Source organism: Kitasatospora sp. NPDC040550, from assembly GCF_055594965.1.
The window spans coordinates 57,672-171,034 of record NZ_JBVIWC010000018.1; the positions used below are offsets into that span (position 1 = coordinate 57,672).

At 73.6% G+C, this 113,363-nt stretch carries 93 protein-coding genes, 7 tRNA genes and 3 pseudogenes (2 of these 103 cut by a window edge); 54 read left to right on the forward strand and 49 right to left on the reverse strand.

Annotated features, from left to right (window positions below; genetic code table 11):
* Nucleotides 1–1,322 carry the 3' portion of an MFS transporter gene (locus ACZ58X_RS25235; RefSeq protein WP_470335873.1) on the forward strand. It extends 28 nt beyond the left edge of the window, so only the last 1,322 of its 1,350 coding nucleotides appear in the window; the start codon falls outside the window, past its left edge; the stop codon is at nt 1,320–1,322.
* Nucleotides 1,323–1,378: 56 nt separating this feature from the next.
* Here the strand turns inward: ACZ58X_RS25235 and ACZ58X_RS25240 are convergent, their stop codons facing one another.
* The 3 genes and pseudogenes from ACZ58X_RS25240 to ACZ58X_RS25250 all read right to left on the reverse strand — a co-directional run bounded on the left by ACZ58X_RS25240 (nt 1,379) and on the right by ACZ58X_RS25250 (nt 3,072).
* Nucleotides 1,379–1,684 (reverse strand): hypothetical protein, encoded by a 306-nt coding sequence (locus tag ACZ58X_RS25240; RefSeq protein ID WP_470335964.1) that lies wholly within the window; start codon nt 1,682–1,684, stop codon nt 1,379–1,381.
* Between the two features lie 82 nt (nt 1,685–1,766).
* A pseudogene (locus ACZ58X_RS25245) lies at nt 1,767–2,162 on the reverse strand (BRO-N domain-containing protein); the annotation flags it as partial.
* A gap of 88 nt (nt 2,163–2,250) precedes the next feature.
* The gene (locus tag ACZ58X_RS25250; protein ID WP_470335874.1) at nt 2,251–3,072 is read right to left on the reverse strand and encodes a maleylpyruvate isomerase family mycothiol-dependent enzyme; all 822 of its coding nucleotides are present in this window, start codon (nt 3,070–3,072) and stop codon (nt 2,251–2,253) included.
* A 173-nt stretch (nt 3,073–3,245) separates the two neighbouring features.
* Here ACZ58X_RS25250 and ACZ58X_RS25255 point away from each other — a divergent pair, with 173 nt between their 5' ends.
* From ACZ58X_RS25255 to ACZ58X_RS25265, 3 genes are all read left to right on the forward strand, one after another.
* Entirely contained in the window at nt 3,246–4,043 is a 798-nt protein-coding gene (locus ACZ58X_RS25255; RefSeq protein ID WP_470335875.1) for a carbon-nitrogen family hydrolase, read from the forward strand.
* A 148-nt stretch (nt 4,044–4,191) separates the two neighbouring features.
* On the forward strand, nt 4,192–5,250 hold the full coding sequence (locus ACZ58X_RS25260; RefSeq protein WP_470335876.1) for a GntR family transcriptional regulator: 1,059 nt from the start codon (nt 4,192–4,194) through the stop codon (nt 5,248–5,250).
* A gap of 112 nt (nt 5,251–5,362) precedes the next feature.
* Nucleotides 5,363–6,010, forward strand: a complete 648-nt coding sequence (locus tag ACZ58X_RS25265; RefSeq protein ID WP_360227495.1) for a hypothetical protein — start codon at nt 5,363–5,365, stop codon at nt 6,008–6,010.
* 114 nt (nt 6,011–6,124) lie between these two features.
* Here the strand turns inward: ACZ58X_RS25265 and ACZ58X_RS25270 are convergent, their stop codons facing one another.
* Complete coding sequence (locus tag ACZ58X_RS25270; protein ID WP_470335877.1) at nt 6,125–6,910, reverse strand: SLATT domain-containing protein; 786 nt, start codon at nt 6,908–6,910, stop codon at nt 6,125–6,127.
* A 366-nt stretch (nt 6,911–7,276) separates the two neighbouring features.
* Here ACZ58X_RS25270 and purD point away from each other — a divergent pair, with 366 nt between their 5' ends.
* The 4 genes from purD to ACZ58X_RS25290 all read left to right on the forward strand — a co-directional run bounded on the left by purD (nt 7,277) and on the right by ACZ58X_RS25290 (nt 13,532).
* The gene (gene purD, locus ACZ58X_RS25275) at nt 7,277–8,524 is read left to right on the forward strand and encodes a phosphoribosylamine--glycine ligase (protein ID WP_470335878.1); all 1,248 of its coding nucleotides are present in this window, start codon (nt 7,277–7,279) and stop codon (nt 8,522–8,524) included.
* Nucleotides 8,525–9,167: 643 nt separating this feature from the next.
* Entirely contained in the window at nt 9,168–10,748 is a 1,581-nt protein-coding gene (locus ACZ58X_RS25280) for a hypothetical protein (RefSeq protein ID WP_470335879.1), read from the forward strand.
* 235 nt (nt 10,749–10,983) lie between these two features.
* Entirely contained in the window at nt 10,984–12,522 is a 1,539-nt protein-coding gene (locus ACZ58X_RS25285) for a N,N-dimethylformamidase beta subunit family domain-containing protein (RefSeq protein ID WP_470335880.1), read from the forward strand.
* Between the two features lie 110 nt (nt 12,523–12,632).
* The gene (locus tag ACZ58X_RS25290) at nt 12,633–13,532 is read left to right on the forward strand and encodes a phosphoribosylaminoimidazolesuccinocarboxamide synthase (RefSeq protein WP_470335881.1); all 900 of its coding nucleotides are present in this window, start codon (nt 12,633–12,635) and stop codon (nt 13,530–13,532) included.
* A 30-nt stretch (nt 13,533–13,562) separates the two neighbouring features.
* Here ACZ58X_RS25290 and ACZ58X_RS25295 read toward each other — a convergent pair whose 3' ends face one another.
* The 7 genes from ACZ58X_RS25295 to ACZ58X_RS25325 form a co-directional block, all read right to left on the reverse strand.
* On the reverse strand, nt 13,563–14,183 hold the full coding sequence (locus ACZ58X_RS25295; RefSeq protein WP_470335882.1) for a response regulator: 621 nt from the start codon (nt 14,181–14,183) through the stop codon (nt 13,563–13,565).
* A gap of 62 nt (nt 14,184–14,245) precedes the next feature.
* Complete coding sequence (locus ACZ58X_RS25300; RefSeq protein ID WP_470335883.1) at nt 14,246–15,472, reverse strand: sensor histidine kinase; 1,227 nt, start codon at nt 15,470–15,472, stop codon at nt 14,246–14,248.
* A gap of 91 nt (nt 15,473–15,563) precedes the next feature.
* Nucleotides 15,564–16,391: an ABC transporter permease gene (locus tag ACZ58X_RS25305; RefSeq protein WP_470335884.1), complete on the reverse strand. Its 828-nt coding sequence runs from the start codon at nt 16,389–16,391 to the stop codon at nt 15,564–15,566.
* Nucleotides 16,388–17,398: an ABC transporter ATP-binding protein gene (locus ACZ58X_RS25310; protein WP_470335885.1), complete on the reverse strand. Its 1,011-nt coding sequence runs from the start codon at nt 17,396–17,398 to the stop codon at nt 16,388–16,390. The genes ACZ58X_RS25305 and ACZ58X_RS25310 overlap by 4 nt, the downstream gene beginning before the upstream one ends.
* A 159-nt stretch (nt 17,399–17,557) precedes the next feature.
* Nucleotides 17,558–17,633 (reverse strand) — tRNA-Gly (locus ACZ58X_RS25315).
* Nucleotides 17,634–17,673: 40 nt separating this feature from the next.
* Nucleotides 17,674–17,746 (reverse strand) — tRNA-Gly (locus ACZ58X_RS25320).
* A gap of 142 nt (nt 17,747–17,888) precedes the next feature.
* On the reverse strand, nt 17,889–18,206 hold the full coding sequence (locus ACZ58X_RS25325) for a histone-like nucleoid-structuring protein Lsr2 (protein WP_030056585.1): 318 nt from the start codon (nt 18,204–18,206) through the stop codon (nt 17,889–17,891).
* A 468-nt stretch (nt 18,207–18,674) separates the two neighbouring features.
* Between ACZ58X_RS25325 and purS the strand changes: the two genes are divergently transcribed.
* From purS to ACZ58X_RS25345, 4 genes are all read left to right on the forward strand, one after another.
* The gene (purS, locus tag ACZ58X_RS25330; RefSeq protein WP_030278336.1) at nt 18,675–18,929 is read left to right on the forward strand and encodes a phosphoribosylformylglycinamidine synthase subunit PurS; all 255 of its coding nucleotides are present in this window, start codon (nt 18,675–18,677) and stop codon (nt 18,927–18,929) included.
* Nucleotides 18,926–19,603 carry a phosphoribosylformylglycinamidine synthase subunit PurQ gene (purQ, locus tag ACZ58X_RS25335; protein WP_470335886.1) on the forward strand — a complete coding sequence of 226 codons (678 nt, stop codon included), beginning with the start codon at nt 18,926–18,928 and terminating at the stop codon, nt 19,601–19,603. The genes purS and purQ overlap by 4 nt, the downstream gene beginning before the upstream one ends.
* Nucleotides 19,603–21,858, forward strand: a complete 2,256-nt coding sequence (purL, locus tag ACZ58X_RS25340; RefSeq protein WP_470335887.1) for a phosphoribosylformylglycinamidine synthase subunit PurL — start codon at nt 19,603–19,605, stop codon at nt 21,856–21,858. The genes purQ and purL overlap by 1 nt, the downstream gene beginning before the upstream one ends.
* A gap of 65 nt (nt 21,859–21,923) precedes the next feature.
* The gene (locus ACZ58X_RS25345; protein ID WP_470335888.1) at nt 21,924–22,736 is read left to right on the forward strand and encodes a maleylpyruvate isomerase family mycothiol-dependent enzyme; all 813 of its coding nucleotides are present in this window, start codon (nt 21,924–21,926) and stop codon (nt 22,734–22,736) included.
* A gap of 240 nt (nt 22,737–22,976) precedes the next feature.
* On the opposite strand, the gene ACZ58X_RS25350 is transcribed toward ACZ58X_RS25345, so the two are convergent.
* A complete protein-coding gene (locus tag ACZ58X_RS25350) occupies nt 22,977–23,681 on the reverse strand; it encodes a hypothetical protein (protein WP_470335889.1) in 705 nt (234 codons plus the stop codon).
* Nucleotides 23,682–23,817: 136 nt separating this feature from the next.
* Complete coding sequence (locus ACZ58X_RS25355; protein ID WP_470335890.1) at nt 23,818–24,612, reverse strand: DUF3152 domain-containing protein; 795 nt, start codon at nt 24,610–24,612, stop codon at nt 23,818–23,820.
* A gap of 251 nt (nt 24,613–24,863) precedes the next feature.
* On the opposite strand from ACZ58X_RS25355, the gene ACZ58X_RS25360 reads away from it, so the two are divergent.
* Nucleotides 24,864–25,295, forward strand: a complete 432-nt coding sequence (locus ACZ58X_RS25360) for a DUF3151 domain-containing protein (RefSeq protein WP_360227450.1) — start codon at nt 24,864–24,866, stop codon at nt 25,293–25,295.
* Nucleotides 25,296–25,493: 198 nt separating this feature from the next.
* On the opposite strand, the gene fbaA is transcribed toward ACZ58X_RS25360, so the two are convergent.
* Complete coding sequence (gene fbaA / locus ACZ58X_RS25365) at nt 25,494–26,516, reverse strand: class II fructose-bisphosphate aldolase (protein WP_470335891.1); 1,023 nt, start codon at nt 26,514–26,516, stop codon at nt 25,494–25,496.
* 413 nt (nt 26,517–26,929) lie between these two features.
* Here fbaA and ACZ58X_RS25370 point away from each other — a divergent pair, with 413 nt between their 5' ends.
* Nucleotides 26,930–27,649: a DedA family protein gene (locus ACZ58X_RS25370; RefSeq protein WP_470335892.1), complete on the forward strand. Its 720-nt coding sequence runs from the start codon at nt 26,930–26,932 to the stop codon at nt 27,647–27,649.
* Nucleotides 27,650–27,771: 122 nt separating this feature from the next.
* Here the strand turns inward: ACZ58X_RS25370 and pyrE are convergent, their stop codons facing one another.
* The 6 genes from pyrE to ACZ58X_RS25400 all read right to left on the reverse strand — a co-directional run bounded on the left by pyrE (nt 27,772) and on the right by ACZ58X_RS25400 (nt 34,906).
* The gene (gene pyrE, locus ACZ58X_RS25375; RefSeq protein ID WP_375882755.1) at nt 27,772–28,308 is read right to left on the reverse strand and encodes an orotate phosphoribosyltransferase; all 537 of its coding nucleotides are present in this window, start codon (nt 28,306–28,308) and stop codon (nt 27,772–27,774) included.
* Between the two features lie 43 nt (nt 28,309–28,351).
* Complete coding sequence (locus ACZ58X_RS25380; RefSeq protein ID WP_470335893.1) at nt 28,352–29,437, reverse strand: SRPBCC family protein; 1,086 nt, start codon at nt 29,435–29,437, stop codon at nt 28,352–28,354.
* A gap of 237 nt (nt 29,438–29,674) precedes the next feature.
* A complete protein-coding gene (locus tag ACZ58X_RS25385) occupies nt 29,675–31,363 on the reverse strand; it encodes a polyamine aminopropyltransferase (RefSeq protein ID WP_470335894.1) in 1,689 nt (562 codons plus the stop codon).
* A gap of 169 nt (nt 31,364–31,532) precedes the next feature.
* Entirely contained in the window at nt 31,533–32,060 is a 528-nt protein-coding gene (locus ACZ58X_RS25390) for a DUF2617 family protein (protein ID WP_470335895.1), read from the reverse strand.
* Between the two features lie 937 nt (nt 32,061–32,997).
* Nucleotides 32,998–34,158 carry a pyridoxal phosphate-dependent aminotransferase gene (locus tag ACZ58X_RS25395; RefSeq protein WP_470335896.1) on the reverse strand — a complete coding sequence of 387 codons (1,161 nt, stop codon included), beginning with the start codon at nt 34,156–34,158 and terminating at the stop codon, nt 32,998–33,000.
* Between the two features lie 193 nt (nt 34,159–34,351).
* Nucleotides 34,352–34,906, reverse strand: a complete 555-nt coding sequence (locus tag ACZ58X_RS25400; RefSeq protein WP_360227417.1) for a type III secretion system chaperone family protein — start codon at nt 34,904–34,906, stop codon at nt 34,352–34,354.
* A 337-nt stretch (nt 34,907–35,243) separates the two neighbouring features.
* Here ACZ58X_RS25400 and ACZ58X_RS25405 point away from each other — a divergent pair, with 337 nt between their 5' ends.
* Nucleotides 35,244–35,525, forward strand: coding sequence for a helix-turn-helix domain-containing protein (locus tag ACZ58X_RS25405; protein ID WP_470335897.1), 282 nt, complete (start codon nt 35,244–35,246; stop codon nt 35,523–35,525).
* Nucleotides 35,526–35,663: 138 nt separating this feature from the next.
* Here the strand turns inward: ACZ58X_RS25405 and clpB are convergent, their stop codons facing one another.
* Nucleotides 35,664–38,270, reverse strand: coding sequence for an ATP-dependent chaperone ClpB (clpB, locus tag ACZ58X_RS25410; RefSeq protein WP_470335898.1), 2,607 nt, complete (start codon nt 38,268–38,270; stop codon nt 35,664–35,666).
* 207 nt (nt 38,271–38,477) lie between these two features.
* A complete protein-coding gene (locus ACZ58X_RS25415) occupies nt 38,478–39,410 on the reverse strand; it encodes a LysR family transcriptional regulator (RefSeq protein WP_470335899.1) in 933 nt (310 codons plus the stop codon).
* Nucleotides 39,411–39,480: 70 nt separating this feature from the next.
* On the opposite strand from ACZ58X_RS25415, the gene ACZ58X_RS25420 reads away from it, so the two are divergent.
* The 6 genes from ACZ58X_RS25420 (at nt 39,481) to ACZ58X_RS25445 (ending at nt 46,366) form a co-directional block, all read left to right on the forward strand.
* On the forward strand, nt 39,481–40,680 hold the full coding sequence (locus tag ACZ58X_RS25420) for a TDT family transporter (RefSeq protein WP_470335900.1): 1,200 nt from the start codon (nt 39,481–39,483) through the stop codon (nt 40,678–40,680).
* A gap of 756 nt (nt 40,681–41,436) precedes the next feature.
* On the forward strand, nt 41,437–42,432 hold the full coding sequence (locus tag ACZ58X_RS25425; RefSeq protein ID WP_470335901.1) for a LuxR C-terminal-related transcriptional regulator: 996 nt from the start codon (nt 41,437–41,439) through the stop codon (nt 42,430–42,432).
* A complete protein-coding gene (locus ACZ58X_RS25430; RefSeq protein WP_470335902.1) occupies nt 42,422–43,474 on the forward strand; it encodes a LuxR C-terminal-related transcriptional regulator in 1,053 nt (350 codons plus the stop codon). The genes ACZ58X_RS25425 and ACZ58X_RS25430 overlap by 11 nt, the downstream gene beginning before the upstream one ends.
* A complete protein-coding gene (locus ACZ58X_RS25435) occupies nt 43,467–44,444 on the forward strand; it encodes a LuxR C-terminal-related transcriptional regulator (protein WP_470335903.1) in 978 nt (325 codons plus the stop codon). Before ACZ58X_RS25430 ends, ACZ58X_RS25435 begins: the two co-directional genes overlap by 8 nt.
* Complete coding sequence (locus ACZ58X_RS25440) at nt 44,437–45,399, forward strand: LuxR C-terminal-related transcriptional regulator (RefSeq protein WP_470335904.1); 963 nt, start codon at nt 44,437–44,439, stop codon at nt 45,397–45,399. The genes ACZ58X_RS25435 and ACZ58X_RS25440 overlap by 8 nt, the downstream gene beginning before the upstream one ends.
* Nucleotides 45,392–46,366, forward strand: a complete 975-nt coding sequence (locus ACZ58X_RS25445; protein ID WP_470335905.1) for a LuxR C-terminal-related transcriptional regulator — start codon at nt 45,392–45,394, stop codon at nt 46,364–46,366. The genes ACZ58X_RS25440 and ACZ58X_RS25445 overlap by 8 nt, the downstream gene beginning before the upstream one ends.
* A 7-nt stretch (nt 46,367–46,373) precedes the next feature.
* On the opposite strand, the gene ACZ58X_RS25450 is transcribed toward ACZ58X_RS25445, so the two are convergent.
* From ACZ58X_RS25450 to dnaK, 6 genes are all read right to left on the reverse strand, one after another.
* Nucleotides 46,374–46,991: a hypothetical protein gene (locus ACZ58X_RS25450; protein ID WP_402485000.1), complete on the reverse strand. Its 618-nt coding sequence runs from the start codon at nt 46,989–46,991 to the stop codon at nt 46,374–46,376.
* A 566-nt stretch (nt 46,992–47,557) separates the two neighbouring features.
* Nucleotides 47,558–48,553 carry a hypothetical protein gene (locus tag ACZ58X_RS25455; protein WP_470335906.1) on the reverse strand — a complete coding sequence of 332 codons (996 nt, stop codon included), beginning with the start codon at nt 48,551–48,553 and terminating at the stop codon, nt 47,558–47,560.
* Nucleotides 48,554–48,753: 200 nt separating this feature from the next.
* A complete protein-coding gene (locus ACZ58X_RS25460; RefSeq protein WP_470335963.1) occupies nt 48,754–49,266 on the reverse strand; it encodes a heat shock protein transcriptional repressor HspR in 513 nt (170 codons plus the stop codon).
* Between the two features lie 49 nt (nt 49,267–49,315).
* The gene (gene dnaJ / locus ACZ58X_RS25465) at nt 49,316–50,470 is read right to left on the reverse strand and encodes a molecular chaperone DnaJ (protein ID WP_470335907.1); all 1,155 of its coding nucleotides are present in this window, start codon (nt 50,468–50,470) and stop codon (nt 49,316–49,318) included.
* A 223-nt stretch (nt 50,471–50,693) separates the two neighbouring features.
* A complete protein-coding gene (gene grpE, locus ACZ58X_RS25470) occupies nt 50,694–51,314 on the reverse strand; it encodes a nucleotide exchange factor GrpE (protein WP_470335908.1) in 621 nt (206 codons plus the stop codon).
* Nucleotides 51,311–53,158 (reverse strand): molecular chaperone DnaK, encoded by a 1,848-nt coding sequence (dnaK, locus tag ACZ58X_RS25475; protein WP_402484993.1) that lies wholly within the window; start codon nt 53,156–53,158, stop codon nt 51,311–51,313. The genes grpE and dnaK overlap by 4 nt, the downstream gene beginning before the upstream one ends.
* Before the next feature lie 382 nt (nt 53,159–53,540).
* Here dnaK and ACZ58X_RS25480 point away from each other — a divergent pair, with 382 nt between their 5' ends.
* From ACZ58X_RS25480 to ACZ58X_RS25495, 4 genes and pseudogenes are all read left to right on the forward strand, one after another.
* Entirely contained in the window at nt 53,541–55,763 is a 2,223-nt protein-coding gene (locus ACZ58X_RS25480; RefSeq protein ID WP_470335909.1) for a (Fe-S)-binding protein, read from the forward strand.
* A gap of 308 nt (nt 55,764–56,071) precedes the next feature.
* Nucleotides 56,072–57,136 (forward strand): annotated as a pseudogene (manB, locus tag ACZ58X_RS25485) (mannose-1-phosphate guanylyltransferase); the annotation flags it as partial.
* 201 nt (nt 57,137–57,337) lie between these two features.
* The gene (locus tag ACZ58X_RS25490) at nt 57,338–58,408 is read left to right on the forward strand and encodes a Yip1 family protein (protein ID WP_470335910.1); all 1,071 of its coding nucleotides are present in this window, start codon (nt 57,338–57,340) and stop codon (nt 58,406–58,408) included.
* 132 nt (nt 58,409–58,540) lie between these two features.
* On the forward strand, nt 58,541–59,431 hold the full coding sequence (locus ACZ58X_RS25495) for an alanyl-tRNA editing protein (RefSeq protein ID WP_470335911.1): 891 nt from the start codon (nt 58,541–58,543) through the stop codon (nt 59,429–59,431).
* 174 nt (nt 59,432–59,605) lie between these two features.
* Here the strand turns inward: ACZ58X_RS25495 and dcd are convergent, their stop codons facing one another.
* A complete protein-coding gene (dcd, locus tag ACZ58X_RS25500; protein WP_470335912.1) occupies nt 59,606–60,181 on the reverse strand; it encodes a dCTP deaminase in 576 nt (191 codons plus the stop codon).
* A gap of 70 nt (nt 60,182–60,251) precedes the next feature.
* Nucleotides 60,252–60,473 carry a hypothetical protein gene (locus tag ACZ58X_RS25505; RefSeq protein WP_360227361.1) on the reverse strand — a complete coding sequence of 74 codons (222 nt, stop codon included), beginning with the start codon at nt 60,471–60,473 and terminating at the stop codon, nt 60,252–60,254.
* 278 nt (nt 60,474–60,751) lie between these two features.
* Between ACZ58X_RS25505 and ACZ58X_RS25510 the strand changes: the two genes are divergently transcribed.
* Together ACZ58X_RS25510 and ACZ58X_RS25515 are read left to right on the forward strand one after the other, a co-directional pair.
* Nucleotides 60,752–60,825 (forward strand) — tRNA-Gly (locus tag ACZ58X_RS25510).
* Nucleotides 60,826–61,038: 213 nt separating this feature from the next.
* On the forward strand, nt 61,039–61,620 hold the full coding sequence (locus ACZ58X_RS25515) for a hypothetical protein (RefSeq protein ID WP_470335913.1): 582 nt from the start codon (nt 61,039–61,041) through the stop codon (nt 61,618–61,620).
* A gap of 488 nt (nt 61,621–62,108) precedes the next feature.
* Here the strand turns inward: ACZ58X_RS25515 and ACZ58X_RS25520 are convergent, their stop codons facing one another.
* Together ACZ58X_RS25520 and ACZ58X_RS25525 are read right to left on the reverse strand one after the other, a co-directional pair.
* A complete protein-coding gene (locus tag ACZ58X_RS25520) occupies nt 62,109–62,777 on the reverse strand; it encodes a response regulator (RefSeq protein ID WP_470335914.1) in 669 nt (222 codons plus the stop codon).
* Nucleotides 62,774–64,006 (reverse strand): sensor histidine kinase, encoded by a 1,233-nt coding sequence (locus tag ACZ58X_RS25525; protein WP_470335915.1) that lies wholly within the window; start codon nt 64,004–64,006, stop codon nt 62,774–62,776. Before ACZ58X_RS25525 ends, ACZ58X_RS25520 begins: the two co-directional genes overlap by 4 nt.
* 418 nt (nt 64,007–64,424) lie before the next feature.
* On the opposite strand from ACZ58X_RS25525, the gene ACZ58X_RS25530 reads away from it, so the two are divergent.
* The 7 genes from ACZ58X_RS25530 to ACZ58X_RS25560 all read left to right on the forward strand — a co-directional run bounded on the left by ACZ58X_RS25530 (nt 64,425) and on the right by ACZ58X_RS25560 (nt 71,114).
* The gene (locus ACZ58X_RS25530; protein WP_470335916.1) at nt 64,425–64,979 is read left to right on the forward strand and encodes a GlcG/HbpS family heme-binding protein; all 555 of its coding nucleotides are present in this window, start codon (nt 64,425–64,427) and stop codon (nt 64,977–64,979) included.
* Nucleotides 64,980–65,173: 194 nt separating this feature from the next.
* Entirely contained in the window at nt 65,174–65,596 is a 423-nt protein-coding gene (locus tag ACZ58X_RS25535; protein WP_360227338.1) for a YunG family protein, read from the forward strand.
* Nucleotides 65,597–65,660: 64 nt separating this feature from the next.
* Nucleotides 65,661–66,632: an NAD(P)-dependent oxidoreductase gene (locus tag ACZ58X_RS25540; RefSeq protein WP_470335917.1), complete on the forward strand. Its 972-nt coding sequence runs from the start codon at nt 65,661–65,663 to the stop codon at nt 66,630–66,632.
* A gap of 161 nt (nt 66,633–66,793) precedes the next feature.
* Nucleotides 66,794–67,372, forward strand: coding sequence for a flavodoxin family protein (locus tag ACZ58X_RS25545; RefSeq protein WP_470335918.1), 579 nt, complete (start codon nt 66,794–66,796; stop codon nt 67,370–67,372).
* 348 nt (nt 67,373–67,720) lie between these two features.
* Complete coding sequence (locus ACZ58X_RS25550; protein ID WP_470335919.1) at nt 67,721–68,827, forward strand: LPXTG cell wall anchor domain-containing protein; 1,107 nt, start codon at nt 67,721–67,723, stop codon at nt 68,825–68,827.
* A gap of 205 nt (nt 68,828–69,032) precedes the next feature.
* Complete coding sequence (locus tag ACZ58X_RS25555) at nt 69,033–70,259, forward strand: hypothetical protein (RefSeq protein WP_470335920.1); 1,227 nt, start codon at nt 69,033–69,035, stop codon at nt 70,257–70,259.
* Nucleotides 70,260–70,337: 78 nt separating this feature from the next.
* Nucleotides 70,338–71,114: a MerR family transcriptional regulator gene (locus tag ACZ58X_RS25560; RefSeq protein WP_470335921.1), complete on the forward strand. Its 777-nt coding sequence runs from the start codon at nt 70,338–70,340 to the stop codon at nt 71,112–71,114.
* Between the two features lie 87 nt (nt 71,115–71,201).
* Here the strand turns inward: ACZ58X_RS25560 and ACZ58X_RS25565 are convergent, their stop codons facing one another.
* Entirely contained in the window at nt 71,202–72,317 is a 1,116-nt protein-coding gene (locus ACZ58X_RS25565) for a helix-turn-helix domain-containing protein (RefSeq protein WP_470335922.1), read from the reverse strand.
* 239 nt (nt 72,318–72,556) lie between these two features.
* Between ACZ58X_RS25565 and ACZ58X_RS25570 the strand changes: the two genes are divergently transcribed.
* Together ACZ58X_RS25570 and ACZ58X_RS25575 are read left to right on the forward strand one after the other, a co-directional pair.
* Nucleotides 72,557–73,261: an RNA polymerase sigma factor gene (locus tag ACZ58X_RS25570; protein WP_470335923.1), complete on the forward strand. Its 705-nt coding sequence runs from the start codon at nt 72,557–72,559 to the stop codon at nt 73,259–73,261.
* On the forward strand, nt 73,258–74,697 hold the full coding sequence (locus tag ACZ58X_RS25575) for a hypothetical protein (RefSeq protein WP_470335924.1): 1,440 nt from the start codon (nt 73,258–73,260) through the stop codon (nt 74,695–74,697). Before ACZ58X_RS25570 ends, ACZ58X_RS25575 begins: the two co-directional genes overlap by 4 nt.
* A gap of 64 nt (nt 74,698–74,761) precedes the next feature.
* Here ACZ58X_RS25575 and ACZ58X_RS25580 read toward each other — a convergent pair whose 3' ends face one another.
* The gene (locus ACZ58X_RS25580; RefSeq protein WP_470335925.1) at nt 74,762–76,261 is read right to left on the reverse strand and encodes an aminopeptidase P family protein; all 1,500 of its coding nucleotides are present in this window, start codon (nt 76,259–76,261) and stop codon (nt 74,762–74,764) included.
* Nucleotides 76,262–76,384: 123 nt separating this feature from the next.
* Nucleotides 76,385–77,836 (reverse strand): PP2C family protein-serine/threonine phosphatase, encoded by a 1,452-nt coding sequence (locus ACZ58X_RS25585; protein ID WP_470335926.1) that lies wholly within the window; start codon nt 77,834–77,836, stop codon nt 76,385–76,387.
* A gap of 618 nt (nt 77,837–78,454) precedes the next feature.
* Between ACZ58X_RS25585 and ACZ58X_RS25590 the strand changes: the two genes are divergently transcribed.
* Nucleotides 78,455–79,117, forward strand: a complete 663-nt coding sequence (locus tag ACZ58X_RS25590; RefSeq protein ID WP_470335927.1) for a bifunctional DNA primase/polymerase — start codon at nt 78,455–78,457, stop codon at nt 79,115–79,117.
* Between the two features lie 217 nt (nt 79,118–79,334).
* On the opposite strand, the gene ACZ58X_RS25595 is transcribed toward ACZ58X_RS25590, so the two are convergent.
* The 4 genes from ACZ58X_RS25595 to ACZ58X_RS25610 form a co-directional block, all read right to left on the reverse strand.
* A complete protein-coding gene (locus tag ACZ58X_RS25595; RefSeq protein ID WP_470335928.1) occupies nt 79,335–80,318 on the reverse strand; it encodes a DUF5926 family protein in 984 nt (327 codons plus the stop codon).
* 141 nt (nt 80,319–80,459) lie between these two features.
* The gene (locus ACZ58X_RS25600; protein ID WP_470335929.1) at nt 80,460–81,047 is read right to left on the reverse strand and encodes an ATP-binding protein; all 588 of its coding nucleotides are present in this window, start codon (nt 81,045–81,047) and stop codon (nt 80,460–80,462) included.
* A 241-nt stretch (nt 81,048–81,288) separates the two neighbouring features.
* Nucleotides 81,289–82,113, reverse strand: coding sequence for a glycerophosphodiester phosphodiesterase (locus tag ACZ58X_RS25605; RefSeq protein ID WP_470335930.1), 825 nt, complete (start codon nt 82,111–82,113; stop codon nt 81,289–81,291).
* A gap of 79 nt (nt 82,114–82,192) precedes the next feature.
* Nucleotides 82,193–83,605, reverse strand: coding sequence for a purine-cytosine permease family protein (locus ACZ58X_RS25610; protein WP_470335931.1), 1,413 nt, complete (start codon nt 83,603–83,605; stop codon nt 82,193–82,195).
* A gap of 349 nt (nt 83,606–83,954) precedes the next feature.
* Between ACZ58X_RS25610 and ACZ58X_RS25615 the strand changes: the two genes are divergently transcribed.
* The 6 genes from ACZ58X_RS25615 (at nt 83,955) to ACZ58X_RS25640 (ending at nt 90,504) form a co-directional block, all read left to right on the forward strand.
* Nucleotides 83,955–85,883: a S1C family serine protease gene (locus ACZ58X_RS25615; protein WP_470335932.1), complete on the forward strand. Its 1,929-nt coding sequence runs from the start codon at nt 83,955–83,957 to the stop codon at nt 85,881–85,883.
* A gap of 63 nt (nt 85,884–85,946) precedes the next feature.
* Nucleotides 85,947–86,034: transfer RNA gene (locus tag ACZ58X_RS25620), tRNA-Ser, on the forward strand.
* 163 nt (nt 86,035–86,197) lie between these two features.
* Nucleotides 86,198–87,025, forward strand: a complete 828-nt coding sequence (locus tag ACZ58X_RS25625) for a MerR family transcriptional regulator (protein WP_470335933.1) — start codon at nt 86,198–86,200, stop codon at nt 87,023–87,025.
* 114 nt (nt 87,026–87,139) lie between these two features.
* Nucleotides 87,140–88,504, forward strand: coding sequence for an FAD-binding oxidoreductase (locus tag ACZ58X_RS25630; RefSeq protein ID WP_470335934.1), 1,365 nt, complete (start codon nt 87,140–87,142; stop codon nt 88,502–88,504).
* 454 nt (nt 88,505–88,958) lie between these two features.
* On the forward strand, nt 88,959–89,288 hold the full coding sequence (locus ACZ58X_RS25635) for a hypothetical protein (RefSeq protein ID WP_470335935.1): 330 nt from the start codon (nt 88,959–88,961) through the stop codon (nt 89,286–89,288).
* Between the two features lie 439 nt (nt 89,289–89,727).
* Nucleotides 89,728–90,504: a pyridoxine/pyridoxamine 5'-phosphate oxidase gene (locus ACZ58X_RS25640; RefSeq protein WP_470335936.1), complete on the forward strand. Its 777-nt coding sequence runs from the start codon at nt 89,728–89,730 to the stop codon at nt 90,502–90,504.
* Nucleotides 90,505–90,575: 71 nt separating this feature from the next.
* On the opposite strand, the gene ACZ58X_RS25645 is transcribed toward ACZ58X_RS25640, so the two are convergent.
* A complete protein-coding gene (locus ACZ58X_RS25645; RefSeq protein WP_470335937.1) occupies nt 90,576–91,640 on the reverse strand; it encodes an EamA family transporter in 1,065 nt (354 codons plus the stop codon).
* 163 nt (nt 91,641–91,803) lie between these two features.
* Here ACZ58X_RS25645 and ACZ58X_RS25650 point away from each other — a divergent pair, with 163 nt between their 5' ends.
* The 3 genes from ACZ58X_RS25650 (at nt 91,804) to ACZ58X_RS25660 (ending at nt 95,766) form a co-directional block, all read left to right on the forward strand.
* Complete coding sequence (locus ACZ58X_RS25650; protein WP_470335938.1) at nt 91,804–92,673, forward strand: DUF1906 domain-containing protein; 870 nt, start codon at nt 91,804–91,806, stop codon at nt 92,671–92,673.
* A gap of 49 nt (nt 92,674–92,722) precedes the next feature.
* On the forward strand, nt 92,723–93,943 hold the full coding sequence (locus tag ACZ58X_RS25655; protein WP_470335939.1) for a hypothetical protein: 1,221 nt from the start codon (nt 92,723–92,725) through the stop codon (nt 93,941–93,943).
* Between the two features lie 161 nt (nt 93,944–94,104).
* Nucleotides 94,105–95,766, forward strand: coding sequence for a long-chain fatty acid--CoA ligase (locus ACZ58X_RS25660; RefSeq protein ID WP_470335940.1), 1,662 nt, complete (start codon nt 94,105–94,107; stop codon nt 95,764–95,766).
* 60 nt (nt 95,767–95,826) lie between these two features.
* Here the strand turns inward: ACZ58X_RS25660 and ACZ58X_RS25665 are convergent, their stop codons facing one another.
* Complete coding sequence (locus ACZ58X_RS25665; RefSeq protein ID WP_470335941.1) at nt 95,827–99,285, reverse strand: hybrid sensor histidine kinase/response regulator; 3,459 nt, start codon at nt 99,283–99,285, stop codon at nt 95,827–95,829.
* A gap of 177 nt (nt 99,286–99,462) precedes the next feature.
* Between ACZ58X_RS25665 and ACZ58X_RS25670 the strand changes: the two genes are divergently transcribed.
* The 3 genes from ACZ58X_RS25670 to ACZ58X_RS25680 all read left to right on the forward strand — a co-directional run bounded on the left by ACZ58X_RS25670 (nt 99,463) and on the right by ACZ58X_RS25680 (nt 99,924).
* Nucleotides 99,463–99,556: transfer RNA gene (locus ACZ58X_RS25670), tRNA-Ser, on the forward strand.
* A 185-nt stretch (nt 99,557–99,741) separates the two neighbouring features.
* Nucleotides 99,742–99,817: transfer RNA gene (locus tag ACZ58X_RS25675), tRNA-Arg, on the forward strand.
* 31 nt (nt 99,818–99,848) lie between these two features.
* Nucleotides 99,849–99,924, forward strand: a tRNA-Arg gene (locus tag ACZ58X_RS25680).
* A gap of 74 nt (nt 99,925–99,998) precedes the next feature.
* Here the strand turns inward: ACZ58X_RS25680 and ACZ58X_RS25685 are convergent.
* Nucleotides 99,999–100,358, reverse strand: coding sequence for a globin family protein (locus ACZ58X_RS25685; protein ID WP_470335942.1), 360 nt, complete (start codon nt 100,356–100,358; stop codon nt 99,999–100,001).
* On the opposite strand from ACZ58X_RS25685, the gene ACZ58X_RS25690 reads away from it, so the two are divergent.
* The 4 genes from ACZ58X_RS25690 (at nt 100,336) to ACZ58X_RS25705 (ending at nt 106,449) form a co-directional block, all read left to right on the forward strand.
* On the forward strand, nt 100,336–100,629 hold the full coding sequence (locus tag ACZ58X_RS25690; protein ID WP_470335943.1) for a hypothetical protein: 294 nt from the start codon (nt 100,336–100,338) through the stop codon (nt 100,627–100,629). The two genes, ACZ58X_RS25685 and ACZ58X_RS25690, sit on opposite strands and share 23 nt — an antisense overlap.
* Before the next feature lie 322 nt (nt 100,630–100,951).
* A complete protein-coding gene (locus ACZ58X_RS25695) occupies nt 100,952–103,957 on the forward strand; it encodes an Ig-like domain-containing protein (RefSeq protein WP_470335944.1) in 3,006 nt (1,001 codons plus the stop codon).
* Between the two features lie 195 nt (nt 103,958–104,152).
* Nucleotides 104,153–105,436: an SPFH domain-containing protein gene (locus ACZ58X_RS25700; RefSeq protein ID WP_470335945.1), complete on the forward strand. Its 1,284-nt coding sequence runs from the start codon at nt 104,153–104,155 to the stop codon at nt 105,434–105,436.
* On the forward strand, nt 105,433–106,449 hold the full coding sequence (locus ACZ58X_RS25705; protein WP_470335946.1) for a C40 family peptidase: 1,017 nt from the start codon (nt 105,433–105,435) through the stop codon (nt 106,447–106,449). The genes ACZ58X_RS25700 and ACZ58X_RS25705 overlap by 4 nt, the downstream gene beginning before the upstream one ends.
* Before the next feature lie 56 nt (nt 106,450–106,505).
* Here ACZ58X_RS25705 and ACZ58X_RS25710 read toward each other — a convergent pair whose 3' ends face one another.
* On the reverse strand, nt 106,506–107,459 hold the full coding sequence (locus ACZ58X_RS25710) for an aldo/keto reductase (RefSeq protein ID WP_470335947.1): 954 nt from the start codon (nt 107,457–107,459) through the stop codon (nt 106,506–106,508).
* A gap of 155 nt (nt 107,460–107,614) precedes the next feature.
* Between ACZ58X_RS25710 and ACZ58X_RS25715 the strand changes: the two genes are divergently transcribed.
* Nucleotides 107,615–107,818, forward strand: a complete 204-nt coding sequence (locus ACZ58X_RS25715) for a hypothetical protein (protein WP_470335948.1) — start codon at nt 107,615–107,617, stop codon at nt 107,816–107,818.
* 53 nt (nt 107,819–107,871) lie between these two features.
* Here ACZ58X_RS25715 and ACZ58X_RS25720 read toward each other — a convergent pair whose 3' ends face one another.
* The 6 genes and pseudogenes from ACZ58X_RS25720 to ACZ58X_RS25745 all read right to left on the reverse strand — a co-directional run.
* The gene (locus ACZ58X_RS25720) at nt 107,872–108,867 is read right to left on the reverse strand and encodes an endo alpha-1,4 polygalactosaminidase (protein WP_470335949.1); all 996 of its coding nucleotides are present in this window, start codon (nt 108,865–108,867) and stop codon (nt 107,872–107,874) included.
* 22 nt (nt 108,868–108,889) lie between these two features.
* Nucleotides 108,890–109,585: a spherulation-specific family 4 protein gene (locus tag ACZ58X_RS25725; RefSeq protein ID WP_470335950.1), complete on the reverse strand. Its 696-nt coding sequence runs from the start codon at nt 109,583–109,585 to the stop codon at nt 108,890–108,892.
* On the reverse strand, nt 109,582–110,499 hold the full coding sequence (locus tag ACZ58X_RS25730; protein WP_380396445.1) for an NAD-dependent epimerase/dehydratase family protein: 918 nt from the start codon (nt 110,497–110,499) through the stop codon (nt 109,582–109,584). Before ACZ58X_RS25730 ends, ACZ58X_RS25725 begins: the two co-directional genes overlap by 4 nt.
* A gap of 125 nt (nt 110,500–110,624) precedes the next feature.
* A pseudogene (locus ACZ58X_RS25735) lies at nt 110,625–111,326 on the reverse strand (nucleotidyltransferase family protein); the annotation flags it as partial.
* A 73-nt stretch (nt 111,327–111,399) separates the two neighbouring features.
* Complete coding sequence (locus ACZ58X_RS25740; protein WP_470335951.1) at nt 111,400–112,392, reverse strand: SDR family NAD(P)-dependent oxidoreductase; 993 nt, start codon at nt 112,390–112,392, stop codon at nt 111,400–111,402.
* 80 nt (nt 112,393–112,472) lie between these two features.
* Nucleotides 112,473–113,363: the 3' portion of a hypothetical protein gene (locus tag ACZ58X_RS25745; protein WP_470335952.1), read on the reverse strand. The gene runs 663 nt beyond the window's last position; 891 of the gene's 1,554 nt are visible here — the last part of the coding sequence; its start codon lies beyond the right edge, outside the window — the gene reads right to left on this strand; the stop codon is at nt 112,473–112,475.

The following is a 113,363-nucleotide window of genomic DNA, read 5'->3' on the forward strand; positions in this document are numbered from 1 at the left end:
CGTCCCTGTCCGTCCCCGCTCCTCGATCCGCCGTCGAGCCGCCGACGGCCGGAGCCCCCGTACCGCCCGGCGGCCGCGCGGCCTGGCTGGCCTGGTCCGTCGGCGTCAGCGTCTACGTCCTGGCCGTCATCCACCGCACCAGCCTCGGCGTGGCCGGCCTGGACGCCGCCGAGCGCTTCGGCATCGGCGCTTCGGCGCTCTCCACCTTCTCGATCCTCCAGGTGCTGGTCTACGCGGCCATGCAGGTCCCGGTCGGCCTGCTGGTCGACCGGTTCGGGCCGCGCCGGGTGCTGCTGCTCGGCGTGCTGCTGCTGAGCACCGGCCAGCTGGCCTTCGCGTTCAGCTCCTCCTTCGCCCCGGCGCTGGCCTCCCGGGCGGTGCTCGGCTGCGGCGACGCCATGACCTTCATCAGCGTGCTGCGGATCGCCGCCCGGTGGTTCCCGGCCGCGAAGAACCCGTTCGTCGCCCAGCTGACCGGCCTCGCCGGGATGGGCGGCAACCTGGTCACCACCGTGGTGCTCGCCCAGGCGCTGCACAGCGAGGGCTGGACGCCCACCTTCACCGCGATCGCGCTGCTCGGCGTGGCGGTGTTCGCCCTGGTCGCGCTGTTCCTCAAGGAGGCGCCGACGGCCGTACGACCGGTCGAGCCGCCGGTCGGCACGCCGGTCGCCCGCCCGAAGGTCCGACGGCAGATCCAGGACTGCTGGCGGGAGCCGGGCACCCGGCTGGGCCTGTGGATCCACTTCACCACCCAGTTCCCCGGCAACGCCTTCGGCCTGCTCTGGGGCATGCCCTACCTGATCGAGGCCCAGGGCATGTCCCGGGGCGAGGCCGGCGGGCTGCTGACCCTGCTGGTGCTCGCCAACATGGCCTGCGGGTTCCTCTTCGGCCGGCTGCTCTCCCGCACCGCCCGGACCCGGATGCCCATCGTGCTCACCGTCATCGCCACCACCGCGCTCGGCTGGGCACTCGTGCTCGCCTGGCCCGGCGGGCACCCGCCGATGTGGTTGCTGATCGGGATCATCCTGGTGATGGGCAGCAACGGCCCCGCCTCACTGGTCGGCCTGGACTACGCCCGCACCCGCAACCCGGCCGAACGGCTCGGCACCGCCTCCGGGATCGTCAACATGGGCGGCTTCATCGGCACGATGATCACCCTGTTCGGCATCGGCGTCCTGCTCGACGCCCTCTCCCCGTCCGGCACCAGCGCCTACTCCGCCGACGCCTTCCGCTGGGCCTTCTGCTGGCAGTACGTGCCGCTGGCGCTGGGGACGGCGATGATCCTGCGGCTCCGGCGGAGGGTTGCGGCGGCGGATGCGTAGGGTTTCCGACCTGCGGGAATGTCGAATGGCCCCATCTGATGGGTGGTTTGCCGTTGCTACAGCCCGAGGCCGCGGAGCACCTCAGTGATCTCCGGTGGGCGACCGTAGAGCTGGACCCGGTCAATGAGGCAGAGAACCGTGCCCTCCGGCGGCACGGTCGGTGACGGAGCCGAGCGGATCACCGGTTGCGGGTGCTTGGCTACTGCCGTTCGGAGGCGGATCAGGTCCACCAGCTTCAACTTCGGGCACCCCGGGACGATCCGGCTGCCCCGGATGCCGACCCGCTCCCCGCCGGGGCAGGCGAAGTACGCGCCGAACGGCGGCCCGCTGTCCTCCTCCCGGCCCGGCAGGTGGAGCACCATCTCCCCGTGCCGGCAGTGGACCGTCCCGTCCGAGTGGAAGGTCAGACCGGGCCAGTCCTCGTGGTCGAAGATAGAGCCCCGCCTCGCTGATGAGGCTCAGAGAGGGATTTCCACGGACGGATCCATTCCCACCTGCGGAAACGTCGTATGAGTGAGTTGAACTCACCCTTACCGAGCGCATGTCGACGGTCTGCTTGTCGTCAGGGCCGACCATCTTGCCGGCCCAGCCCGGGCTGCCCCGATCGAGCACGGCGCACACGTCCTTGGTGGCGAACCACGGCTCCCCGTCGATCATCACGACCCGGATCGGCTGCCCCGTGACCGGGAAGCTCGACCGCACCAGCACCATCTGTTCCTGCTGTTCCTGCTGTTCCTGTTCGTCGTCCATGCGGACGCCCCTCCTTCTTCCGGGTGATGGCAGTGCTGCCCGGTGAAACGAGGCCAAACAGGTGAGGTTGCTGGTGCTGGATTGACGCATGGGTGCACGAGTGGTGCCGACCCGGCGCACGGTCGTGCGTGTACGCCGGGTGGCGCGCGCCGGGTCGGGCCGGGTACGGCGAGAGGCGTCAGATGGTGACGGAGAAGTTGGCCAGCACCCGCTCGGCCAGCTCCTTGTCGCCCTCGACGCTCACCGGCCCGGGACGGCCGCGGCCGCAGGCGAGGCGGACGTAGGTCTCCCAGTCCATGGTGAGCTGGACGTCGGGGGCCAGGCTGATCGACTCGTCGACGCTGCCGCGGCCGCCGGCGTCCACCCGGACGGTGCGCAGGAACTCCACCGGGCCGGTCACGTCCAGGACGAGGGCCGTCCCGGCCGGGGCGCCGGCGGTGTGGGCGACGGCCTTGGGCAGCAGCTCCAGCAGGACGTCCCGGGCGATCAGGGCGCCGGGGGAGTCCAGGTTGCCCGGGGTGTCGAGGGCCCGGCGCAGGTCCTGCTCGTGCACCCAGACGTCGAAGGCCCGCATCCGCAGCAGCTGGTGGTAGGGCACGTCCGTGGCCAGCGGCCCGGCCGGCCAGCGGGCCGGCTCCCCGGGCGTCTGCTTGGCGTTCCGCAGTGCACGGGAGCGGCGGATGATCGTGTACTCCAGCTCGCTGGTCATCTCCAGCGCGGTGTGGCAGCGGCGCTTGTCGACGGGCAGTTCGACGTAGCGGGCGAATTCGGTGGTCACGTGGCGAAGGTCACGCGGCAGCGAGTGGATCGGGCGGGGGTCGCCGAGCAGCTCGGACTCGACCGCGATCACGTGCGAGACGACGTCCCGGACGGACCAGCCGGGGCACTCGGTGGCCCGGTTCCAGGAGCCTTCGGGGAGGGGGGCGACCAGCTCCGATATGGACTCGATGCTCTGGGTCCACGCCTCCGTGTAAGCCTGCACGGTCTGGTTGTCCGTCACGGGAATCTCCGGCCCTCCGTCAGCTTTCCTACGCTCGGCGCCCGGCCGTCGCGGTCGGCCGGGATGGTCCGGCTTCCGGGCGCACACGCTAACCGCACGTTACGCTGCCGGGAGACAGCTGGGCAGCGCTTTCGGGTGACGATCGTAGGTCTCTTGCCGTGGACGGTGGTACTGTGCGCGCTTCATTGATCCAACTCGCGGTCTCCGACGCCGAGCCGGCCGCCGAACGGCGGGCCCGGGCCGCGTCGTTGGTACGGGCCCAGCAGGGTGCCGACCTGGTGGTCCTGCCGGAGCTGTGGCCGCTCGGCGGCTTCGCCCACGACCTCTGGTCGGAGGGTGCCGAGACGCTCGACGGGCCCACCTCGGACGCGATGGCGGCCGCCGCCCGGGCCGCCGGGGTCTGGCTGCACGCCGGTTCGATCGTCGAACGCGACCCGGACGGTCCGATCTACAACACCTCGATGGTGTTCGCCCCGGACGGCGAGCTGGTGCACACCTACCGGAAGATCCACCGCTTCGGCTTCGACAGCGGCGAGGCGGTGGTGATGGGCGCCGGGCAGGAGATCGTCACCGCGCCCACCGAGTTCGGCACCCTGGGCCTGGCCACCTGCTACGACCTGCGCTTCCCGGAGCTGTTCCGGGCGCTGCTGGACGCCGGGGCCCAGCTGCTGGTGGTTCCGGCGGCCTGGCCGGCCAGGCGGCGCGAGCACTGGACGCTGCTGGCCCGGGCCCGGGCGGTGGAGGAGCAGGCCTTCGTGCTGGCCTGCAACACGGCCGGGACGCACGCCGGGGTCGAGCAGGCCGGGCACAGCATCGTGGTGGACCCGTGGGGCCGGGTGCTGGCCGAGGCCGGGGCGGGCGAGGAGGTGCTGACCGTCGAGTTCGACCCGGCCGAGGTGGGTCGGGCGCGCGAGGAGTTCCCGGTGCTGCGGGACCGCCTGCTCGGCATCCCGGCGCCGGTCCAGCGGTAGGCACGGGCGGGGGCGCGGGGGGCCGGGAGGGTTGGTTCGTACCTGTTCCGGGTCCGTTTGAGAAGATGAGCACTCGTCGTGTTCCCCGCCGCCGGTCGGCCGGTCCGTCGCGGGTCGGTACGGTGGCCCGCCCCAGGAGGTCGCGCGCATGTCCGGCACCGGCGCCGGCGACACCCCCCGCCCCGTCATCCAGCGCAACAGCCTGCGCGAGCAGATCGCCGGCGCGCTCCGCGAGGAGATGATGGCCGGCCGGCTGGAGGCCGGCCGCAACTTCACCGTCAAGGAGATCGCCGAGCTGTACGGCGTCTCCGCGACCCCGGCCCGCGAGGCGCTGGTCGACCTCGGCGCCCAGGGGCTGCTGCGGGCCGAGCACCACCGCGGCTTCACGGTGCCGGAGCTGGGCTGGGAGGACTTCCTGGAGATCTTCGAGGCCAGGGTGCTGCTCACCGACAGCTTCCACCGCCAGTTCGCCACCCGTCGGTCCCTGCCCGACCTGACCCGGCTGCCCTCGCTGAGCCGCCGGGCCGACGCGGCGGTGCGGGCCGCCCGGGCCGGGAACCTGGACGTGATGGTGGGCTGCGACCGCCGGTTCTGGCAGGAGGTCTCCGCCCTGCTCGGCAACCGCCGGATCGCGGAGTACCTGGACTGGCTGCGGGTGCAGTCCTGGATGTTCGCCGCGCGCTACCTGCGGGCGATGCCCACCCTGGGCGGGGTCTGCTGGGACCGGCACCCGGACCTGGTCGACGCGATCGGGGCCCGCGACCTGCACGGCGCGCACCGGATCATCTGCGAGTACAACCTGTTCACCGTCCGGCTGCTGGCCGGGCTGGCCGGGCGGCCGCTGGAGTCGGTGTCGGTGCTCGGGCTGCTCACCGAGGTCGCGGACGGCGAGCCGCTGCCCGTCCCGGTGGAGCCGCCCGGGCCGCAGTCGGCGTGGCACCGGTCCCGCCTGCTCCCGGTGGACCGGCCGGCGCCGGAGGGCGCGGAGGAGCACGGGGCCGCGCCGGAGCCAGGGGCGGACCGGGGCGGGCGGCCCCGGCGGGGTGACGAGGTCGGCCGCGAACTGGGCCGTGAGCTGGGACTCGGCCTCGGTCTGGTGCCGCAGCCGCGCTGGGTGCCGCACACCAGGTTCGGCCGACGGCTGCCCGAGCCGCCCCCCGAGGCTCCGCAGGGACGGCCCGATCCGCGTCCGGCCCCGGGCCGGTAGGGTGGGCGGTCGTCGGACCGGCCGCCCGCACGGGCCGTCCGGGTACCGACCCCGCCCCCGTCGTCGCCCCGCCCCGCGGGCGATCCCGCCGTCCGGAGAGGAACTGCCGGCCATGGCCTGCGACCTCTGGCTCGTCCCGCTGGTGGACGTGCTGAGCCACAGCCCCGACAACCCCTTCCGGGACGACCTCGCGCTCTACAACGCGGTGCTCACCTCGCGCGGCCTGCCCGAAGTGCCGGTCTACCAGTTCGTCCCGGGGCTGAGCGGGGCGGTCGAGCCGATAGCCGCCTTCGACTACGACTCGCTGCACTTCCTGCGCCGCGCCTACCTCTTGGGCCTCACCGGCCTGGACATCACCCCGGTCGACGCGCTCGGCAGCGACTACGAGCAGCTGCTGGAGATGTTCGAGAGCAGCGCCGAACAGTCGCACCTGGTCTGGCACTTCGACCACGCCGGCGCCTACGTGCCGATCGAGTTTCAGGCCCCGCTGGTGGACGAGACGCTGCTCGCCGCCGGCGGCCCGCTCGGCTCCAGCCACGGACTGCTGCGCGAACTGCAGGCCGTGGCACCGGCCCTGGGGATCGACCCGCTCAACCCGCCGAGCCCGACCCGACCGCTCGGGCCGACCGGCCTGGAGCAGCCGTTCGGGCCGCCGATCGACGACCTGCACCCCTTCGCCCGGGAGCGGCACGCGTGGTCGGGCCTGTACGCGGCGGCGACCCGAAGCCTCGGCCAGGGCTCGATGATCGTCTTCGCGTAACGCCCCGGCGCCGCCTTCGCCTTCGCCCGGGCCCAGGCCCGGGCCGCAGGCCTCAGCTCCCAGACCTCAGGCCTCAGGCCTCAGCTCCCAGACCCCGGGCCCCGGCCCGTCCGGCTAGCGCAGCGGGCCCTCCGGCGGCCGCTGACGCGGCATGGTGGGCCTCGTCCCCGGTGGCGGCAGCACCCGCACCTGGGCGCCCACCCCGGCTTCGGTGCGGCCGCCCCAGGTCCCCGCGGACTGGGTGGGCAGCTGGGTCATCGAGGCGCGGAACTCCAGCATCCACTCCGAGGTCTCGGTGCGGACCATGTCCGAGACGTCCTCGCAGAACCGGCGCAGCACGCCCAGGCAGCGCTCGGCGGCCTCGCCCGCGGTGCCCTCGGTCGGGCCGAGCACCTCGCGCACGCACTCCGACGCCCAGTCGAACTGGAAGGCCTCCAGGCGGCGTTGCAGCGCCTGCGCGGTGGAGACGTCCCGCATCCAGCCGGAGGTGAGGCCGAAGACCCGGTCGGCGCCGTAGCAGGCGGCGGAGAGCCCGAAGCCCACGTAGCCCCAGGCGGTGCCGTGGGCGAGCGTGCCGGTGAGGCCCACCAGCGGGGCGGTCACCCCGCCCGCCGCGAAGCCGGCCGACCCGAAGCGCAGCAGGCGCGCCCAGCGGCGCTTCCAGATCCGGTCCCGGCGGTACCACTCGATCGCCTCGACCGCCCGCTCCTCGGACCAGCGGTAGAGCTCCTCCAGCCGCTCCGCGGGCTCGCCCCAGTCCCCGAGCGGGAACTGGCGGGCGCTCAGATCGGTCCGGTACCGGGTGGAGGCCCGCCGGGCCACGGCTGCGGCGGGCTGGTCCTCCTCACCGATCTCCTTGCCCCAGGCACTCTCCTCGGGCTGCATTTCCGGCTGGCTCACCTGTGGGGCTCCCTGTGGCGGGCGGGCGGCATGGTCTGTCGGCGCATCGGCTGACGCGACGTCCGCCGGTGGTTGTCCAACAGCACTTCTTACCGCCAAATGGCTGACCGCGGGGAGCTTCCCCGGTGATCGTTACCGGTTTCGGCCACCGGAACACGAGGTGGGGCGGTTGCGGGACCCGGGGAGATTTCACCCGTCCGAGCGAGGCGCCGGTGACCCGCCGTCCTGACCCGGACACCCGGCGCCCATCCGACCCGGTCCGACTTGGAGGATCCTCCTAGCTCATCGGTGTACGGACGGCTCCTCCTGGAGGATCCGACGGGACCGGAGAGCGGCCGGAACAGGCCACCGACTACGCTGCCAGGCGTGAAGGTCCTCGTCATCGGCGGCGGCGCCCGCGAACACGCCCTGTGCCGCTCCCTGTCCCAAGATCCCTCCGTGACCGAGCTGCACTGTGCCCCGGGCAACGCCGGGATCGCCCAGGTGGCGACGGTCCACCCCATCGACCAGTTGGACGGCGCCCAGGTCGCCGCACTCGCCGCGGAACTCGGCGCCGACCTCGTGGTGGTCGGCCCCGAGGCCCCGCTGGTGGCCGGCGTCGCCGACGCCGTCCGCGCGGCCGGCATCCCGGTCTTCGGTCCCTCCGGCGCGGCCGCGCAGCTGGAGGGCTCCAAGGCCTTCGCCAAGGACGTGATGGCCGGCGCCGGCGTGCCCACCGCCCGCTCGTACGTCTGCACCACCGCGGAGGAGGCCGCCGAGGCGCTGGACGCCTTCGGCGCCCCCTACGTGGTCAAGGACGACGGCCTGGCGGCCGGCAAGGGCGTCGTGGTCACCTCCGACCGCGCGGCCGCGCTGGCGCACGCCGCCTCCTGCGAGCGGGTGGTCATCGAGGAGTACCTCGACGGCCCCGAGGTCTCGCTGTTCGCCGTCACCGACGGCACCACCGTGCTGCCGCTGCAGCCCGCGCAGGACTTCAAGCGCGCGCTGGACGGCGACGAGGGCCCCAACACCGGCGGCATGGGCGCCTACTCGCCGCTGCCCTGGGCGCCCGCCGGGCTGGTCCAGGAGGTCCTGGACACCGTCCTGCAGCCGACCGTGGACGAGCTGCGCCGCCGCGGCACCGAGTTCTCCGGCCTGCTGTACGCGGGCCTGGCGCTCACCTCGCGCGGCACCCGGGTGATCGAGTTCAACGCCCGCTTCGGCGACCCGGAGACCCAGGTCGTGCTGGCCCGGCTGCGCACCCCGCTGGCCGGCGTCCTGTTCGCCTCCGCCACCGGCACCCTGGACCAGCTGGAGCCGCTGCGCTGGGACGAGGGGGCCGCCGTCACCGTGGTCGTCGCCTCCGAGGGCTACCCGGCCGCGCCGCGCACCGGCGACCCGATCGAGGGCCTCGCCGAGGCCGAGGCGGACGGCACCGCGTTCGTGCTGCACGCCGGGACGAAGGCGGACGGGGACGGCCGGGTGCTGAGCGCCGGCGGCCGCGTCCTGTCGGTCACCGCGACCGGCACCGACCTGGCCGAGGCGCGCGACCGCGCGTACGCGGCGGTGGACCGGATCTCCCTCAAGGGCGGCCAGCACCGCACCGACATCGCGCTCAAGGCGGCCAACGGCTGACGCCACCGCGACCCCGGCGGCCCCCGTGCGAACCCTTCGCACGGGGGCCGCGCTCATGGCGGGCCGTGACGGGGCTCGCGGGCGAGCCGGGCTCCGGCGGCGGGCGGGCCCCGAGGACGGGCGGAACAACCCGCAGGGCGCAGCGTCCGCGGCGTTTCCCCGGTCGGAGCGGTTGCGGGGCCCGACGCACCGATCGGCGGGCGGATTCCAGCCCATCGGGTGACAGCACCCGCATCCGGCTGACGTAACCGGGCGCCCGGCCTTATGGTGCGCTGGATCGCCGTGCGACGGTGCCGTGCGCCGGGGTCGCCGCCGGGTAGCGGCGCGCCCGCGGGGGGATGCTGGACGGCGATCGGCCGGGTGGCCGCCCGGTGCTTCGCACCGGACCGGTAGCGGCCTCCGGGCGGCGTCGCCGGACCGACGGCGGCGTCACCGGGACGACCGGGCGGTGTCACCGGGACGAGTGGAAACCGGGGCGATCCGGAACGCCCGCCCGGACCGGGGCGTCGAAAATGTCAGTAGCGCCACACAGCATGCACTGCCGGGATCGGACGCCTCCGCTTCCCGGTCGGAACTGATCGTTTCGAGTCGCCTCAGGGCCCGTGGCGGGTGCCCGAGGGCTCCGAAGGGGGTGCCGCACCGTATGGCCGTCGACACCGCGCGCGCTCACGCCCAAGCGGTCCTGCGGATCCGGGGCCTCGCCCTGGCCGTGGCCGTCCTGCCCGCCGCCGTGGCGGTGGTCCTGCTCGCGGGCCGGTTCACCGGCCGGATCGGGGCCGCCGGCTCCTCCGACGCCGCCGGCTGGGACGCCGTCCGGTGGGTGGTCTGCGCGGTCGCCGCGCTGACCCTGCTGGTGGCCGGGCTGACCGCCCGGGCGCTGCGCCGGGCCGTCCCGCCACAGATCCCGGCGGTGCCGGTCGAGCGGGCCGGCGCCCCCGAGCTGTACCGGCTGATCGACGAACTGGCCGAGCGGCTGGACGTCCCGGCCCCGTCCGCGGTGGCGCTCACCCCGGACTGCGACAGCTGGCTGGAGGACGTGGCACCGCCGCGCCGCCCCCACCCGCTGCGGCCGCACCCCGAGCCCGCCGCGCCGGTCCTGGTGATCGGCTCGCCGTTCCTGTGGTGGATGCGGTCCGGCGAGCTGCGCGCCCTGCTCGCCCCCGTGGTGGCCGGCACCGCGGCCTCCGCCGACCCCGAGATCGCCGCCGCCCGCCGCTTCCTGCGCGCCCTGGACGCCTGTCTGGACTCCGGTCCGGCCGCGGCCCCCGGTCTCGGCGGCGGCACCCTGACCGTGCCGCCGGCTGCGCCCCGCCGGGGCCCGGCCCGGCTCGCCGACCGGATCGCCCGGCGGGTCACCCGCCGGCTGCTGGGCGCCTGCCGCGGCCACTCCGCCGAGCTGGAGCGGTCCGTCGCGAGCTGGGCCTCCGAGCAGGCCAGGACGGTCGACTACGGCCTGCGGATCGCCGCCCAGGAGCAGGTCGGCCTGGCCTACGCCGGCTGGGACCGGCTGCTCACCCGGGTCGCGCTGCCCGCCTGGCGGCTCGGCCGCCACCCCGCGCACCTGAACGCCGGTGTGGTTGCCGCGCTCACCGAGCTGTCCCGCCGGGACCGGCTGGCCGACGGCTATGGCACCCGGCTCGGCGACCGCCCCGCCTGCGACCTGCTGGAGGAGCCCGGCACGGTGGACCGCGCGGTCTCCCGACTGGCCGCCGAGCTGTTCTTCGGCCGCCCGGCGGCCGGCGCCTGGCACGAGCTGGAGTGGGCCGACTACCCGGCCGAGGTGGTGGACGCCGGCTGGCGGGCCCAGGCCGCCGCCCTGCAGTCCGCCCTGGACCGGCTCGCCCCGCAGTCCCGTCCGGGCGCCCCGACCCTCACCCGGCTGCTGGTCCGGCTGGCCGAGGGCGACGGCGAGCAGCTGGCCGCCGCCCTGGCCGCCCAGCTGGCCCGCACCACCACCCCGGCCCCGGTGCTGGAGCCCGACCGCACCGGCCGCGACCTGCTGGTCGACCACGTCACCGCGATGGTCTGCTGCGCCGCCGTGGACACCGCGGGCGGCGCGCCCGGCCTGGACTGGCTGGACGGCCCGGTGCTGCTGCTCGGCGGGGTCCGCCGCACCGACCTGGCCGGCCCGGTCGCCCAGGCCGTGGAGCAGGGCCAGGACGGTCCGCTGCGCGCCTGGCTGGACGCCGCCGAGGTGCGCCTGGAGAAGCCCGTCCGCCTCTGAGGCCCCGGCCGCCCCGGCCGCCCCGGGCGGCGCTCGGCACCCCGGCACGCGCCCCCGGGAGCCCCGGCCGCCGGCCGTCTCCGCAGGCCGGAGGCCCCGTCCCGGCGGAGCGGAAGATTCCCGACACCAATTGCGACCGCGGGGTGACGGAGCGCCAGCACTGTGTGGTGTATTAGACCGCACGCACATCCGGGGGGCACGTGCCACCGGACGGAAGTGCACCTGGGAGGGGCGCGTGGGCACCGAACTCAACCGCCGCTGGGAGTCGGGCACGCACGCTTACAGCGTGTCCGACCCCTTCGGCCAGGGCCCGCTGCCCTGGCTGCGCAGCCCCGACCAGTACCTCGCCGGGGCCGAGGGCGCCGTGCCCTGGTACGTCTCGGTGGACGCGCCCGGCCAGCAGCCGCTGTCGGCGGGGGTGCGGCCCAAGCCGCCGGTCGGCACTCCGCAGAGCTCCAACGACGTGGACCAGCAGATCAAGGGCTTCGCCTCGGCCGGGGTGATCCGCCCCGGCGGCTCGGTGGACTTCCGGGTCACCGTCAACCCGCCGCGCGAGTTCACCGTGGACGTCTACCGGATCGGCCACTACGGCGGCGACGGCGCCCGCCACATGACGTCCAGTCCGCTGATCTCAGGGCTGGCCCAGCCCGCGCCGCTGGTGGTCGAGCGGACGGTCTCCTGCCACCACTGGTGGCACTCCTGGCGGTTGCAGGTCCCGCTGCACTGGCCGCCCGGCGCGTACGTCGCCGTACTGACCACCGCGGACATGCTGCACCGCAGCCACATCCCTTTCACCGTGCGGGACTTCGCCGACCAGGGGCGGACCGCCGAACTGCTCCTGGTGGTCCCGGACGTGACCTGGCAGGCGTACAACCTGTTCCCCGAGGACGGCCGGACCGGCGCCAGCCTCTACCACGCCTGGGACGGCCGGGGCGGCCTGGTCGGCGAGCCCGAGGCGGCCGTCACCGTCTCCTTCGACCGCCCGCACGCCACCGCCGGGCTGCCGTTGCACGTCGGCCACGCGTACGACTTCATCCGCTGGGCCGAGCGCTACGGCTACGACCTCTCCTACGCCACCGCGACCGACCTGCACGCCGGGCTGGTCGACCCGGGCGAGCACCGTGCACTGGTCTTCCCCGGCCACGACGAGTACTGGTCCGAGCCGATGCGCCGGGCCGCCGAGCGGGCCAGGGACGGCGGCACCTCGCTGGTCTTCCTGTCCGCCAACACCATGTACTGGCGGGTCGAGCTGACCGCCGCGGCCTCCGGCGAACCGAACCGGCTGCTCAACTGCCGCAAGCGGCAGAAGGTCGGGCCGGGCAGCCCGGCCGCCGGGGTGCCCGGTGCGGCCAGCGCGCTCTGGCGGGACGCGGGGGAGCCGGAGCAGCACCTGCTGGGGGTGCAGTACTCGGGCCGGGTGGCCGCGCCCGTCCCCCTGGTCGCCCGGCACACCGCGCACTGGCTCTGGGACGGCACCGGGCTGCAGGAGGGCGACGAGCTGCCCGGACTGGTCGCGGGGGAGGCCGACCGGTACTACCCGAAGGTCGCGCTGCCCGAGCACACCGAGCGGGTGCTGCTGGCGCACTCGCCGTACCGGGACCTGGCCGGCCGCACCCGCTACCAGGAGACCTCGCTGTACCGGGCGCCCAGTGGCGCGTACGTCTTCGCGGCCGGGACCTTCGCCTGGTCGCCCGCCCTCGGCCGCCCCGGACTCACCGACGAACGGGTCCAGCGGGCCACCGCCAACCTGCTGGACCGGCTCTGCAAGAACTGAGCCCCGGGCTCCCCGGGAGCCCGGTCGGGCGGGCGTGAAAGACTGCGGGGGCAGTGACCTCCCCTTTCGCGGTGCCCCACGCCGTGAACGACCCCTGAGGACTGAACACCTTGAGCGGATTTGTCACCAAGCCCGAGCCGGTCCAGGTACCCGGCCTGGTCCACCTGCACACCGGCAAGGTGCGCGACCTGTACCGCACCGGGTCGGGCGAGCTGGTGATGGTGGCCAGCGACCGGATGTCCGCCCACGACTGGGTGCTGCCGAACGAGATCCCGGACAAGGGCCGGGTGCTCACCCAGCTCTCGCTCTGGTGGTTCGAGCGGATCGCCGACATCGTCCCCAACCACGTGCTCTCCACCGAGGTCCCGGCCGGCGCCCCCGCCGACTGGAAGGGCCGCACGCTGATCTGCAAGAGCCTGGACATGATCCCGGTCGAGGCGGTCGCCCGCGGCTACCTGGCCGGCTCCGGCCTGACCGAGTACCGGGAGAGCCGCACGGTCTGCGGCATCGCCCTGCCGGAGGGCCTGGAGAACAGCTCCGAGCTGCCCGCCCCGATCTACACCCCGGCCCTCAAGGCCGAGGTCGGCGAGCACGACGAGAACGTCCCGTACGAGGAGACCGCCCGCCGGATCGGCGCCGAGCTGGCCAACCAGGTCCGCCGCACCACCCTGGACGTCTACGCCCGCGCCCGCGACATCGCCCGCGACCGCGGCATCATCCTGGCCGACACCAAGTTCGAGTTCGGCCTGCTGGACGGCGAGCTGATCATCGGCGACGAGGTGCTCACCCCGGACTCCTCCCGCTACTGGCCGGCCGACGAGTACGAGCCGGGCCGCTCGCAGGCCTCCTTCGACAAGCAGCTGATCCGCGACTGGCTGGTCTCCCCGGCCTCCGGCTGGGACCGCTACAGCGAGCAGCCGCCGCCGGAGCTGCCCGCCGAGGTGGTCGAGCAGACCCGGGCCAAGTACATCGAGGTGTACGAGCGGCTGACCGGCACCAGCTGGGTCTGAGCCCCGCCGCCGCCCGCGGGCACGGGACGGTCAGATCCAGCCGTGCTCGCGGGCGATCCGCACCGCCGCGTGCCGGTTCTCGGCGCCCAGCTTGGTGGCCGCCGAGGACAGGTAGTTGCGCACGGTGCCCTGGGACAGCCCGGCCCGCCCGGCGATCTCCGCGATCGGGGTGCCGTCCGCGGCCAGCTCCAGGACGTCCGTCTCGCGCGGGGTCAGCGGGGTCTCCCCGGCGCTGATCGCGTCCGCCGCCAGCTCCGGGTCCACGTACCGGCCGCCGGAGAGCACGGTGCGGATGATGCCGGCCAGGTCGGCCGCCGAGACGGTCTTCGGCAGGAAGCCGCGCACCCCGACCTCCAGCGCCCGCTTGAGGTAGCCGGGGCGGCCGTGGCCGGTGACGATCATGCAGCGGCAGTCCGGCAGCAGCCGGCGCAGCTCGGCGGCCACCTCGATGCCGTCCTTGCCGGGCATCTGGAGGTCCAGCACCGCGACGTCCGGCCGGTGCGTCCGGGCCATCGCCAGCGCCTCCGGGCCGGAGCCGGCCTGGGCGACCACCTCGAGGTCGTCCTCCAGCGAGAGCAGCGCGGCCATGGCGCCGCGGATCAGGTGCTCGTCGTCGGCGAGCAGGACGCGCACGGGCGGGGTGTCGGTCATCGGACGGCCTTCCTCGGCGGCGGGATCCGCGCGGTGGCGGCGGGATCCGTGGTGGCAGGGGGTCAGAGCGGTACGGCGGCGAGCATCCGGAAGGTGCCCGGTACGGCCGTCGGGACGGTCAGTTCGCCGTCGTGGGCGGCGAGCCGCTCGCGCAGGCCGCGCAGCCCGGTGCCGGCGCCCTGGGAGGGCAACGGGACCTCCGGCACCCCGTCGTTCTCCAGCTCCAGCACCACCCGGCCGTCCTCCCGGCGCAGCCGGATCCGGCAGTGGGCGGCCTCGCTGTGCCGCAGCACGTTGGTGGTGGCCTCGCGGATCACCCAGCCGAGCACCGACTGCACCGGCAGCGGCAGCCCGTCGGCGGTCTCGCCGAGGTCGATCTCGCAGGTGATGTCGGCGGAGCGCAGCACCGCCCGGGCGCCGATCGCCTCGGCGCGCAGGTCGGCGGTGCGGTAGCCGCGGACGACGTCCCGGACCTCGCGCTGCGACTCCTGGGCGATCCGCTGCACCTCGGACATCTGCTCGGCGGCCTCCGGGCGCCCGCGCTTGGCGAGTTGGACGGCGAGTTCGCTCTTCAACGCGATGGTGGTGAGGTTGCGCCCCATCACGTCGTGCAGGTCGCGGGAGAAGCGCAGCCGCTCCTCGGCGACGGCCAGCCGGGACTGCGCCTCCCGGGCGGTGTCCAGCTCCCAGACGACGGCGGTCACCCACGCGGCGCTGCGGCAACTGCCGATCAGGACGACGGTGCCGATGAGCGCGCCGACCACCCACCCCGTGGTGGTGAGGAGGCTGATGCCGGCCAGCAGCATCGGGGGCGCGACCGCGAGCGGCGCGGCGACCGCGCTGACGAAGGCCCAGCGCAGCGGCAGGCCCACCCCGGCCGGTCCGGCGGCCCCGCCCACCAGGGCGGCGGCGATCACCGTGGTGAACGGCGGGCCGGGGTGGGGTGACGTCCCGTCGGAGGCCGGTCCGAGCAGCAGCAGGGCCCAGGAACCCCCGACCGCGAGGACGGCGTTGACGGCCAGCCAGCGTCGGTGGGTGCTGGGCCGCCCCAGGTAGTGGTCGAGCGAGGTGCGGTAGGCCCGGAGGGTGACCAGGACCGAGGCGAGGGACAGCACCAGGGCGACCCGGGCGGTGGAGGCCGAGCCCGTGATCCGTACCGAGGAGATGCTGGCCAGCAGGTTCACCGGCAGCCCGATGCACGCGACCAGGTAGAGCGACCAGCGGAAGTACAGCTCGGCGCGTTGCGGCTTGCCGTAGCCCTTCCAGCGGTGGATCGGCCCCCGGACCATCGCAGTGCCCCCCGTCTGCTCACGATCGTGTCGCTGTCTTCCTATCAGAGGTGGGCCGGGGACGGATCCTTCGGCTTCCCGTTCGCCCTGGTCAGCGGCGTGGTTCCCAGCGGAAGTAGCGGACCGCGCCCCAGATCGCGAGGCCCAGCCAGACCGTGCCGGTGATCAGGTGCGGGGCGGCGGCGCCCCAGCTGCCCAGGAAGTCGGTCGGGGCGGCCGAGCCGTCGGTGCCGAACCAGCCGACCCGGATCAGCTGGAAGGCCGGGGTGGTCGGCAGCAGTCGGCAGACGTCGGCGAGCTGGGAGGGCATGACCTCCAGCGGGACGAACAGGCCGGAGCCGAACTGCATGACCAGCATGACCGGCAGGGTGGTGATGCCCGCGCTCTCCACCGTCTTGGTGAAGGCGCTGGACAGCGCGGCCAGGGCGATCATGGTGGCCAGCGTGAGCAGCAGGCCGACCAGCATCAGCAGCGGGTTGACCGGCACCGCCAGGTGCAGGCCCAGGCTGCCGCCGACCCCGATCAGGGCGGCCATCAGCAGGCCGAGGGTGAGCGAGGGGACGGCCGTGCCGAGCAGGATCTCCAGGTCCCGGGCCTCGCCGGTGCGCAGCCGCTTGAGCACCAGTTCGCCGCGCCGCCCGACGTACGCGGCGGTCAGGTTGTAGTACACGACGAAGGCCAGGACCATCCCGACCGCGCCGTAGACCAGCATCGAGTCGATGTCCAGGCCGGGGTTGTTCTCGGCCTGCTGCTTGAGGACTCCGCGCAGCGAGCCGATCAGCACCACCGGCAGCACCACGGCGGTGAACAGGGCGGTGCGGTTGCGCAGCAGCAGGGTGGCCTCGGCGCGGCCGAGGGCGAGCAGGCGGCCGGCGGTGGTGCTCGGGGCACCCGTGGCGGTGGTGGCGGCGGTGGTCATCGGGCGGATCCGATCAGGCGGCGGCGGGCGGGACGGGCGGGGGCGGCGGGAGTCTGGGGCGGGGCCTGGTGGGCGGCCTCGGAGGCGATGGCGAGGAAGGCCTCCTCCAGCGAGGCGCTGCGGGCGTCCAGGGCGCCGAGCGCGATCCCGTGGTGGCGGGCCCAGCCGAGCAGGTCGGTGAGGGTGTCCTGGAGGCCGGTGCTCTGCACGGTGACCTTGCGGCCGTCGACGGCGACCTCGGCGCCGGCCAGGACGGGCAGCGCGGTCCCGGTGAACTCGGGGAGCTCGAAGGTGATCCGGGAGGGCCGGCCGGCGATCACCTCGGCGACGGTGCCGGTGGTGACGACCCGGCCGCCGTGCATGATGGCCAGCCGGTCGGCGAGCTCCTCGGCCTCCTCCAGGTAGTGGGTGGTGAGCAGCACCGTGGTGCCCTGGGCGCGCAGTTCGCGGACCAGCCGCCAGACGGCGGCGCGCGCCTCCGGGTCGAGGCCGGTGCTGGGCTCGTCCAGGAACAGCACCTCGGGGCGGCCGAGCAGGGCCATCGCGAGGTCGAGCCGGCGCCGTTCGCCGCCGGACAGCTGCTTGACCCGGACGTCGGCGCGGTGGCCGAGGCCGACGAGTTCCAGCGCCTCCGCCACCGGGCGGGCTCCGCTGGTCATCCCGGCCCAGGTGCGGCCGGTCTCGGCGGCGGTGAGCTCACCGGGGAAGCCGCCCTCCTGGAGCATGATGCCGATCCGCGGCCGGACGGCGGCGCGCTCCGCGAAGGGGTCGCGGCCGAGCACCCGGACGCTGCCGGCGCCGGGGGCGGCCAGGCCCTCGATGACCTCCATGGTGGAGGTCTTGCCGGCGCCGTTGGTGCCGAGCAGGGCGAACAGCTCACCGCGCCCGACGCTCAGGTCGACGCCACGGACGGCGTGGTACGCGGCGGCGCCGGTGCCGTAGTGGCGGTGCAGGTCGGTGACCTCGATCACGCTGTCGCCGGGGCGGGCGGGCTGGCTCTTTTCCATGCCCCGAGCCTTCCGCCGCCGGGGCCTGCCGGGCAGTGCGGGCCGTCATCGGTCCGCGGTGCGGATCCACGGGTCGGCGATGACAAATGTCATCGGAGGAACGGGGAGGACGTGCGGGAATACGCCGAAGGCCCCCTCGATCCGAGGGGGCCTTCGATCTGGAGCGGACGACGAGATTCGAACTCGCGACCCTCACCTTGGCAAGGTGATGCTCTACCAACTGAGCCACGTCCGCAGGGTAAAACTATTGAGTTGTGCTGTGCTCGCGCACTGCGAGCGGACGACGAGATTCGAACTCGCGACCCTCACCTTGGCAAGGTGATGCTCTACCAACTGAGCCACGTCCGCAGGGTGCCTGGTGGGGCACCCGCCGCCTCTTCGGATCTCTCCGTTGCGGCGACGAGGAATACTCTACAGCATCGTTCGGGGTGGTCGCCCCACCCTTTCGGTCCAGGCGGGCAGGGCGACCGGGGGCGGTGCCCCGACGGGGTCAGTTCGCCTCGGCGAACGCCTCGTACACGTGCTTGGGGATGCGACCGCGGGCCGGGAGTTCCATGCCGCGCGACAGGGCCCAGGCGCGCACGGCGGCCGGGTCCGGGGTGAGCGCGGTGCGGCGGAAGGACTTTCCGGTGCGGCTCTGCCGACGGCCGGCCGCGACGAACGGAGCGAGGGCCTCCCGCAGCTTTTCCGCGTTGTCCACGGACAGGTCGATCTCGTACGACTTCCCGTCGACACCGAAGTGGACGGTTTCCGCTGCGGCACCGCCGTCCAGGTCGTCGGAGAGCGTGACAACTACACGCTGAGCCATGGGTGTCAATCCTCTCGGGCAATTCGGCCGCCGGTTCGCGGAGTGCGCCCGCCGGCCTGATGTGCACCCACTCGCGCAAGCGCACACGGGCAGGCCTGGTGGCCCGCCGGATACGCAGCACTTGCCGCGACAGGTGGCCCTATTCTGCACCCGAAGGGGGTCGAAATCGAAGAGTCCGACATTCTTTTCCGGATATTCACGAGTCTTCGCGCTACTGCGGGATACCGGAGTGCGGGACGGGAGGATCTGTCCCCAAGTGCCGTATTCGGGTGTTCTTCGGGCAGTGCGGTTCGGGGCCCCGAATCCCGGGAAACGGGACGGCCTGGGCGGGGGGTGGGGGCGGCGGATCCCTTGTGGCGTAAGGGTCCTGGGTCTACGCGCGTCACCCGCCCCGGCCAGCAATCCTGCCCCGAACGGCCGGTAGTCTGGAGTTCCCCCGCCTCACCGAAGACACCACCGGGAGTGCCAGTGGCACGCGTCGTAGTCGACGTCATGCTCAAGCCGGAGATCCTCGACCCCCAGGGACAGGCGGTGCAGCGTGCACTGCCCCGTCTCGGATTCACCGGGATCGCCGACGTCCGCCAGGGCAAGCGTTTCGAGCTGGAGCTGGAGGGTCCGGTCGACGACGCCGCGCTCGCCCGTATCCGCGAAGCCGCCGAGACCTTTCTCGCCAACACCGTGATCGAGGACTTCACCGTCCGGGTCGAGGAGGCGGCGAAGTGACCACCCGCGTAGGCGTCGTCACTTTCCCCGGATCCCTCGACGACCGCGACGCCCAGCGCGCGGTCCGCCTGGCCGGCGCGGAGCCGGTCGCCCTCTGGCACCGTGACAAGGATCTCCACCAGGTCGACGCCGTCGTCCTGCCCGGCGGATTCAGTTACGGCGACTATCTGCGCTGCGGCGCGATCTCCCGCTTCTCGCCGGTGATGGAGACCGTCATCGAGCAGGCCAGGCTCGGAATGCCGGTGCTCGGTATCTGCAACGGCTTCCAGGTGCTGTGCGAATCGCACCTGCTGCCCGGCGCGCTCACCCGGAACGACTCGCTGCACTTCATCTGCCGCGACCAGAAGCTCCGGATCGAGAACGCCGGCACCGCCTGGACCGGGGATTACTCGGTGGGCCAGGAAATCGTCGTCCCGCTCAAGAACGGCGAGGGCCGCTTCGTCGCCGACGCCCACGTCCTGGACGAGCTGGAGGCCGAGGGCCGGGTCGTGGCCCGGTACCTCGACGTCAACCCGAACGGTTCGTACCGCGACATCGCCGGCATCAGCAACGCCGCCGGCAATGTCGTCGGCCTGATGCCGCACCCGGAGCACGCCGTGGAGCCGCTCACCGGTCCGACCACCGAGGGACTGGGCTTCTTCACTTCCGTCCTCAAGCAGCTGGTGAACGCCTGATGAGCCTCGACACCGTCAAGAACGCCGAGCAGACCCCGGACGCCGCCCAGCCGTGGGCCGAACTCGGCCTCAAGCAGGACGAGTACGCGCGCATCCGGGAGATTCTCGGCCGCCGCCCGACCGGCGCCGAACTCGCGATGTACTCGGTCATGTGGTCCGAGCACTGTTCGTACAAGAGCAGCAAGGTCCACCTCAAGCAGTTCGGCGACAAGAAGCCGGATTCGGACGCGATGCTCGTCGGCATCGGCGAGAACGCCGGTGTGGTCGACGTCGGCCAGGGCTACGCGGTGACCTTCAAGGTCGAGTCGCACAACCACCCGTCGTACATCGAGCCCTACCAGGGCGCGGCCACCGGCATCGGCGGCATCGTGCGCGACATCCTGGCGATGGGCGCCCGCCCGGTCGCCGTGATGGACCCGCTGCGCTTCGGCGCGGCCGACCACCCGGACACCCGGCGCGTGCTGCCCGGCATCGTCGCGGGCATCGGCGGCTACGGCAACTGCCTGGGCCTGCCGAACATCGGCGGCGAGGTCGTCTTCGACTCCTGCTACCAGGGCAACCCGCTGGTCAACGCGCTCTGCGTGGGCGTCATGAAGCACGAGGACATCCACCTCGCGCAGGCCTCCGGCGCCGGCAACAAGGTCATCCTGTACGGCGCCCGCACCGGCGGCGACGGCATCGGCGGCGTCTCGGTGCTGGCCTCCGAGACCTTCGACGACACCAAGCCGACCAAGCGCCCGGCCGTCCAGGTCGGCGACCCGTTCCAGGAGAAGCTCCTGATCGAGTGCACCCTGGAGATCTTCCGGGAGAAGCTCGTCAAGGGCATCCAGGACCTCGGCGGCGCCGGCCTGTCCTGCGCCACCAGCGAGCTGGCCTCGGCCGGCTCCGGCGGCATGCGGATCGACCTCGACACCGTGCACCTGCGCGACCACACGCTCTCGCCCGAGGAGATCCTCATGAGCGAGTCGCAGGAGCGCATGTGCGCGATCGTCGAGCCCGACAAGGTCGCCCGCTTCCTGGAGATCTGCGAGAAGTGGGACGTCATCGCCAACGTCATCGGCGAGGTGACCGACGGCGAGCGCCTGGAGATCTTCTGGCACGGCGAGCTCGTGGTGGACGTGCCCCCGCGCACCGTCGCCCACGAGGGCCCGACCTACCAGCGCCCCTACGCCCGCCCGAGCTGGCAGGACGCGCTCCAGGCCGACGCCCCCACCGCCGAGCGGCTGGCCCGCCCGACCACCGGCGAGGGCCTCAAGGCCGACCTGCTCAAGGTCGCGAGCCACCCGAACCAGGCCTCCAAGTCCTGGATCACCGACCAGTACGACCGCTACGTGCTCGGCAACACCGTGCTCTCGCACGGCGAGGACTCGGGCATGATCCGGATCGACGACGAGACCAACCTCGGCGTCTCGGTCGCCACCGACGGCAACGGCCGCTACGCCAAGCTGGACCCGTACACCGGCGCCCAGCTGGCCCTGGCCGAGGCCTACCGCAACGTCGCGGCCGGCGGCGCCAAGCCGCTCGCCGTCTCCGACTGCCTCAACTTCGGCTCCCCCGAGGACCCGGACGTGATGTGGCAGTTCGCCGAGGCCACCCGTGGCCTGGCCGACGCCTGCCTGGTGCTCGGCACCCCGGTCACCGGCGGCAACGTCTCGCTGTACAACCAGACCGGCGACGTCGCCATCCACCCGACCCCCGTGGTCGCGGTGCTCGGCGTCATCGACGACGTCACCCGGCGCACCCCGGTCGCCTTCGCCGAGGAGGGGCAGCTGCTCTACCTGCTCGGCGACACGGCGGACGAGCTCGGCGGCTCGGCCTGGTCGCAGGTCGTCCACGACCACCTCGGCGGCCTGCCGCCCACGGTGGACCTGGAGCGCGAGCGGCTGCTCGGCGACATCCTGATCGCCGCCTCGCGCGACGGCATGATCGACGCCGCGCACGACCTCTCCGACGGCGGCCTCGGCCAGGCGCTCGTGGAGAGCTGCCTCAAGGGCGGCCACGGCGCCCGGATCGTCGTGCCCGAGGGCACCGACCCGTTCGTCCTGCTGTTCTCGGAGTCGGCCGGCCGCGCCGTCGTGGCGGTGCCGCGCAGCGAGGAGCTCCGCTTCAACGACATGTGCACCGCGCGTGGCCTGCCGGCCACCCGGATCGGTGTCGTGGACGGCGACAGCCTCGACGTCCAGGGGCAGTTCAGCGTCACGCTGGCCGAGTTGAAGGACGCCCACACCGGCGTCATCGAGGCCCTGCTGGCCTGACCGGCTGTTGTCGAGGGGCGGACGGTTCAACTGAACCGTCCGCCCCTGGGCGTATCTTGGGCCCCATGCCCGCCAAGTCCCGTACGTACCAACCGCAGAAGGTCCGCACCGCGCTGGCCGCCCAGACCGGGGCGCTGCGCGCCGCCGTGACGGGCCTCGGCGACGCACAGCTGGACCTGCCCACCAGGGTGGGGGACTGGCGGGTGCGGGAGCTGCTCGCCCACCTGGCCGTCCAGCTCGACTTCGTCCCCGCGCACCTGGACGACCCGCTCCAGGGGCGCCCCCCGCTCGACCTGCCGGGCTGGGTGGCGGCGGTCGGCACGGTGGCGCCGCTGCTGGACGAGCAGGCCCGGGACCGGGCCGCGGCGGACTTCGCCGGGGACGCGGCCGCCGTCGCGGCGGCCTTCGGGCGCGCCGCCGACGCGCTGACCGGGCTGCTGGCGCGGCCCGAAGCCGCCGACCCGGTACGGCGGTTCGAGATCCGGCTCGGCTCGATGACGCTCGCCGACATGCTGGTCACCAGGCTGGTGGAGACCGTCGTGCACGCCGACGACCTGGCCGATGCCCTCGGCGGCGCCGCCTTCCCGCACGACCGCCAGGCCCTCGCCGCCGTCACCCGGCTGCTCGCCGACGCGCTGGCCGTCCGGGCCCCCGGCGGCGCGGTCGAGCTGCGGATCCCGCCGTACGCCGTCGTCCAGGCCGTCGAGGGCCCCCGGCACACCCGGGGCACCCCGCCGAACGTGGTCGAGACCGACCCGCTGACCTGGATCCGGCTGGCCACCGGCCGGCTGCCCTGGGCGGCGGCGGTGGCCGACCACCGGGTGTCCGCCTCGGGGGAGCGCAGCGACCTGGGGGCGTACCTGCCGGTCCTGGGATAGTGACCCGGGCCGGAGGCTAGGGCGTGTCTGACAATTCCCGCCGGGCGTGCGACGCTCCCCCAGCCTTCGGCCGGGAGGTACCCCCAGGGCACAAGCGCACCTCGCCGCGTTGTCGTCAGTCGCCGATGGCCCCCAGCCTTCGGCCGGGAGGTGCCCCCACCGCATGGACTCCCTCCTCCGCCTTGCGATGCACGCACCCCAACGCCGCACGCTGATCCGACGCGAATTGTCAGACACGCCCTAGTGCAGCTGGTCGACCAGGGCCGCGGCGGCCTTGCGCAGGGGTTCGCCGGTGAGGGCCTGGTCCGGATCGCCGGTGCTGGTGTTCTGGGACAGCATCAGGACGATGTCGCCCTCGCCCTGGTGCGCGATCCGGGCGAGGGCCGCGGTGCCCTTGCTGCCGAGGAGCCTGGTCTGGCCGGGGCCCGGCTGCTCGGTGGCGACCTGTTGGAGCGCGGCGACGGGCAGCCCGGCCGCGCGCTGGATGCCCGGCAGGAGCAGGTTGACGGCCACCCCGGGCTGCGGGACGGCGAACAGTTCGAGGTCCAGCCTCGCCGCGCCGACCTGGTAGGCGCAGATGACGTCGGCGTGCGGGGGAGTGGCCGGGATCGACGGCATGGTCGGCGGGTGGCTCGCGCCGGACGGCCACGGCTGCGGCGGCAGCCCGTCGCCGACGCTGCCCTGCACGCCGTGCCCGTACTCGTGGTCCGGGGTGACGGTGCCGGGGATCCCGGCCGCCTGCAGCGCCTTGCCGAGGTCGAGGCCGAACGGGCAGGTGTCCTGCTTGTCCTGCTGGAGCTTCTCGGCGGTCGAGCGGACGGAGCCGTAGGACAGCGCGCCGGGCCCGGGGACGCCCCCGGCCGAGGACGAGCAGGCGGCGGCGCCGAGGGCGATCCCGGCGGCGGCGAACACGGCGGTGAGCTTTCGGCGTTGGGCAGCGGTCATGATCGCAGGGTAGGCGCCGGGTGTCCCGGCGGACTGCCGATCAGGTCTCAACTCCGTTCCGAAGCGCGGATCCGTCCCGAAGCGAGGGTCCGTTCCGAAGTGCGGATCCGTCCCGAGCCGCGGCGCAGGACGCTCCTCAGGGCACGGCCGGGCCGCTCAGGTAGGTGCCCTCGGCCGAGTACGGCCAGGCGTTCGGCGCGCAGCCCTTGAGGCCGTAGATCTGCTGCATCATCGCGGGTGCGGGCTTGCCCGGTCCCGGGCAGGTTTCGTGGCCGTGGCCGATCCGGTGGCCGACCTCGTGGTTGATGATCAGCGCCCGGTACTCGTCCAGCGGCCCGTCGAACTGGGGTGAACCGGTGTTCCAGCGCTTGGAGTTGACGAGCACCTGGTTGCCGACGTTGCAGTTCACCTCGCCGTGGGTGTCCAGGCCGGAGGCGCCGCAGATCTTGTCGACGGTGGCCGGGGAGGCGATCTTCACGGTGAAGTCGTAGGAGCCGCCGGCCACCAGCTGGAAGGCGTTCTTGCGGTCGTTGGTCCAGCCGCGGCGGTCGCCGAGGATGCCGTGGATCTGGGCGGCGGCGGAGGCGGCGTCGATGCCGATGCCGTCCTCGACCTCCACCCGGTAGCGGCGCACGGTGCCGCGCCCGACCGCCTTGGCGTTGGCGGGGGCGGTGCTGAACGTGCCCGAGCCCTTGGTGGGGCCGGGGTCCGGGGCGGTGGGCGTGGGCGTCGGCGTGGGCGTCGGGGTGGGCGTCGGGGTGGTCACCGGGGTCGGGGTGGGGGCCGTCGACGGGGTGCCGGGTGCCTGTTCGGCGGGCGGGGCGAGCCGGGCCTGGGCGGAAGCGGCGGGGGCCGGGGCGTCCGGGGAGCGGTCCAGCGCGAAGGCCGCGGCGCCCAGCAGCAGTACGGAGGCCACCAGTGCCGTGAGCATGCCAGGTCCGATCCGGCGGGATGCCCGGCGACGGCGTCTGCTGCGAGCGTTCTTGGGCTGAGTGGCTCGCCGGCGGGCGGATCGGGCTGCGGGCACGCGCCACACCCTGACATGGCGAACGGGTGAATGTCCATATACCCGGTATGCAACCCTCGGGGGGCACCCTGCCGTGCGCGGCGCCCACCGGGCCAGCGGGCGGCCGATCACCGGGCGGCGGTTGACCCCAGGGCCCCGGATGGCAGACTGCACCCATGGCGATTCACAGGAATCTTCTCGACGGCCCCGAACCGACCCTCCTGCCGGAGGACGAGCAGCCCTACCGGATGCTGGCGGAGGAGTCCGCCTCACCGACCCAGGTGGCCGCGGAGTTCCCGACCTTCTGCCTCGCCTGGGCCATGCTCGCCGACGACGCCTACGCGGCCGGCCGGCACGTCGAGTCCTACGCCTACGCCCGCACCGGCTACCACCGCGGCCTCGACGCGCTGCGCCGCAACGGCTGGAAGGGCCACGGGCCGGTGCCGTGGGAGCACCGCGGCAACCGCGGCTTCCTGCGCTGCCTGGCGGCGCTCGCCCGGGCCGCCGGCGCGATCAAGGAGACCGAGGAGGAGGCCCGCTGCTGGCAGTTCCTCAAGGACAGCAGCGCGGAGGCGTACGCGGAGCTCAAGCCGTCGACCGAGCTGTAGGGACCCCGGACGAGCTGTCGGGACCCCGGACCCGGCGGCAGGGCCCCGGGTCCGACCGTGACCCCGTGACCCCGTGGCCTCTGCGACCGCGTGACCCTGCGACTCCGACGATGTGACCCCGACGACGTGACCGTGCCCCCGGTGGATGATCCACCGGGGGCACTCAGCACTCCTGGCGCCGGTCGGGCCGGCCGCCGGTTACTTCAGGCGCTTGCCGGCCGAGCGCAGCTGCTCGGCGGCCTCGACCACGCGGGCGGCCATGCCGGCCTCGGCCAGCTTGCCCCAGGTGCGGGGGTCGTAGGTGTTCTTCTTGCCGACCTCGCCGTCGACCTTCAGCACGCCGTCGTAGTTGGCGAACATGTGGCCGGCCACCGGGCGGGTGAAGGCGTACTGGGTGTCGGTGTCCAGGTTCATCTTCACGACGCCGTTCTCCAGCGCGGTGGCGATCTCCTCGGCGGACGAGCCCGAGCCGCCGTGGAAGACGAAGTCGAACGGGTCGGTCTTGCCGTACTGCTTGCCGATCGCGTCCTGCAGCTCGCGCAGCAGCTCCGGCTTGAGCACGACGTTGCCCGGCTTGTACACGCCGTGCACGTTGCCGAAGGAGGCGGCCAGCAGGTAGCGGCCCTTCTCGCCCAGGCCCAGCGCCTCGGCGGTGCGCACCGCGTCGTTGACGGTGGTGTACAGCTCGTCGTTGATCTCGTGGGTGACGCCGTCTTCCTCGCCACCGGTCGGGGTGATCTCGACCTCAAGGATGATCTTGGCGGCGGCGGCCACGGCCAGCAGCTCCTGGGCGATCTCCAGGTTGTCGGCGAGGGTCTCGGCCGAGCCGTCCCACATGTGCGACTGGAACAGCGGGTTCTGGCCCTTGGCCACGCGCTCGGCGGAGACCGCTAGCAGCGGGCGGACGTAGCCGTCCAGCTTGTCCTTCGGGCAGTGGTCGGTGTGCAGCGCGACGGTGACGTCGTACTTGGCGGCGACGATGTGGGCGAACTCGGCGAGCGCGACCGCGCCGGTCACCATGTCCTTGCTGTGCTGGCCGCCCAGGAACTCCGCGCCACCGGTCGAGATCTGGATGATGCCGTCGCTCTCGGACTCGGCGAAACCGCGCAGCGCGGCGTGCAGGGTCTGCGACGAGGTGACGTTGATGGCCGGGTAGGCGAACTTGCCCGCCTTGGCCCGGTCCAGCATCTCGTTGTAGACCTCGGGAGTTGCGATGGGCATGCGATCCGCTCCTGTCGGGTTGCGGCGTACGGACGGTGCTGTCCGACGCTGTGTACGCCTTCGTGACGACTCCGTGCCGGCCCGCCGACGCGCGGCGCTGCGGTGTGGCTCTCCGGCACCAAGGTTCGAGGCGACCTCCGCGGTACGGCCATGAGGGTGGTGGGCCGCTGCGGACCGGACGCCGGTGTCATCTTCCCAGACTCGTGCCCGCAGGTCAGCAGGAGCCCGTCTGTCGGGACGTCGTACCGGACGGCTCGGCCGGAACTCGTCGGCGGCTCCGCGCCCGCGCCGCCCGGTCGGTGCTCCCGGTCGCGCCCCGGCCCGCCGTTCCCGGTCGGTGCTCCCGGTCGGTGCTCCCGGTCCGGGGCCTCGGCCGGACGTCACCGGAAAGGTACGCCCGCTATCCTGCGCCCGTGGACTACAACCAGTTGGCCGTCAACGTGCTCGACGCCAAATCCCTGATCTCGTCCCTCGGCGCCATCGGGCTGATCGCGATCATCTTCGCGGAGACCGGCCTGCTGGTCGGCTTCTTCTTCCCGGGTGACTCGCTGCTGATCCTGGCGGGCGTGGCCGCCTCGAACGCGGCCTCCTCGGTCCTCGGCGACGGCGCGAAGCTGCCGATCGCCGTACTGCTCGTGGGCTGCCCGATCGCGGCGATCGCCGGTGCCCAGCTGGGGCACCTGATCGGGGTCAAGGTCGGACCGAGGATGTTCGACAAGCCCGATTCGAAGATCTTCCGCCGCGAGTACGTGGTGAAGGCGGAGGAGTACTTCAACAAGTTCGGCGCGGGCAAGGCCGTGGTGCTGGCCCGCTTCATGCCGATCATCCGGACCTTCCTGAACCCGGTGGCCGGCACCCTGGAGATGCCCGCCAGGACCTTCTTCGTGTGGAACGTCGTCGGCGGCGTGCTCTGGACCGAGTCCATGCTGCTGATCGGCTACTTCTTCGGCGACGCGCTCGCCCCGGTGATCGACAAGTACCTGATCCCGGCCGTGCTGCTGATCGTGCTGCTGTCCATCTCGCCGATCCTGGTCGAGGTCATGCGGGAGCGCCGCAAGAAGAAGGCCGGCATCGTCGAGGCCCCGGCCGGCGACGCGGTGCAGGGCGGCAGCGGGCGGCACCGCCGCGGCTGAGGCCGTACGGCGCACGGCTGCGTTGGCTTCACGGTGCAGCGACGGAGGGCCGGGCCCCGTTCCACGTGGTTTCACGTGAAACAGGGCCCGGCCCTCCGTGCTGCTCGGGGTGCCCGTACGGGTCAGAGACCCAGGTCGTCCAGGTCGTACGCGGTCACGTACTCCAGGCCCTGCTCCGCGATCGCGGCCGCGCCACCGCGCTCGACGATCACCGCGACGCCGACCACCTCGGCGCCCGCCTCGCGCAGCGCCTCGACGGCGGTCAGCACCGAGCCACCGGTGGTGGAGGTGTCCTCGACCGCCAGCACCCGGCGGCCCTTCACCTCGGGGCCCTCGATCCGGCGCTGCAGGCCGTGCGCCTTGCCCGCCTTGCGGACCACGAAGGCGTCCAGCTTCTGCCCGCGCGCGGCGGCGGCGTGCAGCATCGAGGCCGCCACCGGGTCGGCGCCCAGGGTCAGACCGCCGACGGCGTCGTACTCCAGGTGGGAGGTCGCGTCCAGCATCACCCGGCCGACCAGCGGGGCGGCCTCGCCGTCCAGCGTGATCCGGCGCAGGTCGACGTAGTAGTCGGCCTCCTTGCCGGAGGAAAGGGTGACCTTGCCGTGCACGACGGCCTTGTCCTTGATCTGTGCCAGCAGGGCGTCGCGGTCGTTGCTCATGAGCGTTCAGTCTAGGCCCTGACGGCTCTCCGGGCGCTCGCGGCTAGCGCCGGCGCAGTGCCCTGACCAGCACCACGGCGCCGCCCAGCAGGGCCACCGAGCCGCCGATCACCCACGGCACCGCACTGCGGCCGCCCGTACCCGGCACCACGATGCCCCCGGCCTCGCCGCCCCAGCGGGTCGCCGCCCGGGCCCGCGCGCTCCGGGCCGGCAGCGCCGGGGCGTACCGGCCGCGCGGCGGGGCGTGGTCCACCTCCTCGGCCGAACGGCCGACGATGCTGCGGCGGACCGGGCCGGAGAGCTCCGGCTCGTCCTCGTAGGCGAAGAGCGGCTCGACCGGGAGCTCCTCGGCGACCCCGTCCTGCGGGCCGCCGGCGCCGGCCTCGGCGGCGTCGCCGTCGCCGTGCTCGTCGATGTCGTCGACGCCGTCGTTGTCGTCGTCAGCGGTGGAGCCGGTGGGGAGACCGAAACGCTCGGCATCGGCGTCGGAGAAGGCGATCAGGTCGGAGAGGTCGTCGTCCAGGTCGTCGCCGGGCTGGTCCTGGCGGTCCTCGATGAACACCACCTCGGCGTCCGTCCCGATGTCCGTAGTGGCGTCCGTCTCGGTGTCGGCCTCGTCCGCGGGCTCCGATCCGGCCCCGTCCGCGGCCTCCTCGGCGAGCTCCTCGTCGCCCTCGGCCGGGGCGTCCGGTGAGGTGAGCGCGACGGCGAAACGCTCCAGCAGACGGCGGCCGACGGCATCGAGGGTCTCGGCGTCGAACTCGGTCAGCCGACCGGTGGCGCTCAGGTCGCCGGTGAAGCGGAGCGTCGCGGTGCCGTCCTCGGCCCCCTCCGCGACGCTCACCCGGACGGTGGCGGTCGCCTCGCCGCTGCCCCGGGCCTCCTCGCCCTCGGCCAGCACGGTCAGCACACCGCCCCGGCCCTCGATCAGCGACAGCACGCCCTTGTAGGTGATCGTGGAGCCGCCGATCCGCAGTTTCAGCCGCCCGCCGATCTCCTCGGCCGGCCCGGCCCCGACCGCCGCCGGCTCGGTGCTCAGTCCCGGCACGCTCCGCGCCAGCAGCGCCGGATCCTGCAAGGCCTGCCGCACCAGCTCTGCGGACATCGGGACGACAACCTCATGCTCCATGCCACGGAGCCTACCGACTGGGCCCCGCCCGGTCCCCACCCACCACCGCCCGACTTTCCCCGGGCCGCCCCCGGCCGCCCGGGCCCCGCCCCCGCCTGTGCGCGGCGGGCGCCGCTGCGCGCGCGGTCGGCCCGTTCGGGCCGGGTCGGCCCGGCATTCCCGGGGCCCTGCCGGGCGGTCGGGCGGGCGGGCGCCGCCCGCGGCACCGGCCCGCGCCCCGGGGCGCCCGTCGCCGGGTCAGCGTGGCGCCAGGAGGGTGAGGGGGGCCGGGGGGCGGGGTGGGCGGAGGGCGGTGAGGCGGGTGGTCGAGGTGTGGAGGGTGTCGGGGGTGAGGGCGCGGGGCGGTGGGGCGTCGGGGGCGAGGGTGAGCGGGGGCGGGGTGGCGGCGGCGAGCAGGAAGTCCTGGGCGGTGTCCGGCGGGCCCGGGCGGCAGTCGGCGGTGGCGCTGCCGTCGACCGCGTACGGGGTGGTCCGCAGCCCGACTGCGCGGAGGCCGGACTCGATCTGCCAGAGGCCGTTCCCGCCGTTCCCGGCGTTCCCGCCATCCGCGCCGTCCGGGCCGTTCCCGCCGTTCCCGCCGTCCCCGCCGGCGCGGACGGCGATCCGGCCGCCGGGGGCCAGCAGCCGGGCGGCGAGGCCGTAGAACTCCTGGGAGTGGAACTTGACCGGGCCGCCGTCCGAGGGTGCGGGCAGGTCGGCGAGGACCACGTCGTACTCCTCGTCGGGCGCGCCGCGCAGCCAGGCCAGCGGGTCGGCGGCGGTGGTGCGGACCCTGGGGTCGTCCAGGGAGTGGCCGTCGAGGGCGGCGAGGCCGGGGTCGGTGCGGGCGAGCCGGGGGAGGGCCGGGTCGGCGTCGACGAGGCGGACGGAGCGGACGCCGCGGTGCCGCAGCACCTCCCGCAGGGCGAGGCCGTCGCCGCCGCCGAGCAGCAGGACCCGGCTGTCGGGGCCGGCGGCCATGGCGGGGTGGACGAGGCCTTCGCTGCCCCGGTACTCGTCGGGCCCGCAGACCGCGAGCCGTCCGTCGAGGTAGAGCCGGAGCGGGCCTTCGGCGGGGCCGGTGAGCACGATCTCCTGGTACCGGCTGCGGACGGCGTAGCGGACCTGGTCGCCGTAGAGGGCGTGCCGGGCGGCGCGTTCGATCGGGTCGGAGCCGATGGCGGCCGCGGCGAGCAGGGCGAGGACGAGGGTGCAGCCGGCCCAGAGCAGCCGTCGTATCCGGGGGGCGGGTTCCTCGCGGAAGAGCCAGAGCACCACGGCGGCCCCGGCAACGGCGTTGACCGCCCCGGTGAGCAGGGCGCCGTCGCCGGGGCCGAGCAGGGGGAGAATCAGGAACGGGAAGGCGAGGCCGCCGATCAGCGCGCCCACGTAGTCGGCGGCGAAGAGGTCGGCGACGGCGCGTCCGGCGTCCTCGCGCCGGATGCGTTGGATGAGGGTCATCAGCAGGGGGATCTCGGCGCCGATGAGGATGCCGATGAGGCAGGTGAGGGCGACCATCGCGGCCTGGTAGCGGCCGATCCAGGCCCAGCAGGAGTACAGGGCGAGGACGGAGAGCCCGCCGGTGAGGGCGAGGGCGCACTCGACGAGGGCGAAGGCGGTCGCGGGGCGGCCGGTGAGGCGTTTGGCGAGCAGGGAGCCGAGGCCCATCGCGAAGACCATGACGGAGAGCACCACGGAGGTCTGGGTGACGGTGTCCCCGAGCAGGTAGTCGCCGAGCGCCACGAGTTCGAGTTCGTAGACGAGTCCGCAGGCCGCGCAGACGAACGCGGCCAGCAGGACGGTCAGCCGGGCGAGCCGGGGTCGGGAGCGCAGCCGGGAGCGACGGCGGGCGGGCAGGGGGGTGAGGCTTCGCCCGGGCCGGGGTGGGGTGCCGTCGTCGAGGTCCACTCGCGGGCGTGCGGGCGGACCGGCCGGATGGTTGATCACGAACAAACGCTAGGGGACGTGCGGGACGGATCGCTGCGCCCATCCGACGGACAGCGGGAGCCCTCGGATTGACGAATCGTTCCTGCGTACGATTCGTAGGCCTGTGCCGGGTGGCATATGACCGGTTCGGTGCTGCCGGACGGGCTCCTGGTGCCCGGCGGGTGGGCTGTCACGGCCCCGGCACCACCAGCGAGGAACGGGTGCAGACCAGCCGCCCCTCCTGCGGGTAGGCGTGCCAGGTCCGCCAGAGCAGTCGGTCGGTGCCGCCCTGGGTGACCAGGGCGGTGAAGGCGCTCGGGTCGCCCGGGAAGACCCCGGCCAGGCCGCGCGGGTGCCCCTCGACCAGGGCCAGCAGCTCCTGGGCGCGGGCCGCGAAGTCGTGCGGGGGCAGGGCCTCGATGCGGGCGGCGAACTCGTACTCCCAGCCGCCGACCTGCTTGGCCACCCGGGCGGGCAGCGGGGTGCGGCGGCCGGGCATGCAGGCGACGGTCTCCAGGCAGTCTCCGGGGCCGGCCGAGATCACCACCTGGTGCGAGGCGCCCAGCAGCCGCAGCTGGAGGGTGTCGGAGGTTCCGGGGCGGCCGCCGTCGAGTCTCAGGTCGCGGACGGCGAGAGCGGGCAGCGGGTCGCCGCCGAGGCACCAGGCCAGGTCACCGGCGCGGGTGTCCGTGTAGGAGGTCTGCAGTGTGGTGAGCATGCTCGGCTCCGCGTTTCAGCTCCGTGCGCGCCCGCCGAGCAGCAGCGAGTAGGCCTAGGCGATGGCGAGGCTGTTCGTGGCTGTGCGGCCCTGGGCGCGGCCGACCGTGGAAGGAAGGATTCCGGCTGGAGATTCAGCAGCAGAGAAGCATGAATACGCCGGGTCCGTCGGTGATTTACCCAACTTTGTCAAGCATTCACCGTTTCGAGCACACCTGCTTCCCGGCTCTGATCGACCCGGTGTGCGACTCTGCACAGCGCGCGCCCCTGCCACCGGCCTGTGCGCCGTGTGCGCCGGTTGTGCGCTCTTCACGCGCATCGTGCGCCGCCGCCCGCCACGAGCGGGGTGCGGGCGGGTCTCCGGGTGTGCCCGGCAGGCCGTGGGTCCTGCCTGACGGGCAGCAAAGGAGCATGCCATCCAGGGGAGTTGGGGTCGAATCGACACCTCCGCCGGGCCAGAATTGGTCCCGTCCAAGGGGGGCGCGCAAAGCCAGACGCGCGCCGTGCGCGCGCAACGGACTCCCGGAACCCCCTGCTCCCCTTGCACAAACCGCTCTCCGTCGGGCTAGGCGGGGCCGCGCAGGCCGGGCACCGACCGGGCGCCGATCGGGCGGGGCCGCGGAGCGGCGCCGTCGATGGCTCAACTCCGTTATGGGGCGGGCGTGTTCATCGCTCGCGGCGGCCCGGGGCACGACCTGGCGTGCGGCCGGACGGCAGTGCGGACGGGAGCAGGGGTGACGAGCCCGCGGCGACGGCCCCGGCCGCGGAGGAACGGCGGAGCGGAAGGGTATTCCGTCGCCCGGCATTCCGCACTTCGTGACCGGTTTTGTCACCGGTGAGGACGTCGGCGGCTTCTTCCGGTTCTTCCGGATTCCGCACGGCACCGAAACGGCATCTGAACGGCACCGAATTCGCCGCCGACGTCGACGGGCGGTCGCTCAGAGCCGCCGCAGGCGGTCGACGGCCTCCTGGAGGACCTCGTCCTTCTTGCAGAAGGTGAACCGGACCAGGCTGCGGCCGGCGTCCGGGTCGTCGTAGAAGACGGCGTTGGGGATGGCGACGACACCGCAGCGGTCCGGGAGGGCGCGGCAGAAAACGACGCCGTCCTTCTCGCCGAGCGGGGTGATGTCGGTGGTGACGAAGTACGTGCCCTCGGGGGTGAAGGCGCGGAAGCCGGCCGTGGTGAGGCCGTCGAGCAGCAGGTCGCGCTTGCGGCGCAGGTCGGTGCGCAGGGTGTCGAAGTAGCCGTCGGGCAGGCGCAGGGCCTCGGCGACGGCGTACTGGAAGGGGCCGGCGCTGACGTAGGTGAGGTACTGCTTGGCGGTGCGCACGGCGGCGACCAGGGCGGGGCTCGCGGTGACCCAGCCGACCTTCCAGCCGGTGAAGGAGAAGGTCTTGCCGGCCGAGGAGATCGAGACGGTGCGCTCGCGCATGCCGGGCAGGGCGGCGAGGGGGTGGTGAGTGGCGCCGAAGACCAGGTGCTCGTAGACCTCGTCGGTGACCACCAGCAGGTCGTGCTCGATCGCGAGGGCGGCGATGCCGGCCAGCTCCTCGGCGGTGAGGACGGTGCCGGTGGGGTTGTGCGGGGTGTTGATGAGCAGCAGGCGGGTGCGCGGGGTGATCAGGGCACGCAGTTCGTCCAGGTCGGGGCGGAAGTGCGGGGCCCGGAGGGTGAGCGGACGGCGGACGGCACCGGCCATCGCGATGCAGGCCGCGTAGGAGTCGTAGAACGGTTCGAAGGCGATCACCTCGTCGCCGGGCTCCAGCAGCGCCAGCAGGGCGGCGGCGATGGCCTCGGTGGCGCCGGCGGTGACCAGCACCTCGGTGTCGGGGTCGTACCCGAGGCCGTGGAACCGCTGCTGGTGCTCGGCGATCGCAGCCCGCAGCTCCGGGATGCCGGGGCCGGGCGGGTACTGGTTGCCGCGGCCCTCGCGCAGGGCCCGGACGGCCGCCTCGCGGACCTCCTCGGGCCCGTCGGTGTCGGGGAAGCCCTGGCCGAGGTTGATCGAGCCGGTGGCCGTGGCCAGGGCGGACATCTCGGCGAAGATCGTCGTCCCCATCCCGGCCAGTCGGCGGTTCAGCAGCGGCCTGGTACCCATCGGTGGCTCCTCACGGCTCGTCGTCAGGGCCATCCTGGGGCAGCCGGGGGCCCGGGACAAGGACGGGCCGGCGGCCGGAAGGGCCAGGGGTGGGCTCGGGTGGGCTCGGGTGGGCCCGGGGAGGGTACGGGAACGGCCCGGCCCCCGGCGTCTGCCGGGGGCCGGGCCGCAGGGGTGCGCGCCGGGGCCGGGATCAGGCCTCCTCGCCGTCCTCGCTGCCGCCGTCCTCGCCCTCGATCTCGTTCTGCAGGCCGAGGCGCTCGACGATCCACTGCTCGAAGCCGACCGCGGCCTGGGTCCAGTTCGCGGTGGTGGTGACGAAGTAGTCCAGGTTGACGCCGGTGCCGACGATCATCTGGACCTCGCCGATCAGGCGGACCACGCCGTCCTCGTGGGTGTGGGTGTACACCTTGGGCCAGAGGGTCTCGCGGTTCCACTCGTCGATCAGGTCGAGGATCTCGCCCTTCTTCTCCAGCGGGTACGCGCGGTCGTAGAAGGCACGGACCGCGAAGAGCTCCTTCTGCTCGCCGCGGAACATGTAGTAGACGCGGAAACCCTCCCAGGGGGCGGTGAGGTCGCCCTCCTCGTCCACGACGTGCTTGAGCTGCATCTGGTCGAGCAGCTGGGCGACCAGGGCCTGGTCCGGGACGACGATCGGCGGCGGGCCGGCCGGTCGGCCACCCTGGCCACCGGGCTGGCCGCCCTGGGGCACGCCGAACGACGGGATGGACGACGGGTCGATGCTCATGGGGGGTCCTCATTCCTCAGTGCACGTGGTGGCCGGCAATGAGAGGCCGCCCTTTCCACCTCCCATCCTGCCTCATCCGGGGCTCCGCTCACAGGGGCGGCGGGGGGCGCGTCGATCTTCGTACCGGGGGGTCCGGCGGCCTCCGTCACGCACGGTGCCCGGGGTCCGGCGGCCCCGTCGCACGCCCGGCGCGCGCGTGAGCCAAGTCACGCGCCCGGCGCCCGGGTTCGCCTGCCGTGCGGGCCGGATGCGGTTAGCGTGCGACGGAACTGGCCCGGGGCAAAGGCCTTTCCCCCCGGGCGAGTTGAGACGTTTTGGACCGAAGGGGGGAACGGGGATGGAGCGTACGGTGACGGGGGAGGGCGCCTCGCTCGGGGCGTTGCTGCGGAACATCCGGCTGGACCGGGGGATGACGCAGGAGCAGTTGGGGGAGGCGTCGGGGCTGAGCGTGCGGTCGATCCGCGACCTGGAGCGGGGGGTGTCCTGCCCGCGGGTGTCCACCCTGCGGCTGCTCACCCAGACCTGGAGCCTCCCGGAGTCCCAGGGCGCCGAGCTGCACCGGATGGCCCGCGCCTGGCGGGACCGCGTGCGGCGGGAGCAGCGGGCCTCGGAGGGCTGAGCGGGTGCCCGGCGGCCGGCCCCCTCGCGCGGGCGAGGGGGCCGGCCGTGGGCGGTGCTGCCGCCGCCCGGGGCGGGCCGGTGACGGGAGGGGCGGGGCCGGTGACGGGAGGGCCCGGCGTCGGTGGCGACCCGGTCGCTACTTCTCCAGCGGGCCCCGGCCGCGGACCGTGAGCCGGTCGCCCTCCTCGTCCCGCTCGACCAGCACGGTGTCCCCGTCGTGCACCTGGCCGGAGAGGATCGCCCGGGCGAGCTGGTCGCCGATCGCGGACTGCACCAGCCGGCGCAGCGGGCGGGCGCCGTACGCCGGGTCGTACCCGGTCAGCGCCAGCCAGTCGCGGGCCGCCGCGGAGACCTCCAGGGTGAGCCGCCGCTCGCGCAGCCGCTCGCCGAGGCGTGCCACCTGGAGGTCGACGATCCGGCTGAGCTCGGCGGTGCCCAGCGGGTCGAAGACCACGATGTCGTCCAGCCGGTTGAGGAACTCCGGCTTGAACGCGGCCCGGACGGAGTCCAGCACCAGGGCCTTCTTCCGGTCCTCCGGGGTGGTCGGGTCGACCAGGTAGTGCGAGCCCAGGTTGGAGGTGAGGATCAGGATCGCGTTGCGGAAGTCCACCGTGCGGCCCTGGCCGTCGGTGAGCCGGCCGTCGTCCAGCACCTGGAGCAGCACGTCGAAGACCTCGGGGTGCGCCTTCTCCACCTCGTCCAGCAGCACCACGCTGTACGGGCGGCGCCGGACCGCCTCGGTGAGCTGGCCGCCCTCCTCGTAGCCGACGTACCCGGGCGGGGCGCCGACCAGACGGGAGACCGAGTGCTTCTCGCCGTACTCGCTCATGTCGATCCGGACCATCGCCCGCTCGTCGTCGAACAGGAAGTCGGCCAGGGCCTTGGCGAGTTCGGTCTTGCCGACGCCCGTCGGGCCGAGGAACAGGAAGGAGCCGGTCGGGCGGTCCGGGTCGGCGATGCCCGAGCGGGTGCGCCGCACCGCGTCCGAGACGGCCTGCACGGCCTCCGCCTGGCCGATCAGGCGGCGGCCCAACTCCTCCTCCATGCGCAGGAGTTTCGCGCTCTCGCCCTCCAGCAGCCGGCCGGCCGGGATGCCCGTCCAGGAGGCGACCACGTCGGCCACGTCGTCCGGGCCGACCTCCTCCTTGACCATCGAGGCGGAGGCGTCCTGGTCGGCCGCGCGCTCCTGGGCCTCGGTGAGCTCCGTCTCGGCAGCCGGGATCTCGGCGTACATCAGCTTGGACGCCCGCTCGAAGTCCCCGTCGCGCTGGGCCCGTTCGAGCGCGCCGTGCAGGCCCTCCAGCCGCTCCTTGAGCTCGCCGACCCGGTTGAGGCTCTTCTTCTCCTGCTCCCAGCGCGCCGTCAGCGCGCTCAACTGCTCGTTCTTGTCGGCCAGATCGCGCCGCAGCCGGGCCAGGCGGTCGACCGAGGCAGGGTCCGACTCCTTCTCCAGGGCCAGCTCCTCCATCCGCAACCGGTCGACGGAGCGCTGGAGTTCGTCGATCTCGACCGGGGAGGAGTCGATCTCCATCCGGAGCCGCGAGGCCGCCTCGTCGACCAGGTCGATCGCCTTGTCGGGCAGGAAGCGGGAGGTGATGTAGCGGTTGGACAGGGTCGCCGCGGCGACCAGGGCGGCGTCCGAGATCTGCACCTTGTGGTGCGCCTCGTACCGGCCCTTGAGGCCGCGCAGGATGGCGATCGAGTCCTCCACGCTGGGCTCGCCGACCAGCACCTGCTGGAAGCGGCGCTCCAGGGCCGGGTCCTTCTCGATCCGCTCGCGGTACTCGTCCAGCGTGGTGGCGCCGACCATCCGCAGCTCGCCGCGGGCCAGCATCGGCTTGAGCATGTTGCCCGCGTCCATCGCGGAGTCGCCGCCGGCGCCCGCGCCGACCATGGTGTGCAGCTCGTCGATGAACGTGACGACCTGGCCGTCGGAGGACTTGATGTCGTTCAGGACGGCCTTCAACCGCTCCTCGAACTCGCCGCGGAACTTGGCGCCGGCCACCATCGCGCTGAGGTCCAGCGCGACCAGCCGCTTGCCGCGCAGCGACTCCGGAACGTCACCGGCCACGATCCGCTGGGCCAGGCCCTCGACCACGGCCGTCTTGCCGACGCCGGGCTCGCCGATCAGCACCGGGTTGTTCTTCGTCCGGCGGGAGAGCACCTGGACCACCCGGCGGATCTCGTGGTCCCGGCCGATCACCGGGTCGAGCTTGCCGTCCCGGGCGGCCTGGGTGAGGTCGGTGCCGTACTTCTCCAGGGCCTTGTAGGTGCCCTCCGGATCCGGCGACGTCACCCGGCCGCTGCCGCGGACGTCCTTGAAGGCGGCGAGCAGCGCCTTGGGCGTCGCGCCCTGCTGCGCCAGAAGCTCGGCGACGGCCCCGCCCTCGGCGGCCAGGCCGACCATCAGGTGCTCGGTGGAGACGTACTGGTCGTCCAGGTCGTCCGCGCGCCGGCCGGCCTCGGTGAGCACGGCGAGGGTGTCCCGGGCCAGCTGCGGGGCGGAGACCGTCGAGCCCGTCGCGCTGGGCAGCGCCGTCAGCTGGCGGCGCGCCTCGGCGTCGACCCGGGCGGGGTTCGCCCCGACCGCCTCCAGCAGGGGTCGGGCGATGCCCTCGGGCTGCTCCAGCAGGGCGATCAGGATGTGCACCGGCCTGACGTCCGGGTTGCCTGCGGCGCCCGCCTGCCGGATCGCGGCGGACAGGGCGTCCTGGGTCTTGGTGGTGAACTTGCTCGCGTCCACTGCTGGGGGATCCTCCCTCGTCGTCCTTCACTACTGCTAGATACAGCATGCACTAACTTGAGTGTATTCCGCTCAACTTTTCGGCGAAGGCTTTTCGGGGCCGGAGTCGCCGGCCGCTGGTCCGTGCCGGAGCCGGGGCTCGCTGCCGGGGCTCGGTGCCCGGGGCTCGGGGTCGCGGCTCGGGGTCGCGGCCGGGGCCCGCCGGTTTCAGGCCTTCCGCCGCAGGTGCTGGCGGACGCTCCGCCGGGTCAGGCCCAGCAGCTCCCGGGCCGGCCCGCCCGGTCGCTGCCCGGCCGGCCACACCGCGCGCAGCGGCCGCCGCAGGTCCAGCTCCTCCGCCAGCGGCACCTCGACCAGCCGCCGGGTGGCCAGCTCCTCCACCACCGCCAGCTCGCTCAGGCAGACCGGCCCCGCCCCGGTCATCGCCGCCCCCTTCAACGCCGTGGACGAGGCCAGCTCCATCCGGGGCTGCACGGCACCCCCGTACGGCGCCAGCGCCGCCTCCAGCACCTCCCGGGTGCCCGAGCCGGGCTCACGCAGCACCAGCGGGGTGGCCGCCAGCTCCGCCCCGGTCAGCGGGGTGCGGCGGCGCGCCCAGCGGTGGCCGGGCGCCACCACGACCACCAGCCGGTCCGCCGCCACCACCGCGCCGGCCAGCCCGGGCGGGGTGGTCGGACCCTCGACGAAGCCGAGGTCGGCGTCCCCGGCCAGCACGTGCCCGGCGACCTCCGCCGAGTTCGCCGTCCGCAGCGTCACCGCCGTCCCCGGACTGGCCTCGGACAGCGCCAGCAGCCAGCCCGGCATCAGGTACTCGGCGACGGTCAGACTGGCCACCACCCGCAGCTTGGCGTCCCGCCGCTCGCGCAGCGCGTCGATCCCGGCGTCCAGCGCCTGCGCCGCCTCCACCACCTGGCGGGCCCACTCGACCACCAGCCGGCCCGCCTCGGTCGGCCGGCTGCCCCGGGGCGAGCGCTCCAGCAGCGGGACGCCGATCTGCCGCTCCATGCCCTTGATCCGGGCGCTCGCGGTCGGCTGGCTCACGCCCAGCTCGGCCGCGGCCCGGCCGACGCTGCCCAGCCGGGCCACCGCGAGCAGCAGTTCCAGGGCGCCGAGTTCGGGGACGTGCGGAGAGAGGGGCATAGGTTCAGGCTATGCCCTCATAGAACCCGCGGCGCTACCGGCGGCCCGGCCGCTCGGCGACGGTGGAACCATGTCCACCTCGGCCGATGTCCGCCCGCTCACCAGCCCCGCCGCTCCTGCCCGCTCCTCCGAGCAGCCCCGGCCGTCCCGTCCCCCGCGCCCTTCCGGTCCCTCCCGCGGCCCCCGGTCCATCCGGTCGTTCCGGCTCTCCCGCCTCGACCTGGCCCAGCTCGGCCCCAACTGGTACGCCGCCGTGATGGGCACCGCGATCGTGGCCAACGGCGCCGCCGCGCTGCCGGTCCACCTGCCCGGGCTGATCGGCTTCGGCGAGGTGATGTGGGCGCTCGGCGTGGCGGCCCTGGTGCTGCTGGCCGGCGCCCGCCTGGTGCACCTCACCCGGCACCGCGAGGCCGCCCGCACCCAGCTGCTGGACAACCCGGCCACCGCCGTCTTCTACGGCTGCCCGCCGATGGCCCTGCTGGCGGTCGGCCTCGGCACCCTGCTGCTCGGCTCCCGGGTCATCGGCACCGGCCCCGCCGTCGCCCTGGACGCCGTGCTCTGGGGCGTCGGCACGCTCTACGCGCTGACCGTCGCGGCCGGCATCCCGTACCTGATGATCACCCGGCACCGGGTGTCCGCCCTGGAGGCCAACCCGACCTGGCTGCTGCCCGTGGTCGCCCCGCTGGTCGCCTCCGCCTGCGGCCCCGCCCTCGTCCCCCACCTGCCCGCCGGAACGCCGCAGGAGGCCATGCTGTACGGCTGCTGGGCGCTGTTCGGGATCGGCCTGCTGGCCACCCTGGTGCTGCTGCCCGTGGTGTTCACCGGCCTGTTCCACAGCAAGCTGCCCACTCTGGTGCTCACCCCCGCGCTGTTCCTGGTGCTCGGCCCGCTCGGCCAGTCCGTCACCGCGATCCACCAACTCGCCGACGCGGCCCGCCCGGTGCTGCCCGGGCTGGCGCCCGTCCTGCTGCCGCTGGCCGAGCTGTACGGGGTCGCCGTGATCGGCGTCGCGATGCTCTGGCTGGCCGTCGCGCTGGCCGCCAACCTGCGCGCCCGGCGGGCCGGGATGCCGTTCGCGATGACCTGGTGGGCGTTCACCTTCCCGGTCGGCACCTGCGTCACCGGCGCCTCCGCGCTCGCCCGGCACACCGGCTTCGGCGGCTTCACCGGGCTCTCCGTCGGGCTCTACCTGCTGCTCGGCACCGCCTGGGTGCTCGCCGCGACCGGCACGGCCACCGGGCTGCTGCGCGGACGGCTGCTGGCGCGCTGAGCCGGGGCGCCCCGCTCGGTGCCGCCGGTCGGCCGGGGACCGCCGCGGTCCCGGCCCCCGGCCCCCGGCCGACTGCGCCGCCCCCCGGCCGACCGACCGCCCCCGCGCCGATCGCGCCGCGGCCGGTGCGGGCTGAGCTGGGACGACCCGCGCGGCGGCCGCCCGCGCTCAGGAGCACGCCGCCGTTGCAGGAACGCGCACCTGCACGATGACGGTGCACAGCCAATCGCTGCGTGCCGCCCCTACCCCCCGCTGGCCTCGGCCTTTACCGGAATCCCGGCCCCCGCCCGCGATCCCGGACCCGCTGCGGGATGCAGATAACTGCAATTGCGCGAACCTGCACTCGGACGGCACTTGTCCACCGGCCGTCACGCTGTGAAGGTGGAGGTACGCCAGGTCGTCCGGGCACCGCAGTCCGATGGTGGCGACAGCTCTTCAGAACTGACCACGAGTGCAACGTCCCGCACGCGTGGAACGGGGGGGAAGAGCCCCGGCCGGGATCCATGTGTGGTGATGGAGCCCGAACCGGTACCGGCGAGGCGTTGCTGCTCCGCCTCGACGGAATCGCCCTGACCTGGCGTACCGATGGCGGCCCCCGGGACCCCGTGTGCGACGGCACCCGGACCCGGGGGTCCGCCGTCCGACCGGTAGCGTGAGACGCGCCCGGCCACCGTGCCCACGGACCGCGCAACCCGCGGCCCCGCGCGCACGGACGGGACAGGCAAGGGGAGAGGCGTCCGGCAGGGAGAGTACGACGTGACGGCGGAACCGGCGGTCGCGCCGCACCAGGCGGTACCCGAGGGCGAGGAACCCGACGAGGCCGCCCGACAGCTCTACCTCGCGGTCATCGCCGAAGGCGGCCGCATCCCGTTCGCCGACATCACCGACGCCGACCGGGCCGCACTGCGGCAGCTCCTCGACATCGGCCTGGTCATGGTCAACCGGATGGACCGCTGCTACACCGCCGTCAGCCCGCGCTCCGTCAGCGACCGGGTGGGCGCCGAACTCCGCAGCGAGGCAACCCGGTTGCTGGTCCGCGCCGAGAACCTCCCCGGCGCCCTCGACGGCCTCACCCGCGCCTACGACGCGATGCCCCGCCCGTCCGGCACCTCCGGCGGCGCGGTCTACGTCGAGGGTCACGTCCACATCCGCCAGCGGATCTCCCAACTGGTCTCCGACTGCCGCTCCGAGGTCCTCACCGCCCAACCCGGCCACCGCCCCGCCGACACCCTCCAGGTCGCCCTCGACCAGGACGTCCAACTCCTCCAGCGCGGCTGCTCCCTGCGCACCGTCTACCAGCCCGTCGCCCTCGTCGAACCGGCCGCCCTCGCCTACGCCGAGAAGGTCACCCGGTACGGCTCGCAGATCCGGGTCCTCGACGAACCCTTCCAGCGCCTGATCGTCTTCGACCGCAGCGTCGCCGTCATCTCCGCCAACGACGACAACAGCACCGCCGCGTTCATCAGCGACCCGGCCACCCTCGCCTTCCTGATCGGCGGCTTCGAACGCGACTGGGCCCGCGCCGACACCGCCGAGGCCGCCGCCGCCCTCGGCCAGGGCCCCGCCCGCACCATCCCCGACCGGGTCGGCCGGCTGCTCGCCCGCGGCCTCACCCAGCGCGCCGTCGCCACCCGGCTCGGCCTCAGCGAACGCACCGTCGCCGGCCACATCTCCCGCCTGCGCGACCGGTACGGCGCCCAGACCCTCTTCCAGCTCGGCTGGCTGATGAGAGGCGCCCGCGATGACCGATGAGCCCGGCCCGGTCGAACGCGCCCTCTACCTCGCCGTCGTCCGCGCCGGCGGCCGGCTGCGCCCCGAGGACCTCGCCCCCGCCGACCGCGCCACCGTCGCGGCCCTCGTCGCCCGCGGGCTCCTCACCCCGACCGCCACCGGCTACACCGCCGCCAACCCGCGCGCCCTCGGCGACCGGCTCGGCACCGAACTCCGCCTCCGGGCCACCCGCCTGCTGGTGCACGCCGAGCGGCTGCCGGCGGCCCTCCAGCCGCTCTCCCACGCCTACGAGGCGCTGCACCGGCCGTCCGGCGGCGAGGGGGAGGGGGCCGTCGACGACGCTCGGCCCGACGGGGTCGGGGTCGGGGTCGGGGTCGGGGTCGGGGTCGGGGTCGGGGTCGGGAGCGGGAGCGGTGTCGGAGCCGGTGCCCGTGCCGGTGCCGGTGCCGGTGCCGGTGTCGATGCCGCCGCCGTCCGCCAGTGCATCTCCGAACTCCTCGCCGAGTGCAAGGAGGAGTTCCTCGCCGCCCGACCCGGCCACCACTCCGCCGAGGCCCTCCAGACCAGCCTCGCCCAGGACCTCGCCCTGCTCCGGCGCGGCCGCTCGATGCGCACCCTCCACCAGCCCGGCGCCCTCGACGACCCCGCCACCCTGCGCCAGGTCGCCCTCCGCAGCGGCGAGGGCGCCGAGGCCCGGGTACTCGCCGAACCGTACGAGCGGATGCTGGTCTTCGACCGCTCGGTGGCCGTCATCCCCGCCGTCGAGGACCGCAGCCGCGCCACCGTCGTCACCGACCGCACCACCGTCGCCTACCTGGTCGCCCAGTTCGAACGCGACTGGGCCCGCGCCACCCCCGCCGACCGCAACCTCGGCGCCCCCCACCCCACCACCGTCCGCATCGGCCGTCTGCTCGCCCGCGGCCTCACCCAACGCGCCGTCGCCACCCGGCTCGGCCTCAGCGAACGCACCGTCGCCGCCCACATCGCCCGCCTCCGCGAGCGCTACGGCGCCCAGACCCTCTTCCACCTCGGCTGGCACCTCCGCGGGGAACGCCATGGCTGACCCCACCGCCCTCCTCGCCGCCGCCCTCCCGGACGCCGCCGCCCGCGCCCTCTACCTCGCCGTCCTGCGCGAGGGCGGCCGCATCCGGGCCGCCGAGGTCGGCCCGGGCGACCGGGAGGCGCTCGGGCGGCTGGTGGAACTCGGGCTGCTGGTGCCGCAGTTGCAGGACGCCTCGTACAGCGCGGTGGACCCCCGGTCGGCCGCCGAGCGGATCGGCGCCGACATCCGCAGGGCCGGCGCCCGGCTCCTGGTCGAGGCGGACCAGATCCCCGAGCAGCTGCGCGACCTCACCCATGCCTACGACACCGCACCGCGCCGGGAGCCGGGCCTGAGCCGGGCCCGCGTCATCACCGGCAAGGCCGAGATCCGGCACGAAGTCGAGCAACTGACCCAGGAGTTGGCCGGCGAAGTCCTGAGCGCCCAGCCCGGCGTCGTGCGCGACGCCGACCAGCTCGCCGAATCCCTCGTCCGCACTCGCCGCTACCTCGAACGCGGCGGCGCCGTCCGATGTCTGTTCGAGCTCGGTGCCCGCACCGACCCCGGGGCGGTGGCGTACGCAGCGGCGGCCACCGGGCCGGGCTGCGCGATCCGGGTGCTCGACCGTCCGTTCAAGCGCTTCCTGGTCTTCGACCGGACCGTTGCCGTCATCCCCGCGGACCCTGACCTCAACAGCGCCGCCGTGGTCGACGACCCGGCGACGGTGGCCTTCGTCGTCGAGGCCTTCGAGCAGCTGTGGCAGCGCTCCGCCAGTGTCGACTGGGCGTCCCTGGACGGCGGCGCACCGGAGTCGGACCTCTGTGACCAGATCGCCCGCCTCCTGACCCAGGGCCTCACCCAGCGGTCGGTCGCCACCCGCATGGGCCTGAGCGAGCGCACCGTGGCCGGTCACATCGCCCGGCTGCGTGAGGTGTACGACGCGGAGACGCTGTTCCAGCTCGGCTGGCAGATGAGGGGAGCCCGCGATGCCTGAGTCGGTACTCGACCTGCCCGATGCCGCCGGGCGCGAGCTGTACCGGGCGATCCTGGCCGAAGGCGGCCGGATCCGTGTCGGTGAGGTCCGTCCTGAGGACGCAGCCGCCGTCCAACAGCTCGCTGACCTCGGTCTGCTCGTCCTCCGTACCGCCGACGGCACCTACAGCGCGGTGAACCCCCGTGCCGTAGGCGAGCGCATCGGTGCGGACCTGCGGGAGGAGAGTGCCCGCCTCCTCGCCCGTGCTGCTGCCGTCCCGGACCTGTTGGACGACCTGACCCAGGCCTACGACGTGGCTCCTCGCCGGATGGATCCGGTTGGCGGGGTCCGGCGGGTGGTCGGTATGCCGGAGATCCGGCACTTGATCTCGCAGCTGGTCAGGGACTACCCGCACGAGGCGTTGTGCGCCCAGCCCGGCGGGGCCCGCCCGCCGGAGCACATGGACGACTCGTTGAAGCAGAGCCGGCGCTACATCGAAGCGGGTGGATCCATCCGCACCACCTTTGAGCCCTCGGTCTGCTCCGATCCGCCGACCGTCGGGTTCGCGCTGGAGTCGACCCGGATCGGCGCTCCGATCCGGGTGTTGGAGGGCTCGTTCACCCGGACCCTGATCTTCGACCGCACCGTGGCCATGATTCCTGCGGCTTCCGACAACACGGTCGTCGCCCTGGTGGACGACCCGGCGATGGTCGCCTACCTGGTCGGGGTCTTCGAGCAGCAGTGGGCGCAGGCACTGGTCGTGGATTGGGCGGCACTGGCAGCGGGCAGTTCACCGGCCGCCCACGAGCAGGTGGGTCGCCTGCTCGCCAGGGGTCTCACACAGCGGGCGATCGCCAGTCGGATGGGCCTGAGCGAACGGACCGTGGCCGGTCACATCGCCCGGCTGCGTGAGGTGTACGACGCGGAGACGCTGTTCCAGCTCGGCTGGCAGATGAGGGGAGCCCGCGATGCCTGAGTCGGTACTCGACCTGCCCGATGCCGCCGCGCGCGAGCTGTACCGGGCGATCCTGGCCGAAGGCGGCCGGATCCGTGTCGGTGAGGTCCGTCCCGAGGACAAGGCCGCCGTGAACCAACTCGCCGACCTCGGTCTGCTCGTCCTCCGTACCGCCGACGGCACCTACAGCGCGGTGAACCCCCGTGCCGTAGGCGAGCGCATCGGTGCGGACCTGCGGGAGGAGAGTGCCCGCCTCCTCGCCCGTGCTGCTGCCGTCCCGGACCTGTTGGACGACCTGACCCAGGCCTACGACACCGCGCCCCGTCGCGCCGATCCCGTCGGCGGGGTCCGGCGGGTGGTCGGTATGCCGGAGATCCGGCACCTGATCTCGCAGCTGGTCAAGGACTACCCGCACGAGGCCCTCGCGGCCCAGCCCGGCGGGCCCCGTCCCCACGACCACATGCAGGACTCGCTCGACCACAGCCGCCGCTACGTCGAAGCGGGCGGGGCGATGTTCACCGTCTTCGAACCGTCGGCCTGCTCCGATCCACGGACGGTCGAGTACGCGCTGCACTCCACTCAGGCCGGCGCCCCGATCCGGCTGCTGGAGGGGCCCTTCACCAAGACGCTGATCTTCGACCGCACCGTGGCCGTGATCCCGGCCACCCTCGACCACACGGTTGCCGCCGTGGTCGAGGACGCCGCGATGGTCGCCTACCTGGTGGGGGTCTTCGAGCAGCAGTGGCAGCACGCCCAGGCCGTGGACTGGGAGTCACTCGCAGCCGGTTCCGCCCCGATCGCCCACGAGCAGGTGGGTCGCCTGCTCGCCAGGGGTCTCACGCAGCGGGCGATCGCTACCCGTATGGGCCTGAGCGAACGGACCGTGGCCGGTCACATCGCCCGGCTGCGTAAGGTGTACGACGCGGAGACCCTGTTCCAGCTCGGCTGGCAGATGCGGGGAGCCCGGACGGGGGAGTCCGGTGGGTGAGCTCTGCTCAGCCGGTGGCGGCGCCGGTCGGCCAGTAGCCGGGGGTGGCGGTCTGCTGTCGGGGGACGTTGAAGCGGTCGCCGGGGGCGGTCCAGAAGCCCTCGCGGAGGGAGAGCGCCATGCCGGCCCAGTCGAGGGCGGTCTCCACGGTGTGGTGGAGGGCCTCCTGGGACCAGGTGTCGTCGAAGACCAGCGGCAGGACGGGGGCGACCTGCTCGATGGTGGCGATCAGCGGGTTGTGGGTGATGGCCTCGTCGACGAGCAGGACGATCGGCTTCCGCAGCGCCGACGCCCAACCGAGTTCGAGGCTGACGCCGGCCGAGAGCGGGGCACCGACGTAGGCGAACACCAGGTCCGCGGACTGGAGCGCGCGGAAGTCGGAGGGGACCCGGGGCTCGGGCGCCCGACCGGCGACGGTCCAGGCGTCGCTGTGGTGCGCGCTGTACACGGCGGCACCGCTGCGGAGGAGGGTGGTGCGGAGCGTCGTCAGCCGCGTCCGGCTGGCGAGCGTCACCACGCTGTCCGCGGGGCCGGTCAGCCGCATCAGCGGCGCGGCCAGGAACACACGTGCACGCCGACCCTCAGGGGCCTGGCTGTCGTTGTGACGCAGGTAGGGCTCGGTCATGTCGACTCCGGGGGAAGGCCGACCGGGTAGGAACGTGGTGCCGGTGGGCGCTGAGGACAGTGGTTATCGCTGCAAAGATCTGGGATAGGTTTGTGCCGATATTTGACGGTACATCGGCAAGTTTCCTATCTCTGCCGGACCGTTGACAGCGAACTGATCGTCTATCAGTGCACGTGGTTGCGTCCAGCGATCCGCCCTGTCATCTGGATGCCTGGCAGAGAGATGACGCTCTGGGCGATGGAGGGGAGATGACACGCTTGTGGAAGTGCGGCATCATGTGGACGCTAGTGCTATTGGTCCAGCTTGCAGAGTCCGAGAGTAGGAGGGTGGGTCCGTGTCTGTGCGTCGACTCGTCCGCAAGGCATCACTTCCAATCCTCATCGGTATGGCAGTGCTGGTTGGTGTCTTCATTTCGTCGGGCGATGGGCACGTTGCGACGGCTACTAGTGCAGCGGTGACCGTTGCTGATGACCTGCACTGGGGCTGATCTCATTGGCGTGAGATGAATGTGGCCGAGCTGAGTGGCGGCCTATGGGGCAGTTGCCGCGGCGATATTTTTCGTTATCTCAGTCTGTTCCTGGTTTCAGTGATCGGCCAAGCGCATAGCCGAGCTGAAAGAGGGAGTCGACGTTGTATTCTTCCCTCATCTCGGCAATGTGACGAGCCAGGGTGCGTTCGCTGATTCCAAGCCGTCGCGCGATCACTCTGTGGTTGGTTCCAGCGAGCATGAGGTCGATTATTGTCTGCCGGAGTCGCGATACCACTTGCTGGGGTACGGTGCGGTCACCATCGAATTCTAGCGCCCTGCTCCAGCTTCGTTCAAAAACTTCCTCGATCAGGAAATTGATAACGGCCGGATCGTAGATGAAAGCGGCCAGACTGTCATCTGGCCCTACAGGGATCACGGCTACTCGTCGATCCACGATGATTAGCCTGGCATATGGCTCGTCAAGGGTTCTGAACTGCCACCCTTCCCTGGTCAACTGCGCTACATAGTCGCGGGTCGCTTGGTGGTAGCGGGTGCTTGCGTTGTAAATAGTCCGCATGGACGCGCCGTGGCGAAGAATCTCCAGATCACGCTCGAGAAATGACGAGAGCATTTCAGCGGGCCGAGGGCCACCTGGTTGCATGGAAAGGCCCTCCATGACTCCGGCAGCCGCCGACTGCTGAAGTCGCTGATTAATCAGGGCCTTCCCGTGTACGTATTCGATTGATCCCCCGGCCGTGTCTGGCGCGTGGAAAGCCTCAGCCAGTTCGATGAGATCGGTCGGTAGCGTTACGGCCTTTGAGAGCAAGTCGAGTGCTTGTCGCTGCCATGTAGAACTCAGGCTGTTGGCAAGCTGTGTTGGATCCACTGCGAGCAATGCACCCGGTTCGTCGCTGTCGGGTATGAGGAGCCCGAGCTCCAGCAATTCGTCAAGGGCGGGGACGCTGGTGGGTGGGCACGCAGATCGAACGAGGCGACCGCTTTCGTTCACGGCCTGCAGATAGAGCTTTCGGGCGTCATCGGACAGGATGCGTGAAGCGCCTGGTACCGCCCCTGCGTGTTCTCGCCCACTCATCTGCGGCTCCTTGTGTTGACCGGAAGTAGTCAACGTGACTGTCGTCCTCTGCAACAAGGATCTTAGGTTGCAAATACCGGATACCTTGTCGTGCAGATCGACTGTGCTTGCCAATACAGCACTCTCTCACCGCAACGCAGCCGCCGGCACCCCCCGAACAGGAGGGAGCCGGCGGCTGGTGGCGCGGTGCGGGTCCCGGGTCAGCGCTTGGGGCGCCAGACGACGAGGGCGCTGGACTGGGGGGTGGGGGGCTGGTAGGGGACGAGGTCGCGGCGGTAGGAGGCGTGGACGGCGGCCTCGCGCTGCTGGAGGGCGGTGGCGGCGCCTTCGAGGGAGTCGACCAGTTCGGTGATGCGCGACTGGAGGGCGCTGACCTGGTTCTCCAGCTCGATGATCCGCTTGATGCCGGCCAGGTTGATGCCCTCGTCCTGGGAGAGCCGCTGGACCTCGCGCAGCTGCTGGATGTCCCGGGCGGAGTAGCGGCGGCCGCGGCCGGCGGTGCGGTCGGGGCAGACCAGGCCGAGGCGGTCGTACTGGCGCAGGGTCTGCGGGTGGAGGCCGGAGAGTTCGGCGGCGACCGAGATGACGTACACCGGGGTGTCCTCGGTGAGGACGTACTGCGGCGCGGCCGCGGCGCGGCGGGGGCGGCCGCCGGCGGGGTTGCCGGGGAGGCCTTCACCGAGGCCCGGGCCGATCGGGCCGTTGGAGGCCATCGGGTCCATCGGGTTCGTCGGGTTCATCGGGTTCGGGGACATCTGGTCGTCACGCTCCCTTCGCCGCCCGGAAGAGAGCGGCTCGTGGGTCGTCGGAGGCGGTGGCCTCGCGGTACTGCTCCAGGGCGTCCAGCGCGTCGCCGTCGACGTGCTGGGGGACGACGACCTCGACGGTGACGAGGAGGTCGCCGCGGGTGCCGTCCTTGCGGGTGGCGCCCTTGCCGCGGGCGCGCATGGTGAGGCCGTTGGCGCTGCCCGGGGGGAGCTTGAGCTTCACGGCGGGGCCGTTCAGCGTGGGCACCTCGATGGTGGCGCCGAGGGCGGCCTCGGGGAAGGTGACCGGGACGGTGACGGTGAGGTTGTCGCCCTTGCGCCCGAACACCGGGTGGGGGTCGACGTGCACGGTGACGTAGAGGTCACCGGGCTGGCCGCCGCGTTCGCCCTGGGCGCCCTTGCCCTTGAGTCGGATCCGCTGGTCGGCCTGGACGCCGGCCGGGATGCGGACCTGCATGGTGCGGGCGGAGCTGGCCCGGCCGCTGCCGTGGCAGTCGGGGCACGGGTCGTCGACGATCATGCCCCGGCCGCGGCAGTCCTTGCAGGGCTCGGAGAGCGCGAAGGCGCCCTGGCCGCGGCTGACGGTGCCGGCGCCGACGCAGGTCGGGCAGACCCGGGGGGTGGTGCCGCTCTTGGCGCCGGTGCCGTTGCAGAGCCGGCAGGGGGCCTGGCTGGTCATCCGCAGCGGGACGGTCGCGCCGTCGACGGCCTCCTCGAAGGAGAGCGTCACCTCGGTCTCGACGTCGGCGCCGCGCCGGGGCTGGGCCTGCCGGGCGCCGCCGCGGTTGAAGAGGCCGCCGAAGACGTCGCCGAGGCCGCCGCCACCGCCGCCCTGGTTGCCGTTGAAGAGGTCGCCGAAGTCGAAGCCGTAGCTGCCGGCGCCGCCGGGGCCGCCGGTGCGGAAGCCGCCGTTGGCGAAGAGGCTGCGGGCCTCGTCGTACTCCTTGCGGCGCTTCTCGTCGGAGAGGACGTCGTACGCCTCGGAGATGTCCTTGAAGCGCTCCTCGGCCTTGGCGTCGCCCTTGTTCGCGTCCGGGTGGAACTCGCGCGCCAGCTTGCGGTAGGTCTTCTTGATCTCGGTGGCGGTGGCGTCCTTGGGCACGCCGAGGACCTTGTAGTAGTCCTTCTCGACAAAGTCCTTGCCGCTCATGCGCCCACCTCGCTCCGCCCGGAAGCCGCTGAGCGGTTCACGCACTCCTCGATGGTTCGCTCGCTGTGCTCGCTCACCGCTCCCGACACCTCCCGATGTCCATCGTCACTGCGCTGTCAACAGCCGCCGGAAGAAGCGCTGCTGACAGCGCGCTGCGGAGCCGGCCGCCGTACTGGCCGGCGTACGACTCCGCAGCGCACTGGTTGTCAGCTGTCACAGGTTGTCAGCTGTCCGAGCCACCGTCGGACTTGTCCTTCTCGGCGGACTTCGCCTCGGCGTCCGGGCCGGGCGTCGTCTGGGTGCCGGGCTGGGGCTCGGCCACGGCGACCATCGCCGGGCGGATGATCCGCTCGCCGATGCGGTAGCCGGGCTGGAGGATCTGGACGCAGGTGTCCTCGGTGACGTCCGAGGAGTAGCTGTGCATCAGCGCCTCGTGCTGCGTCGGGTCGAAGGGCTCGCCCTCCTTGCCGAACTGCTGCAGGCCCAGCTTGGCGACGACCATCTCCAGGGAGTCGGAGACGGACTTGAAGCCGCCCGTCACCTCGCCGTGCTCGCGGGCGCGGCCGATGTCGTCCAGGACCGGGATCAGGGACTCCAGGATGTTGGAGACCGCGATCTCGCGGACGGTCAGCCGGTCGCGCTCGACCCGCTTGCGGTAGTTCTGGTACTCGGCCTGCAGCCGCTGCAGGTCCGCGGTGCGCTCGGCCAGCTCGCGCTTGGCCGCGGCGAGCCCCTCGGGGGCCTCGCCGGCACCGGCCGAGGCGGCTTCCTCGGCGGCCTTGATCACGGCCTCTTCGGCGGCGGAGTCGTCGCCGGGCTTGCCGCCCTGCGGCTTGTCCGTCATGCCGACGCACCGCCCTTGGGCTTCTCGTCGTCGACGATCTCGGCGTCGACGACGTCGTCCTCCTTGGCGTGGGCGGAGTCGCCGGCCGCGGCGGCACCGGCACCGGCGGCGTCGGCGTTGGCGTAGAGCGCCTGGCCGAGCTTCTGGGCGGTGGTGGAGACCTTCTCGGAGGCCTCGCGGATCTTCGCGATGTCCTCGCCCTTGAGGGCTTCCTTGAGCTCGCCGATGGCGGTCTCGACCTCGGTCTTGACGTCGGCCGGCAGCTTGTCGGAGTTGTCGGCGATGAACTTCTCGGTCGAGTAGACGAGCTGCTCGGCGGAGTTGCGGGTCTCGACGGCCTCGCGGCGCTTGTGGTCGTCCTCGGCGTACTGCTCGGCCTCGCGGCGCATGCGGTCGACCTCGTCCTTCGGCAGCGAGGAGCCGCCGGTGACGGTCATCTTCTGCTCCTTGCCGGTGCCGAGGTCCTTCGCGCCGACGTGCATGATGCCGTTGGCGTCGATGTCGAAGGTGACCTCGATCTGCGGCAGGCCGCGCGGCGCCGGCGGCAGGCCGGTCAGCTCGAACATCCCGAGCTTCTTGTTGTACGCGGCGATCTCGCGCTCGCCCTGGTAGACCTGGATCTGCACGGACGGCTGGTTGTCCTCGGCCGTGGTGAAGATCTCGGAGCGCTTGGTCGGGATCGTGGTGTTGCGCTCGATCAGCTTGGTCATGATGCCGCCCTTGGTCTCGATGCCGAGGGACAGCGGGGTGACGTCGAGCAGCAGGACGTCCTTGACCTCGCCCTTGAGGACACCGGCCTGGAGCGCGGCGCCGATGGCGACGACCTCGTCCGGGTTGACGCCCTTGTTGGCGTCCTGGCCGCCGGTCAGCTCCTTGACGAGCTCGGCGACGGCGGGCATGCGGGTCGAGCCACCGACCAGGACGACGTGGTCGATCTCGGAGAGCGAGATGCCGGCGTCCTTGATCACGTTGTGGAACGGGACCTTGCAGCGCTCCAGCAGGTCCGCGGTCAGCTGCTGGAACTGGGCGCGGGTGAGCTTCTCGTCCAGGTGCAGCGGGCCCTCGGCGGAGGCCGTGATGTAGGGCAGGTTGATCGAGGTCTCGGAGGACGAGGACAGCTCGATCTTGGCCTTCTCGGCAGCCTCGCGCAGACGCTGCAGGGCCATCTTGTCCTTGGACAGGTCGACGCCGTGACCGGACTGGAAGACCTTGACCAGGTGGTCGACGACGCGCTGGTCCCAGTCGTCGCCGCCGAGGTGGTTGTCACCGTTGGTGGCCTTCACCTCGACGACCCCGTCGCCGATCTCCAGCAGGGAGACGTCGAAGGTGCCGCCGCCGAGGTCGAAGACCAGGATGGTCTGGTCGTCCTTGTCCAGGCCGTAGGCCAGGGCGGCCGCGGTGGGCTCGTTGACGATACGCAGGACGTTGAGGCCCGCGATCTCACCGGCCTCCTTGGTGGCCTGGCGCTCCGAGTCGTTGAAGTACGCCGGGACGGTGATGACGGCGTCGGTGACGGTCTCACCCAGGTAGGCCTCGGCGTCCCGCTTGAGCTTCTGCAGCACGAAGGCCGAGATCTGCTGCGGGTTGAAGTCCTTGCCGTCGATGTTGATCTTCCACCCGGTGCCCATGTGGCGCTTCACCGAGCGGATGGTGCGGTCGACGTTGGTGACCGCCTGGCGCTTGGCCACCTCGCCGACGAGGACCTCACCGTTCTTGGCGAAGGCGACGACGGACGGCGTGGTCCGCGCGCCCTCGGCGTTCGTGATGACGGTGGGCTCGCCACCCTCCAGAACGCTGACGACCGAGTTCGTCGTACCGAGGTCGATGCCGACCGCGCGTGCCATCGTAGATACCTCCACGGAAGAGTTGAGCTTTACAGGCTCAAGGATGCACGACCCGGCGGGCAGCGTCAACAGCTATGAGTGTTCAGCACTCAACTTTGCTGACACCGGTCCGGAGGGGCGGGCGGGTTCCCGGCGCTCGCGACGGGGCGGCGCGCGTGCGGTCACGTGACTGCCGCCATAGCTTGGGAACCTTCTGGAGGACTGTTGGCGACCTGTAATGTCCGGGCCGTCGGCCCGGCAAGTTACCGACCAGTACAATCACTCGGAACCGCGGGCCCGCAGAACGCGCAGAACGAGAACCGCAGGACCGCAGGACCGCAGAAGCGCAGGACCGCAGAACCGCAGACACTGCTCAACCGCAAGCCGCAGGAGACGGAGAGCGATGCAACTAGCAGCGATCGTCATCTCGCTGGTCACGTTCGTGATCGGCACCGCGCTCGCCCTCCGTGCGGCGTGGCACATTTTCAGGGTCGTGCTGACCGGCGCGCCGGACACCACCCGCTTCGGCAGCCCCGCCCAGCGGGTGAAGACCCTCGCGACCGAGTTCTTCGGCCACACCCGGATGAACCGCTGGGGGATCGTCGGCATCGCCCACTGGTTCGTCGCGGTCGGCTTTTTCAGCCTCGTGCTCACCATCGTCAACGCGATGGGCCAGCTGTTCGACGCCGAGTGGGAACTGCCGATCATCGGCAACTGGATGATCTGGCAGCTCTTCGTCGAGCTGGTCGGCACCCTGACCACCCTGGGCATCGCCACCCTGATCGTGATCCGGCTGATGAGCCTGCCGTCCCGGTCGGGCCGCAAGTCCCGGTTCGCCGGCTCGATCGCCTGGCAGGCCTTCTACGTCGAGTACACGATCCTCGGCATCGGCCTGTGCATCCTGATGCTGCGCGCCCTGGAGGGCGCCCTGGCCGGCGTCGACTCGTACGGCCCGGAGCACCTGGTCTCGTACCCGATCACCTCGGCGCTGAGCGGGCTGTCGCACGGCACGCTGGAGAACCTGGTCTACCTGTTCGCGATGCTCAAGATCTGCATCTCGTTCGCGTGGGCGATCACCATCGGCCTGAACCCCTCGATGGGCGTGGCCTGGCACCGCTTCCTCGGCTTCTTCAACATCTACTTCAAGCGCGAGGAGGACGGCACCACCGCGCTCGGCGCGCTCCGTCCGATGACCAGCCAGGGCCGGCCGATCGACTTCGAGGACCCGGCCGACGACGCCGTCTTCGGCGTCTCCCAGGTCGAGCACTTCTCCTGGAAGGGCATCCTCGACTTCTCCACCTGCACCGAGTGCGGCCGCTGCCAGTCGCAGTGCCCCGCCTGGAACACCGGCAAGCCGCTGTCCCCCAAGCTGCTGATCATGAGCCTGCGCGAGCACGTCTACGGCAAGGCGCCGTACCTGCTGGCCGGCGGCGGCAAGGACATGGAGGGCACCGAGCAGGCCACCGCCGAGCAGCTCAAGGACGTCCCGGCGGCCGCCCTGGCCGAGGCCGAGCGCCCGCTGATCGGCACCGCCGAGGAGAACGGCGTCATCGACCCGGACGTGCTGTGGTCCTGCACCACCTGCGGCGCCTGCGTCGAGCAGTGCCCGGTGGACATCGAGCACGTCGACCACATCGTCGACATGCGCCGCTACCAGGTGATGATCGAGAGCAACTTCCCGACCGAGGCCGGGACGATGCTCAAGAACCTGGAGAACAAGGGCAACCCGTGGGGCATGGCCACCAAGGCCCGCCTCGACTGGGTCAAGGAGCTCAAGAAGGAGACCGGCATCGAGGTGCCGGTGATCGGTGAGGACATCGACCCCGCCGAGGTCGAGTACCTCTACTGGGTCGGCTGCGCCGGTGCCCTGGAGGACCGCGCCAAGAAGACCACCAAGGCCTTCGCCGAGCTGCTGCACACCGCGGGCGTGAAGTTCGCCATCCTTGGCAAGGAGGAGACCTGCACCGGTGACTCCCCGCGCCGCCTGGGCAACGAGTTCCTCTTCCAGATGCTCGGCGCGCAGAACGTGGAGACGCTGAACGCCGCGCTGGAGGACGCCCCGACCAAGCGGATCGTGGCCACCTGCCCGCACTGCTTCAACACCATCGCCAACGAGTACCCGCAGCTCGGCGGGCACTTCGAGGTGATCCACCACACCCAGCTGCTGCAGCACCTGATCGACGAGGGCAAGCTCGTCCCGGTCAACCCGGTCGAGGGCCTGATCACCTACCACGACCCCTGCTACCTGGGCCGCCACAACAAGGTCTACAGCCCGCCGCGCGAGATCATGGACAAGGTCCCCGGTCTGCGCCAGCAGGAGATGCACCGCCACAAGGAGCGCGGCTTCTGCTGCGGCGCCGGCGGCGCGCGGATGTGGATGGAGGAGCGCATCGGCAAGCGGATCAACACCGAGCGCGTGGACGAGGCGCTGTCGCTCAACCCGGACATCGTCTCCACCGCCTGCCCGTTCTGCCTGGTGATGCTCTCCGACTCGGTCAACGGCAAGAAGAACGAGGGCGCGGCCAAGGAGCACCTCAAGGTGGTCGACGTGGCCCAGCTGCTGCTCGACTCGGTGAAGGCGACCCCGCCGGCCGAGGCCGAGGAGCCCGCGACGGTCGACGCGTAACCGCGGTCACGCGGTCACCGTTCGCTGTTCGACAGTTCTGCAACAACCGCCCGGCCCGGTGGACGCCGCCAACGCGCCCGCCGGGCCGGGCTTTTCGGCGCCCCGGGCGACGGCCGGTGGTACGGCGGGCGGACGGCGAGTGACGTCAATCGCACGTCCGCCGGACGGGCATTCGGTCGGAAGGAAATACAGTAGGCGCCGGACCGGCCGCGAGCCGGTCGACCCGTTCAGGACGGGTTCAGACCACTGACGGAGGTATCGGCCCGCCGGGCCGGGCCGCGGAGAGCACAAGGGGAACAGCGCAGACCATGACCGAGGCGATCATGCTCGTCGGTGGTAAGGGCACGCGACTGCGTCCGCTGACCACCCACACCCCCAAGCCGATGCTGCCCGTGGCAGGCGTCCCGTTCATCGCGCACCAGCTGGCCCGTGCGGCCGCCGCCGGGGTCACCCGGGTGGTACTGGCCACCTCCTACCTGGCCGAGGTGTTCGAGGACCACTTCCAGGACGGCACCCCGTACGGGATCGAGCTGGTCTACCTGACCGAGCGCGAGCCGCTGGGCACCGGCGGGGCCATCCGCAACGCCGCCTCCGGGCTGACCTGCGGCCCGGACGAGCCGGTCCTGGTCTTCAACGGCGACATCCTCTCCGGCCTCGACATCGCCGCCCTGCGCGACGGCCACGTGGCCGCCGGGGCCGACGTCACCCTGCACCTCACCCGGGTGGAGGACCCGCGGGCCTTCGGCCTGGTCCCGACCGACGACAACGGGCGGGTGCTGGAGTTCCTGGAGAAGCCGGAGACGCCGGAGCAGATCGTCACCGACCAGATCAACGCCGGCTGCTACGTCTTCACCCGGTCCGTCATCGACCGCATCCCGGCCGGCCGCGAGGTCTCCGTCGAGCGCGAGACCTTCCCCGAGCTGCTGGCCACCGGCGCCCTGCTGCGCGGTGTCGTCGACACCTCGTACTGGCTGGACCTCGGCACCCCGGCCGCGTTCGTCCGCGGCTCGGCCGACCTGGTCCTCGGCAAGGTCGACTCCCCGGCCGTTCCCGGCCCCACCGGCGACGCCCTGCTGCTGCCCGGCGCCACCGTCCACCCGGGCGCGGTGCTCAGCGGCGGCACCGTGGTCTCCGCGGACGCGGTGGTCGAGGCCGGCGCGATCGTCGAGGGCAGCGTGATCCTGCCCGGCGCCGTGATCGGCCCGGACACCCTGGTCAAGGACTCGATCGTGGGCGCCTACGCCACCGTCGGCGACCGCTCGGCGCTGGACGGCGCGGTGATCGGCGACGGCGCGATCGTCGAGTCCGACAACGAGCTGCCCAACGGCATCCGGATCGCCTGCGGCACCCTGCTGCCGGTCGGCGCCGTCCGCACCACGGCCGGCCCGGGCGGCTGCCCGGCCGGCACGGCCGCGGCCGCCTCGGTGCACGGGCCCTCGGTCACCGCCCAGCGCTAGAGCCCCGGGCGTCCTCGTCGGACGACTTTCGGACCCGTTCGTCTCAGGCTCGCTGCAAACCGGCCCCGGCTCCGTCCGGGGCCGCCGCGCACTGGGCCGGACGGGTACCTTCGGAGCGTGGCTGGTAATCGATACGACAGCGGTCAGGGCGCCGACCGTCCGCACGGCGGATGGTCGGCGCCCCCGCCGCCGCCGGGGGCGCCCGGGGGGTACGGGCGGACGGACGGCCCCGTGGACGGGCCGGAGTACTTCACGGCCGCACACCCGACGGCGGCACCCGGCGGGCCGGGCACCCCGGGCGGCGGCGCGGGCGGTCCCGGGAGCACGGTCGGCGACGGGTACGACCCCTACGCGGCCGACCCCTACGCGGCCGACCCCTACGCGGCCGACCGGCCGGGCAACACCCGGGCCTTCCCGACGGCCGGCGACCCGTACCGGGGCGGCGCCCCGTACGGGCAGCAGCCGCCCTACGGCCACGAGGGCCACGGCTCGTACGGCCGGGGCCCGGACCAGGGCCGGTACGGCTACGACGACAACGGCGGCTCCGGGCAGCAGCCGCCGTACGGCCAGGAGCAGCCCCCGTACGGCCAGGACAACGTCACGGTCTACCGCGCGGGCGGCCAGTCCGCCCCGCACGTCAGCGGGCCCCGGCCGCAGTGGCGCGAACTGTTCGTCGGCATCGTCCGCACCCCGACCGCGATCTTCGACCGCACCCGCGACCACCAGGTCTGGCTGCCCGCGCTCAGCGTCTCGCTGCTGTACGGCGTGCTCGCGGTGCTCGGCATCGGGCTGACCCACGACGACATCGTCAACTCCACCTTCTCGGTGGCGCTGACCGGCCTGCTCGCCGCCGCCATCGGCTTCACCGTGGCCGGCGCCGTCTTCGGCGCGGTCACCTACGCGCTGGCCCGCCAGCTCGGCGGCGACGGCCCGTGGAAGTCGACGGTCGGCCTGGCCGCGCTGATCGGCTGGCTGACCGACGCGCCCCGGCTGCTGCTCGACCTGGTGCTGCCCTCGGGCAGTGCGGTGGTGCAGGTGGTCGGCTGGGCGACCTGGATGCTCTGCGCGTACCTGCTGACCACCATGGTCCGGCGGGTGCACGACCTGCCCTGGGGCAAGGCGGCGGCCGCCGCGGCGGTGCAGCTGCTCGCGCTGCTGGTGCTGATCAAGCTGCCGACGCTCGGGTGACCGGGCGGCACCGGCCGACGTGATCAAGGTCCCTGCCGCCGGTGCGGGGCCGGCAGGCAGAATGGTGGGCGGGTCCGGCCGGAAGGCCCGGGCCCGCCCACCCTCGTTCGTCGACCACCAGCGGAGCCAGCCATGACCCTCCCCACCACCCACGTCAGCTTCCCGGCCGGGGCGGTGACCGGGGAGTCCCCGGTGCTGGCGGTGCACCCGCTGACGGACGGCCGGTACGCGGTGGTGACCACGGCGACCCCGTTCCACCCGCTCGACCACACCTGGCCCGACCAGCCGGCCGACCACGGCACCCTCACCGTCGACGGCACCGAGCTGGCCGTGGTGGACTGCCTCACCGGCGCGGTCGGCCCGGACGGCGGCGCACCGCTGGTCGGCGCCGACATCCCGGTCAAGCGCGGCGACGAGGAGTGGTCCTGGCTGGTCCTGCACGTGCTCGCCGCCGACCCCGGTGACCTGGTCGGCCGCACCGCCGTGCTCGCCGTCGACACCGAGCGCCGGGCCGCCCTGAGCGCCTCGCACAGCGGCTGCCACCTGCTCGCCCTCGCCCTCAACGCCGCGCTCGCCCCGCGCTGGCGCAAGGACCCGGGCCGCTCCGACGCCTTCGGCAACCCCGACTTCGACAGCCTCGCCATGGCGAGCTCGGTGATGGACACCCAGGCCAGCACGGACACCTACCGGCTCGGCAAGTCGCTCAAGAAGAAGGGCTTCACGGTCGACGCCACCGAGGAGTTCCCCGCCCTCGCCGACGCCCTGCCCGCCCTCACCGAGGCCGTCAACGCCCGGCTGGCCGCCTGGGTCGCGGCCGACGCCCCGGTCCGGATCGACGTCCCCGGCCCCGAGCTGACCGCCCGCCGCCAGTGGCACTGCGAGCTGCCCGAGGGCGGCGCGCAGATCTTCTGCGGCGGTACCCACCTGCACCACCTCGGCGAGCTCGCCGAGCTGCGCACCGAGCTGCGGCTGTCCGAGGACGGCGCCGAGCTGGTCGCCGTCACCAGCCCCAAGCGGGCCTGACGCCGCCGGGCGGCTCCGCTGCCCGTCCGGCTCCGACGCCGGTCCGGCTCCGGTCGGAAAGGCCGACCGTCCGGCTCCGGTCCGGAAACGCCGACCGTCCGGAAACGCCGCGGGCGGCCACCCCCTGGTCGAGGGGGTGGCCGCCCGCCGTGCGTGCGCTCCGTCGCGGCGCGGTCAGACGTCGCTGCGGTGGAAGTTCAGGTACGAGCGGGACGGCGTCGGGCCGCGCTGCCCCTGGTAGCGCGAGCCGTAGCGCGCGGAGCCGTACGGGTGCTCGGACGGCGAGGAGAGCCGGAACAGGCACAGCTGCCCGATCTTCATCCCCGGGTAGAGCTTGATCGGCAGCGTCGCGACGTTCGACAGCTCCAGCGTCACGTGACCGCTGAAACCGGGGTCGATGAAGCCCGCCGTGGAGTGGGTGAGCAGGCCCAGCCGGCCCAGGCTCGACTTGCCCTCCAGTCGGGAGGCCACGTCCTCGGGCAGCGTGATGACCTCGTACGTCGAGGCCAGCACGAACTCGCCCGGGTGCAGGATGAACGCCTCGTCGCCGTCCGGTTCGACCAGCCGGGTCAGGTCCGGCTGCTCCTCGGAGGGGTCGATGTGCGGGTACTTGTGGTTCTCGAACACGCGGAAGAAGCGGTCGAGGCGCACGTCGATGCTCGACGGCTGGATCATCGCCGGGTCGAACGGGTCGATGACGACCCGGCCCAGGTCGATTTCGGTCCGGATGTCCTTGTCAGAGAGCAGCACGCTTCGAGGTTACGTGCACGACGGGGCCCCGGACGAATCCGTCCGGGGCCCCGTGTCCTCCCGTCGGCCGTCAGGCCAGGAACTCAGCGGCCTCCAACCGCATCGCCCGAGCCAGTTGGGCCGTCGACAGCTCCCGCACGTCGGCCAGCACCGAGCTCCGGAGCCGTCCGCACTGCGGACAGCGGATCAACCGCCCGGGCCCGAGCCGCCCGGGACCGAGGTTCTGCATCGGGAACGTGGTGGTGCTGAACAGGTGCCCCTCGGCACAACGAACGACGGCGCGCTGCTCCATCGATCCCCTTCCCATCCCTAACCCAGTACTCACCCGTACTCATCGCGCCCCGGCGGCCTGGCCCCGGGACAGCGTCACATTAGGGGATGTTCCGGACATTCCACACCATGGCTCGCCGCCCCGACCCCGCACCCACCGGGGCACTGGCACGCGGCCCACACAGTACGCCTCCCGCCCGCCCCCACCGGGCTCCGCCACGGCCCGGGACCGGCCGTGCAACCACTGTCGCGGATGGGGTACAGTGACACTGGAATGAGCAGTCTCTGACGGCTCATCAGGCGGGCGTAGTTTAATGGTAGAACATGAGCTTCCCAAGCTTAGAGCGCGAGTTCGATTCTCGTCGCCCGCTCCAGTACCGAAAGCCGCAGGTCATCTGACCTGCGGCTTTCGGCGTTTCGGGGGCGGCCGGGGCGGGGGCGTGCTGGGGTGGGGTGGTGGGTGGGCCGTGCCGGGTGGTGGGGTGCGGTGGGACCCGGGGCGGGGGAACTGTCCGTGCCCGGGGGCCGTCCAAGGAGTGACGGAATGCCTGCCCGGGTTGAACGCCGGGGGGAGTACGGAGGGCCCTGTGCAGTCAGGTGGTGCCGAGCTGAACCTGGGGTGCCCGGACGGTTTCCGCGCCGGCGCGGTGGCCGTGCCGGACTGGTGGCCGGTGTTGGCTCCGGATGTGACGGTCGATCAACTCGACGCCGGGGAGCGGTGCGAGGAGTTGCTGCGGGAGACCGTGGAGGCCCTCCGGCCGGTGCCGGTGTGGCAGGAGGCGGTGCCCCGGGCGGGGGTGCGGTTGGCGGCGCCGGGGCGGCGCGGGGCCGAGGTGCTCTGGTACGTGACCCGGGGGCGGGACCTGTTGACCGTCGTGTCGCCGGGCCGGCGGGCGGAGCTGGCGGGCGCGGTGGAGCGGCAGTGGCGGCGGCGGGGGTGGACGATCACCTCGTTGAACGCCGGGCGGGACCGGCCCGGGGTCGCCGCGACGACTCGGGACGGGTCCCAACTAGTGCTGTGCTTCGGTGAGTTCGGCGAGATCCGAGTGACCGCGAGCCTGCTCGGGGTGGCCCGCTCGGAGCGGGTGCCCGAGCTGCCGGGAGCGGGTGAGCCCGATCCGGCTCCGCTGCCCTACGTGCACTGCGCGTACTGGAGCGCACTGGTGTGACGGCTGGGGGCGGGTTACGGGGGAGGCGTGGAGCGAGTCCCCCCGGACCCGCTCCACGCCGCCACGTCGCGCGGCTTCGGCGCTGCCGCTCCCCCCGACACCCCGGCAGCCTCGCCGTTCCCCCCTGGCACCACCCTCCGGCGAGAGCGTCCGCACAGACCCGGCGAGTCCCCACCCCCGGGGACGTCGTGTTCTCACGCTAACAAACCGCGTGGTTGGTTTGTCAATAGTGAAATCCACGAAAAATCCACAATCGTGGCGATGTGGTCGGGCCGGTGTGATGGGCGTCCCACCAGGCAGTTGCGACCTCGTCAGGGGTGCCCGCGGCCGGGCCCGAGCCCGTACCGCCCGCCCGGGACGCGAGGAGCACGCGGCCTGGAATCCGACATTCCATGCATCATGACAGCACGGAGTGACACCGCGCGAGTGCCCAGCGCAGTGGAGGAGCGGGGCCCGACGGGCTCGCCGGGGCGGGTGGTCCGGGGCGGTCAGCGCAGCAGCCGGCGCTCCTTGGCCACCGCCACCGCGCCCGCCCGGGTGTCCACCCCCAACTTGTCGTAGATCCGGCCGAGGTGGGTCTTCACCGTCGCCTCGCTGATGAACAGCGCCCGGGCGATGTCCCGGTTGCCCAGCCCCTGCGCCAGCTGTTCGAGGATGTCCTGTTCGCGCTCGGTGAGCTGCGGCGCGGGCGCCCGCATCTGCGCCATCACCCGGGAGGCGACCGGCGGGGAGAGCACCGTCCGGCCCCGGGCGGCCGCGTGGACGGCGGCGAACAGCTCCTCCGGCCGCTCGGCCTTCAACAGGTAGCCGGTGGCGCCGGCCGCGATGGCCCGGGTGATGTCGGCGTCGGTGTCGTACGTGGTGAGGACCAGGACGTGCGGCCCGCCCGGGGCGGCGGTGATCCGCCGGGTGGCCTCCACGCCGTCGATGCCCTCACCGAGCTGGAGGTCCATCAGCACGACCTGCGGGGCCAGCTTGGCCGCCAGCGCGACGGCCTCCTCCCCGGTGCTCGCCTCGCCGACCACCTCGATGTCGCCCGCGCTGGCGAGCAGCGCCAGCAGGCCGGCCCGGACCACCGCGTGGTCGTCGCAGACCAGCAGCCGGACGGCGGCGGAGCCCTCCGGTGCGTCGCTCGACGGGGTGCGCGCTGCGTTCATCGGTGCTCCAGGGGGATCGCGGCGGAGACGACGGTGCCCTCGCCGGGGGTGCTCTCCACGGTCAGCGTGCCACCCAGCTGCCGCAGCCGGGCGCGCATGGCCGGCAGGCCGTACCCGCGGGTGCCGCCGGTCGCGCGGTGCCCGCCCGCCGCCGGGTCGAAGCCCTGCCCGTCGTCGGCGACGTCCAGCACGGCCTGGTCGCCCAGGAAGGACAGGGTGATCGCGGCCGCCGAGGCCCCGGCGTGCTCCCGGACGTTGGCCAGCGCGCCCTGGGCGATCCGCAGCAGCGCGGACTGCGCGGCCGCCGGCAGCGGGACGGGCGTGCCGTCCAGATGGAAGCGGACCGGCAGCCCGCTCTCGGCGGACTCCCGTTCGGCGAGCGCCCGCAGCGCCCGGTCCAGGGTGCCGCCGTCGGCGAGTTCGGCCGGGGCGAGGTCATGGACGAAGCGGCGGGCCTCGGCGAGGTTGCGGGCGGCCACCTCGGCGGCGGTGCGGACGTGGGTGCGGGCGGTCGCCGGGTCGGCGTCCCAGGTGCGGTCGGCGGCCTGCAGCAGCATCTGCTGGCTGGACAGGCCCTGCGCCAGCGTGTCGTGGATCTCCATCGCCAGCCGCTCGCGTTCGGCGAGCGTGCCCTCGCGCCGTTCGGTGGCGGCGAGTTCGCGCCGGGTGCGGACCAGGTCGGCGATCAGCGCGCGCTGCCGGGCGGCCTGCCGGGCCATGAACAGGAACACCCCGGTGGCCAGCGCGGCCACTGCGGGCGGCAGCAGGACGAGGGTGGCGTCCGTCGTGCCGGGCAGCCGGACCTCGGCGATCACCACCAGCAGCGTCAGGGCCGCCACCAGTGGGATCGCCGCCTTCGCGGGCAGCGCCCGCAGCCCGGTGTAGATCAGCGGGACGGCGCACCAGGCGAAGCTCGGCGCGAGCAGCACCAGCACCACCCAGAGCGCGACCACCAGCGCCAGCGGCCACCGGCGCGGCCGGCCCGGCGGGGTCGGACGGCGGTGGTCGAGCCAGGAGGCGGCCGGCTGGGCGACGGCCAGGGCGGCGCTCAGCCCGATCACCCAGGGGATCCGGGGGCTGCCGGCGTGGTGGGTGAGGTAGCGGCTGAGCGCGGCGGCGAGCAGCAGCAGGAAGGCGGAGTCCAGCAGCAGCGCCAGCCGTCCGGCGTCCGGGTCACCGGCGTCGCGCCCGCCCGGGGGCGGGCCGGCGGACGGGCGGGGCTGCTGCACGGGGGGCTCCTGGCGCTACGGGCTCCGGACGGGGCTCGGCCGACGACGCGACGGCGCTCGGCGGACGACGCGACCACGCGACCACGTGACCACGTGCCACGCGACCACGCGACGGCGCGACGGCGCTCGGCCGACGGCCGAGCAGTGTCGGGCGAAACGGTACGGACCGGCGCCCGGCGCACTGACCTGCGCCGATCCCTCGATGCTGACCCGTCCGGCCCGGTCCCGCATCAGCCGATCGGTTGACGCCGGCGTCCCCCATCATGCCCGGACGGTCGCGCCGGACCGTCGATGCCGCGCGCCCGGATCCGGCCGGAGGATCGGAGCAGAGCCGGGCGGTCCCCCCGCCGCCCGGCCCAGAACCCGCCGCGGACCCCGCGAACCCCGCGGACCCGCCGTCCCGTTGAGGAGCTGGACCATGAAGAAGACCTCCGTGCGCACCCGGGTGCTGACCGGCACCGCCGCCGTCGCCGCGCTCGCCGCCGCCGGCGCCGTCTCGGCCAGCGCTGAGACCACCGAGACCCCGGCCGCCCCGGCCGCGGTGAAGGTCGACACCCAGAACAAGAACCTCGCCCAGAGCACCGGCCTGACCATCGACGCCGCCACCCGCGCCGCCCAGGCCGCCCTGGACGCGGCGACCAAGGCCGGCCAGCACGTCTCCGTCGCCGTGGTCGACCGGGACGGCGTCACCCGGGTGCTGCTCAAGGGCGACGGCGCCGGCCCGCAGGCCCCGGAGTCGGCCGAGCGCAAGGCCTTCACGGCGGTCTCCTGGAACGCCCCGACCTCGGAGCTGGCCAAGCGCCTGGCCCAGGCCCCGAACCTCAAGGACATCCCCGGCACGCTGTTCCTCGCGGGCGGCGCCCCGGTGCAGGCCAAGGGCGCTCCGGTCGCCGCCGTCGGTGTCGCGGGCGCGCCCAGCGGCGACCTGGACGAGCAGTTCGCGCAGGCCGGCGTGGCCGCCCTGGCGAAGTGACCCGCCCCGGCCGGTCGGCCCGCCGCCGGGGCCGACCGGCCGGGCGAACTCCCGTACCCGGCACCCGCCGTGCTTCCGGCCCACGGCCCGGGGCGGACTCGTTCGGGTGAACAAGGGGAGGGTCGCCGCAGAACAGGCGGTGACCCTTTGAAAAGCCGGTGTCGTTGTCAGTGCCGCGTGGCAGGCTTCCCGGTATGACGGCGTGGACCCTCAACGACATCGAACGTGCGATCCGCTCCTCCTGGGGTGTCGACACCTGCGCGCCCGAGGACCAGGCCCGCTGGCGTCCCGACAATCCCGCCCGCGGCCAGTGCGGTGTGACGGCCATGGTGGTGCACGACCTGCTCGGCGGCGAGCTGATGATGGGCGAGGTGCACGTCGACGGGGTCCGGACGGACCTCCACTGGTGGAACCGCTTCGCCACCGGCTTCGAGATCGACCTCACCCGGGAGCAGTTCGGCCCGGGCGAGCTGGTCGGCCCCGGTCGCCCGGTCGCCCGCCCGGCCCGCCCCGGCCGGCTCCAGGCCCAGTACGAGCTGCTGCGCCACCGGGTGGTCACCGAGTTGGAGCGCGGCGCCTCCGCCGGCCGCCTCCGCCGCCCGGCCCGGGTCGCGTAGCCATCCGGCCCTGGCCCTGGCCCTGGCCCCGGCTCCAGCCCCAGCGGCGGCGGGGTCGGCCCGGGTGTCCCCGGCCGGCCGAACTCCCCTGACGTACAGTCGCTTCCGGACGAACCAACGTACGGGTGACGGCGGCGAACGGAGTGCGCGGATGAGCGGGGCGACGGTCGGTTTCGTGGGGCTGGGCGCGATGGGGCAGGGGATGGCCGGCAGCCTGCTGCGCGCCGGCCACGCCGTACGGGTCTGGAACCGCTCGCCCGAGCCGGTAGCCGCCCTGGTGGCCCAGGGCGCCGAGGCGGCCGGCTCGCTCGCCGAGGTGTTCGCCGCCGACACGGTGGTCTCGATGCTGGCCAACGACCAGGCGGTCGAAGGGCTGCTGCTCGATCCCGGGCTGCTGGCGGGCGCCAAGGCGACCCTGCACGTCAACATGGCCACCGTCTCGCTCGCCCTGGCCGAACGAGCCGAGGAACTGCACGCCCAGCACGGCATCGGCTACGTCGCCGCGCCCGTCCTCGGCCGACCGCCGGTCGCGGCCGCGGGGAAGCTCAACATCCTGGTCGCGGGCGCACCCGAACTGCTGGACCGGGCCGAGCCGCTGTTCGCCGCGATGGGCGAGCGCAGCTGGCACTTCGGCGACCGCCCCAGGCAGGCCAACACCGCCAAGATCAGCACCAACTTCCTGCTGGCCTGCGCGATCGAGTCGATGGCCGAGGCGTGCAGCCTGGCCGAGGCCCACGGGGTCCGGCCCACCGACCTGGTCGAGATGCTCAGCGGCACGCTCTTCCCCGGGCCGGTCTACTCCGGCTACGGCTCGATGGTGGCCGAACGCCGCTACGAGCCGGCCGGGTTCCGGCTGCCGCTCGGCCTCAAGGACGTCGGCCTGGCCCTGGAGGCCGGGGCCGCGCGGCACGTCCCGCTGCCCTTCGGCGGCATCCTGCGGGATGCCTTCCTGGACGCGCTGGCGCACGGCGACGGCGAGAAGGACTGGGCGGCCGTCGCCGAGGTCGCCCGCCGCCGGGCCGGGCTGCCGGACTGACCGACCGCCGCCCCGGCCGTCGCCCCGGCCAGCCGCCCCCGCCCCGCCCCGCCCTGGAGCCGGAGCCGGGGCGGGCGCGGCGGGTGCGGCGGGCCGTGGAATACCCGGCGGTCCGCCGGTGCTCGCCCGGGTGTCCACAGCACCTGACAGGGGGAGTACCGATGACCGACCAGCCCTCCGGCGCCGGGGCGCCGCGCCGCTTCCTGTTCCTGGACGCGAGTTCGCGCGTGAACGGCAACACCGCACAACTCGCCCGACTGGCCGCCGAGTCGAGCCTTCCCGAGGGCGCCGAGCAGCAGTGGCTGCGGCTCGACGAGCACCCGCTGCCTCCCTTCCAGGACCTGCGGCACACCGGTGACGGCCGCTACCCGGAGCCGGTCGGACCCGAACGGACCCTGCTGGAGGCCACCTTGGCAGCCACCGACCTGGTCTTCGTCGCGCCGCTGTACTGGTACACGATGCCGACCAGCGCCAAGCTCTACCTCGACTACTGGTCGGCCTGGTTCCGGGTGCCCGGGGTGGACTTCCGGGACGGCATGCGCGGGGGCACGCTGTGGGACGTCACCGTGCTGGCCGGCACCGAGGAGCACGTCGAGCCGCTGATCGGCACCCTCAAGCTGACCGCCGAGTACATGGGGATGCGCTGGGGCGGTGCGCTGATCGGCAACGGCACCCGCCCGGGGGACGTCCTGCGCGACGAGCGGGCGCTGATCGCGGCCAAGTCCTTCTTCGCGGGCTGACCCGACCGGCCCCCCGCCGCAGACCGCCGCCACGGGACCCCCACCAGGGGACCCCCGCCACCGACCGATGCATTCGCGCCATCCGGGCCCCTGCGCTACCGTCCTCCCGGGCGTGTACCCGTCACTTTGCGGTCATCCTTTGTCGGGTGCAAAAGCCCTACCGCCGGACGGAGTTGGGCGATTCGGACGCCCCGGGCCCGGTCCTGTGACGGAACCGGGCACCCGCCTTCCGAAGTGGCCGAATCGTTCGGTACTCTCCGTCGGACTTTCAGCTTCGCGGGGGAGTAGCGGCGTCTGCGGCCGCCCCCTCGCGCCCGGGCCTCGCCCGGACACTTCCGTGAGGTCTCCTTGTCCATACGTCGCAGTCTTGCCCTGGCCGGCGTCGCCGCGCTCACGTCCTCGCTGGTGCTCACCGGCGCCCAGGGCGCCATGGCCGTCGGTTCCACCGGCACCCCGTCCGCCGCCGCTCAGGCCGCGCAGGCGAAGCACCAGAACCTCGACCTCTCGGTGCGGGGTGTCCCGGACACCTTCGTCGCCGGCGGTGACGCCCGCGTCTTCTCCTACCGGATCCAGAATTCGACGAAGAACGACTTCGTCGCCTTCCCGCTCCTCAAGTTCAAGAACAAGGCCGGCACGCTCAAGGCCAAGGACCTCAAGGTCGAGTACCAGCTGCCGGGCGGCCTGCCCGGCGGCGGCACCTGGCGGACCGGTTCGATCGCGCCCGGCGGCGGTGACGGCGACGACAGCGCGGTGCTGATCCTGCTCGGCGGTGTGAACGACGGCGGTCCCGCCGACGACGCGCTGCTCTACCTCGCCCCGGGCAAGCGGATCGACATCGACGTCCGGGTCTCCTTCACCAAGGACACCCCGCTGGGCAAGGCCGGTGTCGTCCCGGTGGTCTTCTCGGCCAACGCCGACGACGAGTCCGACAACGGCCATTTCAGCTGCGACGGGATCAAGGGCGCCGGCTTCACCATCAAGGCCGGTGGCGGTGGCAAGCCCACCCCGACCCCCACCCCGACCAAGACCGGCAAGCCGACCCCGAGCACCAGCGCGTCGCCCTCGGCGACGACGACGGGGACCCCCACCCCGGCGCCGACCACTCCGGCTCCGACCACCCCGGCGCCGACCACTCCGGCCACCGGCACCGCCTCGCCGTCGGCCTCGCCGTCCGACTCCGGCGCCCCGACCACCCCGGCCCCGACCGCCAGCAGCACCGACGTGCAGCAGCCGATCGACTTCCCGGTGGACGTGCCGAAGGTCACCCCGCCGAAGATCACCCCGGCCGTCGTCACCAAGGCCAAGACGGCCGCCGCCGACGCGGACAAGACCCTCGCCACCACCGGTGGCGGTGACGACACCACCATGATCGCGGCCGCCGGTGGCGCCGTCCTGGTCGCCGGTGTCGGCACCCTCGTGGTGCTCCGCCGCCGCAAGGCCGGCCAGCAGGGCTGATCCGGGCACGACCCGGGCCCGACCCGGAGGGGCTCCCGCTGAGGGACCCCACTGCCGCCCGACCGCCGTCGGGGACGGACCTCCGTCCCCGACGGCGCGGCGCCGGCCGCTCCCCGGGGGCGGCGGCACCGGGCGGCACGGGCGGTTCTCCTCCGTCACATAGGATGTCCGGCCGGAGGGGGCGGAACGGCGGGGAGAGGTACAGGTGCGGGGAGATCGCACGGCACGGGCCACCACCGACTACGAAGCCACGACCGGTCGGATCGCGGGTCTACCGCTCCGCCGGCACCACGTGCTGCTGACGGCGTGGACGGTGCTCTGGTTCTTCCTGGTGGAGCCCAGCGGCGGCTTCTCCTGGCACTACCTGCGCCAGGGCGAGCAGCTGCTGTTCAGCAGCCAGCCCGACGGCGGCCTCTCGCTCTACGCCCACCACCCCGAGCTGCAGATCGGCCCGGTCAGCCTGGCCGCCGCCCGGCTCACCGCCCCGTTCTCGCCGCACATCGGCCAGCTGATCGCCGAGGCGGCGAGCGCCGGGCTCGGCCTGGTGATGCTGGTGCTGGTCGGCCGCACCGCCGCCCTGTACTACCTCGGCACCGGCACCAACCACCGCCGGCTCCAGCAGCGGCTGCTGATCGCCGGGCTGGCGTTCATCCCGATGTGGGTCGAGGTGTCGGTCCGCTTCGCGCACCTGGACGACGTCCTCGCGCTGTTCTTCACCACCCTCGCCGCGCACGCCCTGGCCCGCGGCAAGCCCGTCCAGGTCGCGGTCTTCCTGGCCCTGGCGGTCGATTCCAAACCGTGGGCGATCGCCTTCGCCCCGCTGATCCTGGCCCTGCCCCGGCCCGCCTGGCTGCGCACCGCGCTCTGGTTCTGCCTGCTGGTCGCGATCGCCTGGCTGCCGTTCTACCTGGGCAACCTGGACACCATGGCGGCGGCGAAGTTCACCATCCCGAACCAGCCCGCTTCCGCGCTGCGCTGGTTCGGGGTCACCGACCCGGCCACCCCCTGGTGGGACCGTCCGACCCAGTTCGCGCTCGGCATCGGCCTCGGCTGCGTGGCCGTCTGGCGCGGGCGCTGGCCGGCCGTGGTGCTGCTCGGGGCGGACGCCCGGATCCTGCTCGACCCGAGCGTCTACACGTACTACACGGCCTCGATCCTGCTCGGCACCCTGCTCTGGGACGCGGTCGGGCAGAAGCGGCTGGTCCCGTGGTGGAGCTGGATCGCGCTGGCCGCGCTGTACGGCGGCACACTGCTGCTGCCGTCCGACGCGGCCCGCGGCTTCGTCCGGCTCGCCTTCGTGGTGGTCTCCGCCGCGTACGTACTGCTCTGGCCCACCCAGCAGTCCCGCCGGCCGCGGCCGCCGGCGCAGGGCGGCGGAGAGGGCCGCCGGCGCACCGCCCGGCGGCGCGAGCGGGAGCTGGTCGACGCCTGAGGCCTCCCGGGAACACGGCTTGACCCTCACGCGACGTGAGAGCGGAGGGTGGTGGTCACCACCAGGGAGGAGCTCCGGATGAACGGGGACGAGGGCTACGCGGTCGGCGCCGTGGCGAAGATCGCCAAGGTGACCGTCCGCACCCTGCACCACTACGACGAGATCGGACTGCTGTCCCCCGCGGGACGCACCCGGGCCGGCTACCGCCGGTACGTGGACGCCGACCTCGACCGGCTGCAGCAGATCCTGTTCTACCGCGAGCTCGGATTCGCCCTGGAGGAGATCGCGGCGATCCTGGACGACGAATCGGTCAGCCCGACCGAGCACCTCCGGCGGCAGCACCGACTGCTGACCGACCGGATCGGCCACCTCCAGGAACTCGCCACAGCCGTCGAACACGCCATGGAGGCACGCAGGATGGGCATTCAGCTGACCCCGGAGGAGAAGTTCGAGATCTTCGGCGAGGGCTACCGCGAGGAGTGGGAGCAGGAGGCCGAGCAGCGCTGGGGGAAGACCGAGGCCTGGGCCGAGTCCCAGCGCCGCACCGGCGGCTACGGCAAGGCCGACTGGCAGCGGATCCAGGAGGAGACGACCGGGCTCAACGCCCGCCTGGTCGCGGCCGTCACCGCCGGCGAGCCCGCCGACGGCGCCGCGGCCATGGACCTCGCCGAGGAGCACCGGCAGCACATCTGCCGGAACTTCTACGACTGCACGTTCACCATCCACCGCGGCCTGGCCTGCCTGTACGTCGAGGACCAGCGCTGGACCACCACCTACGAGGAGCTGGCCCCCGGCCTGGCGCGGTGGCTGCACGACGCCATCGTCGCCAACGCCGACCGGCACGAGAAGGCGTAGGGGTACGGGGGGCGCGCAGCGGCGCGGGGGTTCGCTGCGCGCCCCGCTACGCGATCCCCCACCGGGCGGCCCCGCTACGCGACCCCGCTACGCGACCCCGCGCCCGAAGGAGCGCCGGTAGGCGGTCGGTGAGGTGCGCATCACCCGGCCGAAGTGGTGCCGGAAGGTCGCGGCGCTCTCGAAGCCGACCGCCGCGGCGACCTCCTCCACCGAGCCCTCCGGCGCCTCCAGCAGCGTCAGACTCGCCGCGATGCGCTGGGTGACGACCCAGCGCATCGGGCTGGTGCCGTTGCGGGCGGTGAAGTGCCGCAGGTACGAGCGGTCCGACATCCGGGCGGCCCGGGCCAGCACCGAGACGGTGAGCGGCTCGGCCAGGTGGTCCAGCGCCCACTGCATGCTGCGGGCGATCCCGTCCTCGTCCTCCTCGACCGGACGGACCGCGGCCTCGATGAACTGCGCCTGCCCGCCGTCCCGGTGCGGCGCCACCACGAAGCGGCGGGCCACGTTGTTGGCCACCTTGGCGCCGTGGTCCCGGCGCACCAGGTGCAGGCACAGGTCGATCCCGGCGGCGCTGCCCGCGCTGGTCAACACGTCGCCGTGGTCGACGTACAGCACGTCCGGGTTGACCCGGACCCGCGGGTAGCGCTGCTGGAGCAGGTCGGCGTACCGCCAGTGGGTGGTCGCCTCCTTGCCGTCCAGCAGTCCGGCGGCGGCCAGCGCGAAGGCGCCCGAGCAGATCGAGACGATCCGGGCGCCGCGTTCGTGCGCCGTCCGCAGCGCCTCGACCAGGCCGGGGGAGACCTCGCCGCCGAAGGCGTTGCGCACGCCGGGGACGATGACGGTGTCGGCCGCGGCGAGTTCGTCCAGGCCGTGCCGGGCGGTCAGCGCGAAGCCGCCCACCGCGTCCAGGGGTGTGCCGGGCCGGTCCGCGCACACCTTGAGTCCGTACCAGGGTGCGGCCAGCAGCCCGCCCAGCTCGGGCCGGGCCAGCCCGAACACCTCGACCACCACGCCGAGTTCGAACGGTGCCATGCCCTCGAAGGCGTACACCGCGAGGTCGTGCACGGGCTCCGGGCGACGGCCGATGGTGACGGCCACCGGTCGCGGCCGGGCGGGCCGGTCCCCGGCGACGTCCTCGGTGACGTCCCCGGTGACCTCGCGGGCGGCATCCTCGGTGATCTGTCCGGCGATCTGCTCGGCCATGCGAACCCCCTGCTCACGGGTGGCGGAACTGCCGGTGAGTGTAGTCGTCGCGGCCCTCCCGGAACTTCCCGCGAACCCCCCTGCAACCTCCACCCGCGCCACACGTCCATCAGTACGGGGGCGGAGGGATTTCGGGTCGGACGCGACTGCGAGGATCTCCCCGATCACGATCTTGATCAGGTGCCTGACGGTCGGGCGAGCACGCCGCCACACCGTCCCGGGGGAAAGCAGAACCGCACATGTCCATGGCCATCGGCCCGTCCGCCGCGCCACGGTGGGGGCGCGGCTTCTCCGTCCGCGGAGTCCGCGGAGTCCGCGAAATCCGCGGAGCGGTCGTCGCGCTGTTCGGTGCGCAGGAGGCAGGCGCGCCGGCCTCCACGCGCACCGCGGAGCAGCAGCCGGCGCAGCGCCGCTCCGGCTTCCGGCTGGTGCGCGGCGGCCGCGGGCCCGCGGCGGACCGGCCCACGCTGACCGACCTGTACCACGCCCACCGGCTGGGCCTGGTCCGGATGGCGGTCCTGCTGGTCGACCACCAGGACCTGGCCGAGGACGTCGTGCAGGAGGCCTTCACCCAGCTCTACCAGCGGCACGGCGAGCACCTGGACGACCTCGACAACGCGCTCGGATACCTGCGGACCTCGGTGGTCAACGGTGCCCGCTCGATGCTGCGCCGCCGCAGGACCGCCCGGGAGTACGTGCCCCCGCACGAGGCGGACGCCCCCTCCGCCGAGGACCACGCGGTGCTCAACGACGAGCACCGACGGGTGCTGGTCGCTTTGCAGGAGCTGACCCCCCGCCAGCGTGAGGTGCTGGTGCTGCGCTACTGGTCCGACATGTCGGAGGCGCAGATAGCGGAGACCCTGGGGCTCTCCCGGGGCGCCGTGAAGTCCACTGCCAGCCGGGGCCTGGACGCCCTGGAGAAGCACCTGGAGAAGGTTCGATGACCGACAACTTCCCCCGCTCGGGCGGCGGTGACGGCGGTGGGCCGGCCGAGACCGCTACCGAACGGCTGCTCCGCGAGGCGATGAACGCCCGGGCCTCCCTGCTCACCGTCCACGACCTGCGCCCGGCCGCACCCCCGCAGGGCCGGGTCCGCAGGCTCCGCCCGGTGTACCTGACCGCCGTGCCGGTCCTCGCCCTGGCCGCCTCCGTGGGGATCGGCCTGCTCGCCCTCCACGGCGACCCGGTCGCCAAGCAGGACGTCCCCCCGCCCCCGGCCGCGACCATCACCGCGTCCCCGACCCCCGGTCCGGACGTGACCCCCGGTCCGGACGCGTCGCCCACCCCCGACGGGACCGCCGCCACGACCGGCGGTCCGGCCACGGACCGGCCGCTCGCCGACGCCGTCCCGTCCTCCTCCGGCCCGGGCGTGCCGACCGGGCCGGGCACGCCGTACACCTTCCGCGGCGTCAAGTGGAAGGTGCCGGCCGGCTGGAAGGCCGTGCCGCTCTCGGACCAGGCGGTCTGCCTGCTGAGTCCGGGCGCGCCGACGGATCCGCAGCGGAACTGGTCGTCGGCCGCGTGCGCGCCGTACGGCGTCCAGGTCACGGTGTACAGCTCGGCGGGCGAACTCGAGGGCGGTGCCTGGCCGACGACCGCCGACCTGGACGCCCCGGCCGGCTGGGCGCACCAGGGCAGTTGCCCGGTCTGGGGCAACCCCCACCCGCCGGCGGCGGGCGAGCTGAACAGCGCCGGTCCGACGAAGAGCACGGTCACCGTGGCGGGGAGTCCCGCGGTCAGGTCGCAGTGGCAGGTCACCTGCGGCAGCGACTCCTTCACCACCCAGCTGTGGGCCCTGCCCAAGGACCAGGTCTTCGTCTCGGCGCAGGGGCTCAAGTCCGACTACCAGCCCGGGCTGGCGGCCATCGTCAACAGCCTGGACCCGAGCGGCCACCAGGCCCCGGTGGCGGCGGCGCCCGGCCCGAACGACCTCGCGGTCAGCATCGACGGCCTCGCCTCCGGCCAGCAGCTGCGGATCGGCAGCGCGGTCGCCACCTTCTCGGTGACCTTCCGGAACACCGGGCAGGGCACCTACGACCAGGTCCAGCCGCTGGTCTTCACGGACCGCTACGGGGGCACCCCGACCGCGCCCGGCCAGCAGCTGCCCAACGACGGCAAGCTGGAGGTGCAGACGGACGGCGGCTGGTCGGCCCGGGCGATGTCCCGGGGGAGCGACACGTCCTTCGCGGTGGCGCGGGACCAGGAGGTCTTCTCGCTGGGCCCGGGGCAGAGCAAGCGGCTGACCTACCGGCTGATGATCGGGCCCAAGGACGGGACCGGGGACATGCCGCTGAGGGCGCAGGCCCTGCTGCCGTACCGCGGCAGCGGCGACCCGACTGTGCTCGGGCACCAGGACATCGCGCTCAGGATCGTCCAGTAGCGCGCAAGGGCCCGGCCTCCCCGCAGTGGGGCGGCCGGGCCCGGGCCCGGGCGCAGGATCGGGCTCAGGCGAGCGAGGCCATCCAGGCCTCGACCTCGTCGCCGCGGCGCGGCAGCCCGGCCGAGAGGTTCTCGTTGCCGTCGGCGGTGACCAGGATGTCGTCCTCGATCCGGACGCCGACGCCGCGGTACTCCTCGGGCACGGTCAGGTCGTCCTGCTGGAAGTACAGGCCGGGCTCGACGGTGAGCACCATGCCGGGCACCAGCAGGGCGTCGACGTGCTCCTCGCGGCGCGAGTGGGCGCAGTCGTGGACGTCCAGGCCGAGCATGTGGCCGGTGCCGTGCAGGGTCCAGCGGCGCTGCAGGCCGAGCTCCAGGACCTTCTCGACGTCGTACACCGAGGCGTCCAGCAGGCCCCAGGCGAGCAGTCGCTCGGCGAGGACGCGCTGCGAGGCGTCGTGGAAGTCGCGGAAGCGGGCGCCCGGCCGCACCGCCGCGATGCCGGCCTCCTGGGCGTCGTACACCGCGTCGTAGATCTTCCGCTGCAGCTCGGTGAAGGAGCCGTTGATCGGCAGGGTGCGGGTGACGTCGGCGGTGTAGAGGGTGTGGGTCTCCACGCCGGCGTCCAGCAGCAGCAGCTCGCCGGGGCGGACGTCGCCGTCGTTGCGGACCCAGTGCAGGGTGGTGGCGTGCGGGCCGGCCGCGGCGATGGTGCCGTAGCCGACGTCGTTGCCCTCGACCCGGGCGCGGCGCCAGAAGGTGCCCTCGATCCAGCGCTCGGAGGTGGCGACGGCCTGCCCGAGCTCGCGCACCACGTCGGTGAAGCCGTTGACGGTGGCGTCGCAGGCGGCGCGCAGCTCGCCGATCTCCCACTCGTCCTTGACCAGGCGCAGGCCGCTCAGGAACTCCTTGAGCTCGGCGTCCTTGTCGGCGTCCAGCACCTCGGCGAGCGCGGCCTCCAGGCCGGCGTCGTAGCCGCGGACGATCCGGGTCGGCACGGTGGCGTCCTTGGCGCGCTCGGCCAGCTCCTCGGCGGCCTTGCGGACGTCGCGGGCGGGCAGGCCGAGCAGCTGCTCCTGCTCGGCCAGGCTGTGCCGGCGGCCGACCCACAGCTCGCCGTAGCCGTCCAGCCAGAACTCGCCGTTCTCGCGGTCGGAGCGGGGCAGCAGGTAGAGGGTGAACTCGTGGCCGGCGTCGCCGGTCGGCTCGCCGACCAGCACCGCGTCCTCGGTCCGGTCACCGGTGAGGTGCACGTACTCGCTGGCGGCGCGGAAGTTGTAGTCGGTGTCGTTGGAGCGCACCCGCAGGTTGCCGGCCGGGACGACCAGGCGGACGCCCGGGTGGGCGGCGGACAGCGCGGCGCGGCGCGCGGCGGCGTACGGGGCCTGGGCGACCGGGGTGAGGCCGTGCAGCTCGGTGTCGGCCCAGCCGGTCCTCATCGAGGCGGACAGCTCGTCCGAGATCTCGCCGTAGAGGCCGTTCTTGCGGCCCTTGAACTGCGGCGGCTCCTCGCCGCCCTCGGCCTCGGGGTTCTCGGCCACTGCGGGGGTCCGGTCCTCGGTCACGTGCAACGCCTCCTTGGGGTGGTACCGCCGCCCTCGGGGGAGGTGTCGGGTCGCGACACGCGCGGGCGGCCGTGCGTCCATGGTACGGACGCCCGGCCGCCCGTCGGTCCGGGGTTCGTGCACCTACTCGAAGCGCGCGGCCAGCAGCATCAGGTCGTCGGTGGCCGGGGCGGTGGCCGGGGCGGGGCAGACCGCCAGCAGGTGGGCGCTGAGCCGGTCCGGGTCGATCCGCACGTCGCGCGGGGCGTCGGCGGCGGCCCGGCGCAGGTTGGCCTGTCCGGCGTGCAGGGTCGGGCCGCAGCGGCGGGCCAGGCCCTCGGTGTAGAGCAGCAGGGTGTCGCCGCGCCCGGCGGTGAACTCGACCCCGGGGGCCTCCCAGCAGGCCAGCATGCCGAGCGGGGCGGAGAGCGAGGTCTCCACGAACTCGGCGCCGTGCCGGCCGACCAGGACGGGCGGGCAGTGCCCGGCCCCGGCCAGGGTGACCCGGCGGTCCTCGGGTTCGACCCAGGCGTAGACGGCGGTGGCGGTGCGGGTCGGCTCGGTGGTCTTGAGCAGCAGCTCCAGGTCGCCGAGGACGGAGACCGGGTCCTCGCCCTCCAGCACCGCGTACGCCCGCAGCGCGGCCCGGATCCGGCCCATCGCGGCGGCCGCGCCGGGGGCGGAGCCGGGGCCCGCGCCGGGGCCGTCGCCGGAGACCGAGCCGACGGTGAGGCCGACGGTGCCGTCCGGCAGCGGGATGGCGTCGTACCAGTCGCTGCCGCTGGAGCGGTCCAGGCCGGCCGGGACGAGCCGGGCGGCCAGCCGCAGCCCGGGGGTCTGCGGGAGGTGGTCCGGCAGCAGGCCGCGGCGCAGCGCCTCGGTGGTGCGCAGGGTGCGTTCCGCCTCCAACTGCTTGGCGAGCAGCGGGGCGGCGATCTCGCAGTAGTGGCGGGCGAGTTCGCGCTGGCAGTCGGTGGGCTGGGCGGGCCGGTCGTAGAACCAGACGGCGGCGGCGAGCGGGCCGTCCTCGACGGTGGCGAGCGGGAGGCCGTAGGCGCCGCCGAGGCCGAGGTGGACGGCGAGTTCGCGCAGCCGGGCGCCGACGGCCGGGTCGTCGGAGAGGTCGGCGGAGTGCAGCTGTTCGGGCCGGTTGTCCTCGCTCAGCAGCCGGGCGAGCAGGCTCTGTTCGGTCGGGACGGTCTCCAGGGCGCCGAGGCTGGCCCGGTCCAGGCCGAGGCCGACGGGCTGGCCGGGGCCGCCGCCGGGCAGCAGGGTGACCAGGACGCCGCGGCTGGCGCCGAGCAGGGCGGCGCCGGAGGCGAGTACGGCGTCCAGGGTGGCGGTGGTGCCGCGGGCGCGGGCGAGCCGCTCGGTGTGCTCGTGCAGGCTGGTGAAATCGGACAGGCGTCCGGCCAAACGGTCCTGCATCGTCGCGGACGGTGCCGAGGGGCCGTCGGCGCCGCCGTCCGGCGCGTCGGCGGGGCCGGGCAGGTCCGGCGGCGGGTCGAGGACGGTGAGCCCGCCCGCACAGCCGGTCTCACCCGGCTCTGCGGGCGGCGTCGACGGCTGGGCGGCCGACGCGTGGGACTTGGTCATGCCGCCACTCCTGACGCGGTGCTACGTGCCATGCGAAACCCCCAGGTACGGCCAATGTGGAGCGAGCACGGCCAAAGGACGCGTTTCGCCTCGATTCGCTACTACTCGTCATTGATCGACAGCAATGCCACCACTTCTACACAGGCCATTCGGGGCATGTCCAGATCCAGGACGACGCGGTGGCCGGTTCGTCGTCCGAGCGACCCGGTCGGAGGGCGCGCACCGGGCGCGGCGCGCCGGTCGGAGCCGGAGGCATGGAGCGAGCCGGGAGCGGGCAGAACGGAGGGGACGGACCGGGCGGCCGTCCGGATCGTATGTCCGCGCCGCCCGCGATCCGGGCTGGCCGGAAGTCTCTCACTCGTACGGTGGAACCAAGCGCGCCCGGGCGGCGTCCATCCGGTCGCATACGGGATTCTCGTTCCAGGGGCTGTTCCAGTGCGCGGCCCTTCTCATGTCGTGCTCCACACCGTGCTCCACGTCGTAGCCGCGCCGTCCGCCGTGCCGCCCGCCCCGCTCCGCGCCTTTCCGGGGCCGTGCCGCCGCGGGCCCGTGCGGCGGGTCCCGACGGATGCCGGCGGGGCGGAGCGAACCGAGCGGTCAGGGAAAGGAACGAGCGCCATGCGTGAGAACCCGAAGAGCCCGAGGAGCCGGTCGCAGGAGCCCCGGGAGTCGCAGGAGTCGTCCGCCCGGCTGGCCGCGGCCCTCACGGCGGCCGTCGAACACCGATGGCCGGTGGTGCCCGGCACCGTGCTGTGCGGCGGCCGCTGTTCCTGCGGGGAGCCGGACTGCCCGGCGCCCGGCGCCCACCCGCACGACCCGTCCCTGCTGGCCGCCACCACGGATCCCCGGATGGTGCGCTGGTGGTGGGAGCGGCAGACCCCGGACGCGCCGGTGCTGGCCGCCACCGGCTCCGCGGTCTCGGCGGTCAGCCTCCCCGCGGCGGCCGGTGCCAGGGCGCTGGTCTACCTGGGCGCGCTGCGGCTGCCGCTCGGCCCGGTGCTCGCGATGCCGGGCCGCTACGCCCTGCTGGTGGCCCCGTACTCGCTCGACGCCCTGGGCGAGATGCTCGCCCAACTCCCTTTGGTGCCGGGCTCGTTGCGCTACCACGGGTCGGGCGGCTTCCTGCCGCTGCCGCCCGGCGGCGGGGCCGGGAGGGTGCGCTGGGTGCTGGCGCCGCGGCCGGCCGCGGACGGTGGGGTCCGGTTGCCGCAGGTCGGGCCGCTGCTGGGGGAGTTGGTGGAGGCGACGGTCCGGCTGGACAGCGGGCGCTCGACGTACTGACGGATCGCCGGGTCGGGCCGGACTCCGGGCCCGGTGGTGCGGGGCGTTCCGGAAAACAAAAGATCCGGCCGCTGGCGACGGGGGATGCACCAGCGGCCGGACTCTTTAGACAGTAACAAGGATCCGCGCCCGCGCCAATTTCCAAGACGCCCTCCAGGCCCGGAAATTGCGGCTTCCCGGCGACAATGTGACGCGTATCACCCGGATCCTGTGCGCTTTAGTTCAGGGTGACCTGACGGTTCACCAGGTTCGCGCGGGCGCGCCGCTCCTCGGCGGTCAGCGGAGCCGGGTCGGCGAGGACGGCGGCGAGCCGCTCGCCGAACTCGGCGGCCGGCTTCTCGCAGTCGGCGGCGGTCATGGCGAGCGGGAGGTCCCACACCGGGACGGTCAGGCCGTGCGCGCGGAACGAGCCCACCAGGCGGGTGTCCGCGCCGAGCGAGGCCTCGCCGGCGGCGTTCAGCCGGGCCAGCGCGTCCAGCAGCTGCTCCTCGGGCACGGTCATCACCCAGCGCAGGTGGTTCTTGTCCGGGGTGCCGCACCAGTAGGCGGCGTCGACGCTCGCGAGCTTCTCGGTCGGGATGGCGGAGGCGTTGGCGCGCTCCAGCGAGGCGGCGACCTCGCCGGTGGCGGTCTCGGCGTCCTCCAGCCAGAACTCGAAGCCGGTGTGCACGGCGGGCGTGAACGCGGCGGAGGAGTCCAGCAGGTCCTGGAGGCGGCGGCCGCCCGGGACGGTCCGGCGGGCCGGGACGGGGCTGCCCGGCTCGGTGGCCAGGGCCAGCTCCAGGGCGTCCGCGAGGTCGCGGCTGAGGTCGCCCGAGGAGGACTGGGTCTGCAGGCCGAGCAGGATCGAGCCGTCGGGGCGGCGCAGGGCCGGCCAGGCCAGCGGCAGCACCGTCGCCAGGGTCACCGACGGGACGTCGCCGCCGGCGGTCGCGGTCACCCCGGCGGCCAGCGTCAGCGGCACCGTGGCGGCGGGCACCAGCTCGCGCAGCGCGACCCAGTCGGCCTCGCCCGGCAGGCCCTCGAACGGGCGGTGCACCAGCTCCTGCACGGCGTGTGAGGCCTCCCGGCCGTGGCACGCCTTGTAGCGGCGGCCCGAGCCGCAGGGGCAGTCCTCGCGGGCCCCGACCACGGGGATCTCGCCCGTGACGGCGGTGGTGGACTGGCGCTGCGGCGCCTTCTTGGCGGCCTTCTTGCCCATGCTGCGGCTCTCCCGGGGACGGTGGTCCTGTTTCACGGGAAGCCTACTGAGGTTCCCCCGGCGCGCGGGAACGCGCCGGGGCGGGCGCCGTACGCCCGGTCGTCGGACGGGTGCCGGCGGCCCGGGTGCCGGTCGGGACGGCTACGCGCTGCGGGCGGTGCCGCCGCCGGTGCGCCGGGCGTGCCGGGCGCGGGCGGGCAGCGCCGCCCAGACCGTGACCTCGCCGGGCGCGTCCCGGACGCCCCAGTCGCTGGCCAGCTGGTCGACGATGGCCAGGCCGCGGCCGCCGCGCGAGGTCAGCGAGGGGCTGGCGGGCAGCGGCCGGGTGGCCGCACCGCCGTCGGTGACCTCCAGGGTGAGCACGCCGTCGGCGTGCATCTGCCAGCGGACCAGCACGCCGCCGTCCGGCTCGGTCGCGCCGTCCTCGGGCTCCCGGCCGCCCGGCGCCGGGTGCGTCCCCGAGGGGACGCCGACCAGCACCTGGTCCACCACCTCGGCCCGGGCACCGCGGCCCAGGGCGGGCAGCGGGCCGAGCGGACGGGCGTATCGACAGGCGTTGCTCAACAGTTCGGAAAGGATCAGAACAGCATCTTCGATGACCGGTTCCGGTATCTGCCGGTCACCCAGATCTCGACGCAGTCGGCGCCGTGCGACCCCGACACTCGCTGGGCCGTGCGGCACTGCCATGGTCGATGAAGTCGGCACTTCACGCGCCACCATCAACGCCACCCCCGGACCTCCTTCAGCGTATGCCGAGGGATGGATGCCCCTTGGTAATGCGTCGGAAACGACCGGCGGAGGATCCTGCGGGCCCATTTCCGGCGGCGCGACTCAGGGTCGACAAGAGGTCATTCCGTGCTCACCCTCCGTCGCCCGTACGCAAGAATTCCGGCAATACCGTGCGCGGAAGGTTTGACTGCCGACCAGGCTGATCAGGTACCCCCGGGACGGCCGGGCGCCCGGCCCCGGCTCAGCGGCCGAGTCGGGCCAGCACCTCGGCGGGCTTGTTGGTGATGATCGCGGAGACCCCGAGCTCCAGGCAGAGCTCGACGTCGGCCGGCTCGTCCACCGTCCACACGTGCACCTCGTGGCCCAGCTCGCGCAGCCGGGGCACCAGCTGCGGCTTGGCCTTGATCAGCTCGATGCCGGGGCCGGCGATCCGGGCCCCGCCCGGCAGCGGCTGCCCGGGGCGCAAGCGGCCCAGCAGCGGCAGCATCCGTTCGATCAGGAAGACCCGCCGGTAGTCGGGCGCGGCGGCGGCCACCCGGTTCAGCGCGATCGAGGAGAAACTCATGATCCGGGCGGACGGGCGCTCGCCGTCCGGCGCGGTGCCGATCTTGTACCGCTCCAGGGCGCGCAGCAGCTCGGCCTCGACCCGGCCGCGGAAGCGCACCGGGTGCTTGGTCTCGATCGCCAGGTCCACCGGGCGGCCGCAGTCCACCACCAGTTCGAGCAGCCGCTCCAGCCGCAGCACGCCGCGCAGCTCGGGGTCGGTGCTGGGCCGTCCGGTCTTCCAGGCGCCGAAGTCGTACGCCTCCAGCTCGGCCAGCGTCATCGCGGAGACGGTGCCGCGGCCGTTCGAGACCCGGCCGATCCGGCGGTCGTGCACGCAGACCAGGTGGCCGTCGGCCGTCACCCGCACGTCGCACTCGACGGCGTCCGCGCCCTCGTCGAGCGCGCGCCGGTACGCCGCGAGGGTGTGCTCGGGCAGGGCGTGGGAGGAGCCGCGGTGGGCGATCACCTGGACGGCGGGCGTGGTGCGCGCCGCCGCCGAGGGCAGTTCTGGGCTGGTCACGGCCCCAACGATAGGGGGCGCGGGTGAACCCGGGGCGAAGCCGGTCCCAACCTGCGGGGCCGGCTCCGCCTCCGGTGGGTCAGGCCCGGGCGGTGCGGCGGGTCAGCGGGGTGAGCCCCCAGGTGACCAGCGCCGGCACCAGGAAGGCGAACAGCGAGGCCGAGGTCCATTCCTGCGGGGTGAAGTGCAGGGTCCGCTGGGCCGAGGTCCAGAAGTCCACCCACCAGTCGGCCACCGCGGTCGGCGCGATCAGCTGGTAGACGGCGAAGCCCAGCACCCACGGCAGCAGCATCACCCAGCGGGACGGCGCCCGCTCGGAGAGGTCCCAGCCGTGCCGGCCGGCGCCGAAGAAGTAGTCCACCGCCAGCACCGCCAGCAGCGGCACGAAGACCGAGCCGATCAGGCCGAGGAAGTTGCTGTAGGTGTCGGTGAACCGGTCGATGCGCAGCGCCAGCACGGTGGTCAGCACGCCGATCCCGCCGCTCAGCACCCGGCGGTCCACCCGCGGCAGCAGGTTCTGCAGCGACATCGCGGTCGAGTAGACGTTGGCGAAGGACTGGTCGGTCTCGCGCAGCACCAGCACCAGCAGGAACAGCCAGCCGGCCCAGACCCCGAGGAAGGAGTCGAAGATCCGGCTCGGGTCGCCGTCGGACTGGAGCAGCGCCATCAGCCCCAGCACGTAGCACCAGACCTGGGCGACGGTGTAGCCGGAGAAGCTGCCCCAGAAGGCCGACCTCGGGCTGCGCGAGTGCCGGGTGTAGTCCGCGGCCATCGGGACGAAGGAGATCGACACCGCGATCATCGCGTCGGTGGCGCCCAGGAAGCCGTGCCAGTTGCCCGCGCCCGGATCCGGCACGCCCTGGCGGCCCAGCTGGACGGTGAAGTACACCATCGCGACCGCGACCGCCCCGGCCACGAAGCGGCGCAGCACCGCGATCGAGCCCAGCGGCCAGATGGTGAGCGCGGTGGTCAGCGCGCCCGCGAGCAGCACGAACAGCCAGCGGTAGTCGCTGGTGTGGGCGACGGTTTGGGCGCCCGCCGCGATGGTCAGCAGCTCGAACACGCCCCAGCCGACGCACTGGACGATGTTCAGCACGGTCGGCAGGTAGGACAGCCGGGTGCCGAACAGGCCGCGCAGGTTGGCCATCGCCGGGGCGCCGGTGCGGGCGCCGATCAGCGCGGCGACGCCGAGCATCGCGGTGCCGACCGCCGTACCGGTCACGATCGCGGTCACCGCGGCGGCCAGCGACAGCTCGCTGCCCTTCTCGCCGAGCACGGTCGCGGCGGTGGAGAAGCCGATCAGGCTGACGCCGAGGTTCATCCAGAGCGCGAAGTGGTCCCGGAAGCGCAGGGTGCGCGGCGGCTCGGTGTCCAGGACCAGCGGTGCCTCGACGCGGTGGTCCAGCAGCGCGGCACCGGCGCCGGCCGGGCCGGAGGGGAAATCCTTGGACGCGGGCGCGCCCGAAGAAGAGGATGGCGAAGCAGGCGGCATGGCCGATACTCCCTACGCCGGCATTACCCGGACAGGTTCCGGCGGTCAGCGCCCCCTCGACGGTCCGCCGGTCACTGGCCTGGCGTACGGTCGACATGCGCACTCTCAGCCTGGTCGGTCCAAGCTCCCGCGTGTCAGTTTGGAGCGACAGGCTAACCGGCACGGGTACCAACGCCAAAGGCCACGGGGTGCGCGGTCCGCATCGCGGGACGCCGGGCGGGGGGTGGGGAGCCCCGGTGTCGGTGGCGGCTAAGGATTCTTATGAGTTATTCAGAGGGGTCCTTACGGCAATCGAATCGTCGGTGCGAAAAACTATGGTCCTTGGTTCTGTCAGCTATGGAGGTCGTCCGTGAGCACCGAGCGCGAGGTTGGGCCCACCGGGCCGCAGGGGGAGCAGCCCGCGGGGGCCCCGGAGGCGGCGGGTGCCGCTGCCGACGGCACCGCTCAGGGCGGCCACAAGCCGACCATGGCTTTCAGCCGGGTCCCGGAGCCGAAGGGCGAGCCGGCGGACAACCCGGCGGACGGGCCGGTGGCCGGGTCGGCCGACGCCGCCCCGGCGGACAGCGGGCACCAGCCGACCATGGCCTTCGGCCGGGTCCCGGAGCCGGCCGCCGCGAGCGCGGCGGGCGACGCCGCCCCGGAGGCCCCGGCCCAGGCCCCGGCCCAGGTCGTTCCGGCCGAGGGCGGGCACAAGCCGACCGTCGCCTTCACCAAGGTGCCCGCGCCGGAGGCCCCGGCCGCCCCGGCCGCGCCCGCCGTCGAGGAGCCGGCCGTCGACCCGGTCACCGGCTACCTCGACGCCCCGCCGCCGGTCCTGCCGCCCGCGCCGCCCGCCGCGGCCCCGGTCGCCGCTGCCCCGGCCGCGCCCGCGCTGCCGCCGGGCACCCCGGGCACCAACCCGTACGCGACCCCGACCCACGGCGTGCCCGCCGCCGGTGCCCAGGAGGGCTACGGCGTTCCGGCCGCCAACGCGCAGGAGCCGTACGGCGCTCCGGCCGCCGGTGCGCCCGGTGCGCCCGGTCACCACCCCTTCGGTGCCGGTCAGCCGCTCGGCGGCTGGGGCGGCCACGACGCCAGCGCGGGCCACCCCGGCGGCCCCGGCGGCCCGCTCGGCTACCCCGCCGAGTACCCCGGCGGCCCGGGCGGCCACGGCCCGCGCAAGAAGCGCGGCGGCCTGGTGGCCCTGCTCGCGGCCGTCGCGCTGGTCGCCGGCATCGCGGGCGGCGCGGTCGGCGTGGTCGCCAGCGACCACACCGCCGGCAGCAGCTCGGCGGACGACCACCGCAGCACCACCGTCCAGGCCAGCAACACCCAGAAGAACGAGCCCGTCCCCGGGTCGATCGCCGCCATCGCCCAGAAGGCGCTGCCCAGCGTCGTCACCATCAAGGCGCAGAACAGCACCGAGTCGGGCACCGGCACCGGCTTCGTCTTCGACACCGAGGGCCACATCCTCACCAACAACCACGTGGTCGCGCCGGCCCTCAACAGCGGCAAACTGACCGTCAAGTTCGCCGACGGCACCTCCTACAGCGCCTCGGTGCTGGGCCACGCCGAGGGCTACGACGTCGCCGTGGTCAAGATCGACAACCCGCCGAAGAGCAAGCTGGCGCCGCTGCCGCTGGCCGACTCCGACAAGGTCAACGTCGGTGACGCCACTGTCGCGATCGGCGCGCCGTACGGTCTGGAGTCCACCGTCACCAGCGGCATCGTCAGCGCCAAGGACCGCCCGGTCGCCTCCGGCGACGAGACCGGCTCGCAGGCCTCGTACATGAACGCCCTGCAGACCGACGCCTCGATCAACCCCGGCAACTCCGGCGGCCCGCTGCTGGACTCCAGCGGCGCGGTGATCGGCATCAACTCGGCGATCCAGTCCAACGCCTCCGCGAACGGCCGGGCCGGCAGCATCGGCCTGGGCTTCGCCATCCCGATCAACCAGGCCAAGTGGGTCGCGGACACCCTGATCAAGACCGGCAAGCCGGTCTACGCCAAGCTCGACGTGCTGCGCAACGACGACTACAAGGGCGACGGCGCGCAGATCCAGACCAAGGACATCCAGGGCCAGCCGGCCGTCACCCCCGGCGGCGCGGCCGACAAGGCCGGCCTCAAGCCGGGCGACGTGATCACCAAGCTCGGCGGCGCACCGATCGAGAACGGCCCCGCCCTGGTCAGCCGGATCTGGACGCACAAGCCGGGCGAGACCGTCGACGTCGAGTACACCCGCAACGGCCAGACCATGACCACCAAGGTCACGCTCGGCCAGCGGGACGGCGATCAGTGACCCACGGGCACGCGGAATCGTGTGCACCGAACGCCGCCGGACCCGTTAGGCTGACCTCCGCCTGGAGAGCTGCCCGAGCGGCCTAAGGGAACAGTCTTGAAAACTGTCGTGGCGTGACCCGTCACCGTGGGTTCGAATCCCACGCTCTCCGCCGGTAGGAGAAACCACCTGCTCAGGGCGGGTGCCGAGATCGTTCGGCACCCGCCCTCGGTGTTTTCCGGGGCGTGACGGCGGCGTGGCGGCGGGGGGCCGCGGCCGGGCCGGCGGCCGGGGGTTGACCCTGACACAGGGGGAGACGGTGGAGTGGGAGCACCATGTTGAACATCGGAGACTTCGCCGTCCACGGCCGGGTGTCGGTACGGATGCTGCGCCACTACGACGCGATCGGCCTGCTCACGCCCGCCAGGGTGGACCCGGCCACCGGGTACCGCTCCTACGAGGCGGTCCAACTCGCCCGGCTGAACCGGGTGATCGCGCTCAAGGAGCTCGGCTTCACGCTGCAGCAGGTGCGGGCCGTGCTGGACGAGCACCTGGACGCGGCCGAGCTGCGCGGGATGCTGCGGCTGCGGCGGGCCCAGCTCGCCGAGGCGATCGCGGCGGACGAGCAGCGGCTGGCCCGGGTGGAGGCGAGGCTCCGGACGATCGAGAGCGAGGGGAACATGTTCGAGCACGATGTCGTGGTGAAGCCCGTTCCGTCCGTGCGGGTGGCCCAACTCAGCGGTGTGGCGGCGAGTTACGCGCCGGAGGACATCACCCCGGTGATCGGCCCGCTCTTCGACGAGCTGTGCCGGCGGGTGGAGGAGGCCGGGATCGAGGTGGTCGGGCCGTCCGTCGCCCGGTACGAGGACGGGCCGGAGGGCGACGGCTCGGTGGTCATCCGGGTCGCCCTCCAGGTCGCGCCGTCCGTGCGGGACGACCGGGACGACATCGAGGTGGTCGACCAGGCACCGATCGAGCAGGCGGTGACCATCGTGCACCGCGGCTCGATGGACGACGCGATGGGCAGCTTCCAGGCGCTGGCCCGCTACATCGACGAGAACGGCTACCGCTCGACCGGCTACGCCCGGGAGCGCTACCTGGAGACCCCGGACGACCGGTCCGACTGGGTCGTCGAGTTCCAGGAGCCGGTGGTCCGCAGGTAGCGTCCGGCGCGGCCTCGGCGCGGCGTGCGGCCGTGCCGAGGCCCACTTGCCCGGCCCCGGGCCTCGGGGCAGAGTGCGGAGGTGGCGGCGGTGCGGTGGTGACTGGAGGCGGCGATGAGTGATCTGACGGACCGACTGGCGCAGGGCCTCCCGGCGGAGGCGGTGGTGGCGGATCCGGACGTGACCGCCGCCTACAGCCATGACATGGCGGGCTTCTGCGCCGCCGGCACGCCCGCGGTGGTGGTCTTCCCGGAGACGGTCGAGCAGGTGCAGCACGTGCTGCGCACCGCGACCGAGCTGCGGGTGCCGGTGGTGCCGCAGGGGGCCCGGACCGGGCTGTCGGGGGCGGCGAACGCCGTCGACGGCTGCGTCGTGCTGTCGCTGGTGAAGCTGAACCGGATCCTGGAGATCGACCCGGTGAACCGGGTGGCGGTCGTCGAGCCGGGCGTGGTGAACGCTGAACTGTCGCGCGCGGTCGAGGAGTTGGGGCTCTGTTACCCGCCGGACCCGTCCAGCTGGGAGTCCTGCACGATCGGCGGCAACATCGGCACCGGCGCGGGCGGGCTCTGCTGCGTGAAGTACGGCGTCACCAGCGAGTACGTGCTCGGGCTGGACGTGGTGCTGGCGGACGGCCGGCTGCTGTCCACCGGGCGCCGCACGGCCAAGGGGGTGGCCGGGTACGACCTGACCCGGCTGTTCGTCGGCTCGGAGGGCACCCTCGGGGTGGTGGTCCGGGCGGTGCTGGCGCTGCGGCCCGCGCCGGAGCCGCAACTGGCGCTGGCGGCGGAGTTCCCCAGCGCGGACACCGCGGGGGCGGCGGTCTGCGCGGTGATGGAGCGCGGGCTGACGCCGTCGCTGATGGAGCTGATGGACGCGGTCTCCGTCCGCGCCGTCAACGAGCTGGGCCAGATGGGGCTGCCGGAGTCGACCCGGGCGCTGCTGCTGGTGGCCTTCGACGGGCCGGACCGGGAGGTCGGGCTGGCCCGGGTCGCGGAGCTGTGCCGGGAGGCCGGGGCGACCGAGGTGGTTCCGGCCGAGGACCAGGCGGAGTCGGACCTGCTGCTGGCGGCCCGGCGGCTGGCGCTGCCCGCGCTGGACCGGCTGGGCACCACGATGATCGACGACGTGGCGGTGCCGCGCTCCCGGCTGGCCGAGATGCTCAACGGCGTCGCGGCGATCGCCGAGCGGCACGCGCTGACGATCGGGGTGGTCAGCCACGCCGGGGACGGCAACACCCATCCGATCGTGATCTTCGATGCCGCGGACCCGGAGCAGACGGCGCGCGCCCAGCGGTCCTTCGACGAGATCATGGCGCTCGGGCTGGAGCTGGGCGGCACGATCACCGGGGAGCACGGGGTGGGGCTGTTGAAGCGGGACTGGCTGGCCCGTGAGCTGGGGCCGGTCGGGCTGGACCTGCAACGGCAGGTGAAGGCGGTCTTCGATCCCCTGGGCATCCTCAATCCGGGCAAGATGGTCTGATTTTCAGAGCGAGATAGTCTTTTCTCGCCGAACTCCTGGGACCGCTTTTTCGGTACGACTTTCCGATGGTCTGCGAATGGCTGAAAAGTCGACATGGGAGGGTGGGCGAACTTTTCGGGGGCGTATTCAGGGCTGGCCCGCGCCGGGGGTGGTGCGCCCGGAGGTTCGTACGGCACCGGCGCGCCGTCGTCCGACCTCCGCGGAAAGGCCGCCGATCGGGCGAAGTCCCAGCTCAGTAGCGGTGTGTCGGCGCACTGTCCGATCTGCCGCCCGTTATGCGCGGCCCAGGTGGATATCACGCTAACGGGCGAAAAGTGCTCCGCCGGCTAGTGCTTTGTCGATTTGTTGCGGAAGTCTGTCTCCCGGCGTCGCAGCCCGCAGGTGTTCGTCTGGCCGGCGAACCCCCGCACCTTGCCCGACCAATGCACGATTAACAGCTTTCTTGGAGGCTCACATGGCTCGCTTCAACACCCGCCGGGTGTCCGGGATCCTGCTCGCCGCCCCGCTGGCGGCCGGTCTGCTGCTGGCCGGTGCCGGGGTCGCCGCCGCCGACAACGGCGCGGGCGCCGCGGCCGGGTCCAACGCCGGCGTGGTGTCCAACACGGGCACCGGCAACGTCTTCGGCGGCCTCGACGGCAACTACGTCTCCACCCAGCAGACGGCCACCGGCGCCGGCGCCTCGAACCAGAACAACACCGTCGCGGTGAAGGACAACGCGGGCAACGTCCTGGCCGGTCAGGGCAACAAGAACATCAACGTCATCTTCGCCCCGATCTTCAGCTGACGGCCCCGGGTGCCACTGCCGGCGGGGGCGCCGGAGGTGGACGGCCGCGGGTGAGCTGAGCAGCCGCGGCGGGGTTCGGAACGGTCACCGGGCGGGCTTCCCGCCCCGGGTGGACCGGGGAGACCGGACGAACGCATGGACCGGCCAGCGGAAAGGGTCGCCGCGAAACCGGCCTCGTGGGCGGTGCCGCCATCGGCACCGCCCACGAGTGCGTCCGGGCCCGGGGCGCCTACGAGCCCTGCCCGCGCGCCCTGCCCGCGCGCGCCCTGCCGCGCGCCCCGCCCCCGCGAGCGGCCGGGATCCCGCCAGCGAGGGCCCGCGCCCGGAGCCGTCGGTCCACGGCGGTACGGTTGCGCTCCGACAGCGCTCCACGTGGCCGGGCCCGGAACGGACGGCCCGGTCGGGGCGGCGACCGCGGCAATCGGAAGGAAGGCGCGCGATGGCGGCGGAGGACGAGGGCCTGACCGGCCCGGACGGGGCCAGGCCCGCACCGGAGCCGCAGCCGGAGCCGTGCCCGGCACCACTGGACGAGCGCCGGCCCGGGCCGAGGTCCGTCCCCGAACTGCTGCTCGGCCGCCCGCCGATGGCCCGCCCGCTGCCCTCCTTCGACCCCGCGGCCGCCCCCGCCGAGCCCGGCCCGCTGTTCGTGGACTGGCTCGCCACCGCGCTGGACGCCGGGGTGCTGGACCCGCAGGCCTTCACCCTCTCCACGGTCGACGCCGACGGCATGCCGGACGCCCGGGTGCTGGTGCTGCGCGACGTGGACGCGGCCGGTACCGGCTGGAACTTCTCGGCGGCCGCCGACAGTCCCAAGGGCCGCCAGCTCGCCCACCACCCGGCCGCCGCGCTGAGCGTCTACTGGCCGCAGCTGGGCCGCCAGGTCCGGGTGCGCGGCAGTGTCGAGCGGGCCGCCGACCTGGTCGCCGCCGCGGAGTTCGCCACCCGCTCGCCCGCCGCCCGGGTGGGTGCGCTGGTCGGCCGGCAGAGCGAGCCGCTGGGCGAGCTGACCGAGTACGACGAAGCGGTGGCGGTCGCCCGGCGCCGGCTGGAGGCGACCCCGGATTCCGTCGCGCCCGGCCACGCGGTCTACACCCTGTGGGCGCACGAGGTGGAGTTCTGGCAGGGCGACGCCCAGCGCCGGCACGTCCGGCTGCGCTACACCCGCACCGGTCCGGTCCGCACCCCGGAGTGGTCCCGCACCCTGCTCTGGCCGTAGGCCGGCGCCGCGACACCGGGCCGGCACGGCCGGACCGGTACGGCCGGACCCGTCCGGTCAGCCCCGCACGGTCAGCGCCGTCCGGTCAGCGTGGCCCCCACGCTGGCCGCGACCACGCAGCCGATCCCGGCCAGCTGCGCCGCGCCCAGCAGCTGGCCGAGCACCACCAGCCCGACCAGCGCGCTGACCGCCGGCTCCAGGCTGACCAGCACGCTGAACACCCGCTGGGGCATCCGCCGCAGCGCCGTCATCTCCAGCGCGTACGGGAGCACCGGCAGCAGCAGCGCCACCCCGGCCGCCGAGGCGAGCAGCACCAGGGGCGATGCGCCGGGGGCGGTCAGCCCGTCCCAGGCCTCGCCGAGCCCGAACGGTGCGAGGAACAGCGCGCCGACCGTCATCGACACCGCCAGCCCCTGGAAGCCCTGGAAGGCGGCGCCGACCTTGTCGGTGAACAGGATGTACAGCGCGTAGCAGCCGGCCGCGCCGAAGGCGTAGAGCAGGCCGACCGGGTCGAGCGAGCCGCCGCCGTCCCCCTCGCCGAGCAGGGTCAGCAGGACGACCCCGGCCGCCGCGAGCAGCGCCCAGAGCAGGTGGCTGGCCCGCCGGGCGAAGACCAGGGCGACCGCGAGCGGGCCGAGGAACTCGATGGTCGCGGCGGTGCCCATCGGCAGCCGGTCGATCGCCCCGGCGAACAGGAAGGTCATCCCGGCGGAGGCCATGCCGAGCAGCGCGGCCGAGGCGAGGTCGCGCGGGCGCTTGTCGCGCAGCCGGGGCCGGGTGACGGCGAGCAGGATCACCGCGGCGAAGCCCAGCCGCAGGAAGGTGGTGCCGCTGACCCCGAGCGGGCCGAACAGCGGCTTGGACAGGGCGATGCCGGTCTGCACCAGGAACATCGCGACCAGACACAGAAGCGGCGCCGGGATCCTGTCCGGGCGCCGCAGGGCCTTGCCGATCCGGCCGGTGGACCGGCCGGGGCGGAGCCCCGGGGGCGCCGTGGAACCGGGCTCCCCACCTCGTCGCCAGCTGCCCCGCTCGCCGGCGGGCTCGCCCTTGGGGGCGGGCGGCATGGCAAGGGCCTCGGCGACGGCAGCGGCCGAGGTGGGGGCGATGGTTTCGCCGGTGTGGGAGCTGGGCATGCTGACGAGTTTGCCGTAAGGAGTGACAAACCAGCAAGCTCGTTACAACCCGTTCACGGAAACCGGGACGGATGCGGACGGGTGCGCCCGAAAGGGTGGGCTCGAACGGGCCGCGCGGCGTGGTTGACGCGTTCGTCCGATGGTCCGTCAGTATCAATGCGGGGTGCGCTATCTCCGCCCGGCGGCCCTCCTCGCCGCCTCCCTCGTGCTCCTGCTGGCCACCGACGGGACGGGCGTGAGCGCCGAGGCCTCCGCCCCGGCCGCCGCCGTCCCCCGCATCCGGGCCGTCCGGCTCCCCGACCGGATCGGCCCGCCCCGGTTCCGCGACAACTGGAGCGGCACCGCCTTCGACGTCTGTACCGCCCCCTCGACCGAGGCCCTGCAGGCCTGGCGCGCCGCCTCCCCGTACGGGGCGGTCGGCATCTACGTCAGCGGCTCCCAGCGCGGCTGCGCCCAGCCCCGGCTCACCGCGGACTGGATCCACCGGGCGCGCGCGACCGGCTGGCGGTTCCTGCCGGTGCACGTCGGCCTCCAGGCGCCGTGCGCCGACCCGAGCCGCAAGCCCAAGCGGATCGACCCGGCCAAGGCCGCCCAGCAGGGCCGGGACGAGGCCGGCGAGGCCCTGCGCGCGATGCGCGCGCTCGGCTTCGGCAAGGGTGCCCCGATCTACCTGGACATCGAGGCCTACCCGATGCACGACGCCGGCTGCGGCCAGGCCGTGGTCGACTTCGCCCTCGGCTGGACCCAGGCCCTGCACGCGGCGGGCTACCGCTCCGGCTTCTACTCCAGCCTCGACTCCGGCGTCGCCGACCTGGCGGCCGCCGCCCGGGCCGGCAGCGCCCCGCTCCCCGACGCCGTCTGGTACGCCCGCTGGGACGACCACGCCGACACCGCCGGCTCCGGCCCGCTCGGCCCGCAGCTCTGGGCCGCCCACCAGCGCGTCCACCAGTACCACGGCAACGTCCAGGAGACCTACGCCGGTGAGACCCTCACCGTCGACCGCGACCAGGTCGACGGCCCGACCGCCGGGTGACCGCGCGTCGATAGGGTGGCCGCTCACCGAGCAGCAGGGGGGGGGCGGCATGGCCGACGGACAGGAACGCGCGGACGCACCCGGGGACGGCGGGCCGCCGCAGTGGAACCCGTACGCCCGGCCCGTCCCGCCGCAGCAGAACCCGTACGCGCAGCGGGACCCGTACGCGCGGCAGGACCCGTACGCGCAGCAGAGCCAGTACGCGCGGCAGCAGCCGTACCCGCAGCCCGTCCCGCCGCAGCAGTCCTCCGCCCGGCCCGGCCCGCCGCGGTCCGGTGGCCTGCCGGGCCCGCTGCCGCGCCGCAACCGCCTGGTGGTGCTGCTCCAGTTCCTGTTGCAGTGGATCTACGTCCCGCTCTGGATCCTCGCCCTGGTGGTCGTGTTCGTGGTCGTCATCGCGGCCGCGATCTTCTCCAACTACGGTGGTGAGGGCCCCAGTTCGGACGGCTGGCTGAGGGTCGACCGCAGCTTCGTGCCGCCGCGCCGGCTCCGGGCCGAGCTCACCGGCCGCCCCGAGGACTGGGAGCGCTACGTCACCCCGGTCCTGCGGCGCCGCTTCGCGGCCGCCGAGGCGAACCACGCGGCCGGCGGCGGCGAGGTGCAGGTCGACCTCAGCCGCGAGGTGTCCGTCGGACTGGCCGTGCGGCTCTACCGGGGCCTCGGCGCGGAGGGCGTGTTCCGGGTCGCCGAGCGGTTCGGCTGGCAGGGGGAGCCGTCCGGCACCGACGCCCAGCGGGTCCGGCTGGTCCGGCGCTTCCCGGCCCCGGCCGCCCCGCACGCCCCCGCCCCGCAGGACCCGCCGGCCGCGCCCGGCACCCCGTGGGGCCCGCAGCCGGGGCGCTTCGCGCCGCTGCTGCCCGTCATCTTCCTGCTCCAGCTCGGCTACGCCCCGCTGTACGGCCTGCTCACCTTCTGGGTGGACCGCACCGAGCCCGACTACTGGGAGCGCTGGGGTGCCCGCTGGACGGTCGGCCCGCGCGCCTTCCGCGCCGAGTTCACCGGCAGCGCCGCCGCCTGGGACCGGCACGTCCGCCGCATCCTCGCGCGCGAGGCCACCCGCGAGCTCGGCCGCGCCGCCGACGGCTACGGCCGGCTGACCGCCCCGGACGGCACCTTCCTGCGCCGGATCCGGCTGAACCGCGCCACCTACCGAGGGGCCGGGGCCCAGCGGGCGCTGCGGATCGCCGCCGAGCAGGGCTGGACGCTCGACCCGGCCTACACCCCCGACCCCGCCAACTCGCTGCGGCTCTGCCGCCCCGACCACCGCTGAGCCGGGCGGGGCGGAGCCGTCGGCGCGTCCGTGATCCGTGCAACGGGTTCCGGATGCTGACAGCGGGCGGACGGAACGGCACAATCGGGCACGTCCACGCGCATTACCGCCCGGTAGGAAGTGCCGTGGAACCGCCAGTGCCGCCAGGTCGAGGAGGACCCGTGTTCAGCACGATGCAGGACGTACCGCTCACCGTCGCCCGAATCCTGGAGCACGGGTCCACGGTCCACGCCCGTTCCACCGTCACCACCTGGGACGCGACCGGTCCGGTCGTCCGGACCTACGCCGAGGTGGGCGCGCGCGCCGCGCAGCTGGCGCACGCGCTGCGCGACGAGCTCGGGGTGACGGGCGACGACCGGGTCGCGACGCTGATGTGGAACAACGACGTCCACCTGGAGGCGTACCTCGCCGTCCCGGCGATGGGCGCCGTGCTGCACACCCTGAACCTGCGGCTGCCCGCCCAGCAGCTGTCCTTCATCATCGACCACGCCGCCGACCGCGTGATCGTCGTCAACGGCAGCGTCCTGCCGCTGCTCGCCGCCGTGCTGCCGCAGCTCGCGCCCACGCTCAAGCACATCGTGGTGGCCGGCCCCGGCGACCGCTCGGTGCTGGCCGGCTTCGCCGGCGGCGTGCACGACTACGAGGAGCTGATCGCCGACCGGCCCACCGACTTCCCGTGGCAACGGGACATCGACGAGCGCCGGGCCGCCGTGCTCTGCTACACCTCCGGCACCACCGGGGACCCGAAGGGCGTGCTCTACAGCCACCGGTCGATCTACCTGCACTGCATGCAGGTCAACACCGGTGACAACTTCGCCTTCACCCCGCGCGACACCGCCCTGCCGGTGGTCCCGATGTTCCACGTGAACGCCTGGGGCATCCCGCACGCCGCCTTCATGTCCGGCGCCAACCTGCTGATGCCGGACCGCTTCCTCCAGCCCAAGCCGATGGCCGAGATGATCGCCGCCGTCCGCCCCACCGTCAGCGCCGCCGTCCCGACCATCTGGAGCGGCCTGCTGGACGAGCTGGACGCGGGCGACTACGACACCTCCAGCCTGCGCATGGTCGTCATCGGCGGCAGCGCCTGCCCGCCCTCGCTGATGAAGGCCTACGACGAGCGGCACGGCATCCGGGTGCTGCACGCCTGGGGCATGACCGAGACCTCCCCGCTCGGCTCCTTCGCCCAGCCGCCGGGCGGCCTCACCCCCGAGGAGGAGTGGCCGTACCGGATCACCCAGGGCCTCTTCCCGGCCTCGGTCGAGGCCCGGCTGATCGGCCCGGGCGGCGAGCGGATGCCGCACGACGGCGTCTCGGCCGGCGAGTTGGAGGTCCGCGGCCCGTGGATCGCCGCCGCCTACTACGGCGGCGCCGGGCAGGACCCGGTCCGCCCGGAGGACAAGTTCTCCGAGGACGGCTGGCTGCGCACCGGCGACGTGGGCACCATCACCGCCGACGGCTACCTGACCCTCACCGACCGGGCCAAGGACGTCATCAAGTCCGGCGGCGAGTGGATCTCCTCCGTCGAGCTGGAGAACGCCCTGATGGGCCACCCCGAGGTGGCCGAGGCCGCCGTGGTCGCGGTGCCGGACGAGAAGTGGGGCGAGCGCCCGCTGGCCACCGTGGTGCTGCGCCCGGGCGCCGTCGTCGGGCTCAAGGAGCTGCGGGCCTTCCTGGCCGAGCGGATCGCCTCCTGGCAGCTGCCGGAGCGCTGGGCGATCGTCGAGTCCGTCCCGAAGACCTCGGTCGGCAAGTTCGACAAGAAGGTGATCCGGGCCAGCTACGCGGCCGACGAACTGGACGTCACCACGCTCGGCAAGGAGTAGCGGACACACCGGAGGGCCGGCCCCGTACGGACGGGGGCCGGCCCTCCGGTGTGTCCGGGCTCAGCCCGCGGCGGCGATGCCCGCCTCGCCCATTGCGCCGATCCGCCCGAGCAGGTCGACGATCCGGGACTGGACGTCCTCGCTGGTGGAGCGCTCGGCGAGGAAGAGCACCGTCTCGCCGGTGCGCAGCCGGGGCAGTTCGCGCGGGTCGAGGTCTACCGAGGTGTAGACCACGAGCGGGGTGCGGTGCAGCCGGTCGTTGGCGCGCAGCCAGTCCAGCAGTCCGATCCGGCGGCGGCGGATCTGGAACAGGTCCATCACCACTAGGTTGGGCTGCACGCTGCTGGCCCGGGCGACGGCGTCGTTCTCGTCCACCGCGTGCTCGACGTGCATGCCGCGCCGCTCCAGGCTGCTGATCATGGCGGCGGCGATGTCCGGATCGCCCTCGACCAGCAGCACCCGCGGGGCGTGGTGCTCGCCGTCGCGCGGGGCCAGGGCGCGCAGCAGCACGGCCGGGTCGGCCCCGTAGGCGGCGTCCCGGGTGGCCTGGCCGAGGCCCGCGGTCACCAGCACCGGGACCCGGCTGTTGAGCGCCGCGGTGCGCAGCGACTGCAGCGCGGTGCGGGTGATCGGGCCGGTCAGCGGGTCGACGAAGAGCGCCGCCGGGAAGGCGTTCGCCTGGGCGTCCACCTCCTCGCGGGAGCGGACGATCACTGGCAGGTAGCCGCGCGCCTGGAGCGCCTGGCCGGTGGCCGGGTCGGGCTCGGGCCAGACCAGCAGCCGGCGGGTGTTGGCCAGTTCACCGGACGCGGCCTGCGGCTGCTCGGCGTCCGGGCGGTCGCTCCGGGCGGCGGGCAGTTCGGCCAGCGCGCGCGGCGCGGCCGGCACGGGCGGCTGCGGGGCGGCGGGCACCGGGGCGGCGGCCGGTCGCGGTGGGGCCAGTTCGGCCAGTCCGCTGCCGACCGGGCGCGGCCCGGCGGGCTCCTCGGCGGCGGGCAGCGCGGGCCGGGCCGGCTCCAGCGCGCCGCCGGTCTGCGGAGCGGGTGCTCCGGCCGGGGCGTCCGCCCCGGGGCCGGGCGGTACGGAGAGCCGGCGGCGGCGGCCGGTCGGTGCGACGGCGGGCTCGGCCGGGGCGGGTGCCGGACCGGCGGGCAGGGCGTGTTCCAGGCCGGGGTAGACCGGGGTGTCGCCCACGCCGGGGAGCGCGAAGCCGCCCGAGGAGTCCTCGGCGGAGGGCAGGGCGCGGCGTCTGCGCGGCTTGGCCTCGCCGCCCTCCTCGGCGGCGGCGCCGTTCGGCTGCGGTTCGACGGGAGCGGAGGCGGAAGCAGCGGCGGCGTCGGCGGGCGCCGGGCCGAGCGCCAGCGGCTCACGGCCGGCGGGCCGGCCCTGCGCGGGGCGCGCGCCCTCCACGGGTACGGCGTAGGCGGGGCCGGAGCGGCCGTCGTCCTTGCCCCACGGGTCGCTCTGCGCCGCCTCCGGGGCGGCCGGGCCGGTGCGCCCGTAGGCGGGGTCGTTGCCGGTGCCGTTCCACTGCTCGGGGACGGCCCGCTCGACCCGGGCGGGGGCGTTCGGCCACTGGTCGGCGGGAGCGGCCGGGGCGGGGCTCCCGGGGGCCCCGGCTCCGGCGGCGGGCCGGCCGCGGCGGCCGCGGCGCTCGGCCGGGGCCTCCTCGGCGGGTGCCTGCTCCGGCTCGGTGCCCTCGCGGGTGTCCGGCGCGTCGGCGGGGCGGCCGGCGCCGGTCGGGGCGCCGGCGGCGGGGGCGGGGGCGGGTCGGGTGGACTCGGCGGTGTCGGCGCTGGTGGGCAGCTGCGGAATGCCCGGCAGCTCGGGCAGGACGGCGCTGTCGCCCTCCTTGGGCCGGTCCGAGCGGCCCTCGGCGGAGGCGCGTTCGGCGGCGGCCTTCGCGGCGGCCGGGTCCAGCGGCAGCTCGACCACGTAGGTGGTCCCGGCCTTGCCGGGCAGCTCGTGCGGCTGGAGCACGCCACCGTGGCGCTCGACCACCGCGCGGGCTATCGGCAGGTGGACGGGGCTGCCGCCGACACCGGGGCCGCGGATCTCGACCCGGGCGACCTCGCCGCGCTGGGCGGCGGCCAGGACGACGGTCGGCGGTTCGGCGGGCGCCGGCGGGGTGGGCGGGCCTCCCAACCCGGGCACGGACAGTCCGGGGACGGCCAGGCCGGGGGAGGGGGCGGTGGGGGCGTCCAGCGCGAGGCCGGTGCCGCTGACGTCGGCGACCAGGTGGGCCAGCGCCTGGGCGAGCCGACGCTCGTCGGCAATCACCTCGACCGCGGCGGCGTGCACCGAGAAGCGCACCCGGCCGGGGCCGACCAGCTCGCCGGCCTCCTCGACGGCCCGGCGGACCACCTTGTCCAGGCCCACCGGGACCCGCTTCGCGGTCCTGCGCCCGCCCTTGCCGTCCTTGCCGTCCTTGGTCTCCTTGCCGTCCCGGTCCTCGGCCGGTGCGCCCTCGCCGGCCTCGGAGCGCTGGTGCTCCAGCACGCCGTCGATCAGCTTGCCGAACCGGCGGCACTCGTCGGCGAGCCGGCGCAGGGTCCAGTTGGCCTCGGGCCAGAGCTGCCCGGCCGGGTCGGCGGCGAGGCGGTCCAGCCGCTGGTTCAGCGCGCTCAGCGCGCCGCCGAGCTCGCTCTCCAGGACGGCGGTGAGGTGCTCGTTGCGGGCGACCAGGGCGAGTTCGCGGCTGCGGTCGGTGAAGGTCATCACCGCGCCGACCAGCTCGTCGCCGTCCCGGACCGGGGCGGTGGTGAGGTCGACGGTGACCGGGCGGCCGTCCTTGCGCCACAGCACGGTGCCGCGCACCCGGTGCTTGCGCCCGGAGGTCAGGGTGTCCAGCAGCGCGGACTCCTCCAGCGCCAGCGGGGTGCCGTCGGCCCGGGAGTGCTGGATCAGCGGGTGCAGCTCGCGCCCGCCCAGCTCGCTCGCCCGGTACTCCAGGATGTGCGCGGCGGCCGGGTTGACCAGGACGCAGCGGCCTTCGAGGTCCACACCGAGCACGCCCTCGGCGGCGGCCCGCAGGATCATCTCGGTCTGCTTGTGCTGGCGGCGCAGTTCGGTCTCGACGCCGAGCCGCCCGGAGAGGTCGCGGACCAGCAGCAGGAGCAGGTCGGAGGACGAGGAGGCGCGGGGGCCCTCGCGGTAGGGCTCGTAGGGGGAGCGTCCGTAGCCGTCGCCGCCGTCGGTGGCGAAGTCGTTGCCGGAGACCTCAACCGGGAAGGTCGTCCCGTCGGTGCGGTGGGCGGTCATCCGGACCGGACGGTCCAGGGCGTCGGCGTCGCGGGTGGCCGGGCGCATCGAGCCCGGGATCCGGCTGGGGTCGAACTCGGGTAGCAGGCCGAGCACGCCCATGCCGACCAGCGAGGTGCCGGGCGCCTGTAGCGCCTGGACCGCCGCGCTGTTGGCGTCCACCACGGTGCCGTTGCTGTTCACCAGCAACAACGCTTCGGGCAGGGCGTCGAGTATGGCGTCGAGGCGAGCAGCGCCTCGGATCGGCCTGCTGCTCACGTCGACAGGTCTCCTCGGCTCAGGGCAGCTCCTCCGGAGTCGGCAGTATCTCATTCTTCTTTGCGGCGGGAGCGACCCGCCTAGTAACGTTGGCGGTGGTTGGTGCCGAGCCCCACGGTTGTGGCATCATCACTGACACACGGAACGGGCCCGCTCGCGCGGGTGTGCTCCATGTGGGGAGGCTTCGCCTAGTCCGGTCTATGGCGCCGCACTGCTAATGCGGTTTCGGGGTTATTCCTGATCGAGGGTTCAAATCCCTCAGCCTCCGCCAGCCGGGGAGCCCCGTCGACGATCACGTCGGCGGGGCTCTTCGCATGTCCGGGGCCCGTCGGCCGGCCGGCCGGGACGGGGGCCGCGGGTGGCCGTCCCGGGGTCGGATCAATCGATTTCGTCCTGCGTCGCAGGTCATGTAATGTTGTCCACGCAACGCCCCGGGGGCATGGTTCACCAGGGCGAGCGCTCATAGCTCAACGGATAGAGCACTTGACTACGGATCAAGAGGTTGCAGGTTCGAATCCTGCTGAGCGCACCAAACTCCGCAAGATCGGGTTCGCCCGTTCCTTGCGCTCATAGCTCAACGGATAGAGCACTTGACTACGGATCAAGAGGTTGCAGGTTCGAATCCTGCTGAGCGCACCAGCGAGAAGCCCCCGGCCACCGGCCGGGGGCTTCTCCGTTTTCCGGGCGCCGGCTCCGGCGGTGCGTGACGCCGCTCACTCCAGGTCGGTCCGGTTGATCCAGGGCACGTTCCGGCGGTCCAGGAACCAGTCCGAGCTGGTGAGCGGCCGGGCCCGGTTGAAGGTCACCGGCGCCGGGTCGTGCCGGACCGGTTCCGGGGCGGCCCCCAGCGCGAGCAGCAGCTCGGCGAGCCGCTCGGGCTCGTCCAGTTGCAGCACGATCCGGGTGGGCGCGGCGAACAGCCGGTCCCGTTGCTCGTCCAACTGGGCCGGGAAGAGCGGACGCAGCCCGGGGTGGTGGCTGAACAGGTGGGCGTAGAAGTAGGTGGCCAGGTGATCGGCCCGGCGTTCGACGACGGCGAAGCTGGCGCGGATGACCGCGGGGTCGAAGGCCACCACGCCGCCCCGGCTGGACCGACCGGGCTTCGGTGGGGGCCGCGCCCACGGTGTCGGTGTGCTCCAGGCGGGTGACCAGCGCGCCGGGGGCGGCGAACAGCCGGTCCTGCTGGTCGCCCAGGTGTTCGGCGAAGAGGCCGCGGACGCCGGGATCGTGCTCGAACAGGTGCTGGTGGAAGTATTCGGCGACGACCGGGCCGTGCGGCTCCACCGCGGCGAAACCGCGCTCGACGAGTACGGGGTCCATGGTCACGGTGCCCGACTCTACTGAGCGGGTAGGTAATTCGAACAGAGTTCTCCGGTGAATGGTCAGGTGCCGGACACTGGTGTCCGTCTGGTCAGCCGGAATTACCCTCTCTCCGCCATTCGGGTGGGTCCGGGCGCTCCCGGCGGGATCCATTACCGCCTAATGGATGAAATGCAGTCGTTTCGGGTACATCCCGTCCTGCCGCCCGGATGGCCGCCAATCGGGTGGGACGCGGCCAAAAGCGCAGGTGTCGGAGTATGACCGGTCCAGGATCGTGATTCCGTTTTGTCGGATCTTGTGCCCAGACTGCCCGCCGCCCCGGCAGCCGACCGTGAAGGAGAGCCGGATGAGCCGACAGTTCCCCCGCACAGCTGCCGTCCTGGCCGTTCTCACGGTCGGGGCGCTGACCGGTTGGAACACCCCGCTCTCGGTGGCCCGACAAGCTCCTGATTCCTGGTCGGCCGAACACCGGGCGGTGCTGCCCTCCGGGCTCGTCGTCCAGTTCGACCTCACGGCCGAAACCGGAACGGCGGTCACCGCCGAAGCGGGCCGATTGGCCGATCGCTCCGGAGGGGGGCGTTCCGTCGGATACGCGGACGGAATGCACGCCGGAGACCCGGCCCAGACCTTCCTCCTCACCCCCGACCGTCCGCAGGCGGACGGTTCCTGGCGCACCGTCGGAACCCTCCGACTGGGATTCTCCCGGCCGGTCCGCAATCCCCGGCTGCACCTCAGCGGACTCGCCGCCGTCGCCACCGGGAAATCCGGCACCACCAGCACCGCGGCCCGACTGACCCTCACCGGCGGATCCCCCGCCGCCCCCGGCCTGATCGGCCGCACCGACTGGCCCGGCTGGACGGTCGACGGCAACTCCCTGGCGCCCACAGGCCCCGACGGCTCCACCGACGCCGCCGCGGGCTCCGCCGCCGAGGGCACCCTGGAACTCACCGGGACGGTCCGCACCGCGGTGTTCCGGATCGAGCAGCGCTCCACCCCCAGGGCCGGCAGCACCACCGCGCCGCCCCTCCTGCGACAGGCCTACACCGTCACCGTGGACGAGGACCTCGGCACCGCGCCGCAGGCCTACGGCAACGCCTCGCACGTGGTCTCCGACCTCTTCCTGGGCGCCGACGCCACCACCCCCGCCCACCGCGACCGCCGCCGCTCCGCCGCCGCCCCCGCCGCCGCCCCCGCCGATCGGCCGCTGGTCGAGCTCGACCACGGCGCGGTCCGGCGCGGCAACCCCTTCGCGAGCCTGCCCACCGGCCCGGCCGGCAGCCCGCCGCCGCCCAAACTCCAGCCCGGCCGCGGCGAGTACCAGGGCGCCGACCCCTCGCTCGGCTTCCCCGACCAGGCCGCCATCGGCCGGTACTACCGGGTCACCGTCCCGGTCGCGGTGGGCGACCAGCCCGCCACCCTGGCCGGCTGGATCGACTTCGACCACAGCGGCCGGTTCGACCCCGGCGACCGGGTGCAGACCGAGATCCCGGCCGGCGCCGACACCGCCACGCTGGAGTGGACCGTGCCGGCCGGCGCCGCCGCCGGCGACACCTGGGCCCGGCTGCGGATCGGCCGCGACACCAGCCAACTCGTGCCCTCCGGCGGCTTCGCCGACTCCGGAGAGGTCTCCGACCAGCGGATCAAGCTGACCGTCGGCGCCGCCCGGCCCGAGGTCGCCGAGCCGGTCGACGGCACCGTGCTGGCCGACGCCCGCCCCAGGATCAGCGGTGAAGGCGCCGTCGCCGGCGCCTCGATGGAGGTCCGGGACGGCGACACCGTGCTCTGCCGGGCCAAGGTCGAACGCAACGGCGACTGGTCCTGCCGCCCCGGCAGCGCGCTCGCGGCCGGGTCGCACTCCCTGACCCCGGTGGAGACCACCAGCGGAGGGGTGGTGCTGCGCGGCGAGCCCGCCAAGGTCACGGTGAAGACCACGCCGCCGACCGCGCCGGTGCTCACCCTCCCCGCCTACACCAACGACCCGGGGCTGCCACTCACCGGCACCGGCGAGGCCGGCAGCACCGTCTCGGTCACCGCCCGGTCCGCCTCCGCCTCCGCCCCCGCCTCCGCCGAACTCTGCAGCAGCGCGGTCCGCACGGACGGCGGGTGGTCCTGCCTGCCGGTCGAGAACCTGGCCGACGGCAGCCACCAGCTCGCCCCCGTCGCCGTCGACGCGGCCGGGAACAGGACGGCCGGACAGCCGGTCGCGCTGGTCGTGGACACCGTGCCGCCGGACAAGCCGGTGCTCACCGCGCCCGCTCCCGGGGAGGTCCTGCGGGTCAGCCGGCCCAAGCTCGCCGGTCGGGCCGAAGCGGGGGCGAACGTCCAGGTCGCGGCCGCTCCGACGGCGGGCGGCGAGCGTACGGTGCTCTGCGGGGCCACGGCGGCGCTGGACGGGAGCTGGAGCTGCACCGCCAACCGGGACCTGGCGGACGGGGAGCACTGGCTGACCGTCACGGTCACCGACCGGGCGGGGAACGGGACGTCGGCGGATCCGGTGCGGGTGCGGGTGGCGGCTGCGGGGGCGGTGAGTCCTTCGGCGGCGAGTTCTCCGGCGGTCAGTCCGTCAGTGGTCAGTCCTCCGGCGGTGAGTCCTCCGGCGGTGAGTTCTCCGGCGGTGAGTCCTTCGGCGGTCAGTCCGTCAGTGGCGGTTCCGTCGGGGGCGAGTGGGGCGGCGTCCGTGGCGGCGAGTGCGAGCCCATCGGCTTCGCCGTCGCCGTCGGTGGTGGTGCCGTCGGCCGTCGGGTCGCCGAGTCCGAGCGAGGTGCCGGCGCTCCGGCCGGTTCCGGTGGGGCTGCTGCCGATCGTCGTGCCGCCGGTGACGCCGCCGGTGCTGGTGGCACCGGCGACGCCACCGGTGCCGGTGCCGTCGGTGACGTCCGTCCCTGCGGTCCCGGTGCCCCCTGCGGCGGCCTCGGTCGGCCCGACCTCCCCCGGTGCCTCCGCCGGCTCCAGCGCCTCGGCCCGTCCGTCGGTTCCGTTCGTTCCCGCCGTCTCCGCCGTCCCCGCCCCGCCGTCCGGCAGTGCGCGGCCGTCCGGGAGTGCTCGGCCGTCCCCGGGCGTCGGCGCGCCGCGAGCCTTGGCCGCGTCGCCCGGCGGCCGTCCGGCTCCGGTGGCCGAGTCCCCGTCGGAGGTCGTCGCCGAGCTGCTGTCGGCCGCCGACCAGGAAGGAAGCAGGGCGAGCGGCGCCGCCGCCCGGCCGTTGCCGGCACCCCCGGCCGAAGGGGCGGCGGCCGCCCGGCCCCGGGAGGCCCGCTGGCACGGCCTGCTCGCCGGGGCGCTGCTGGTGCTCGCCGGAATCGGGCTGATCACCCGTCGGGTGTTCGCCCGTGGATCCGGTGCCCGACGGCGCTGACCTGCGCCGAACCGTCCCTACCAACCGACCATGTGCCTGCGCGTCAGGTCAGCTTTGGACGATTCGTCAGCAAATGTCGACACACGTCGGCTTAAATGTCGCATTTGATGACGTATGAACTTAGCCTGACTCTGGCACTGCCCGTCAGATCCGGGCCGCCCGTTGCGCGACACACCAGACCCAGAGGATCCGTGCATGGACGTCACCCGCGATTCTTCGCAGCGACCCGAAAACCTGCCCACGTCGTTCCCCCCGGCCCTGCCGGAACGTTCCGCCTCCGGCGCCAGCCCGCTGCCCAGGGTCTCGACCGTCAAGGCCGCCAAGCCGGTCGGCCCGGCCGGTTCGGTCGACGGCGGTCCGGCCACGGCCCCGCTGGCCGTCGTCCCCGCGCCGTCCCCGGCCGGGGCCGCCGACCAGCGGGACCCGCTGGAGACCGCCGCCCCGGAGACCGTCGAACTCCCCGAGCTCGGCCCGGCCGGTGCCCCCGCCGCCGCCACCTCGCGCCGCCCCCCGCGGGCGGACCAGGCGCTGCGCGAGCACACCGCCGCCGTCCTGCCCGGCTGGGTCGCCCTGCTGGTGGTGCTGCTCGGCCTGGCCGCGGTGGGCTACGTGCTGCTGCGCACCGGCGTCGTCCCGCACTGGGACGTGCTGCCAGAACTGCGAAGCCCCGCCGTGCGGGCGGGCGACCGGGCCGAGATCGACGCCCAGGCCATCGCGGCGGTCAGCGCGGCCGGGCTGCTGGTGGTGTTCGCATTGGCCGGCCTGCTGGCCAACGCGGGCGGCGAGACCCGGGTGCTGAGCCGCTGGGGCCGCTACCGGGGCACGGTGCGCAGAACCGGCCTGGTCTGGGTCAACCCGCTGCTGCGGCGCCGGCGGGTCGACGTGCGGCTGCGGCACTGGCGCAGCGAGCCGGTCAAGGTCGTCGACCGCACCGGCACCCCGATCGTGGTCCGGCTGCTGATCGTCTGGCGGGTCAAGGACACCGCGCGGGCGCTGCTGGCGATCGAGGACCACGAGAGCTACCTGCGCGAGCAGGTCCAGGCGGTGCTCACCCGCACCGCCTCCACCCTGCCCTGCGACAGCAACGCGGGGCCCGGCCCGGCGCTCCGCGACGGGCAGTGGTTCGCCGACGAGATGACCCGGGCGCTGGCCGCCGAGGCCGCCCCGGCGGGCCTGGAGGTCTACTCGGTGCAGCCGCTGGCGCTGGACTACGCGCCCGAGGTGGCCGAGTCGATGCGCCGCCGCCGGCTGGCCGACCTGGACGCGGGCCTGCGGACCGTCCTGGTCGACGACGCGGTGGAGGCGGCGGCGCTGGCCGTCCGGCGCCTGGAGCGCGCGACCGCGCACGAACTGGACGAGGCCGCCCGCAGCGCCCTGATGGAACAGCTGCTGGTCGCCTTCGTCGCCCCGGCCGGAGTGGCCGCCTCGGTACCGCCCCCGGCCGCCCGGGCCGGGCGGAAGGAAGGACGACCCGCATGAGGATAGCCACCGGCGCGTACGCCGAACCCGGCACCGGCCCCGACGCCGATCCCGGTCTGATCGGCTTCGAGGAGCGCCTGGGCAGCATCCCCGCGATCACCGGTTGCGGCTGCCCGAACTGCGCCGCCCGGCCGCGCACCGCCCGGGCCGCCGCGGTCGGCGGTGGCAGCCGAATAAACCGGGCCGTGCGAAGTACCTGCCTGGCCACCACCGTGCTGGCGGGCGCCGGCGTGGTCGGCCTGACGGCCGGTGCGGGCTCCGCGCACGCGGCGGCCGGCAAGCAGGGCTGGGACGGGTCGAAGTACTGGTTCAAGAACGGCAGCGGTCAGTGGCGGTGGACCAGCCACTACGACGTCTACGCCAGCCGCACCGGCCAGTCCGGCTCGTCCGGTTCCTCCGGGGCGTCCGGTTCCTCCGGGGCGTCCGGTTCCTCAGGTTCGAAGACCGGCTCGAACGGCTCGGCCTCCTCCTGGGGCCTGCGCCAGGGCTGGGACGGGTCGAGGTACTGGTTCAAGAACGGCAGCGGCGAGTGGCGGTGGACCAGCCACTACGACGTCTACGCCAGCCGCACCGGCCAGTCCGGCGGCGGCTCGGACCAGGACTCCGGCGGGTCGGACAGCCGCCCGTCCCCGGACACCACCCCGACGTCCGGGAACACCGAGGCGGCCGTCGACTACGCGCTCGCCCAGCTGGGCAAGCCGTACGTCTGGGGCGGCAACGGCCCGTCCGGCTACGACTGCTCCGGGCTGGTCCAGCAGGCCTACCGGCGCAGCGGGATAGGGCTGCCCCGGGTGGCCGACGACCAGTACGCGGCGACCACGCCGATCAGCGCGGGCCAACTGCGCCGCGGTGACCTGGTGTTCTGGTCGGACAGCGGCCGGGCGTCGGGGATCCACCACGTGGGGATCTACCTGGGCGGCGGCACGTTCGTCGAGGCCCCCAGGCCGGGCAAGACCGTCCGGATATCCACGCTCAACTCGGGCTACTACCCGACCCATTTCGGTCGGCCGTAGCCGGGGAACCCACCGGGCCCCCGACAGCACGCCGCTGTCGGGGGCCCGGTGCGTGCTCAGGCCGAGGCGGTGGTGAGCAGGGCGGTCTGGGCGGGGGTGAGGGTGAGGGTGGCGGCGGCGAGGAGCGGGGGGAGCTGCTCGACGGCGCGGGCGCTGGCGATGGGGGCGGCGACCGTGGGGCGGGTGGCGAGCCAGGCGAGGGCGACGGTGGCGGGCTCGACGCCGTGCTCGGCGGCGACCGCGTCGAGGGCCGCCAGGACCTTGGGGCCGCGCGGCTCGGCGAGGTAGCGGGCGGCGCCCTCGGCGCGGGCGCTGTCGACGCCCGGGCCGCCCGGGCGGTACTTGCCGGTGAGGAAGCCGGAGGCGAGCGCGTAGTAGGGCACGGTGGCGAGGCCGTGCTCGGCGACCACCTCGGCCAGCGGGCCCTCGAAGGTGCCCCGGGACACCAGGTTGTACTGGGGCTGGACCGCGACGTACCTGGCCAGGCCCTCGCGCTCGGCGAAGGACAGCGCCTCGGCGAGCCGCTCGGCGGAGATGTTGGAGGCGGCGACCGCCCGGACCTTGCCCGCGCGGACCAGCTCGTCCAGGGCCGTCACGAACTCCTCGACCGGGGTGTCGTCGTCCCGGTGGGTGTAGTAGAGGTCGATGTGGTCGATGCCCAGGCGGCGCAGCGAGCCCTCGACGGAGGACCTGATGGTGGCCGCGGCCAGGCCGGTCGCCGCGGGGTGGCTGCCGACCTTGGTGGCGATCACGATGTCGTCGCGGTTGCCCCGGCTGCGCAGCCAGTCGCCGATCACCGTCTCGGACTCGCCGCCGGTGTTGCCGGGGGCCCAGGCGGAGTAGACGTCGGCGGTGTCGACGAAGTTGCCGCCGGCGGCCGCGTAGGCGTCCAGCACGGCGAAGGACTGCTGCTGGTCGGCCGTCCAGCCGAAGACGTTGCCGCCGAGGCAGAGCGGGTGGACGGACAGGTCGGAGGTGCCGAGGCGGACCCGGCTCTGGTTTCCGGTCATGCCCGCAGTCAACCAGGCCCGTGCGGCGGGCCGTTCCGTCGGTCACACGGATTTCACGATCCGGTCGTACCGCCGTCGCACGCGCGGGTGGTGGGTTCGCCCGGGGAGGGGTCCGGGGTGTGCCTGAGGTGGGCGGATTCGTTAGAGTCGCAGCCATGGCTGACAACGACTACGACCCCGCCGGTAGCACCCAGATGTTCCGGGCGTTCGTCGACGAGAGCCCGGCGCGTCAGGCACCGGGCTCCGTCTCCACCTACGGCAGCAGCAAGACCGGCGGCAATCGCACCGGCGTGATCGCGCTGATCGCCGTCGTCGCCCTGGTCGTCCTGGGCGCCGTCGTCTGGCTGGCGGTCAAGTGACCCTCGCGCGGGTGACCCGGTGAGGGTCACCCGCGCGACGGGAAGCACCGGCCTCAGCAGGGCTTGCGCCAGGCGTTGAGGTCGAGCTTCTTCTGCATCGAACTGAACCCCAGGGCCTTGGTCTTGGCGCAGAACTGGTCCGTGTCGAGCTTGTACTCGACGTGGAAGACCGCCTTGCCCGCCTTCACGAAGGGCGCGACCCGGTCGCACTCGTCGAACTGCGAGCACTCCTCGTTGACCGCGAAGTCGAAGTCCGGCAGCAGCGCGGAGATCTGGTCCAGGTCGTTCTTGAGGCCGATGGCGAGGCCGCGTTCGTGGGCGAGCTGGGCCAGCATCCGGTTGTACTTGATCTGGTCGTCCGGGGTCAGCGGGAAGCCGCTGTTCTGGTTGTAGGCCTCGATGGTGTCCGGCTCGATGGCGTCGAAGCCCTTGCTCTTGCACATGTCGAAGCGGGCCGCCATCAGTGGCCGCAGCTGGTCGAGCTTGCGGATGTCGAACCACTTCTCGCCCTTCCAGCCGGTGTCCGAACCCTGCAGGGCCTTGGCGAAGGCGGCGGAGTCGGGGCGGAAGTTCTCCCAGGAGCCGGCGTTGATGTAGCAGATCACCTTGCGGCCCTTGGCGTGCAGCGCGGCGACCACGGAGGCGTCGTTCTCGAAGCCGTCGATGTCGTAGACCGGCACGTCCACCGACTGGTCCACGGGGCCGCCGCCGAGCTGCCACTGCCAGGTCAGGCCCGGGGTGGGCTGCCAGCGGGCGCCGGACGGCGGGGTGGTGGCGCCGGGCGGGGTGGTGCCCGGCGGGGTGCCCGGGGCGGTGGTGCCCGGGGTGCCCGGGGCCGAGGTGGTGCCGGGGTCACTGGGCGTGCCGGGGGTGCTGGGCGCGGCGGTGCCGGGGGTGCTCGGCGCGGTGGCCGTGGGCGAGGCGCTCTGGGTGCCGTCGGCCGAGTCGTTGTCGTCCTCCGAGCCCGAGCTGCTGCACGAACTGACCAGCAGGGCGGTGACGGTGGCGAAGGCTATGGCGGCGGGCAGCAGCCGGTTACGGCGGTTCACGGTAGTCGAACTCCGGATCGGGTCAGGTCAGTTCAGCGGCGGTCAGGCCGTGCGGCAGGGTGCGCCAGGGGTTCTCCCCGGCGCCCGGTACGGCGCAGCCGACGCCGGCTCGCCGGGCGGTGATCAGTGCGGAGGCGTCGCGGGCGGACTCGGCGGGGACGTCGTAGACCAGGTGGCAGAAGCGGGAGGCCGCGTGGCGGCCGGTCCACAGCGGCAGGGTCATGGTGCGGTACGTGTCCCAGTCGCCCTCGAAGGTGACCAGCAGGTCGGCCAGGCCGACCTCGGCGTACGCCGGGTCGGGGTGCTCGCCGTGGCCGAACACCACGGTGCCGCAGCCGGCCGCCCGGGCCGCCGTGGCGAGCCGGCGGTAGTGCGCCAGCGCGCCCGGGTGGGTGGCGACCTGGTCGAGGTACACGCCGGTGATGCCGTGGCGCTGACGGTACGTCAGGATGTCGGCGACCACGGCGGCGTGGGGCCGGCGGCCGTAGTCGGTGTCGGCGTAGCCGACCAACGGCAGCCCGGCGGCGCGGAGTTCCTCGGCGGCATCGGCGAAGACGTGGTCCGGGACCTCGCCGGGACCGTCCGCGAGGTTGAGCACCACGGCGGCGATCCGGGCGGGGTCGGCGGCGGCGACCGCCCGCCAGGCCGCCGGGTCCACTGCGGGGTGGACGTACAGCGGCACCAGCAGGCGGCCGTCAGGGGTGGCCCCGGCGGTCATGCGACCACCGGGGTAGGCGTCGGTTCGGCGGTGCTGAGCCAGAGGTCGCGCAGGGTGTCGGCGAGCCCGGTCTCCGGGTGCCAGCCGAGTTCCCGGGCGGCGGCCGACACGTCGGCCTGCTGCCAGGAGACCGCGGCCGAGCGCTCGGAGCCCGCCCCGCTCTCGTCGATCCGGCCGGTGAAGCCGGACGCCGCGACCAGGCCCTCGGCGATCGCCCGGACCCGCTGGGCCCGGCCGGAGGCGAGGTTGAGCACCCGGGGGAGCGGGCCCTCGGCGGTGACGGCCAGGCCGACCGCCCGGGCGATGTCCCGGGCGTCCACGAAGTCCCGGTAGGCGGAGAGGTCCCCGACCGTCACCACGGCGTCGGCGCCCTCGGGCGCCGCCCGGCGCAGTTCGGCCGCCAGCCGGCCGGGCAGCGAGCCCGCCGGGGCGCCCGGGCCGACCGGGTTGAACACCCGCAGCACCACCGCGTCCAGCGGCGAGCCGGCCACCGCGAGGGAGCCGGCCAGCTTGGTCGCGCCGTACACGCCGACCGGACGGGCGTCGGCCTGCTCGGAGAGCGACTCGCCCTCCGCGCAGACGCCGTACTCGCCGGCCGAACCGACGTGCACCAGCCGGGCCTTCGGGGCGCCCAGGGCGAGCGCCTCGCAGAGCACCGCCGGTCCGCGGGCGTTCACCTCGGCGAGCTTGACCGCGCTGCCGGCCACCGCGCCGGCGAAGTTGACCACCACGTCGGGTGCCAGCGCGGCCAGTTCCTCGCCGAGCGGGCCGGCCTGGGCGGTGCCCAGGTCCAGCCGGAGGTCGTGGGCGGGCCGCCGGCCCGCGGTCAGCACGGTGGCCCCGGGCAGTGACCGCAGGACGGCGGTGGCGTGACGGCCCAGGAAGCCGTCGCCGCCGAGCAGCAGGATTCTCACGCGGCCCGTCCGTCGCTCTCGGCGCCCGCGGTGGCGGGCTGCTCGGCCGTGTCGTCCGGGGCGGTGCGGGCGGCCGGGACCGGCAGTTCCGCGACGCCCGGCACGGTGCCGGCCGAATCGAAGGGCATCAGGACCGGGCGGATCGAGGAGAACTCGGCGTTCGCCCGGTCGTAGTCGTCCGGGCGGCCGATGTCCAGCCAGTAGCCGCCGAAGTCGTACGCGGCCGGCGGGGTGTCGGCGGCCAGCAGGTCGAGCACCAGCTCGTCGAAGCCCAGCGGCAGGCCCGGGGTGTACTTGGCGAGCGCCGAGCGGGAGACGCCGTACACGCCCATGGAGACCCGGTAGTCGATGCTGGGCTTCTCCTGGAAGCCGGTGATGGTGCCGGAGTCGGTGGTCAGCACACCGAAGTCGATCTTCACCTGACGGGCGTAGGTGGCGATCGTCAGCGGGGCGCCGGACGTCTCGTGGTGCTTGAGCACCCCGGCGAAGTCCAGGTCGGTGAGGATGTCGCCGTTCATCACCAGGAAGTGCTCGGGCAGGCGGTCCTGCATGGTGAGCAGCGGGCCCATGGTGCCGAGCGGGCTGTCCTCGACGGCGTAGCCGACCCGCAGGCCCCACTGGGAGCCGTTGCCGACGTAGGCGCGGATGATGTGGCCGAGGTGGCCGATGGCCAGGGTGACGGTCTTGAAGCCCGCGGCGGCGAGCTGGCGCATCACGATCTCCAGGATCGCGTGCTGGTCGCCGATCGGGACGAGCGGCTTGGGAAGCGCGGTGGTGTACGGGCGGAGGCGAACGCCCTTACCGCCGGCCAGGATCACTGCGTGCATGGTGTTTCCCCCACGGAAAGGATGTGTAGGACACGAACCTCGGTTACCAGGACGAGCAAGATCGTTTCGGCGGTCAGACGTTGTAGATGTCGGTCTTGTAGCGGGCCAGGTTGGCCGGGTCGCGGAAGAACTCGATGGTCTGCTCCAGGCCCTGCTCCAGCGTGAACTGCGGCGCCCAGCCGGTGGCCGCGCGCAGCCGGGTGGCGTCCGCGACCAGGCGCATGACCTCGGAGTTGGTCGGACGGATGCGCTGCTCGTCCTCCTTCACCACCAGGTCCACGCCCATCAGCTTGCCGACCAGGGTGACCAGGTCGCCGACCGAGATCTCGCCGCCGGTGCCGGCGTTGAAGGTCCGGCCGACCACGGTTTCGGCGGCCGCGGTGCCCACCGTGCGGAAGGCGTTGGCGGTGTCCTTGACGAACATGAAGTCGCGGGTCGGGCGCAGGTCGCCGAGGGTGATCTCGGTCTGGCCGGCCGCGACCTGGGCGATCACGGTCGGGATGACGGCGCGCATCGACTGGCGCGGGCCGAAGGTGTTGAACGGGCGCAGGGTGACGACCGGGGTCTCGAAGCTGGCGTGGTAGCTGTCGGCCAGCCGGTCCCCGCCGGCCTTGGAGGCGGCGTACGGGGACTGGGTGTTGATCGGGTGGTCCTCGGTGATCGGCACGGTCTGCGCGGTGCCGTAGGTCTCACTGGTGGAGGTGTGCACCAGGCGCGGGATCTCCAGGTGGCGCACGGCCTCCAGGACGTTCAGGGTGCCGGTGACGTTGGTGTCCACGTACGAGTGGGGGGCGCGGTAGGAGTACGGGATCGCGATCAGGGCGGCCAGGTGGTAGACCGCCTCGGTGCCCTTGACCAGGCCGTTGACCGAGCCCGGGTCCCGGACGTCGCCGAGGATGATCTCGACCGAGTCCAGCACCTCCGGCGCCAGGGTCTCCAGCCAGCCGAAGGAGGAGAAGGAGTTGTACTGGACCATCGCGCGGACGTGGTGCCCGTCGGCGACCAGGGTCTCGACGAGGTGGGAGCCGATGAAGCCTTCGGCTCCGGTAACCGCGACGCTGCTCATGCGATTTCGCTTTCTCGTTTTCGGGAGCAGCCGGACGTCTGAGCACGGCCGGCCGGTGGTGCCTCGGAGGAGGCGGATTATCAGCGGTGTTGGGTGGTGCGGCCGAGCGCGGGCCCGGCGGTTGCGGTGAGGACGAGGGCGGCCGCCCCGCAGCCGGTCAGCTGCAGGACGATCGGGTCCGCACCGGTCAGCAGCCCGACGCTCTCGGCGGTCGCGGCGGCCAGACAGATGAGGGCGGTGCTCCAGCTGAACCCGAAGGCGTTCAGCAGCAGCGCCAGCCAGAGCGAGCCGCCCAGGAGCAGCATCGCGCCGAGCTGCGGCACGCCGAGCGACGGGGCGCCCGGCCACAGCACGGTCGCGGCGGCGTCCAGCGCGGCCACGGTGGTGAGGTAGATGAACAGGCAGCCGAGCAGGATCCCGCCGGTGCGGCGGGTGAACTGCCCGGTGGTGTGGCTGGTGCGCAGCGCGGCCACGGCCATCGCCCGGTAGCGGAACAGCAGCCACTCGGCGAGGCCCAGGCTGAGCGTCAGGGCGATCATGGCCGGGCCGGTCGGGGTGGTCCGCACCTCGTGCACGGCGTGCGCGCCCTGGGCCGCGGCGTGCACCGCGGGGCCGGCCGCCCGTACGGCCTGGTGGATGGTCTCACCCAGCCCGGCGATCAGCGTCAGCGCGCCGCAGGCCAGGCCGAACAGCAGGTGCGGGACCTCCTGGCGGATCGGCAGCCTCAGCTCCACGCCGTCCCGTTCGCCGGCCCGGGCCGCGACCAGCAGCTCCCGGACGGCCAGGCCGACCGCGAGCACCACCGAGGCGAGCAGCACCGCCGTCCGGACCAGCTCCGGCACGTCGATCGCCAGCACCACGCCCGCGCCGACCGAGGCCGGGGCCAGCGCCAGCAGCAGGAACTTCTCCCGCCCGAGCACCAGCAGCGCGGTGGCGGCCGCCAGGTAGCAGGACTGCCCCGCGGCGAACCA

Excerpts from the sequence above, each read along its gene's own strand:
- ACZ58X_RS25240 (WP_470335964.1), bottom strand. The coding sequence starts at position 1,684 with ATGGTGCTCCACCTGCCGGGCCGGGAGGAGGACAGCGGGCCGCCGTTC.
- ACZ58X_RS25260 (WP_470335876.1), top strand. The coding sequence starts at position 4,192 with ATGTCCGGCACCGGCGCCGGCGACACCCCCCGCCCCGTCATCCAGCGC.
- ACZ58X_RS25265 (WP_360227495.1), top strand. The coding sequence starts at position 5,363 with ATGGCCTGCGACCTCTGGCTCGTCCCGCTGGTGGACGTGCTGAGCCAC.
- ACZ58X_RS25280 (WP_470335879.1), top strand. The coding sequence starts at position 9,168 with ATGGCCGTCGACACCGCGCGCGCTCACGCCCAAGCGGTCCTGCGGATC.
- ACZ58X_RS25295 (WP_470335882.1), bottom strand. The coding sequence starts at position 14,183 with ATGACCGACACCCCGCCCGTGCGCGTCCTGCTCGCCGACGACGAGCAC.
- ACZ58X_RS25300 (WP_470335883.1), bottom strand. The coding sequence starts at position 15,472 with ATGGTCCGGGGGCCGATCCACCGCTGGAAGGGCTACGGCAAGCCGCAA.
- ACZ58X_RS25305 (WP_470335884.1), bottom strand. The coding sequence starts at position 16,391 with ATGACCACCGCCGCCACCACCGCCACGGGTGCCCCGAGCACCACCGCC.
- ACZ58X_RS25310 (WP_470335885.1), bottom strand. The coding sequence starts at position 17,398 with ATGGAAAAGAGCCAGCCCGCCCGCCCCGGCGACAGCGTGATCGAGGTC.
- ACZ58X_RS25325 (WP_030056585.1), bottom strand. The coding sequence starts at position 18,206 with ATGGCTCAGCGTGTAGTTGTCACGCTCTCCGACGACCTGGACGGCGGT.
- purL (WP_470335887.1), top strand. The coding sequence starts at position 19,603 with ATGAGCCTCGACACCGTCAAGAACGCCGAGCAGACCCCGGACGCCGCC.
- ACZ58X_RS25345 (WP_470335888.1), top strand. The coding sequence starts at position 21,924 with ATGCCCGCCAAGTCCCGTACGTACCAACCGCAGAAGGTCCGCACCGCG.
- ACZ58X_RS25350 (WP_470335889.1), bottom strand. The coding sequence starts at position 23,681 with ATGACCGCTGCCCAACGCCGAAAGCTCACCGCCGTGTTCGCCGCCGCC.
- ACZ58X_RS25355 (WP_470335890.1), bottom strand. The coding sequence starts at position 24,612 with ATGCTCACGGCACTGGTGGCCTCCGTACTGCTGCTGGGCGCCGCGGCC.
- ACZ58X_RS25360 (WP_360227450.1), top strand. The coding sequence starts at position 24,864 with ATGGCGATTCACAGGAATCTTCTCGACGGCCCCGAACCGACCCTCCTG.
- fbaA (WP_470335891.1), bottom strand. The coding sequence starts at position 26,516 with ATGCCCATCGCAACTCCCGAGGTCTACAACGAGATGCTGGACCGGGCC.
- pyrE (WP_375882755.1), bottom strand. The coding sequence starts at position 28,308 with ATGAGCAACGACCGCGACGCCCTGCTGGCACAGATCAAGGACAAGGCC.
- ACZ58X_RS25380 (WP_470335893.1), bottom strand. The coding sequence starts at position 29,437 with ATGGAGCATGAGGTTGTCGTCCCGATGTCCGCAGAGCTGGTGCGGCAG.
- ACZ58X_RS25390 (WP_470335895.1), bottom strand. The coding sequence starts at position 32,060 with ATGCTCACCACACTGCAGACCTCCTACACGGACACCCGCGCCGGTGAC.
- ACZ58X_RS25395 (WP_470335896.1), bottom strand. The coding sequence starts at position 34,158 with ATGGGTACCAGGCCGCTGCTGAACCGCCGACTGGCCGGGATGGGGACG.
- ACZ58X_RS25400 (WP_360227417.1), bottom strand. The coding sequence starts at position 34,906 with ATGAGCATCGACCCGTCGTCCATCCCGTCGTTCGGCGTGCCCCAGGGC.
- ACZ58X_RS25405 (WP_470335897.1), top strand. The coding sequence starts at position 35,244 with ATGGAGCGTACGGTGACGGGGGAGGGCGCCTCGCTCGGGGCGTTGCTG.
- ACZ58X_RS25415 (WP_470335899.1), bottom strand. The coding sequence starts at position 39,410 with ATGCCCCTCTCTCCGCACGTCCCCGAACTCGGCGCCCTGGAACTGCTG.
- ACZ58X_RS25420 (WP_470335900.1), top strand. The coding sequence starts at position 39,481 with ATGTCCACCTCGGCCGATGTCCGCCCGCTCACCAGCCCCGCCGCTCCT.
- ACZ58X_RS25430 (WP_470335902.1), top strand. The coding sequence starts at position 42,422 with ATGACCGATGAGCCCGGCCCGGTCGAACGCGCCCTCTACCTCGCCGTC.
- ACZ58X_RS25435 (WP_470335903.1), top strand. The coding sequence starts at position 43,467 with ATGGCTGACCCCACCGCCCTCCTCGCCGCCGCCCTCCCGGACGCCGCC.
- ACZ58X_RS25440 (WP_470335904.1), top strand. The coding sequence starts at position 44,437 with ATGCCTGAGTCGGTACTCGACCTGCCCGATGCCGCCGGGCGCGAGCTG.
- ACZ58X_RS25445 (WP_470335905.1), top strand. The coding sequence starts at position 45,392 with ATGCCTGAGTCGGTACTCGACCTGCCCGATGCCGCCGCGCGCGAGCTG.
- ACZ58X_RS25450 (WP_402485000.1), bottom strand. The coding sequence starts at position 46,991 with ATGACCGAGCCCTACCTGCGTCACAACGACAGCCAGGCCCCTGAGGGT.
- ACZ58X_RS25455 (WP_470335906.1), bottom strand. The coding sequence starts at position 48,553 with ATGAGTGGGCGAGAACACGCAGGGGCGGTACCAGGCGCTTCACGCATC.
- ACZ58X_RS25460 (WP_470335963.1), bottom strand. The coding sequence starts at position 49,266 with ATGGCCTCCAACGGCCCGATCGGCCCGGGCCTCGGTGAAGGCCTCCCC.
- dnaJ (WP_470335907.1), bottom strand. The coding sequence starts at position 50,470 with ATGAGCGGCAAGGACTTTGTCGAGAAGGACTACTACAAGGTCCTCGGC.
- grpE (WP_470335908.1), bottom strand. The coding sequence starts at position 51,314 with ATGACGGACAAGCCGCAGGGCGGCAAGCCCGGCGACGACTCCGCCGCC.
- dnaK (WP_402484993.1), bottom strand. The coding sequence starts at position 53,158 with ATGGCACGCGCGGTCGGCATCGACCTCGGTACGACGAACTCGGTCGTC.
- ACZ58X_RS25480 (WP_470335909.1), top strand. The coding sequence starts at position 53,541 with ATGCAACTAGCAGCGATCGTCATCTCGCTGGTCACGTTCGTGATCGGC.
- ACZ58X_RS25495 (WP_470335911.1), top strand. The coding sequence starts at position 58,541 with ATGACCCTCCCCACCACCCACGTCAGCTTCCCGGCCGGGGCGGTGACC.
- ACZ58X_RS25505 (WP_360227361.1), bottom strand. The coding sequence starts at position 60,473 with ATGGAGCAGCGCGCCGTCGTTCGTTGTGCCGAGGGGCACCTGTTCAGC.
- ACZ58X_RS25520 (WP_470335914.1), bottom strand. The coding sequence starts at position 62,777 with ATGAACGCAGCGCGCACCCCGTCGAGCGACGCACCGGAGGGCTCCGCC.
- ACZ58X_RS25530 (WP_470335916.1), top strand. The coding sequence starts at position 64,425 with ATGAAGAAGACCTCCGTGCGCACCCGGGTGCTGACCGGCACCGCCGCC.
- ACZ58X_RS25535 (WP_360227338.1), top strand. The coding sequence starts at position 65,174 with ATGACGGCGTGGACCCTCAACGACATCGAACGTGCGATCCGCTCCTCC.
- ACZ58X_RS25545 (WP_470335918.1), top strand. The coding sequence starts at position 66,794 with ATGACCGACCAGCCCTCCGGCGCCGGGGCGCCGCGCCGCTTCCTGTTC.
- ACZ58X_RS25560 (WP_470335921.1), top strand. The coding sequence starts at position 70,338 with ATGAACGGGGACGAGGGCTACGCGGTCGGCGCCGTGGCGAAGATCGCC.
- ACZ58X_RS25565 (WP_470335922.1), bottom strand. The coding sequence starts at position 72,317 with ATGGCCGAGCAGATCGCCGGACAGATCACCGAGGATGCCGCCCGCGAG.
- ACZ58X_RS25570 (WP_470335923.1), top strand. The coding sequence starts at position 72,557 with ATGTCCATGGCCATCGGCCCGTCCGCCGCGCCACGGTGGGGGCGCGGC.
- ACZ58X_RS25575 (WP_470335924.1), top strand. The coding sequence starts at position 73,258 with ATGACCGACAACTTCCCCCGCTCGGGCGGCGGTGACGGCGGTGGGCCG.
- ACZ58X_RS25585 (WP_470335926.1), bottom strand. The coding sequence starts at position 77,836 with ATGACCAAGTCCCACGCGTCGGCCGCCCAGCCGTCGACGCCGCCCGCA.
- ACZ58X_RS25590 (WP_470335927.1), top strand. The coding sequence starts at position 78,455 with ATGCGTGAGAACCCGAAGAGCCCGAGGAGCCGGTCGCAGGAGCCCCGG.
- ACZ58X_RS25595 (WP_470335928.1), bottom strand. The coding sequence starts at position 80,318 with ATGGGCAAGAAGGCCGCCAAGAAGGCGCCGCAGCGCCAGTCCACCACC.
- ACZ58X_RS25610 (WP_470335931.1), bottom strand. The coding sequence starts at position 83,605 with ATGCCGCCTGCTTCGCCATCCTCTTCTTCGGGCGCGCCCGCGTCCAAG.
- ACZ58X_RS25625 (WP_470335933.1), top strand. The coding sequence starts at position 86,198 with ATGTTGAACATCGGAGACTTCGCCGTCCACGGCCGGGTGTCGGTACGG.
- ACZ58X_RS25630 (WP_470335934.1), top strand. The coding sequence starts at position 87,140 with ATGAGTGATCTGACGGACCGACTGGCGCAGGGCCTCCCGGCGGAGGCG.
- ACZ58X_RS25635 (WP_470335935.1), top strand. The coding sequence starts at position 88,959 with ATGGCTCGCTTCAACACCCGCCGGGTGTCCGGGATCCTGCTCGCCGCC.
- ACZ58X_RS25640 (WP_470335936.1), top strand. The coding sequence starts at position 89,728 with ATGGCGGCGGAGGACGAGGGCCTGACCGGCCCGGACGGGGCCAGGCCC.
- ACZ58X_RS25645 (WP_470335937.1), bottom strand. The coding sequence starts at position 91,640 with ATGCCCAGCTCCCACACCGGCGAAACCATCGCCCCCACCTCGGCCGCT.
- ACZ58X_RS25655 (WP_470335939.1), top strand. The coding sequence starts at position 92,723 with ATGGCCGACGGACAGGAACGCGCGGACGCACCCGGGGACGGCGGGCCG.
- ACZ58X_RS25690 (WP_470335943.1), top strand. The coding sequence starts at position 100,336 with ATGACCGCGGGGTCGAAGGCCACCACGCCGCCCCGGCTGGACCGACCG.
- ACZ58X_RS25695 (WP_470335944.1), top strand. The coding sequence starts at position 100,952 with ATGAGCCGACAGTTCCCCCGCACAGCTGCCGTCCTGGCCGTTCTCACG.
- ACZ58X_RS25700 (WP_470335945.1), top strand. The coding sequence starts at position 104,153 with ATGGACGTCACCCGCGATTCTTCGCAGCGACCCGAAAACCTGCCCACG.
- ACZ58X_RS25705 (WP_470335946.1), top strand. The coding sequence starts at position 105,433 with ATGAGGATAGCCACCGGCGCGTACGCCGAACCCGGCACCGGCCCCGAC.
- ACZ58X_RS25710 (WP_470335947.1), bottom strand. The coding sequence starts at position 107,459 with ATGACCGGAAACCAGAGCCGGGTCCGCCTCGGCACCTCCGACCTGTCC.
- ACZ58X_RS25715 (WP_470335948.1), top strand. The coding sequence starts at position 107,615 with ATGGCTGACAACGACTACGACCCCGCCGGTAGCACCCAGATGTTCCGG.
- ACZ58X_RS25725 (WP_470335950.1), bottom strand. The coding sequence starts at position 109,585 with ATGACCGCCGGGGCCACCCCTGACGGCCGCCTGCTGGTGCCGCTGTAC.
- ACZ58X_RS25740 (WP_470335951.1), bottom strand. The coding sequence starts at position 112,392 with ATGAGCAGCGTCGCGGTTACCGGAGCCGAAGGCTTCATCGGCTCCCAC.